This is a genomic window from Streptomyces sp. NPDC091371 (assembly GCF_040684275.1).
In the GTDB taxonomy this organism is placed as follows: Bacteria; Actinomycetota; Actinomycetes; order Streptomycetales; family Streptomycetaceae; genus Streptomyces.
In genome coordinates this window covers 1-113584 of record NZ_JBFBFP010000021.1, presented here as the reverse complement: position 1 = coordinate 113584, position 113584 = coordinate 1, and the positions used below count along the sequence as shown (strand labels likewise).

The 113584-nt window shown below is 72.6% G+C and carries 93 protein-coding genes, 3 pseudogenes and 1 riboswitch (1 of these 97 cut by a window edge); of the genes and pseudogenes, 32 read left to right on the top strand and 64 right to left on the bottom strand.

The annotated features are described in order from the left end of the window. On the bottom strand, positions 1-571 hold the 5' portion of the coding sequence (locus tag AB0O21_RS23055) for a sulfurtransferase (RefSeq protein WP_365173223.1). 275 nt of this gene lie to the left of the window's left edge; the window shows 571 of its 846 coding nt (coding positions 1-571); it begins with the start codon at positions 569-571; the stop codon falls past the left edge of the window. A gap of 177 nt (positions 572-748) precedes the next feature. Here AB0O21_RS23055 and AB0O21_RS23050 point away from each other — a divergent pair, with 177 nt between their 5' ends. Continuing rightward, entirely contained in the window at positions 749-1540 is a 792-nt protein-coding gene (locus AB0O21_RS23050) for a VOC family protein (protein ID WP_365173221.1), read from the top strand. Between the two features lie 30 nt (positions 1541-1570). Here AB0O21_RS23050 and AB0O21_RS23045 read toward each other — a convergent pair whose 3' ends face one another. Further along, on the bottom strand, positions 1571-2137 hold the full coding sequence (locus AB0O21_RS23045) for a DM13 domain-containing protein (RefSeq protein ID WP_365173285.1): 567 nt from the start codon (positions 2135-2137) through the stop codon (positions 1571-1573). 171 nt (positions 2138-2308) lie between these two features. Here AB0O21_RS23045 and AB0O21_RS23040 point away from each other — a divergent pair, with 171 nt between their 5' ends. Further along, the gene (locus AB0O21_RS23040; protein WP_365173219.1) at positions 2309-2752 is read left to right on the top strand and encodes a DUF6325 family protein; all 444 of its coding nucleotides are present in this window, start codon (positions 2309-2311) and stop codon (positions 2750-2752) included. A gap of 21 nt (positions 2753-2773) precedes the next feature. Then, positions 2774-3097, top strand: a complete 324-nt coding sequence (locus tag AB0O21_RS23035; protein WP_365173217.1) for an SHOCT domain-containing protein — start codon at positions 2774-2776, stop codon at positions 3095-3097. A 42-nt stretch (positions 3098-3139) separates the two neighbouring features. On the opposite strand, the gene AB0O21_RS23030 is transcribed toward AB0O21_RS23035, so the two are convergent. After that, a complete protein-coding gene (locus AB0O21_RS23030; RefSeq protein WP_365173215.1) occupies positions 3140-3448 on the bottom strand; it encodes a hypothetical protein in 309 nt (102 codons plus the stop codon). 29 nt (positions 3449-3477) lie between these two features. After that, complete coding sequence (locus AB0O21_RS23025; RefSeq protein ID WP_365173213.1) at positions 3478-4179, bottom strand: winged helix-turn-helix transcriptional regulator; 702 nt, start codon at positions 4177-4179, stop codon at positions 3478-3480. Between the two features lie 79 nt (positions 4180-4258). On the opposite strand from AB0O21_RS23025, the gene AB0O21_RS23020 reads away from it, so the two are divergent. After that, positions 4259-5071, top strand: coding sequence for a methyltransferase domain-containing protein (locus AB0O21_RS23020; RefSeq protein WP_365173210.1), 813 nt, complete (start codon positions 4259-4261; stop codon positions 5069-5071). An 89-nt stretch (positions 5072-5160) separates the two neighbouring features. Next, positions 5161-5904, top strand: a complete 744-nt coding sequence (locus AB0O21_RS23015; protein ID WP_365173208.1) for an SDR family NAD(P)-dependent oxidoreductase — start codon at positions 5161-5163, stop codon at positions 5902-5904. Positions 5905-5986: 82 nt separating this feature from the next. Here the strand turns inward: AB0O21_RS23015 and AB0O21_RS23010 are convergent, their stop codons facing one another. The 3 genes from AB0O21_RS23010 to AB0O21_RS23000 all read right to left on the bottom strand — a co-directional run bounded on the left by AB0O21_RS23010 (position 5987) and on the right by AB0O21_RS23000 (position 9163). Beyond that, entirely contained in the window at positions 5987-6406 is a 420-nt protein-coding gene (locus tag AB0O21_RS23010) for a hypothetical protein (RefSeq protein WP_365173283.1), read from the bottom strand. 315 nt (positions 6407-6721) lie between these two features. After that, on the bottom strand, positions 6722-7810 hold the full coding sequence (locus AB0O21_RS23005; protein ID WP_365173206.1) for a hypothetical protein: 1089 nt from the start codon (positions 7808-7810) through the stop codon (positions 6722-6724). Between the two features lie 222 nt (positions 7811-8032). Next, entirely contained in the window at positions 8033-9163 is a 1131-nt protein-coding gene (locus AB0O21_RS23000) for an MFS transporter (RefSeq protein ID WP_365173204.1), read from the bottom strand. A gap of 47 nt (positions 9164-9210) precedes the next feature. On the opposite strand from AB0O21_RS23000, the gene AB0O21_RS22995 reads away from it, so the two are divergent. Continuing rightward, on the top strand, positions 9211-10548 hold the full coding sequence (locus tag AB0O21_RS22995; protein WP_365173280.1) for a PLP-dependent aminotransferase family protein: 1338 nt from the start codon (positions 9211-9213) through the stop codon (positions 10546-10548). Between the two features lie 28 nt (positions 10549-10576). Here the strand turns inward: AB0O21_RS22995 and AB0O21_RS22990 are convergent, their stop codons facing one another. From AB0O21_RS22990 to AB0O21_RS22950, 9 genes and pseudogenes are all read right to left on the bottom strand, one after another. Continuing rightward, positions 10577-11242 carry a thymidine kinase gene (locus AB0O21_RS22990; RefSeq protein WP_365173278.1) on the bottom strand — a complete coding sequence of 222 codons (666 nt, stop codon included), beginning with the start codon at positions 11240-11242 and terminating at the stop codon, positions 10577-10579. 91 nt (positions 11243-11333) lie between these two features. Then, a complete protein-coding gene (locus tag AB0O21_RS22985) occupies positions 11334-12125 on the bottom strand; it encodes a hypothetical protein (RefSeq protein ID WP_365173202.1) in 792 nt (263 codons plus the stop codon). Between the two features lie 337 nt (positions 12126-12462). Next, on the bottom strand, positions 12463-14058 hold the full coding sequence (locus tag AB0O21_RS22980) for a PQQ-binding-like beta-propeller repeat protein (RefSeq protein WP_365173200.1): 1596 nt from the start codon (positions 14056-14058) through the stop codon (positions 12463-12465). A 172-nt stretch (positions 14059-14230) separates the two neighbouring features. Next, a complete protein-coding gene (locus AB0O21_RS22975) occupies positions 14231-14878 on the bottom strand; it encodes a thymidine kinase (protein ID WP_365173198.1) in 648 nt (215 codons plus the stop codon). Positions 14879-15153: 275 nt separating this feature from the next. Continuing rightward, positions 15154-19032 carry a BTAD domain-containing putative transcriptional regulator gene (locus AB0O21_RS22970; protein ID WP_365173195.1) on the bottom strand — a complete coding sequence of 1293 codons (3879 nt, stop codon included), beginning with the start codon at positions 19030-19032 and terminating at the stop codon, positions 15154-15156. After that, positions 19029-19862 carry a serine protease gene (locus AB0O21_RS22965; protein ID WP_365173192.1) on the bottom strand — a complete coding sequence of 278 codons (834 nt, stop codon included), beginning with the start codon at positions 19860-19862 and terminating at the stop codon, positions 19029-19031. Before AB0O21_RS22965 ends, AB0O21_RS22970 begins: the two co-directional genes overlap by 4 nt. 20 nt (positions 19863-19882) lie before the next feature. Next, positions 19883-20194 carry a CU044_2847 family protein gene (locus AB0O21_RS22960; protein WP_365173189.1) on the bottom strand — a complete coding sequence of 104 codons (312 nt, stop codon included), beginning with the start codon at positions 20192-20194 and terminating at the stop codon, positions 19883-19885. Between the two features lie 212 nt (positions 20195-20406). Then, positions 20407-20558, bottom strand: a pseudogene (locus tag AB0O21_RS22955) (thymidine kinase); the annotation flags it as partial. A 10-nt stretch (positions 20559-20568) separates the two neighbouring features. After that, positions 20569-21735, bottom strand: a complete 1167-nt coding sequence (locus tag AB0O21_RS22950) for a sensor histidine kinase (RefSeq protein WP_365173275.1) — start codon at positions 21733-21735, stop codon at positions 20569-20571. Positions 21736-21992: 257 nt separating this feature from the next. Here AB0O21_RS22950 and AB0O21_RS22945 point away from each other — a divergent pair. After that, positions 21993-22130 (top strand): annotated as a pseudogene (locus tag AB0O21_RS22945) (ankyrin repeat domain-containing protein); the annotation flags it as partial. A gap of 22 nt (positions 22131-22152) precedes the next feature. On the opposite strand, the gene AB0O21_RS22940 reads toward AB0O21_RS22945, so the two are convergent. From AB0O21_RS22940 to AB0O21_RS22925, 4 genes are read right to left on the bottom strand one after another with little or no spacing between them, the layout of a single operon-like run. Continuing rightward, positions 22153-22803, bottom strand: a complete 651-nt coding sequence (locus AB0O21_RS22940; protein WP_365173186.1) for a thymidine kinase — start codon at positions 22801-22803, stop codon at positions 22153-22155. A gap of 51 nt (positions 22804-22854) precedes the next feature. Beyond that, positions 22855-24057: a nucleotide pyrophosphatase/phosphodiesterase family protein gene (locus AB0O21_RS22935; protein WP_365173183.1), complete on the bottom strand. Its 1203-nt coding sequence runs from the start codon at positions 24055-24057 to the stop codon at positions 22855-22857. Beyond that, a complete protein-coding gene (locus tag AB0O21_RS22930; protein WP_069924106.1) occupies positions 24057-24656 on the bottom strand; it encodes a DUF5998 family protein in 600 nt (199 codons plus the stop codon). The genes AB0O21_RS22935 and AB0O21_RS22930 overlap by 1 nt, the downstream gene beginning before the upstream one ends. 52 nt (positions 24657-24708) lie before the next feature. Beyond that, the gene (locus tag AB0O21_RS22925) at positions 24709-27567 is read right to left on the bottom strand and encodes a GNAT family N-acetyltransferase (protein WP_365173180.1); all 2859 of its coding nucleotides are present in this window, start codon (positions 27565-27567) and stop codon (positions 24709-24711) included. Between the two features lie 197 nt (positions 27568-27764). Between AB0O21_RS22925 and AB0O21_RS22920 the strand changes: the two genes are divergently transcribed. Further along, on the top strand, positions 27765-28046 hold the full coding sequence (locus AB0O21_RS22920) for an HPr family phosphocarrier protein (RefSeq protein WP_365173177.1): 282 nt from the start codon (positions 27765-27767) through the stop codon (positions 28044-28046). A 335-nt stretch (positions 28047-28381) separates the two neighbouring features. Here AB0O21_RS22920 and AB0O21_RS22915 read toward each other — a convergent pair whose 3' ends face one another. The 4 genes from AB0O21_RS22915 to AB0O21_RS22900 all read right to left on the bottom strand — a co-directional run bounded on the left by AB0O21_RS22915 (position 28382) and on the right by AB0O21_RS22900 (position 33170). Then, a complete protein-coding gene (locus AB0O21_RS22915) occupies positions 28382-29059 on the bottom strand; it encodes a GntR family transcriptional regulator (RefSeq protein WP_365173175.1) in 678 nt (225 codons plus the stop codon). Positions 29060-29230: 171 nt separating this feature from the next. Next, entirely contained in the window at positions 29231-30034 is an 804-nt protein-coding gene (locus tag AB0O21_RS22910; protein WP_365173173.1) for a M23 family metallopeptidase, read from the bottom strand. Positions 30035-30046: 12 nt separating this feature from the next. Continuing rightward, a riboswitch (cyclic di-AMP (ydaO/yuaA leader) is annotated at positions 30047-30206 on the bottom strand. A 220-nt stretch (positions 30207-30426) separates the two neighbouring features. Continuing rightward, positions 30427-31794: a pitrilysin family protein gene (locus AB0O21_RS22905; RefSeq protein ID WP_365173272.1), complete on the bottom strand. Its 1368-nt coding sequence runs from the start codon at positions 31792-31794 to the stop codon at positions 30427-30429. Positions 31795-31814: 20 nt separating this feature from the next. Further along, the gene (locus AB0O21_RS22900; protein ID WP_365173171.1) at positions 31815-33170 is read right to left on the bottom strand and encodes a pitrilysin family protein; all 1356 of its coding nucleotides are present in this window, start codon (positions 33168-33170) and stop codon (positions 31815-31817) included. A 247-nt stretch (positions 33171-33417) separates the two neighbouring features. Between AB0O21_RS22900 and AB0O21_RS22895 the strand changes: the two genes are divergently transcribed. Together AB0O21_RS22895 and AB0O21_RS22890 are read left to right on the top strand one after the other, a co-directional pair. Beyond that, positions 33418-35874 (top strand): DNA topoisomerase IV subunit A, encoded by a 2457-nt coding sequence (locus tag AB0O21_RS22895; RefSeq protein WP_365173169.1) that lies wholly within the window; start codon positions 33418-33420, stop codon positions 35872-35874. A 94-nt stretch (positions 35875-35968) separates the two neighbouring features. Next, positions 35969-38014 (top strand): restriction endonuclease, encoded by a 2046-nt coding sequence (locus tag AB0O21_RS22890; RefSeq protein WP_365173166.1) that lies wholly within the window; start codon positions 35969-35971, stop codon positions 38012-38014. Positions 38015-38041: 27 nt separating this feature from the next. On the opposite strand, the gene AB0O21_RS22885 is transcribed toward AB0O21_RS22890, so the two are convergent. Beyond that, positions 38042-39106 (bottom strand): GTP-binding protein, encoded by a 1065-nt coding sequence (locus AB0O21_RS22885; RefSeq protein ID WP_365173164.1) that lies wholly within the window; start codon positions 39104-39106, stop codon positions 38042-38044. A 24-nt stretch (positions 39107-39130) separates the two neighbouring features. Then, the gene (locus tag AB0O21_RS22880; RefSeq protein WP_365173161.1) at positions 39131-40297 is read right to left on the bottom strand and encodes a citrate synthase/methylcitrate synthase; all 1167 of its coding nucleotides are present in this window, start codon (positions 40295-40297) and stop codon (positions 39131-39133) included. A gap of 65 nt (positions 40298-40362) precedes the next feature. On the opposite strand from AB0O21_RS22880, the gene AB0O21_RS22875 reads away from it, so the two are divergent. The 3 genes from AB0O21_RS22875 (at position 40363) to AB0O21_RS22865 (ending at position 44589) form a co-directional block, all read left to right on the top strand. Beyond that, entirely contained in the window at positions 40363-41613 is a 1251-nt protein-coding gene (locus AB0O21_RS22875) for a citrate synthase (RefSeq protein WP_365173158.1), read from the top strand. Between the two features lie 637 nt (positions 41614-42250). Further along, the gene (locus tag AB0O21_RS22870; RefSeq protein ID WP_365173155.1) at positions 42251-43894 is read left to right on the top strand and encodes a sensor histidine kinase; all 1644 of its coding nucleotides are present in this window, start codon (positions 42251-42253) and stop codon (positions 43892-43894) included. Next, complete coding sequence (locus tag AB0O21_RS22865) at positions 43891-44589, top strand: response regulator (RefSeq protein ID WP_365173152.1); 699 nt, start codon at positions 43891-43893, stop codon at positions 44587-44589. Before AB0O21_RS22870 ends, AB0O21_RS22865 begins: the two co-directional genes overlap by 4 nt. Positions 44590-44593: 4 nt before the next feature. Here AB0O21_RS22865 and AB0O21_RS22860 read toward each other — a convergent pair whose 3' ends face one another. From AB0O21_RS22860 to AB0O21_RS22850, 3 genes are all read right to left on the bottom strand, one after another. Next, the gene (locus AB0O21_RS22860) at positions 44594-46186 is read right to left on the bottom strand and encodes a cation acetate symporter (RefSeq protein WP_365173150.1); all 1593 of its coding nucleotides are present in this window, start codon (positions 46184-46186) and stop codon (positions 44594-44596) included. Then, on the bottom strand, positions 46183-46662 hold the full coding sequence (locus AB0O21_RS22855; RefSeq protein ID WP_365173147.1) for a DUF485 domain-containing protein: 480 nt from the start codon (positions 46660-46662) through the stop codon (positions 46183-46185). The genes AB0O21_RS22860 and AB0O21_RS22855 overlap by 4 nt, the downstream gene beginning before the upstream one ends. Positions 46663-46841: 179 nt before the next feature. Continuing rightward, a complete protein-coding gene (locus tag AB0O21_RS22850) occupies positions 46842-48962 on the bottom strand; it encodes a DNA topoisomerase IV subunit B (RefSeq protein ID WP_365173145.1) in 2121 nt (706 codons plus the stop codon). Between the two features lie 448 nt (positions 48963-49410). Between AB0O21_RS22850 and AB0O21_RS22845 the strand changes: the two genes are divergently transcribed. Next, the gene (locus AB0O21_RS22845; RefSeq protein ID WP_243631750.1) at positions 49411-49644 is read left to right on the top strand and encodes a hypothetical protein; all 234 of its coding nucleotides are present in this window, start codon (positions 49411-49413) and stop codon (positions 49642-49644) included. Between the two features lie 335 nt (positions 49645-49979). Here AB0O21_RS22845 and AB0O21_RS22840 read toward each other — a convergent pair. The 7 genes and pseudogenes from AB0O21_RS22840 to AB0O21_RS22810 all read right to left on the bottom strand — a co-directional run. After that, positions 49980-50786: pseudogene (locus AB0O21_RS22840) on the bottom strand (serine protease); the annotation flags it as partial. Between the two features lie 109 nt (positions 50787-50895). Next, positions 50896-52485 (bottom strand): RNA polymerase sigma factor, encoded by a 1590-nt coding sequence (locus AB0O21_RS22835; protein WP_365173143.1) that lies wholly within the window; start codon positions 52483-52485, stop codon positions 50896-50898. A gap of 359 nt (positions 52486-52844) precedes the next feature. Then, positions 52845-53732 carry a FadR/GntR family transcriptional regulator gene (locus AB0O21_RS22830; RefSeq protein ID WP_365173142.1) on the bottom strand — a complete coding sequence of 296 codons (888 nt, stop codon included), beginning with the start codon at positions 53730-53732 and terminating at the stop codon, positions 52845-52847. A gap of 191 nt (positions 53733-53923) precedes the next feature. After that, the gene (locus tag AB0O21_RS22825; RefSeq protein WP_365173140.1) at positions 53924-55852 is read right to left on the bottom strand and encodes an ATP-binding cassette domain-containing protein; all 1929 of its coding nucleotides are present in this window, start codon (positions 55850-55852) and stop codon (positions 53924-53926) included. Positions 55853-55954: 102 nt separating this feature from the next. Beyond that, complete coding sequence (locus AB0O21_RS22820; protein WP_365173139.1) at positions 55955-56701, bottom strand: NUDIX domain-containing protein; 747 nt, start codon at positions 56699-56701, stop codon at positions 55955-55957. Between the two features lie 69 nt (positions 56702-56770). Next, positions 56771-58759: a glycogen debranching N-terminal domain-containing protein gene (locus AB0O21_RS22815; protein ID WP_365173137.1), complete on the bottom strand. Its 1989-nt coding sequence runs from the start codon at positions 58757-58759 to the stop codon at positions 56771-56773. 212 nt (positions 58760-58971) lie between these two features. Beyond that, entirely contained in the window at positions 58972-60234 is a 1263-nt protein-coding gene (locus tag AB0O21_RS22810; protein ID WP_365173135.1) for a DUF4192 domain-containing protein, read from the bottom strand. 126 nt (positions 60235-60360) lie between these two features. Between AB0O21_RS22810 and AB0O21_RS22805 the strand changes: the two genes are divergently transcribed. After that, complete coding sequence (locus AB0O21_RS22805) at positions 60361-62520, top strand: RecQ family ATP-dependent DNA helicase (protein ID WP_365173133.1); 2160 nt, start codon at positions 60361-60363, stop codon at positions 62518-62520. Between the two features lie 215 nt (positions 62521-62735). Then, on the top strand, positions 62736-63365 hold the full coding sequence (locus AB0O21_RS22800; protein WP_365173131.1) for a hypothetical protein: 630 nt from the start codon (positions 62736-62738) through the stop codon (positions 63363-63365). Between the two features lie 173 nt (positions 63366-63538). Here AB0O21_RS22800 and AB0O21_RS22795 read toward each other — a convergent pair whose 3' ends face one another. The 3 genes from AB0O21_RS22795 to AB0O21_RS22785 form a co-directional block, all read right to left on the bottom strand. Next, positions 63539-64228: a hypothetical protein gene (locus AB0O21_RS22795; protein ID WP_365173130.1), complete on the bottom strand. Its 690-nt coding sequence runs from the start codon at positions 64226-64228 to the stop codon at positions 63539-63541. Between the two features lie 8 nt (positions 64229-64236). Continuing rightward, positions 64237-64947, bottom strand: coding sequence for a ribonuclease HII (locus AB0O21_RS22790; RefSeq protein ID WP_365173128.1), 711 nt, complete (start codon positions 64945-64947; stop codon positions 64237-64239). A gap of 219 nt (positions 64948-65166) precedes the next feature. Further along, positions 65167-65769 carry a TetR/AcrR family transcriptional regulator gene (locus AB0O21_RS22785; RefSeq protein ID WP_365173269.1) on the bottom strand — a complete coding sequence of 201 codons (603 nt, stop codon included), beginning with the start codon at positions 65767-65769 and terminating at the stop codon, positions 65167-65169. A 151-nt stretch (positions 65770-65920) separates the two neighbouring features. On the opposite strand from AB0O21_RS22785, the gene AB0O21_RS22780 reads away from it, so the two are divergent. Continuing rightward, positions 65921-67474, top strand: coding sequence for an MFS transporter (locus tag AB0O21_RS22780; RefSeq protein ID WP_365173126.1), 1554 nt, complete (start codon positions 65921-65923; stop codon positions 67472-67474). A 115-nt stretch (positions 67475-67589) separates the two neighbouring features. On the opposite strand, the gene AB0O21_RS22775 is transcribed toward AB0O21_RS22780, so the two are convergent. From AB0O21_RS22775 to AB0O21_RS22755, 5 genes are all read right to left on the bottom strand, one after another. Beyond that, entirely contained in the window at positions 67590-69398 is a 1809-nt protein-coding gene (locus tag AB0O21_RS22775) for a DUF4173 domain-containing protein (protein ID WP_365173125.1), read from the bottom strand. A gap of 173 nt (positions 69399-69571) precedes the next feature. Beyond that, entirely contained in the window at positions 69572-70489 is a 918-nt protein-coding gene (locus tag AB0O21_RS22770) for an ADP-ribosylglycohydrolase family protein (protein WP_365173123.1), read from the bottom strand. A gap of 11 nt (positions 70490-70500) precedes the next feature. Beyond that, on the bottom strand, positions 70501-71160 hold the full coding sequence (locus AB0O21_RS22765) for a histidine phosphatase family protein (RefSeq protein ID WP_365173122.1): 660 nt from the start codon (positions 71158-71160) through the stop codon (positions 70501-70503). 91 nt (positions 71161-71251) lie between these two features. After that, the gene (locus AB0O21_RS22760) at positions 71252-71857 is read right to left on the bottom strand and encodes a YdbC family protein (protein ID WP_365173121.1); all 606 of its coding nucleotides are present in this window, start codon (positions 71855-71857) and stop codon (positions 71252-71254) included. A gap of 32 nt (positions 71858-71889) precedes the next feature. Then, positions 71890-72729 (bottom strand): arylamine N-acetyltransferase, encoded by an 840-nt coding sequence (locus AB0O21_RS22755; protein ID WP_365173120.1) that lies wholly within the window; start codon positions 72727-72729, stop codon positions 71890-71892. Positions 72730-72825: 96 nt separating this feature from the next. Between AB0O21_RS22755 and AB0O21_RS22750 the strand changes: the two genes are divergently transcribed. Further along, positions 72826-73785 (top strand): DUF1152 domain-containing protein, encoded by a 960-nt coding sequence (locus AB0O21_RS22750; protein WP_365173119.1) that lies wholly within the window; start codon positions 72826-72828, stop codon positions 73783-73785. On the opposite strand, the gene AB0O21_RS22745 is transcribed toward AB0O21_RS22750, so the two are convergent. The 3 genes from AB0O21_RS22745 to nrdR form a co-directional block, all read right to left on the bottom strand. Then, a complete protein-coding gene (locus AB0O21_RS22745) occupies positions 73754-74752 on the bottom strand; it encodes a PQQ-binding-like beta-propeller repeat protein (protein ID WP_365173118.1) in 999 nt (332 codons plus the stop codon). The two genes, AB0O21_RS22750 and AB0O21_RS22745, sit on opposite strands and share 32 nt — an antisense overlap. A gap of 123 nt (positions 74753-74875) precedes the next feature. Next, positions 74876-77764, bottom strand: coding sequence for a vitamin B12-dependent ribonucleotide reductase (locus AB0O21_RS22740; RefSeq protein ID WP_365173117.1), 2889 nt, complete (start codon positions 77762-77764; stop codon positions 74876-74878). Between the two features lie 140 nt (positions 77765-77904). Further along, positions 77905-78417 (bottom strand): transcriptional regulator NrdR, encoded by a 513-nt coding sequence (gene nrdR, locus AB0O21_RS22735; protein WP_365173267.1) that lies wholly within the window; start codon positions 78415-78417, stop codon positions 77905-77907. 467 nt (positions 78418-78884) lie between these two features. Here nrdR and lexA point away from each other — a divergent pair, with 467 nt between their 5' ends. Further along, positions 78885-79679 carry a transcriptional repressor LexA gene (gene lexA, locus AB0O21_RS22730; protein ID WP_365173116.1) on the top strand — a complete coding sequence of 265 codons (795 nt, stop codon included), beginning with the start codon at positions 78885-78887 and terminating at the stop codon, positions 79677-79679. A gap of 76 nt (positions 79680-79755) precedes the next feature. On the opposite strand, the gene AB0O21_RS22725 is transcribed toward lexA, so the two are convergent. The 5 genes from AB0O21_RS22725 to AB0O21_RS22705 all read right to left on the bottom strand — a co-directional run bounded on the left by AB0O21_RS22725 (position 79756) and on the right by AB0O21_RS22705 (position 88321). Beyond that, on the bottom strand, positions 79756-81726 hold the full coding sequence (locus tag AB0O21_RS22725; protein ID WP_365173114.1) for an ATP-dependent DNA helicase: 1971 nt from the start codon (positions 81724-81726) through the stop codon (positions 79756-79758). A gap of 64 nt (positions 81727-81790) precedes the next feature. Next, positions 81791-83629 (bottom strand): IucA/IucC family siderophore biosynthesis protein, encoded by a 1839-nt coding sequence (locus AB0O21_RS22720; protein WP_365173265.1) that lies wholly within the window; start codon positions 83627-83629, stop codon positions 81791-81793. A gap of 139 nt (positions 83630-83768) precedes the next feature. Next, positions 83769-84467, bottom strand: coding sequence for a GNAT family N-acetyltransferase (locus tag AB0O21_RS22715; RefSeq protein WP_365173112.1), 699 nt, complete (start codon positions 84465-84467; stop codon positions 83769-83771). A 32-nt stretch (positions 84468-84499) separates the two neighbouring features. After that, positions 84500-86839 (bottom strand): IucA/IucC family protein, encoded by a 2340-nt coding sequence (locus AB0O21_RS22710; protein ID WP_365173111.1) that lies wholly within the window; start codon positions 86837-86839, stop codon positions 84500-84502. A gap of 21 nt (positions 86840-86860) precedes the next feature. Next, positions 86861-88321: a diaminobutyrate--2-oxoglutarate transaminase family protein gene (locus tag AB0O21_RS22705; RefSeq protein WP_365173110.1), complete on the bottom strand. Its 1461-nt coding sequence runs from the start codon at positions 88319-88321 to the stop codon at positions 86861-86863. Between the two features lie 200 nt (positions 88322-88521). Here AB0O21_RS22705 and AB0O21_RS22700 point away from each other — a divergent pair, with 200 nt between their 5' ends. Next, entirely contained in the window at positions 88522-89691 is a 1170-nt protein-coding gene (locus AB0O21_RS22700; protein ID WP_365173108.1) for a hypothetical protein, read from the top strand. 78 nt (positions 89692-89769) lie between these two features. Here AB0O21_RS22700 and hflX read toward each other — a convergent pair whose 3' ends face one another. The 6 genes from hflX to miaA all read right to left on the bottom strand — a co-directional run bounded on the left by hflX (position 89770) and on the right by miaA (position 97807). Next, on the bottom strand, positions 89770-91275 hold the full coding sequence (gene hflX / locus AB0O21_RS22695) for a GTPase HflX (RefSeq protein ID WP_365173106.1): 1506 nt from the start codon (positions 91273-91275) through the stop codon (positions 89770-89772). A gap of 138 nt (positions 91276-91413) precedes the next feature. Further along, complete coding sequence (locus AB0O21_RS22690; protein ID WP_365173104.1) at positions 91414-92856, bottom strand: M1 family metallopeptidase; 1443 nt, start codon at positions 92854-92856, stop codon at positions 91414-91416. A 114-nt stretch (positions 92857-92970) separates the two neighbouring features. After that, complete coding sequence (locus tag AB0O21_RS22685; protein ID WP_365173102.1) at positions 92971-95049, bottom strand: HD domain-containing protein; 2079 nt, start codon at positions 95047-95049, stop codon at positions 92971-92973. A 140-nt stretch (positions 95050-95189) separates the two neighbouring features. Beyond that, positions 95190-96065, bottom strand: coding sequence for a diaminopimelate epimerase (dapF, locus tag AB0O21_RS22680; RefSeq protein WP_365173100.1), 876 nt, complete (start codon positions 96063-96065; stop codon positions 95190-95192). A 67-nt stretch (positions 96066-96132) separates the two neighbouring features. Next, positions 96133-96735 (bottom strand): hypothetical protein, encoded by a 603-nt coding sequence (locus AB0O21_RS22675; protein ID WP_365173263.1) that lies wholly within the window; start codon positions 96733-96735, stop codon positions 96133-96135. A 133-nt stretch (positions 96736-96868) separates the two neighbouring features. Beyond that, positions 96869-97807, bottom strand: a complete 939-nt coding sequence (gene miaA, locus AB0O21_RS22670; protein ID WP_365173098.1) for a tRNA (adenosine(37)-N6)-dimethylallyltransferase MiaA — start codon at positions 97805-97807, stop codon at positions 96869-96871. Between the two features lie 204 nt (positions 97808-98011). Between miaA and AB0O21_RS22665 the strand changes: the two genes are divergently transcribed. Both AB0O21_RS22665 and AB0O21_RS22660 read left to right on the top strand, forming a co-directional pair. Then, on the top strand, positions 98012-98191 hold the full coding sequence (locus AB0O21_RS22665; protein ID WP_365173097.1) for a gliding motility protein: 180 nt from the start codon (positions 98012-98014) through the stop codon (positions 98189-98191). A 23-nt stretch (positions 98192-98214) separates the two neighbouring features. Then, a complete protein-coding gene (locus AB0O21_RS22660; RefSeq protein ID WP_365173095.1) occupies positions 98215-98463 on the top strand; it encodes an antitoxin in 249 nt (82 codons plus the stop codon). A 92-nt stretch (positions 98464-98555) separates the two neighbouring features. Here AB0O21_RS22660 and AB0O21_RS22655 read toward each other — a convergent pair whose 3' ends face one another. The 3 genes from AB0O21_RS22655 to AB0O21_RS22645 all read right to left on the bottom strand — a co-directional run bounded on the left by AB0O21_RS22655 (position 98556) and on the right by AB0O21_RS22645 (position 101564). Beyond that, a complete protein-coding gene (locus AB0O21_RS22655; protein WP_365173093.1) occupies positions 98556-99263 on the bottom strand; it encodes a class III extradiol dioxygenase subunit B-like domain-containing protein in 708 nt (235 codons plus the stop codon). A gap of 112 nt (positions 99264-99375) precedes the next feature. Beyond that, positions 99376-100911 (bottom strand): tRNA (N6-isopentenyl adenosine(37)-C2)-methylthiotransferase MiaB, encoded by a 1536-nt coding sequence (miaB, locus tag AB0O21_RS22650; RefSeq protein WP_365173091.1) that lies wholly within the window; start codon positions 100909-100911, stop codon positions 99376-99378. Further along, positions 100908-101564 (bottom strand): maleylpyruvate isomerase family mycothiol-dependent enzyme, encoded by a 657-nt coding sequence (locus tag AB0O21_RS22645; RefSeq protein WP_365173090.1) that lies wholly within the window; start codon positions 101562-101564, stop codon positions 100908-100910. The genes miaB and AB0O21_RS22645 overlap by 4 nt, the downstream gene beginning before the upstream one ends. Before the next feature lie 71 nt (positions 101565-101635). On the opposite strand from AB0O21_RS22645, the gene AB0O21_RS22640 reads away from it, so the two are divergent. Both AB0O21_RS22640 and AB0O21_RS22635 read left to right on the top strand, forming a co-directional pair. Continuing rightward, positions 101636-102571 carry a LysR substrate-binding domain-containing protein gene (locus AB0O21_RS22640; protein ID WP_365173088.1) on the top strand — a complete coding sequence of 312 codons (936 nt, stop codon included), beginning with the start codon at positions 101636-101638 and terminating at the stop codon, positions 102569-102571. A 32-nt stretch (positions 102572-102603) separates the two neighbouring features. Further along, positions 102604-103599 carry a TAXI family TRAP transporter solute-binding subunit gene (locus AB0O21_RS22635; protein WP_365173086.1) on the top strand — a complete coding sequence of 332 codons (996 nt, stop codon included), beginning with the start codon at positions 102604-102606 and terminating at the stop codon, positions 103597-103599. Between the two features lie 10 nt (positions 103600-103609). Here AB0O21_RS22635 and AB0O21_RS22630 read toward each other — a convergent pair whose 3' ends face one another. The 3 genes from AB0O21_RS22630 to AB0O21_RS22620 form a co-directional block, all read right to left on the bottom strand. Next, positions 103610-104539: an ROK family protein gene (locus AB0O21_RS22630; RefSeq protein ID WP_365173261.1), complete on the bottom strand. Its 930-nt coding sequence runs from the start codon at positions 104537-104539 to the stop codon at positions 103610-103612. Between the two features lie 170 nt (positions 104540-104709). Beyond that, entirely contained in the window at positions 104710-106122 is a 1413-nt protein-coding gene (locus AB0O21_RS22625) for a HAMP domain-containing sensor histidine kinase (protein WP_365173084.1), read from the bottom strand. Between the two features lie 12 nt (positions 106123-106134). Next, the gene (locus tag AB0O21_RS22620; RefSeq protein ID WP_365173082.1) at positions 106135-106842 is read right to left on the bottom strand and encodes a response regulator transcription factor; all 708 of its coding nucleotides are present in this window, start codon (positions 106840-106842) and stop codon (positions 106135-106137) included. A gap of 352 nt (positions 106843-107194) precedes the next feature. Between AB0O21_RS22620 and AB0O21_RS22615 the strand changes: the two genes are divergently transcribed. From AB0O21_RS22615 to AB0O21_RS22580, 8 genes are all read left to right on the top strand, one after another. Then, positions 107195-107980, top strand: coding sequence for an amino acid ABC transporter ATP-binding protein (locus tag AB0O21_RS22615; protein ID WP_365173081.1), 786 nt, complete (start codon positions 107195-107197; stop codon positions 107978-107980). A gap of 118 nt (positions 107981-108098) precedes the next feature. Further along, entirely contained in the window at positions 108099-108953 is an 855-nt protein-coding gene (locus AB0O21_RS22610) for a glutamate ABC transporter substrate-binding protein (RefSeq protein WP_365173079.1), read from the top strand. 83 nt (positions 108954-109036) lie between these two features. Further along, the gene (locus tag AB0O21_RS22605; protein WP_365173077.1) at positions 109037-109711 is read left to right on the top strand and encodes an amino acid ABC transporter permease; all 675 of its coding nucleotides are present in this window, start codon (positions 109037-109039) and stop codon (positions 109709-109711) included. Then, entirely contained in the window at positions 109708-110598 is an 891-nt protein-coding gene (locus AB0O21_RS22600) for an amino acid ABC transporter permease (protein ID WP_365173075.1), read from the top strand. The genes AB0O21_RS22605 and AB0O21_RS22600 overlap by 4 nt, the downstream gene beginning before the upstream one ends. A gap of 189 nt (positions 110599-110787) precedes the next feature. Then, positions 110788-112386 carry an FAD-dependent monooxygenase gene (locus AB0O21_RS22595; RefSeq protein ID WP_365173073.1) on the top strand — a complete coding sequence of 533 codons (1599 nt, stop codon included), beginning with the start codon at positions 110788-110790 and terminating at the stop codon, positions 112384-112386. 32 nt (positions 112387-112418) lie between these two features. Continuing rightward, positions 112419-112505: a putative leader peptide gene (locus AB0O21_RS22590; RefSeq protein ID WP_311318651.1), complete on the top strand. Its 87-nt coding sequence runs from the start codon at positions 112419-112421 to the stop codon at positions 112503-112505. A gap of 80 nt (positions 112506-112585) precedes the next feature. Continuing rightward, the gene (locus AB0O21_RS22585; RefSeq protein ID WP_365173071.1) at positions 112586-113119 is read left to right on the top strand and encodes a cysteine dioxygenase; all 534 of its coding nucleotides are present in this window, start codon (positions 112586-112588) and stop codon (positions 113117-113119) included. Beyond that, positions 113110-113505 carry a rhodanese-like domain-containing protein gene (locus AB0O21_RS22580; RefSeq protein ID WP_365173258.1) on the top strand — a complete coding sequence of 132 codons (396 nt, stop codon included), beginning with the start codon at positions 113110-113112 and terminating at the stop codon, positions 113503-113505. Before AB0O21_RS22585 ends, AB0O21_RS22580 begins: the two co-directional genes overlap by 10 nt. Positions 113506-113584 lie beyond the last annotated feature (79 nt).

Genomic DNA, 113584 nt, shown 5'->3' with positions numbered 1-113584 from the left:
CGCCGACCGGGTCGATCGGCTCGACCTCGCCGCGGTACCGCTCCCCCGCCCGGGCGTCCAGCAGCAGCCCCGCCCGCGCCCGCGCGGCCGCGCCGTCCGCGTCCAGCAGCCCGACCGCGCCCACAGTTGGCTTGAAATCGCCCTCGACAGGAGTCACCTCGTCGGCCGATACCGCGCCCCCGTCCGCCGTCCACGCCGCCAGGCCCCCGTCCAGGACCCGCACGTTCGGGTGACCCGTCCAGCGGAGCAGCCACCACGCGCGGGCGGCCGCCCAGCCCTGGCCGCCGTCGTACACGACCACGGGCCCGTCGGAGGTGACGCCGGCCCGCCGCATCACCGCGCCGAAGGCCTCCGGGTCGGGGAGCGGGTGGCGGCCGCCGGCCCCGGGCGGACCTGCCAGTTCGCGGTCGAGGTCGACGTACACGGCGCCCGGCAGGTGCCCGGCCTCGTAGGCGGGCCGCTGGTCGGGGCCGCCCAGCTGCCAGCGGATGTCCAGCAGCACCGGCGGCCGGGAGCCGGCCAGCTCGGACTTCAGGTCGGCGGCGGAGAGGATCGCAGAATTCGCAGTCATGCGGGCCATCTTCCTCCCCGTCCGGCGCCCGCGTAACACGCCCGTCACCAGCCGGGCGCACCGATCCGGTCATCTCTGTCCCCGAGCCCCTCCAAGCGGCCCGGTCGGGGCGCGCCGGGCCCTTCGGAGTGGAAGCATCAGCACCGGATCGGCGACTCGACGGAGGAGACGGCTGACATGACCGAGGCAGCGGCAGCGACCCGGCACACCCCCGGCACCCCGTGCTGGGTGAGCCTCATGGTGCACGGCCTCGGGACGACCGAGGACTTCTACGCCGACCTGTTCGGCTGGGAGTACGTGCCCGGCCCCGAGCAACTGGGCCCGTACGTCCGGGCCGTACTGAACGGCCAGGAGGTGGCCGGGATCGGCGAGATGCCGCCGGACCGGCATCTTCCGGTGGCCTGGACCACGTACCTCGCCACCGACGACGCCGACGCGAGCGCCGAGGCGGTCCGCTCGTGCGGCGGCACGGTGGCGGTGGGCCCGCTGGACGGCGGCGATGCCGGGCGGGTGGCGATCTGCTCCGACCCGCTGGGCGCGATCTTCGGGCTGTGGCAGGCGCGGAGCCACATGGGCACCCAGCGGCCCGGCCCGCCCGGCACCCCGGTGTGGAACGAGCTGATCACCCAGGACACCTCGACGGTCGGCAAGTTCTACGAGCACGTCTTCGGCCACGAGGTGCAGACCCACGCCACGGGCCCCGACGACTTCGACTACCTCACCCTCCAGCTGGGCGGGCGCCCGGTGGCCGCCGTGCACGGGGTCGGCCGCTCGCTGCCGCACGACCGGGGCCCGCACTGGATGGCCTACTTCGAGGTCGAGGACACCGATGCGGCCGCCGCCCGGGTCGTGGAGCTCGGCGGGCGCGTCGTCGAACCGCCCCGCGAGGGCATCAAGGGGCGGGTGGCCACGGTCGCGGATCCGGAGGGCGCGGTGTTCACCGTCGTGGCCTCGCGGCGCGGGGACTGACCCGCACCACGAGCCCCTCGGTACGTCCGCTCACACCTTGCCGAGGGCCGCCGCGCCGAAGGAGACGTCGAAGCGGTCGCACCAGATGGTGACGCTGCCGTAGTCGCCGGGGTTCACGCCGGCCGGGATCTCGTAGTTCTGGTCGCCCTTGTTGCCCTTGAGCTTGCCGAGGCTGACGTACTTGCCGTCGTCGAAGACGCGCCAGCCGGCCACACCCTCCTTGACGGGTGCGTCGGTGAGCCAGACGCGCAGGTCCGGGCCGTTGCTGGTGTCCAGGTTCTCCAGGCGCAGGGTGTGGGAGCCGTCGGCGAGCCGGACGAGCTTCACCGTGCCGGTGGTCGTGTGCTCGTGGCTGATCAGACTGCCCTGCGCGATGGTCAGCGGCCCGGCGGCCGCGCCGGAGGGTGCCGTGCGGGGCGTCCCGGCGGCGGCCGAGGCCGCGGGGGCCGCCGGGGCGGACGGCAGCGCCTCGTGGACGGTGTCGTCCTGCCAGAGCTTCCACGGCTGGAACCAGTACAGCCCGGCTCCCAGCACCACCACCGCCACGATTGCCGCGGCCACCACGACCGGGCCGCGCCGCCGCCCCGTACCTGCCATCACGTGTGCCTCTTCCTCGCTGGTCTGCGTACTTCGCATTCAACGCGGCGCACCCGGCGCACGCCATGCCCTCCCTCATGACGAAAGGCTTACGCCGTCACGATGCGGGCTGGGAAATGATCAATAGAATGATATTTGTCCGTTTCGTCATCTCGGGAAGGCGGCTCACTCATGTCCACTGGCCTTGTGCCCGACACGGTCGGCCCGGTGGATGTCGCCGTGGTCGCCTTCGAAGGCAACCAGTTCAACGGCGACGTCGCCCCGGCCCTGCGCGAACTGCAGGAGAGCGGGGTCGTGCGGATCCTCGACCTGACGTTCGTGAGCAAGGGACCGGACGGCTCCGTCACCGTGGTGGAGCTCGACGACGCCGCGGTGGACGAGGCGTTCCGCCGGGTCACCGGGGAGGCCTTCGACCTGCTCAGCGACGAGGACCTCGGCATCGTCGCCGAAGGCCTGCCGGCGAACTCGTCGGCGCTGATCTTGGCGTGGGAGAACGCCTGGGCGTCGCGGCTGACCACGGCGATGCGGGAGTCCGGCGGGCAGCTCGTCTTCATGGAGCGGATCCCGCGGAGCGACGTCGTACGGGCGATCGAAGCCCTGAACCAGGAGGGTTGAGCCGTGGTGTTGGGTCGGAGGATGGGACGGCCGGGGCTGCTGGGCACGATGGCGCGCACGGCCGTCGTGGCGGGCACGGCCACCGCCGTGTCGGGCCGGGTGCAGCGCAAGGCCGCGGAGCGCGCGGAGCAGAAGGAATTGGCCGCCGAGGCCCAGCAGCAGCAACTGGTGGACCAGGCCGCCGCCCAGGCGGCGGCCCCTCCCCCGCCCCAGGCGGCGCCCGCGGCGCCGGCCGCGAGCGACCGGATCACCCAGCTCACCCAATTGGCGGAACTGAAGGCGCAGGGCATCCTTTCGGAGGCCGAGTTCGCGGCGGAGAAGGCCCGCATCCTCGGCGGCCCGTGACGAAGGGCCGACCCGGCTGACCGCGCCCGCCGGCCGGGCCGGTCAGCCGGGCCTGCCGGACGGCGACGGCCGCTGGGCGCGGGTGATCAGGACCAGGCCGAAGAGCAGCCCCACCGCGCCCGGCATGATGAAGAGGCTCTGGTACGAGGAACCGGCCGGCAGCAGACCGGCCGACTGGACGCCCAGCGCGGCCGCGATCAGCAGCTGCGCCCAGCCGAACAGCCGCGTCCGGACGATGTGTTTGCGCTGCCGGGGCAGCAGCCATCCCGAGGTGAGCGCGGCGGTACCCGCGACCGCCAGGAGCAGTGCCACGACAGCCATCGGTATGAAGAAGTAGACAGCGGATCCCATGGCGGGATTCTCCCTCCTCCACGCGGTGTTCAGGAGTCGGGGTCCGTCAACGAGGTGTCAAGATCCCCGGCGGGAGCGCGCCAGGCGAACCAGGAGGGGAACGCGGCGACGAGCTCGGGGTCGCCGTCGATCCGGACGTGCCCGGACCGGCGCGCGGCCGCCAGCGTGGCGGTGCCCGCCACCACCCGGTGCAGCTCGGCCAGATCGGCGCTCACCCACACGTCGACCTCGTAACCGGGGTGCACGCGGCAGGCGCTGACATCGTCCCCGGGCGACAGGACGAGCCACACGTGCTCGTCGGGCACCCCTTCGAGCCGCAGCGCGAACTCCACGACCACCCGCACCCGGGGCAGCGCCCCGGAGCGCACGAACTGCCTCAGCCGCCACAACACCCAGCCGCCGTCCAGCTGTTCGCGCGTGGGATCGCCGAAGGACCAGCGGCGCGCCCAGTCGCCGAGCTGCCAGACGAGCGGTTCGAGGGCGGCGCCGGCGGGCGTCAGGCGGTACGCGGGGCGGCCGTCGGCGTCCAGGGCGCGCATGATCAGCCCGTGGGCCCGCATCCGGCGCAGGCGCGCCGACAACAGGCTGCGGCTGATGCCGGGCAGCCCGCGGTGGATGTCGTTGAACCGCTCGGAGCCCAGCAGCAGCTCGCGCAGTACGAGCAGCGTCCACCGGTCGCCGACCGCGTCGACCCCCGCCGTGACCGGGCAGTACTCGATCCCCCGCCGCATCCCCGCCCCCTCCGCTCGGCCCCGACCGGTCCATTTCTTGTACCGGCGCCGCGCGGACCGAGCATAGGAGGCTCGGTCCGTGACCACTTCGTCAGCCACCTCCACCTGGGCCGCGGGCGACTACCCCGCGATGGCCCGCCGGCTCGCCCCGGCCGCCGAGCGGGCCGTCGCGGCCGCCGAGCCGGGCCCCGGCACGACCGTCCTCGACGTGGGCTGCGGCACCGGCAACGCCGCGCTCGCCGCAGCCCTCACCGGCGCGGCCGTCACCGCGGCCGACCCGACGCCGCAGCTCCTCGCGATCGCCGCCCGGCGGGCACGGGAGGCGGACCTCCCGATCGCCTTCCAGACCGCGGACGCCGATCACCTCACCGGCACGTACGACCGCGTCCTGACCGTCTTCGGAGCCATGTACGCCCCCGACGCGGCCCGGGCCGCCGACGCCCTCGCCCGCTGCTGCGCCCCGGGCGGGCGGATCGTGACGGCCGCCTGGACACCGGACGGCTTCATGGCCGCCGCCAACCGCGCCATGGGCGCGTACCTCCCGCCCCCGCCCGCCGGCGCGCAGCCGCCGACCCGCTGGGGGGACGAGGCGTTCCTGCGCGGCCTGTTCCCGGGCCACGCGGTCACCACGACCACCGAGCGCGTCCGCTTCACGTTCGACTCACCGCTCGCGGCGGCCGAGTTCTGGGTCCGTACGGCAGGACACGTCCAGGCCGAACGCGCCCGCCTCCAGGCCGAGGGCGCGTGGCCGGCGCTGCACCACGACCTCGCGGCGGTGTTCACCGAGTGGAACCGGGCCGCCGGCCCGGGCACGGATCCGGACGTACGGGTCGATGCGGCGTACCTGCTCGCGGTGGTCCGACCGGTCCCGGACGCGGTCAGGCGTGGTTGACCGGGAGGACGTCCGGGGAGAGGGCGCCCGCGTGGGCCGCGGCGCTCGTTCCGGTGGTCTCGCTACGCCACGGCCCCGAAGGCGGAGAAGTGACCGCCCTGATCACCGGAGCCACCGAGGGCATCGGCCGCGCCTTCGCCCGCGCGCTCGCCTCCGAGGGTCGAACCATCACCGCCGTCGCCCGCACCGAGCAGCGCCTGCAAGCCCTCATGACCGAACTCGGCCCAGGCGGACACGACTACCTCGTGGCCGACCTCACCACCCCCGAAGGAGTGCGCACCGTCGCGGACGCATTGAAAGCCACCCCCTACGACCTACTGATCAACAATGCCGGCCTCTCCCTCTCCGGCCCCTTCGCCTGCACCCCACTCGACCAGGCGATGCCCCTGCTCCGCCTGAACTGCGAGGCGGTCGTCACCCTCGCCCACGCCTTCCTCGCCACCGCCCGCCCCGGAGCTGCCCTGGTCAACGTCGCTTCCACCCTCGCCTCCGCCCCGAAGCCCGGCCAAGCCGTCTACAGCGCGACCAAAGCGTTCGTCACGTCCCTCTCCGAGGCGCTCTGGTACGAACAAAGGCCGCGCGGCGTCCATGTGATGGCCCTCTGCCCCGGCCCGACGGCCACCCGCCCCGGCCTCCACGCCGACACCCCGACCGCCTTGGTCCAGACCCCCGAGGCCGTCGTCACCAGCGCCCTCGCCGGCCTCCGCCGACGCCGCCGGCCCGTCGTCGTCCCCGGCCGGGCGAACACCCTGCTCGCCGCGGTCGCCCGGATCCTCCCGCGTACGACAGCCGTCTCCCTCCTCGCCGATCATGAGGCCCCGCATGACAAATGATCAGCCTGGCCGTCGGGCGACCTCAAGCGGCGGATCGTGAAGGGGCCGTCAGGAGGTCGTCCAACGCTTCCGCAGAGGATGGTCAGGCGTGGTTGACGGGGAGGACGTCCGGGGAGAGGGCGCCCGCGTGGGCCGCGGCGCTCGTCATCCGCTTGCGGTGGTGGCGGCGGCAGAAGACCTCGACCTGGAGCTGCTCCAGGCGGTCCGCCAGCTCGATCAGGCGCTGCGAGCCCGGGAAGAGCTTCGTGCGGAAGTCGGTGGTGATGCCGAAGGCGAAGACGTCCAGCACGAGGTCGTCCACGATCACGTAGTCCGCCTTGCCGCCCTTCGAGAGCTGGTCGACCAGGTGGGCATACAGGTCCATGCCTTCCGGCGCCTCGACCGCCTCCGTCACCAGCCCGAGGCGGGAGGACAACTTGCCCTCGCCCGCCCGGTCGTCGCGGGTGAAGATCACGCCCTGGAGCCCCCGGTCGTCACGGTTGTGGGCGATCTGGAGCGCCAGGGTCCTTGCGCTTGGGCATCCACCATTTGTGAGGAGCGAGCGTCGCTACGTCACCGCCCCCGCCGACCGTGGCCTCGGCACCCCCGCACCGACTGGCGCAGAGACTTGATATTGACCCCAAGCTCCCTTCGCGACTGAGTTGACGGTCCGTCCGCTGGACCGTCCCAGCTCGACCGCGTCCCGCTTGAACTCCTGCGAATACCGGGCCACACCCACCACGACACCTCCACCTCGGATCCCGTGATCCGATCTTCAAGGGATGTCCATAAACGGGGGTAAACCCTGAGAAACACGTCACCCGTCGGGAAGGTCCGTCTACTGGAAGCTGAGACGGTGCGGATGCGTAGGGGTGGCGGGGCAGGTGTGAACGCGCATGAGGCCGCGGCCGAGGTAGACGCCGGTCGGGTCACTGATCCGGTTATCCGGTACGAAGTCCTGGTCCTCCAGCGGGATCCAGCTCTCCGAGGCTCCGTCCCATTCACTGACGGCCACGGTGAGCAAGGGAGGCATGGGCGCTCCGCAGACTCCGCAAGCGATGTGCGCCGGGTCGGTGAGGTGCCACGAGGCGAAGCCGCCGACCTTCCAACCGGGCGCGATGGACAGATCGCCCCGGTAGGTGACCTCGTCATCCTCATCCGCGCGGGCGGCGCCCATGGCAGCCTCGTACTCCTCGTACGTGTCGAAGCTGGAGGGGGCGGAGGAGTCGAAGGCGTCATCGTCCTCTTCCTCGTCTCCCACTTCCCACATTTCGATGGCCTCCTGAAGGTCCTCATCCAGGAGACCTTCGTACTCGTGCTCCACCACGCGTTCGGGGTGGAGCACACACGTGTTCAGGACGCATTCGGCCCTGCCCACCACCACAGGCTCCGGGATCACGGCAAGGACTTCGTCCACGTCCTGGGAGCACCGCCACTTCAGCACGACGTCGATGGTCCGGTCGGGACCGTGCACTTCGAAGGGACACCACAGGACCTGGAGCAGGTCACAGCCGTCCGGTCCGGTGAGGTCGGGGATGTCACGGGCGAAGAGCTGTGCGACGGCGAGCAGTGGAATCGGGTCCGCGTCGCCGATCTGCGGGGCGTGCGGTCCGGGCTGGAGGGTGTCCAAGACCTCGCGTTCCGCGCCCGTAGGACCCGACCTGGGATCGCGGTGCCATGCCGCGTCGAGAATCCGCCGCTGGAGGCGCACGTCCGACAGACGGTGCCCGCTGCCTTTGGGGTGCACCGCGGTACACACAGGCCACGGCTCGCCGACGGGCCACAGGAACGGGCCGGCTACCGAACTGTCGTCGGCTTTCGGGGAGCCGTGGCGCGGGTGGAGGCGGGTGCTGGTACGGCGGTAGTCGGCGAGTGCGGGGAACAATGCCTCGGCGTCGACCGGGCGGGGCGGGGTGGTGCGGGTCATGCGATCCTCACGTGGGTCTCGGGGTCGGCGCTACACGCCAATTCTGACGCCGGGGAGACGGCGACCATGGGCCCGGTGAACGTCACGGCGTGGCTGTAGCCGTTGACCGGCGGGGCGCCGTCGGGTCGGATGTAGTGCTGCATCATGCCTCCTGAACTCGGGCGGTGATCACGCCGGGGCTGGTAGTGGATCCTTGGGCTCCGCCGTTTGTGGTCGCGTCGGTCATCGGCGGGAGCCGGTCGTCGCGCGGTCGCGCCAGGCCGGGGCGACGGCGGTGAGCATCAGCGCGGCAGTGAGGGCGAAGGCCACTGGGTAGCCCGTCCGGTCTGCCAGCACCCCGAACCCGACGGCGCCGACGCCCATGCCCGCGTCGTAGGCGAAGTTCCACAGGGCGCTGACCGTGCCGTAGCCCGAGGCGGGGACGCGCGCGTACATCAGCGTCAGGGTGGCGTTCTGGGTGACCCCGAATCCGACCCCGAACAGGGCCACGCCGGCGACCACGGCGACCGGGCTGTGCGTCAGAGAGATGAGGAGCGTTCCTGCGGCCGAGGCGGCCAGGCCGGGTAGGACGAGTCCGGCCGGTCCGTGCCGGTCACCGTGTCGGCCCGCGACCCAGCGGGCCGCGGTTGATGCCGCGGGCTGGACGAACAGGGCCACGGCGAGGAGTCCTGTGGCTGCCGCCGGAACGACGAGGGGGAGGAAGGTGACGATGATTCCCGCAGCGAGCGTGGTAGCCGAAAAGACGACGGCGGGACGCAGAAGGGCGGCCGTCCGGAACCCGGCCAGCACCCCGATCGACCCTCCCGAGGTCAGCTCGCGATCCGGGAGGCCCGGCACCGAGACGATCGCGGCCAGAGCGGCCAGGGCTCCGGCGATGCAGACCGGTGCGTACCCCACGTGCGCGACCAGCCACACACCCAGCGGCAGGGCCACCAGCGACGGCACCCCGGACACGATGCCGACCAGAGCCAGCCCCTCACCACGGCGCTCGGGCGGGATCATCGACGCCGTCAAAGCGCCACCCGCGACGACCGTGAACGCGAAGCCCAGACCGCGCACGGCACAGACCACCACGATCCACACCGTGCTACCGGAAGCGGTCAGCACGAGCGCGGGCGCACCGAGGAGAACCAGCCCTGTCACCAGCACCAGGCGGTAGCCGAAGCGGGCGACGAACCGGGGAGTGGCCAGCCCGCCTCCGACCGTCGCCAGCATCAGCGCGCCCGTGGCCAGTCCCGCGGCACTGCCGCCTCCGGACGCCTCGGCATAGAGGGGGACGACCGACAGCAGAAGGTAGAAGCTCGTCGAGGCACCGATGATCGAGACGAAACGCAGCAGCAGGGGCCGCGTCACCAGCGGCGGCCTCGAACCGGCCCCCTGACCGGGACAGCGGCGAGCCACTGCGGTCGCAGCTGGAACTCCGACTGCGGGACGCGATCCGGACCGGCCGGCTGCAGATCGGCGAACGGCTGCCGTCCTCCCGTGAACTCGCCCGGACGCTCGGGCTGTCGCGCGGGCTGGTGCAGGACTGCTACGCCCAGCTCCAGGCAGAGGGATACCTCGTGACACGCGCCGGCTCCGCGACCCGGGTCGCGGCCGGCGCAGGCGTACCGCTGGCGCCCGCGCCACCGCTCCCGGCACCTCCACCTCTGGTGGCCGACTTCAAATGGGGCGTCCCGGACCTGAGCAGCTTCCCGATCACCGACTGGCTGTGGGCCACGCGCGAGGCGGCACGCGCCATGCCGACAGCTGCGCTCGACTACGGTGACCCGCGCGGCAGCGCCGTACTGCGCGAGGTCATGGCCGGATATCTGCGGCGGGTGCGCGCCGCCGCCGCGGATCCGGAACGGATCGTGATCTGCTCCGGCTACGCGCAGGGCCTCGGTCTGGCCCTTCACGCCCTGGCCCGGACAGGTGTCCGCACGGTGGCGTACGAGGACCCGGGCTCACCGGCCACGATCGCCTCGGCCGCCGCCTCGGCCGGCCTGTCTGCGATCCCGGTGCCGGTCGACGAACGCGGCATCGACGTGCAGGCGCTCGCCGCGACCGACGCCCGCGCCGTCGTCGTGACCCCCGCGCACCAGTGGCCGACCGGTGTGGCCCTGGCACCCGAGCGGCGGCTCTCACTGATCGAGTGGGCCAGGTGCCGGGACGCCGTAGTCATCGAGGACGACTACGACGCCGAATTCCGGTATGACCGGGAGCCGGTGGGCGCCCTGCAAGGACTCGCTGCCGACCACGTGATCTCCATAGGCACCGTCAGCAAATCCCTCGCACCCGCGCTGCGCATCGGATGGATGCTGTGCCCGCCCGCGCTCACCGAGCAGATCACCGAGCACAAGCAGCTGAGCGACCGCGGGTCGCCGACACTCGACCAGCTCGCCCTCGCGCGAATGATCGAGTCCGGCCGCTTCGACCGGCACCTGCGCCGGATGCGGACGGTCTACGCGGCACGGCGCACCACCCTGGTGGCAGCGCTCGCCGAACACGCCCCCGAGGTCAGGGTGACCGGCCTGGCGGCCGGCTTCCATGCGATCGCGCATCTCGACGGATCGGCCCGGGAGCAGGACGTCATCGCCGCCGCCCACGCCCGCTCCGTGGGCCTCTGCGGAATGAGCACCTGCCGCTCCTCGCGTGCGACAGCGCCGGCACAGCTGGTCCTGGGGTTCGGCAACGTCGGCGAACGCTCCATCACAGCAGGCATCACGGCGGTCGGCGGCCTGCTCAGGGGCCGGTAGCCCACGTCACGGTCCGTCCCGGGGACCGTCAGGCGCCGTTGACCGGGAGGACGTCCGGGGAGAGGGCGCTCGCGTGGGCTGCGGCGCTCGTCATGCGCTTGCGGTGGTGGCGGCGGCAGAGGACCTCGTAGCCGATCTCCTCCGCCGGGCGGTTCACGTCGCCCACCACGACCTGGGCGCCTTCGACCACCATTTCGCCGCCCACCGTGCGGGCGTTGTGCGTCGCGCGGGCCCCGCACCAGCACAGGGCCTCGACCTGGAGCTGCTCCAAGCGGTCCGCCAGCTCGATCAGGCGCTGCGAGCCGGGGAAGAGCTTGGTGCGGAAGTCCGTGGTGATGCCGAATGCGAAGACGTCCATGTCCAGGTCGTCCACGATGCGGGCCAGCTGGTCGATCTGCTCGGGGGCGAGGAACTGCGCCTCGTCCACGATCACGTAGTCCGCCTTGCCGCCCTTGGAGAGCTGGCCGACGAGGTACGCGTAGAGGTCCATGCCCTCCGGCGCCTCGACCGCCTCCGTCACCAGGCCCAGCCGGGACGACAGCTTGCCCTCGCCCGCGCGGTCGTCCCGCGTGAAGATCACGCCCTGAAGACCCCGCGCATCGCGGTTATGGGCGATCTGGAGCGCCAGAGTCCCTTTGCTCGACCATCCACCATGTCCGGGTCCGCCATCCCCTGCCGGCGGGACCGCATCCAGCACTCCGCGACCACGTGTCGACCTTGCCGTGCCCGCGACAGGCACTCCACCACACATGCGTAGAGGTCCAGCGCCGGGGTTGCCTCCAGGCTCACGGAGACGAAGGGGAGGTCTCTTTGCGGAGGGGGTCTGGGACCGGGTCGCCGGAGAGGCGGACCGTGCTGAGGATGCGCATGACCAGGTCGTCGCGGACGGCCCCCTGGACGCCCGACCGGCCGTAGAAGTCCCAGGCGACGAAGTCGCCCTTGGAATTCTTGAAGCCGAAGGCGATCGCCCAGCCGTCCCCCGCGCACTTGTGGTCCTTCTTGGCGCCCTCGGTGCGGGCCTTCACGTAACTCCCCTTGACCCCGGCCTTGGTTGTGTAGGCCACCGGCTTGTCCCACTTGACGACCTCCTTGTCCGGGGATGCGAACGCGGAGTATGCCCAGGCCGTCGCCGTCTTCTCGGCGACCTCGTCGGTGGTCTTTGCGCCGTCGGCGCCCTTGGTACCGGTGGACGCGAGCGCGATGTCGTTGACGTAGCCGTCGCCGTTGGCATCCAGACTGCACCACTTCTTCTTGAAGAAGGCGGGCGCGGTGTGCCCGATCACCGGCTTGTCGGGGTCCTTGTCGTCCGAGAAGCCGCTGAAGATCTGCGGCTCCAGGACCTCCCAGTCCGGCGGTACGTCGAAGGCGGTGCCGTGCGCCGGATTCACCACGACCTTCCAGCCCTTGACCGTCGACTTCACGGTGCCCGGGGCGCCCGAGGACACGGAGCCGGACGGGGAACCGGAGGCGGGTGCAGTGGAAGCCGGCCCCCCGGCGCCGTCCGCCCTGTCGCCGTCCCGGAAGAGGACCGCGGCGGTCACCGCGACGGCCACCCCCGCAGCCACCGTCACCGACATTGCCACGACGGCCTTACGCCGGGGCGCGGAACGCGGCGCCGGTCCGGGAGGCGGAGTCGGCGCGCCGGGCGGGTACTGCTGGTGCGTACCGGGCGTGGCGCCCTGCCAAGGTTGGCCGAATACGCCAGGTCCGTAGGGGCCGGTCTGGGCGCCCTGCTGTCCGGGAACCGGCTGCCGGTAAGGGTTCTGCCCCGGGTTCTGCCTGCTCTGGTCCCCATCGGGCGTCTGCTGTCCTGGCCACATGGCGCGCAACAATAGGGCGGTGGCCGCCGCTCGTCACGCTTCGGGGGCGGGGAGGGCGCGGATCCGGCCACCCTTCCCGCCGGGGTCCCGCGACCTACTTCCCGAAGGACAGCAGGGAGTGGTCCACCTTCTTCGGCTCCGGGCTGCGTACGGACCCGTTGAGCAGGAAGACGCGTCCCTCGACCCAGGCCAGCCGGACGCTGGAGGTGTAGAAGGCGGATTCGGGCCCCTTGGCGATCTTCGGGCTCTGCAGGAATATCTCGGGCCGGCCTCCGCCCGTCGGGATGGCCGCCATCGCCGCGGACAGGCCCTTGTCCGTGTCGACGTAGACGACGACCTTCCCGTCCTCGATGGCCAGCGGGAACATGACGCGGCCGTCGGGGCCCGTCGTGCGCCACTTCACCTGACCGGTGTTGAGGTCGACCGCGATCACCTCGTCGGGCTTGTCGACGTCCAGCGGGTACTTGGCGTCGGGTGTGCCGCCCGCGATGTAGAGGTTGTCCGCGTCGGCCACCGCCGCGTTGCAGTCGTGCAGGTCGCCGCTGCCGCTGCCCCAGCCGTTGCACCGCTTGCTGACCCCGAAGGCGGCATTGGTCTGCGAGCGGACCTTGCCGTCGGCGGCGAAGGCCGTGATGTTCCAGACCTTCTCCTGCGTGTTGTAGGTGCTGACGACGAGCGGGTCCACGGACAGGATCTGGCCGAGGTTCGAGCCCTTCGCGTACTGGTGGCTCCACTTGGCAGCGCCAGTCGCCGGGTCGATCTCCTCGATCACCGACTGGCGGTCGGCCGAGTCCTGGCCGAAGCAGTCGCGTACGAGCATCAGCCTGGCGGCGGCGCCGCCGACCGTCGCGGGGGCGCAGCCGCTGCTCGGCGTACCGAAGAGTTTGTGCCCGTCGGTGACCGAGAAACCGCTCACGACCGCGGCACGCGCCACCGCGACGGTGTCCCCTGAGATGGCCAGCCGCAACTCCAGAGCCTGGTCGAAGACCTTCTCCTTCGGTATCTCCAGCTTCCAGCCCGCCTGGCCCGTGGCGAGGTCGACCTGCTGGAGGTGGGTGCACTGGGAGGTCGCACTGTCCTTCTCTCGCACCCCGACGACGATCTTCCCGTTCGGGGCGGGACTCTCCGGGATCCCGCACAGCGGCGTGGCGAGGGGAAGCCTCCACCTCTCCTTGCCATCGGTCGCGGTGTAGGCGGTGACCTCCTTGTACATCGCCTTGATCACGGCGTCCCCCACGCGCCAGGGGCCGTGCTGCGAGGCACCAGAGCCGGCCAGTTCGGTCCGGTTCGACACCAGCCAGACCCGGCCCTCGCCCGGCTGAATCCCGGCGTTGGGGTCGAAGACGAACGGGGGGCCGCCGGGACCCTGACCGTCTCCCTGGTCCACGGACGCGGACGCGGCAGGGGCGGCGGCGACGCCGGAGCCATCGCGCAGGAGGATGTACGAGCCGCCGCCGAGGGCGAGCAGGGCCGCGACCAGGGCCGCCACCACCACGCCGGTCCTGCCCCGCAGGCCGCGGCGGGGCGGGCGTACGAAGTCCGCCGCCTGCACCGGCGGTTGCGCGTAGGGATTGCCCGGCGCGGGCCCCGATCCGGGCTGTGGCGTCCGGTAGACCGAGCCGTAGCCCGGCTGGACTGCCCGCGGTTGCTGATCAGGGCCCGGCAGTTCGTCGAAGTCGCGACGGATCATGGGGTCAGTGTGGCTGGCAGGACGGCCGAACCGGGATACTTTTTTAGACTACTTCCCGTCACCGTGCCCGGCTCCGGCCCTGGTTCCCCGGCACCTGTACCCGCCAGGTGCGGGCGGGCTCACCCAAGTCGACAGCGTCTCCCTCGCGCACGCCGCGTTCGGGCTCACCCTCTCAAGCGTGGTTGACCGGGAGGACGTCCGGGGAGAGGGCGCCCGCGTGGGCTGCGGCCGAGGTCATGCGCTTGCGGTGGTGGCGGCGGCACAGGACCTCGTAGCCGATCTCCGCCGCCGGGCGGTTCACGTCACCGACCACGACCTGGGCGCCCTCGACGACCATCTCGCCGCCCACGGTACGGGCGTTGTGGGTGGCGCGGGCGCCGCACCAGCACAGGGCTTCCACCTGGAGCTGTTCCAGGCGGTCCGCCAGCTCGATCAGGCGCTGCGAGCCCGGGAAGAGCTTCGTACGGAAGTCCGTGGTGATGCCGAACGCGAAGACATCCATGTCCAGGTCGTCGACGATGCGGGCCAGTTGGTCGATCTGGTCCGGCGTCAGGAACTGCGCCTCGTCCACGATCACGTAGTCCGCCTTGCCGCCCGCCGACAGCTCACGAACCAGGTACGCGTACACATCCATCATGTCCGTCACCTCGACCGCGTCCGTCACCAGGCCCAAGCGCGAGGACAGCTTGCCCTCGCCCGCCCGGTCCTGACGCGTGAAGATCACACCGACCAGACCACGAGCCGAACGGTTGTGCGAAATTTGCAGCGCCAGAGTCCTTTTACTTGGGCATTCGCCATCAACCCATGGCATGGACGGCATGACTCCGCGTGTTCTCGGCTCTCTGTCGACACGGTCGATTCGACCGCCACCCCCAGCCGACGGGACCACATCCAGCACTGGGTCGAAGCCCCTGGCACGACGCGCTGAGAGCAGGCACCTTCTAAGCACTTGGCCGCAGGACCGAGCCGTGTAAGAGGTCCAACTACCCGGCCTTGGGGGAACTTCATGCGTCACCGTCCCCCCGGCCCAGCCCACCGGCACGCGCGCCGCTGTGTCTGTTTAGGGGAGCTTCAGTATCGGTGTCCCCCAAACCGTCATACGGCGATGAGCCCCGACGTGGCCAGCTCTCGCAGGTCCGCCGTCTCCGGTCGGCCTCCCACCCGCTCGTAAATGCTCAGCGCCTCGCTCCAGCACACCCTGGCCTCTTCGTTCCGTCCGAGGCGGTCCCAGGCCCGGCCCAGCACGGTGAGGACACCGGCCCGGCGCCGCTCGCCTCCGATACTGCCCAGGGCGAGGGCGCGTTCCGCGTGCAGTGCGGCGGCTTCGTACCGGCGGGCGGCGAGGTGGGCTTCGGCGATCCGGAAATTGGTCATTCCCTCCCACAGCCGCTGTTGGTGCTCTTGGAAGAGCGTCAGCGCCTTGGACAGTTCCTCGAGCGCCTCGGCCGGGCGGTCGGCCTGGGTGAGCGCGATGCCCAGCGCGTAGCGGCAGTTGGCCTCCCGCAAGGTGAGGCCCATGGCGCTGAAGATGGCCAGTGCCCGGCGGGCAGGCTCGATGCCGTCGGATGGCCCGCCCATGTCCACGCGGACCCGGGAGAGGATGCTCAGGGCGCCGGCCTCGCCGAGCCGGTTCCCGTCGGCGCGGTACGCCGCGAGCGCCTCGGTCAGGAACCGTTCGGCCTCCGCATGCCGGTTCTGGTAGGCCGCGATGACCCCACGGTCGTGCAGACCCGCCCCCACCGGCAGCGGATCGCCGCTGGCGCGGGCCAGCTCCACCGCGATCCGCGCCTCCTGGTCGGCCTGCTCGAACCGCCCAGATGTCAGGAGCAGCGAGGTGTAGGCGATCCGGGCACGGGCCTCCGCGCGCGCGTCGCCCGCCGCCCGCGCCGCTTCCCGTACGGCCGTGGCGGTGGTCTCGTACTGGCTCGCGTCCGCTCCCGCGTCGGCCAGGTCCTTCGCCGCCCACAGGAGGTCCGCGGCCTGCGCCTCCGAGCCCGCGGCCGCCTGCTGCCGTACGCATGCCAACAGGCAGGCGGCCTCCCCGTACAGCCAGTCCACCGCCTCGCTCCCGTCCTCGAAGACGAGCCCCGCGCGGCGGGCTACGGACAGGTGCTCAAGCAGCCGGTCGCCGGGACGCTCCAGCGCGTACACGGCAGCGGCCGTCGCCAGATAGAAGTCCACCAGGCGTGACAGGGCAGCGGCCTGCTCGCTCGCCGGCTGCTCGTCGCGTTCCGCGCACGCCCGCGCGTAGAGGCGTACCAGGTCGTGGTACCGGTAGCGCCCGGGTGCCGCGGATTCCAGTAGGGAGGTGTCGACCAGTGATTCCAGCAGGTCCTCGGTTTCGTACTCCGGCAGGTCGAGTACGGCGGCTGCAGCGGGCAGCGAGATGTCGGGCCCGTCGGCGAGGCCGAGGAGGCGAAACGCCCGGGCCTGAGAGGGTTCCAGCTGGCCGTAGCCGAGTTCGAAGGCGGCTTTGACGGCGAGGTCGCCGGCCTGCAGCTCGTCGAGGCGGCGGCGCTCGTCGGCGAGTTTGGCGGCGAGGACGGAGACGGTCCAGGTGCGGCGGGCGGCGAGCCGGGAGGCGGCGATGCGGATGGCGAGCGGAAGGAAGCCGCAGGCGCCGACCACGTCGAGGGCGGCCTGGCGCTCCGCGGCCACCCGCTCCTGCCCGACGATCCGCGTGAACAGTAGCCGGGCCTCCTCCGGGCTCATCACGTCCAGGTCCACCAGGTGCGCACCCGGGAGAGCCATCATCCGCACACGGCTGGTGATGATGACGGCGCTGCGGCCCGTGCCGGGCAGCAGCGCCTGCACCTGGGCGGCGTCTCGCGCGTTGTCGAGCAGGACCAGCAGCCGACGGCTGTCGAGCATCGAACGGAAGAGGGCGGAGCGTTCGGCCAGCGCATCAGGTATCGCATCGTCTGACGCTCCCAGGGCGCGCAGGAAGGCGGCGAGTACGGTCCCGGGCTCGGCGGGCCGGGGCGCATTGCCCTGCAGATCGACGTAGAGCTGGCCGTCGGGGAAGTCCGGGCGGGCGGCGTGCGCGACGTGCACGGCGAGGGTCGTCTTGCCGACGCCGGCGAAGGCCGACAGGGCGAGCACACGCTTTGAGCCGCCCGCACCGGACAGGATCCCCCTGAGTTCGGCAATGAGGGCGTCGCGGCCCGTGAAATCGGGGACGGTGGCCGGCAGCTGCGCGGGGGGAGCGATCACCAGAGTGGTGGTGATCGCCGTGTGCGATGCCATCGGCGAGGCGAGTTCGGGGTCGTCGCGCAGGATGCGCCCGTGCAGGGTGATGAGCTCAGGGGTCGGGTCGACGCCGAGTTCGTCGGCGAGGAGCCGTCGGGTGTCGGCGTAGACGTCGAGGGCCTCGGGCTGCCGGCCGCTGCGGTAGAGGGCGAGCATAAGCAGCTCACGGAGTCGTTCGCGCAACGGGTGGGCGGCGGTGAGCGCGGTGAGTTCGGAAACGGTCTCGGCGTGGCGTCCGGCTTGCAGGTCCAGGTCGATGCGGATCTCGAGCAGTTGGAGGCGCCATTCGGCGAGCCGGGTGCGCTCGGTGTCGGCGTGCGGGCCCGGGACCCCGGTGAGCGGCTCACCGTCCCAGAGGTCGAGTGCACGGGCGATCAGCGTACGGGCAAGGGCATGGTCGCCGGCGGCGCGGGCGCGGTCGGCGTCGGCGGCAAGCTGGCGGGCGATGCCGAGGTCGAGGGAATCAGCGGGGGTGCGGATGGCGTAACCGCCGGATTCGGAGACAAGCAGCCCGGGATCGAGCATCTTGCGCAGCCGGGAGGCGTACGTCCGGATGGCGGCGAGCGCCTGCTGCGGCGGGTCCTCGCCCCAGATGGCATCGATGAGTTCGGGCGCGGTGGCGGTGCGGCCTTCGCGGAGCAGGAGCGCGGCGAGCAGGGCGCGCTGCTGGGGGCTACCGGAGGGCAGCAGCTCGTTGTCGCGCCAGGCCCGCACCGGGCCGAGCACGCTGAAGCGCAGCATCTCGGTGGACCGAGGTCCGCGGGAAACGTCCACCAGTCCCCGCTTCCGGGTGATGTCCCGCCGCTCGTCGGCCGACGGCCTGACCGCGGCTGCGACCAGAGCGCGTGCGCCTTGAAGGCGGGGTTCGTCCTTGTTCGTCCGGGCGGACTCGAACTCGGTGGTCGCCAGGTTGGCCAGGGCTGACAACGCGAGCGGATGGCGGGGCCCCAGAGTCGCGGATGCCTTCTGGGCGGTGACGGCCAGGACGTCGGTGGCACGTTCCATTCGCTCGCCGTCCCCGGCAGCTTTGGCCGATTCGAACTCGGCCCGCGCCAGGGTGATCAGCGCCGCCAGGCCCTTCGGGTGATCGCCGCCGAGAAGACGGGTGAGCTGCCGGGCCGTTTCGGCGATCGCCTCCACCCAGCGGTCCGCGTCCTCGTGCCGTCGTTCCAGTCGCGCAACCGCGGCCAGTACCGACTCGGTCAGCAACCGCACGTCGAGACCGTCCTCGGACTGCGCACCACGGGGCAGGAGCTGAAGGGCCTGCCCGGCTGTCTGGCCGGCTCCGGCCGACGCGCCCTGGCGTAGCTTGATCGCCGCGACATTGGCCAGTGTGCGTGCCGTCTCCAGAGACGATCTGGTCTCCCCCGACCGGGGGAAAACCACCATGGTCGACAGCAAGGCGGCCGCCGCGGTGAGCTCGCCGCGGTCCGCCAGCGCGACCGCGAGGTTGTTGCGGCCCTCGTGGGAGAGGTCGGCGGACGCAGGGTCCAGGAAGATCCGTCCCACCACGTGCTCGATCAGCCGGTGTGACTCCTCCAGCAGGTCGAGCGTGTCGAGCAGGGCGGCAAGATAGCCGAGGTCCCTGCCGAACTGGGGACGGTGCAGCGGCGGCGGTTGGGTGCGCAGCTCGGCGACGGCGGCTTGGGCGAGCCGCCTGGCCGCGAGGTCACCGCGCAGGGCCCGCTCGGCGTGGGTGGCGGCTTCCTGCCAGGCAGTGGTCATGCCTCACCCCTAGGTGACTGCCGCTCGATGAACGTCTTCGCGGTGAGGAACTTGAGCTCGCTGCTCTGAGAGGCGTCCAGCACCCCGCGCTGTGTCCACTTCTCTATCTGGTCGAGCAGCAGATCCGTGACGGCGGCCGCCGCCCCCAGCCCCGTACCGCTCTCACCGCGCTCCTCCACACGGCAGTGAACCTGGTGCCGAACGGCTTGCTCCGGTGCGGGCTTGGCCGGGCGCAGTACGTCGATCAGGTGCTCCACGTCGAACTGGTCGAAGCGGCGCATCGCTTCACCGATGGTCGCGGCGAAGAGCACATTGGCGGCACGGTGCGACTCCGCCCGGTCCGGTGCCTGCTCCAGGAGGATGCCCACGATCAACGGCTCCCGATCCTCGGGCAGGCCTTTAACCACCGGGCCTCCCGAGTACCCCGAGTAGTCGCCCAGGTGTTGGTGTGTCGTCAGCTGCAGGGCCTCGATGACCGCTCCGCCCTCGCACGGATACTCGGCGGATCCGCTGTCGACCTGTCCCCGAAGATGCACCTCGGCGGCCGCGGGCCGGTACGGTCCGTGCCAGTCGTCACCGCCGTGCGCGACACCAGCACGAGGGATGGGCAATCGGACCTCGAATGCGGCCGAGACCGCGATCAGAGCGAGGTCCGCCTCCTTATCCTGGCGACAGACCTGCCCGGCCAACCGAGACCCGTCCGCCAAGACGATGTCCACGCGCTCGTCAGGCGATGTCAGGCCGCGCAAGCAGTGCAGCGCCGTCAGAACGTAGCGGGGGGTCAGCAGAAACCCGCCGCCGAGGCGCTGCCGGTCCTGGAACAGCTCCACCCAATAGCTCGCGCCGCCAGTCATTCGGATGCCGGAGCCCGCTCCACGGTCAAGGTGACCTCGAACGACGCCTCTGCCGACGCCTTGGACAGGATGACTCCGGCTTCCGCCGCCAGGGTCAGCCCGAAGGTCACCTCCATGCCGGACACCTGCCAGCCGTGGTGGCGTGGCACCCGGGCGAGTGACTGCTGGGCGATGGCCGAGGCCTCGACTATCGCCTGCTCCAATTCCTCGGCACGCTCTCCGAGGGCAGCGCTGGTACGCGTTCTGCTGGCGATCTGGCGGCTGCCTGACGCGTCGACAGCGACCGTTTCGACCCTGACCTCGGGCATGAGAGTGCGTTCCCGTCTCTAGGTGCTCAAAGTGCAGCGGCGTCCCGCCCCGTCAAGAAGCGTAGCCAGGCCGGTACCGAGAGGCGAAGGAATCACGTACAAGATCTGGGACTGCCGTATGGATCCGGCCACGCCTGGTCAAAGGGACACGGCGCGGAGAGCCGCGGCCCTTCGACCGACCACACCGGAACTCACCATCATCGGAGCAGAGGTCAGACGGACGTAGCCGGCAGCCCGTCCGGCGACAGCGTCGCCGCACTCGTCATCCGCCGAGGGGATGACGACGGCGCAGCACCCCGTACCCGACCTCCTCGGCGGGCTGGTCTACATCCCCCACCACAACCGGCTGGCCCTCGCCAACCATCCCCCACTTCTCAGGGAGTGGGGACCGGGACGGCGGCGGTCAGCACGGCGCCCTCTCCGGGCGCCGACTCGATGGTCAGGGTGCCACCGAGCTGGCGTATGCGGGCCCGCATCGCCGGGACGCCGTGTCCGCGCACGCCGGACGGGGCCTCGGGGAGGGCGGTGGGGTCGAACCCGTGTCCGTTGTCGGCCACGTCGAGGACGACTTGATCGTCGAGCCGGGTGAGGGTGAGCGCGGCGGTAGTGGCGCCGGAGTGCTCCCGTACGTTGGCCAGCGCGCCCTGGGCGATGCGCAGCAGTGCGGACTGCACGCGTTCGGGCAGCGGGGTGATCCGCCCGCCCGCATCGATGTGGACGCGCACCGTGAGTCCGGCGCCGGACTCCCGGTCGGCGAGGGCGTGCAGCGCGGCGTCGAGACCGCCGCCGTGGGCGAGGTCGGCAGGTGCGAGGTCGTGCACGAAGCGGCGGGCCTCGGCGAGGTTGAGCTCGGCGATGGACGCGGCGGTGCGGACGTGGCCGCGGGCCTTGGCCGGGTCCGTGTCCCAGGTCCGGTCTGCGGCCTGGAGCAGCATCTGCTGGCTGGACAGGCCCTGGGCGAGCGTGTCGTGGATCTCCATGGACAGCCGTTGGCGTTCGGCAAGCGTGCCTTCGCGGCGCTCGGTGGCGGCAAGCTCGCGGCGGGTGCGGACGAGGTCGTCGATGAGGGCGTGCTGGCGAGCCGCTTGCCGCTGCATGTGGATGAAGACGGCGGTGGTGAGCGCTGCGACGGCGGCCGGGCCGATCACCAGGTCGAGGTTGAAGCGGGGGGCCAGCGTCAGCTGAGCGAAGATCACGAAGAGCGTGAGGAACGCGACGAGGGCGTACGCGGCGACGGGCGGCAGGGTGCGCAGCACGGAGTAGAAGAGGGGGACCGCAACCCACGCGAAGCTGGGCGCGAGGAGGACGAGGACGGCCCACGCGGTGACGACCATGCCCAGCCAGGCCAGCCGGGGGGCCGGAGGCCACGACATGCCGCCACGGCCCGGGTGCGCCTTGAGCTCCGCGGCGGGGCCCAGCAGGTAGAGGAGGGCGAGCACGACGGCGAGGGCGATCACCCAGGGGGCGCGGGCCTCCTGAGTGTGGCGCTGGACGAAGCGGACCATGGACGTGCCTACCAGTACGAAGAAGGTGACGCGCATGACCAGCGCCAGCCACCGGTCGTCCGGATCGCCGCCGGAGCCGGAGGGGTCGCTGGGGTCGGGACGCACGCGCACCTCTTGACATAGAGTCCCTTAACTGAACAAACAGTCACATTGTTGCCGACGGGGACCATGTCAGGGGTAAACCGATCGGATGACCCGCGTGTCCCCCTCCTGCCCTCCGCACGCAGCCGGCCAGTCGACAGGTGGGGTGCGCCGCCGGGCCCAGGATGGATGTCAGAGCGGGGCAGCCGGAACGCAACCGCTTCGGCGGCATCGCCCTGATCCCCGCCGCCGAACGCGGCCACGTCGACCACGTGCGGGCCCTGCTCCGGGAGACCGACGTCGACGTCGATCGCGTCAACCGGCTCGGCTGGACCGCACTGCTCGGAGCAGGGGCGAGCAAGGAGCAGGCGATCAGACCGAGTTGACCGGGAGGACGTCCGGGGAGAGGGCGCCCGCCTGGGCCATGGCGGAGGTCATGTGGCGGCGGTGGTGGCGGCGGCAGAGCACCTCGTAGCCGACCTCGGCAGTGGCCTGGTTCACGTCGCCGACCACGACCTGTTCGCCCTCCACGACCATCACGCTGCCCACCGTGCGGGCGTTGTGGGTGGCCCGGGCGCCGCACCAGCACAGGGCTTCCACCTGGAGCTGCTCAATGCGGTCCGCCAGCTCGATCAGGCGCTGCGAGCCCGGGAAGAGCTTCGTACGGAAGTCCGTGGTGATGCCGAACGCGAAGACATCCATGTCCAGGTCGTCGACGATGCGGGCCAGTTGGTCGATCTGGTCCGGCGTCAGGAACTGCGCCTCGTCCACGATCACGTAGTCCGCCTTGCCGCCCGCCGACAGCTCACGAACCAGGTACGCGTACACATCCATCATGTCCGTCACCTCGACCGCGTCCGTCACCAGGCCCAAGCGCGAGGACAGCTTGCCCTCGCCCGCCCGGTCCTGACGCGTGAAGATCACACCGACCAGACCACGAGCCGAACGGTTGTGCGAAATTTGCAGCGCCAGAGTGCTCTTTCCGCAGTCCATCGTTCCGGAGAAGAACACCAGCTCGGGCATGGGAAGTACGGGACCTTTCGGGTCGGGGTGGGCAGACAGGGGGGCGGGCGGTCAGGTGCGGATTTCGAGCAGCGGGACCAGTTGCTCGGCCGCCGTCATCGAGCCGTGCATGCCGGCGAGGGCGGACTCGTTGGGCTCGTTGCGGGAGGCGGTGATGGCGACGTCGGCCTGGGCGGCCGCGACCACGTCGCCGATGCGGCCGAGCACGCGCTCGTCGCACTCCCCCGGGGTGCCGAACCAGCCGAGTTCGAGGGCCTCTTCGCGGCTCGCGACCCAGAAGCGGTCGCCGAGCACCTCGCGCCACACGGTCAGGACGTCGGCCTCGGCGCCCGGGACGGCGTACACGTGCCGGGCCCGGCCCTCGCCGCCGAGCAGGGCCACACCGGCGCCGAGCTCCCAGTCCTCGTCGAAGTCGACGCGGGAGTCTTCGTCGAAGGGGACGTCGACCATGCCGTGGTCCGCCGTCACGTAGAGCGCGGTGCGCGGCGGCAGCTGCTCGGCGAGGCGCTGGACGAGCCGGTCGACGTACATCAGCTGGCCGCGCCAGGCGTCGGAGTCCACGCCGTGGCGGTGGCCGGCCCCGTCGAGCTCGCTGAAGTACGTGTACACGAGCGAGCGGTCGCCGGCCGCGAGCTGGAGCGCCGCGAGGTCCATCCGCTCCTCGCCCGTCATCCGGCCGTGGAAGGTGCCGCCGGACAGTGCGATCTTGGTAAGCGGGGTGGTCTGGAAGGCGGGGGCGGACACCTGCGCGGTGTGCACCCCGGCCTTGTCGGCCTGCTGGAAGACGGTCGGGTACGGCTGCCAGGGCTTCGGCGAGGTCCAGGGCTGCCAGCGGAGCTGGTTCATCAGCTCGCCGCTGGCCGGGTTGCGGACGGCGTAGCCGGGCAGGCCGTGGCGGGCCGGCGGCAGGCCGGTGCCGACGGAGGCCAGCGAGGTGGCGGTGGTCGCCGGGAAGCCCGCGGTGATCGGGCGGCCGGTGCCGCCGCGCGAGCTCGCGAGGAGGGAGGTGAGGTACGGGGCCTCGTCCGGGTGGGCCTTGATCTGCTCCCACCCCATGCCGTCGACCAGGAACACGCAGTTCCGGTCGGCCGGGGTCAGCTCGGCGATGGAGGCGGTGAACCCGGGAACGCCCTGGCCGGCCACCAGCGTGGGCAGCAGGTCGGCGAGCGAGCCGGTGCCGTAGTGCGGAACGGGGGCGCCGGCCAGGTCCAGCAGCTCCGGTTCGTCCCAGCCCTGCGGCGCGGAGTACGCCATCAGCGGGCGGAGGGGGAGGAAGTGGCTGCTGTTGCTTCGGAGAGTGCCTGCGCGAAGACGAGGGTCTGGCGCACCGCCTCCGGGCCGTCGCCGGCCTCGCTGACGCGCAGGCTCAGGTCGTCGGCGGTGGAGTTGCCGGTGTAACCGTGGTCGGAGTCGCAGTTCGGGTCGCCGCAGGCGGCCGGCTCCAGGTCGATGCGGGAGACCGCGCCCCAGCCGATGGTCAGGACGACCTCGCGGGGCAGGGTGCCCGGGGTGTAGGACTCCGGGTTCGCGACGACGCGGCTGAGCACCACCGAGGAGATGCTGGACAGCTTGACCGACTCGGTGGAGGTGGTCGCGTACGGGGACGGGGATCCCGCGTCGGCGGCCTGCTCGTCGGTGTGGCTGACGATGAAACGGTTGCCCGTCAGGACGAGCACGGTGACGTGGCGGCGCACCTCGTTGGAGTCGAAGGTCGTCTCCTGGTGGACCAGGTACGACGAAATCGGCTCGCCGCCCACCGCGGCCTCCACCGCCTCGGCCACGAGGGCCGGGTAGTAGCCGCTGCGCTCGATCGCCGTGCGCAGCCCCTGGGTCGTCGTACCGGATTTCGCCATGAGGTCCATCCTAAGGCCCGTCCGGGGCACCCTGGCCTTCCCCGGTACGTGCTCAGTAGGCGGGGAGCGTCCGGGGGCCGAGGTCGCCGCGGACCGGCGGGTGCGCGATCCGGACGGTGGCGCTGAGCACGGAGAGCCCCTCGGTCGCGACCACCACCGGCTCCAGGGTGACTCCGACCACCTCGGGGTGGTCGTCCACCAGCCGCGACACCCGAAGGAGCAGCTCCTCCAGGGCGGGGGTGTCGACGGGGTCGCTGCCGCGCCAGCCGAAGAGGAGGGGCGCGGTCCGGATGGACCGGATCAGTCCGGCCGCGTCCCGGTCGGTGGCCGGGACGAGCCGGTGGGCGGTGTCGCCGAGCAGCTCGGAGGCGACGCCGGCCAGCCCGAAGGAGAGGACGGCGCCGGCGGCCGGGTCGATGACGGACCGGACGACGGTGTCGACCCCGCGCGGCACCATGGCCTGCACCACGGGCTGGAGCTCCGCGGGCTTGCCGAGCAGCTCGGTGAGCTCCTCGTACGAACGCCGCAGCTCCGCCTCGCCCGCGAGGTCGAGCCGTACGCCGCCCAGGTCGGCGCGGTGGCGCAGGTGCGGGGCGGTGGTCTTGAGGGCCACGGGGTAGCCCAGGATCCCGGCCGCCCGGACCGCGGCGTCGGCGCTGGGCGCGGGCAGGGCGGGCAGCACGCGGATCCCGTACCGGGCGAGCAGCTCGCGGGCGTCCCACTCGGGCAGGGTCAGCACGCCTCCGGCGTCGGGGTCGAGGCCGGCGAGCAGGGCGCCCAGCTGGGCGGCCGTGCCCGCTTCGTCGATGTCCTCGTACTCGGGGACCTGCCCGGCCGCCTCGGCGGTGGCCCGGCGCCACTGGCCGTAGCGGACGGCTTCGGCGAGGGCCCGTACGGCCCGCTCGGCGGCGGGGTAGCCGGGGATCCGGTCCGGCTCCCCGGCGGCCGGCTCGGCGGGGGCGAAGGGGGCGGAGGGAGCGGAGGGCGCCGAGGGAGGGAGCGCGGCGGGGGCCGTCGGCTCGGCGGGCGTCGCCGCCCCGGCCGGCGGAGCCTCCGGGGGGAGCGGTTCGAGGGGGTCGGAGGCCCGTGCGGCGGACAGCGCGGCCACCAGTTCGCCGAGCTCGACGTGTACGACGGCCACGGGCTTGCCCGGCACCGCCGCCACGGCCTCTCGCAGGGCATCGGCCAGGTCGTCGGCGAGGGCCCGCTCGCCCACCCAGGGGATGGCGGTGACGACGACCGCGTCGTTGTCCGGGGAGGCCAGCGCGGCGGCCAGCGCGTCACGGAAGTCGGCCGGGGAGGCCGCCGTCGTCAGGTCCAGCGGCGGCAGCGGGCTGAGGCCCTGGTTGAGGCAGGCGTCGTAGGTGAGCACCCCGAGGGACTCGGAGTTGCCGAGGATCGCGATCCGGGGGCCGGCGGGCAGCGGCTGCGAGGCCAGCAGGACGCCGACGTCCACCAGCTCCGTCACGGTGTCGACCCGGATGACGCCCGCCTGCCGCAGCAGGGCGGAGACGGTGGCGTCGGGCAGCCGGGTGTCGGGGACGACGTGGCCGGCCGGGGTGTGGCGGCCGCCCTTGGCGACGACCACCGGCTTGACGGCTGCGGTGCGGCGGGCGAGGCGGGTGAACTTCCGCGGGTTGCCGAGGGTTTCCAGGTACATGAGGGCGACGTCGGTCGCCTCGTCGTCGTACCAGTACTGCAGGATGTCGTTGCCGGAGACGTCGGCCCGGTTGCCCGCCGAGACGAACGAGGACATCCCTTCGCCGCGCCGGAGCAGCGCCGAGAGCAGGGCGATGCCGATCGCCCCGGACTGCGTGAACAGGCCGATGCGGCCGCGCATGGGCATCGGGGCGGGGGTGAGGGAGGCGTTGAGCTCCACCTCCGGGGCGGTGTTGATCACCCCGTAGGCGTTCGGGCCGATCAGCCTCATCCCGTACGAGCGCACCTGGCGCACCAGTTCGCGCTGGCGGGCGAGCCCCTCGGGCCCGCTCTCCCCGTATCCGGCGGACAGGACGACGAGCCCCTGCACCCCGTGCTCGCCGCAGGCGGCCACGGCTTCGGGCACCCGGTCGGCGGGGACGGCGATCACGGCGAGGTCGACGGGGGCGCCGATGGCCTCGATGGTGCGGTAGGCGCGGACCCCGTCGAGGAGGTCGCGGGTGACGGCCTCGTTGACGGCGTAGAGGTGGCCGTGGAAGCCGCTGTCGCGGAGGTTGCGCAGGGCCGCCGCGCCCACTCCGGCGCCGGAGCGGCTGACTCCGACGACCGCCACCGAGCCGGGGGCGAGCAGCCTCTGCACCGACCGCGCCTCGGCGCGCTGTTCGCGGGCGCGCTGCACGGCGAGGGACTCGGCGGTGGGTTCGAGGTCGAGGGTGAGGTGGACGGAGCCGTCCTCGAAGCTGCGCTTCTGCTCGTAGCCGACGTCCGTGAACACCTTGATCATCTTGGTGTTGGCGGGCAGCACCTCGGCGGCGAACCGGCGGATGCCGCGCTCCCGGGCCACCGCGCCGATGTGCTCGAGGAGGGCGGAGGCGACGCCGCGGCCCTGGTGCGCGTCCTGGACGAGGAAGGCGACCTCGGCCTCCTCGGCGGGGCCGGAGGCGGGCCGGCCGTCGGCGCCGATGCGGTCGTAGCGGACGGTGCCGATGAACTCCCCGCCGATGGTCGCGGCGAGTCCGACGCGGTCCACGTAGTCGTGGTGCGTGAAGCGGCGCACGTCGCGGTCGGAGAGCCGGGGGTAGGGAGCGAAGAAGCGGTAGTACTTCGACTCGTCGGACACCTGCTCGTAGAAGCTGACCAGCCGGCCCGCGTCCGCGGGGGTGATGGGCCTGATGCGGGCGGTGCCACCGTCGCGGAGGACGACGTCCGCTTCCCAGTGGGCCGGGTACGAGGGGTCCGACTCGGTGGTCATGCCCATACCTTACGGGCCGGGCGCGGGCTTGGACGGGGCGGGTGGCGCTCGCGCGGCGTGTTAGGCAATCCGGGGCAAAACGGTGCAAGCTGGGGAAGGCCGAACGGCGGGAGATTCGGGCCGAAGGTCGGTCCGAGCATTCCGGGCATCGTGAGAGACTGGTCTAGACAACCCGTAAGAACCTGAAGGGCATCACCATGGCAGAGCGCCGCGTCAACGTCGGCTGGGCCGAGGGCCTGCACGCTCGTCCCGCCTCGATCTTCGTCCGTGCGACGACCGCTTCCGGCGTCCCGGTGACCATCGCGAAGGCGGGCGGCGACCCCGTCAACGCCGGTTCCATGCTGGCGGTTCTGGGCCTGGGCGCCCAGGGCGGCGAGGAGATCGTCCTCGCCTCCGACGCCGATGGCGCGGACGTCGCGCTGGACCGCCTCGCGAAGCTGGTCGAAGAGGGCCTGGAGGAGCTCCCCGAGACCGTCTGACCCTTCGGGTTCGCCACACCTCCCGCCGAAGCCGCGGCCCCCTCCCGGAGGCCGCGGCTTCGACATGTCCCGACCCGCCCCGCGTCCGGCGCGCACCCGTGAGCCGAGGCCGGGGACAATCCAGCCCCTCCGGCGTTTGCGGAGCGGGGTGCGGGGCGGAGCCCCGGCGGCGGAGCCGCACCCGAACCGTCGCGGAATTACCCGCGGCGAATTCACCTGCACCGCACACACGAAACCGACATCGGCGCCGGCACCGTCACCGGCACCGCGAATTCACGGAAATCCCGAATTCTGCCCGCGCCGCACCGGCATCCATCCTTTGTATACGGGCCCTGTTAATGCCGGGCACTCGAATTGTTTACGACAGGTTGCGAAGTGCTCACCGCCGCGCGGATCCGCAGCCGGTGCGCCCCCGTCGCGCGCTCCGCGTGGATCGCCGCCAGCGTCCGCGCCCGCTCCGCGTCACCCCGGGCCACCGCGTCCACGATCGCCCCGTGCTCGGCCCAGGACTCCACCGGCCGGGCCGGCGCCTCCACCGCGTACATCCACGCGACCTTGTGCCGCATCTGCGTGAGCAGCGCGATCAGCCCCGGACTGCCGGAGGCCTGCGCGAGCGTCTCGTGGAACCAGCCGCCCAGGGACCGAAGGTCCTCCCCCTGGCCCCGCCTGGCCCGCTCCTGGCCCAGCCTGACCAGCCCGCGCAGGACCTTGAGGTGCGCCTCGGTGCGCCGCCGCGCGGCCCGGGCCGCGGCGAGCGGCTCCAGCAGCATCCGCAGCTCCAGCAGATCGGCGGCCTCCTGCTCGGTCGGCTCGGCCACGCAGGCCCCCGCGTGGCGCCGCGTGGTCACGAACCCCTCGGACTCCAGGGTCCGCAGCGCCTCGCGGACCGGGACGCGCGAGACTCCGTACCGGCGGGCCAGGACCTCCTCGGTCAGCCTGCCGCCCGGCCCGAAGACCCCGGAGACGATGTCGTCGCGAATTGCCGTGCATACCGCGTGCGCAGGAATACGCAAGACCGAACCTCCGCCTATTTCCGACTCACACCCTCATTGGTGCCACTGCTGCCGCGACTCTATTGCAACACGGGATGATTTCCGAGAGCAGCCGGAAATGCGAAACCCGTGAAACACGAAGGCCCCGGCTCGGGGAGCCGGGGCCTTCGGTGAAGCGGGTGGTGCGCGGCGCTAGAGGGTCACGCCGTGCGAGCGCAGGTACGCGACCGGGTCGATGTCCGAGCCGTAGTCGGCGCCGGTGCGGGCCTCGAAGTGCAGGTGCGGGCCGCTGGAGTTGCCGGTGGAGCCCGACAGGCCGATCTGCTGGCCGGGGGTGACCTGCTGGCCGACGGAGACGCTCAGCCGGGACATGTGCCCGTACTGGGTGTAGGTGCCGTCGTTGTGCTTGATGACGACGTTGTTGCCGTACGCGCCGCCGTAGCCGGCCTCGACGACGACGCCGGCGCCCACCGCGTGGACCGAGGTGCCGGAGGCGGCGTGGAAGTCGATGCCGGTGTGGCTGCCGGAGGACCACATGCCGCCGCCCGCCTTGTACTGCGTGCTGACGTACGAGTCGTCCAGCGGGGAGACGAAGGTGTTGAGGCGCTTGCGCTCCTCCTCGCGGGCGGCGCGCTCGGCGGCCTCGCGCTCGGCCTTCGCCTTGGCCTCGGCGAGGCGCTTGGCCTCGGCGGCGCGCTGCTTGGCCTCGGCCTCGGCCTGCGCCTTGGCGGCGGCGTGGTCGGCGGCGCGCTGCTGGGACTCGGCCTGGTCGGCGATGTCGCCCGGGAGGTCCTCGGCAACGACGACGGCGCCGAGCGCGTTGTCCTGCGAGTGGTTGTTGGCGCCGCTGTCGGCGGCGAAGGCCGGAGCGGCCAGGGAGCCGACGACACCAGTGGTGGCGAGGGCGGCTATGCCGGCGTAACCGGCGGTCTTGCGGCTCAGACGGCTGGAGCCGCGGTGCTTGCCGGAGCCGGTGGGACGACTGCCAAACGCCATGAAGAGGCTGATCCTTTCCTTCCTTCTCGCCTACCGGGTTAGCTGACGGGTTCGGAGCAGGAAGGTCTCCTACGGGCCTCCTCTTGCGAGGCGGTCCGATTCACCCCAGGGACTGATGTGGGTCCCCGGCTCCCCAGGCTCGCGCCTGACGGGGACTCGGCGATCGCTGCCCGGTGCCGCGGATGCGGCGCGTACAACTGACGGACAGCACGGCCGACGCTAGGCGGATCATCAGTCAATCGCCAAACAGACACGCCCTTTTGTTGCGTACGCCACACCGCATATAAGCAACCTCATGACGAAACAGGCAAAAGGGACCCAGGCGGGCAAGCCGCCTGGGTCCCTCGAAGACGCGCCGGTCAGACGCCAGTTGGAGGTGTCAGTGCGTCACTTCAGTTGGTGACGACGCTCACGTCACCGATCCCGAGGGCCCGCACCGGCTCCTCGATCAGCGCCGCGTCGCCCACCAGGACGGTGACGAGCCGGTCCGCCGGGAAGGCGCTCACGACCGCCGAAGTGGCCTCCACCGTTCCGGTTTCGGCCAGTCGCGCGTACAACTGCGCCTGGTAGTCGTCCGGCAGCTCCTGCTCGACCTGGTCGGCGAGGGTGCCGGCGACCGAGGCCGCCGTCTCGAACTTCAGCGGGGCCACGCCCACCAAGTTCTGCACCGCCACGTCCCGTTCGGCGTCCGTCAGGCCGCCCTCCGCGAGGGTGCGGAGCACCTTCCAGAGGTCCTCCAGCGCCGGTCCGGTGTTCGGGGTGTCCACCGAGCCGCTGATGGCGAGCATCGAGGCGCCCTTGCCGTCCGCGGTGGAGCGCAGCACCTGGCCGAAGGCGCGCACGCCGTACGTGTACCCCTTCTCCTCGCGCAGCACCTTGTCCAGGCGGGAGGTCAGGGTGCCGCCCAGGCAGTACGTGCCGAGCACCTGGGCCGCCCAGACCCGGTCGTGGCGGTCCGGCCCGATCCGGCCGATCAGCAGCTGCGTCTGGACCGCGCCGGGCCGGTCCACGATGACCACGCGGCCGGTGTCGTCAGCGGTGATCGGCGGGACGGGGCGCGCCTCGGTGGTGTCGCCCGTCCAGGTGCCCAGGGTGTCCGCCAGGACGGCGTCCAGGTCGATGCCGGTCAGGTCGCCGACGACCACCGCGGTGGCGGTGGCGGGGCGCACGTGGGCCTCGTAGAAGGCGCGGACGGCGGCCGAGTCGATCCGGGCGACCGTCTCCTCGGTGCCCTGGCGCGGGCGGGACATCCGCAGGGTGGCCGGAAACAGCTCCTTGGAGAGCTGCTTGGCGGCCCGCCGCTGCGGGTTGGCCAGCTCGTGCGGGATCTCGTCGAGCCGGTTGCGCACCAGCCGGTCGACCTCGTTGTCGGCGAAGGCGGGCGCGCGCAGCGCCTCGGCGAGCAGGCCGAGCGCCTTGTGCAGCCGGGAGGCCGGGACCTCCAGGGAGACCCGCAGGCCGGGGTGGTCGGCGTGCGCGTCGAGGGTGGCGCCGCAGCGCTCCAGCTCGGCGGCGAACTCCTCGGCGGTGTGCTTGTCGGTGCCCTCGGAGAGCGCGCGGGCCATGATGGTGGCCACGCCGTCCAGGCCCTCGGGCTCCGCGTCGAGCGGGGCGGCGAGGTTGATCTCGACGGCGATCACCTGCTGGCCGGGGCGGTGGCACCGCAGCAGGGTGAGGCCGTTGCCGAGCACGCCGCGGTCCGGAGCCGGGAAGGCCCACGGCTTGGCCTCGCCGGCCTGCGGCTGCGGGTGGAAGGTCATCGTGACGGCTGCGGTGTCGCTCACTGCTCCGCCCCCTCGTTCTCGTCGCTCTCGTCGGACTCGGCGGACTCCTCGGAGCCCGGCAGCGGCTCGTAGACCAGCACCGCGCGGTTGTCGGGGCGCAGTCGGGCCGCGGCCACGGCCTGCACCTCCTCGGCGGTGATGTCGAGGACCCGCTGGACGGCGGTCAGCGCCAGCTGCGGGTCGCCGAACAGCACCGCGAACCGGCACAGTTCGTCGGCGCGGCCGGCCACCGTGCTCAGCCGGTCGAGCCACTCGCGCTCCAGCTGAGCCTGGGCGCGCTCCATCTCCTCGGCCGTCGGGCCCTCGGCGGCGAACCGCGCGAGCTCCTCGTCCACGGCCGCCTCGATGACGGGCACCTCGACCCCGCTGGAGGTCTTGACGTCCAGCCAGCCCAGCGAGGGCGCGCCCGCCAGGCGCAGCATGCCGAAGCCGGCCGCGACGGCCGTCTGGTCCCGGCGTACCAGGCGGTTGTGCAGCAGGGAGGACTCCCCGCCGCCCAGGATCGTCAGCGCCACGTCGGCGGCGTCGCACTCGCGGGTGCCGTCGTGCGGGAGGCGGTACGCGGCCATCAGCGCGCGCGCCGGAACCTCCTCCACGATCTCCTCGCGCAGCTGCTCGCCGATGATCTCGGGCAGCGAGCCGTCGCGGGGCGGCTGCTTGCCGTCGTGCGCGGGGATGGAGCCGAAGTACTTCTCGACCCAGGCCAGCGTCTGCGCCGGGTCGATGTCCCCGACGACCGACAGCACCGCGTTGTTGGGCGCGTAGTAGGTACGGAAGAAGTTGCGCGCGTCCTCCAGGGACGCGGCGTCCAGGTCGGCCATGGAGCCGATCGGGGTGTGGTGGTACGGGTGGCCCTCCGGGTAGGCGAGGGCGGTCAGCTTCTCGAACGCCGTGCCGTAGGGGACGTTGTCGTACCGCTGGCGGCGCTCGTTCTTGACGACGTCGCGCTGGTTCTCCATGGACTCGTCGTCCAGGGCGGCCAGCAGCGAGCCCATCCGGTCCGCCTCCAGCCAGAGCGCGAGCTCCAGCTGGTGGGCCGGCATCGTCTCGAAGTAGTTGGTGCGCTCGAAGCTGGTCGTGCCGTTGAGGGAGCCGCCGGCGCCCTGGACCAGCTCGAAGTGACCGTTGCCCGGAACCTGCTTCGAGCCCTGGAACATCAGGTGCTCGAAGAGGTGAGCAAGGCCCGTACGCCCCTTGACTTCATGGCGCGAGCCGACGTCGTACCACAGGCAGACCGCGGCGACCGGGGTCAGGTGGTCCTCGGAGAGCACCACGCGCAGGCCGTTGGCCAGCCGGTGCTCGGTCGCTGTCAGGCCGCCGGAGCCGGCCTGAGCTGTGGCCGTGTGACCCATGGGCATGTGGTCCCTTCGATCGCGATGCAGAGATTTCTGTCAGACCTGCCACTGTATGCAAGCGCGTCGCCCGCCGGATAAGTTCCCGGGTCACCTGGGTCGGAGTCGGCGTTGTCGGTGCGTCGGGCCACAATGGTCCGCGTCGTACCCGAGTCCCACCCGAGCACGACAAGCCAGACCACGCCAGACCAGTCAGATCCAGCCAGACCCCAGCACACCCCATTCTTGGTTAAGGAGCCGCGCAGCGATGGCCCGCCGCAGCACGAAGACCCCGCCGCCGGAGGATTTCGAGGAGAAGATCCTCGACATCGACGTCGTCGACGAAATGCAGGGCTCCTTCCTCGAGTACGCGTACTCGGTGATCTACTCCCGTGCCCTGCCCGACGCCCGGGACGGCATGAAGCCGGTCCACCGGCGCATCGTCTACCAGATGAACGAGATGGGCCTGCGCCCCGACCGCGGCTACGTGAAGTGTGCCCGTGTCGTCGGCGAGGTCATGGGCAAGCTCCACCCGCACGGTGACGCGTCGATCTACGACGCCCTCGTGCGCATGGCCCAGCCCTTCTCCATGCGGCTCCCGCTGGTCGACGGCCACGGCAACTTCGGCTCGCTCGGCAACGACGACCCGCCGGCCGCCATGCGTTACACCGAGTGCAAGATGGCCGACGCCACGTCGCTGATGACGGAGTCGATCGACGAGGACACCGTCGACTTCACCGCCAACTACGACGGCCAGGAGCGGGAGCCCGTCGCCCTGCCCGCTGCCTACCCGAACCTGCTGGTCAACGGCGCGTCCGGGATCGCGGTCGGCATGGCCACCAACATGCCCCCGCACAACCTCGGCGAGGTCATCGCGGCCGCCCGCCACCTGATCCGCTACCCGCAGGCGGACCTGGAGGCGCTGATGCGCTTCGTTCCGGGTCCGGACCTGCCGACCGGCGGCCGGATCGTGGGCCTGTCCGGGATCAAGGACGCGTACGAGAACGGCCGCGGCACCTTCAAGATCCGCGCGACGGTGGCCGTGGAGAACGTGACGGCGCGCCGCAAGGGCCTCGTCGTCACCGAACTGCCCTTCACGGTCGGACCCGAGAAGGTCATCGCGAAGATCAAGGACCTGGTCGGCTCGAAGAAGCTCCAGGGCATCGCCGACGTCAAGGACCTCACGGACCGCTCGCACGGCCTGCGCCTGGTCATCGAGATCAAGAACGGCTTCCACCCGGAGGCCGTGCTGGAGCAGCTCTACAAGCTGACGCCGATGGAGGAGTCCTTCGGCATCAACAACGTGGCGCTCGTGGACGGGCAGCCGCTGACGCTGGGCCTCAAGGAGCTGCTGGAGGTCTACCTCGACCACCGCTTCGAGGTCGTCCGGCGGCGCAGCGAGTTCCGCCGCGGCAAGCGGCGCGACCGGCTGCACCTGGTCGAGGGCCTGCTGGTGGCGCTCCTCGACATCGACGAGGTCATCCGGATCATCCGGGACAGCGACAACTCCGCGCAGGCGAAGGAACGCCTGATGGAGCACTTCTCGCTGAGCGAGGTCCAGACCCAGTACATCCTCGACACGCCGCTGCGCCGGCTCACCCGCTTCGACCGGATCGAGCTGGAGTCCGAGCGCGATCGGCTGACCGGCGAGATCGACGAGCTGACCGGGATCCTGGAGTCCGACACCGAGCTGCGCAAGCTGGTCTCCTCGGAGCTGGCGGCGGTCGCGAAGAAGTTCGGCACCGAGCGCCGTACGGTGCTGCTGGAGTCGGCGGGCACCGCGGTGGCGGCCGTTCCGCTGGAGGTCGCGGACGACCCGTGCCGGGTGCTGCTGTCCTCGACGGGCCTGCTGGCGCGCACGGCGACCGGCGACCCGCTGCCCGAGGACGAGGGCGGCGCCCGCGCCAAGCACGACCTGATCGTCTCGCAGGTCGCGGCGACCGCCCGGGCGGACGTCGGCGCGGTCACCTCGTACGGGCGGCTGCTGCGGCTGTCGGTGATCGACCTGCCGCAGCTGCCGGACACGCACGCCGCGCCGAACCTGGCGGGCGGGGCCCCGGTCTCCGAGTTCCTCTCCGGGCTGGAGGCGGACGAGAAGGTGGTCTGCCTGACCTCGCTGGACGAGTCCTCGCAGGGCCTGGCGCTGGGCACCGAGCAGGGCGTGGTCAAGCGGGTCGTGCCGGACTACCCGGCCAACAAGGACGAGCTGGAGGTCATCACCCTCAAGGAGGGCGACCGGATCGTGGGCGCGGTCGAGCTGCGCACGGGCGAGGAGGACCTGGTCTTCATCACCGACGACGCCCAGCTGCTGCGCTACCCGGCGGGCCAGGTCCGCCCGCAGGGCCGCCCGGCGGGCGGTATGGCGGGCATCAAGCTCTCCGACAACGCAAAGGTGATCCACTTCTCCGCCGTGGACCCGGCGCGGGACGCGGTGGTGTTCACGGTGGCGGGCTCGCACGGGACGCTGGACGACTCGGTGCTGTCCGGGAAGCTGACCCCCTTCGACCAGTACCCGCGCAAGGGCCGCGCCACCGGCGGTGTGCGCTGCCAGCGGTTCCTGAAGGGCGAGGACGTACTGGTCCTGGCCTGGGCGGGCGGTTCCCCGGCCCGCGCGGCCTCGGCGAACGGCACCCCGGCCGAACTCCCGGCCGTGGACCCGCGCCGGGACGGCTCGGGGGCGGCGCTGCCCGCGGCGGTCGCGACGCTGGCGGGGCCCGCGCTGTAGAAGACGGGAGGGGGTGTCCGGTCCGGGACCGGACACCCCATATGCCGACTAGTGTTTTCCCCCTGGCACTGGTGGGGTGGGGAGAACAGAGCTGATGAGTCGTCGGCCGGGCGGAGTGATCGGGGACTGGGCGGAGGCCCAGCGCCGGATGCAGCAGACGCAGGTGATCCAGCAGCGCCAGGCTGATCAGCGTCAGAGGGAGCTGCGGGCCGCGGACCGCCTGCACCGCGAGGCGGAGGCGCGTCGGCGTACGGAACTCATCGAGGCGGAGGTCGGGGCCCTCCAGGGCCTGTTGGCGACGGGGTGCCGGGCTCCGGCGTTCCGGATGGCCGGGCTGGTCCGGCCCGAGCAGGTCGATCCCTTCGTCCCGGGTGCGCTGGCTCATCCCGTACCCATGCCGCAGCTGCACCAGTTCCAGCAGCAGAGCAGCGGCTGGACCCTCGGCTCGAACCGCCGGGCGCAGGCGGAGCGCGAGGCGCACGCCCGGTACACCCAGGCCTGGCAGGCGGCGCACGCCGCGGAGACGCAGCGGCAGCAGCAGCTGGCGGCGTACCGGCAGCAGTACGACCGGTGGGCGGCGGAGCAGCTCGCCGGGATACGGGCGCACAACAGCGGCCTCACCGAGTTGGCCGCCGCCCTCCGGGCGGGCGGCGCGGAGGCGGTGGTGGAGTACTTCTCAGCCGCCCTGTACGCCTCGACCGCCTGGCCCGAGGCACTGCCGAGGCAGGTGACAGCCGCCTACGACCCGGGGCCACGCCAGTTGGTGCTGGACTGGGAGCTGCCGGGGTACGGGGTAGTGCCCGAGGTCAAGTCGGTGCGGTACATGCCGAGTACGGGCCAGGACAAGGAGACGGCCCGCTCGGCGGCGGAGCGGCGAAAGCTGTACCGGGACCTGCTGGCGCAGTGCGTCCTGCTGGTGGTGCACGAGTTGTACGCGGCGGACGAGTTCGGCGTACTGGACTCGGTGGTCGTCAACGGCTTCGTCGATGCGCACGATCCGGTGACGGGTCTGGAGGCCCGGCTGGTGCTCGCGACGGTGTCGGCGGCCCGAGCCGCCTTCAGGGGGCTCCGGCTGGAGCAGGTCAGCGCGGTGGACTGCCTGGTGGAGGGGTTGCGCGGCGAACTGTCCGCGAAGCCCGAGCTGCCGGCCCCGGTGCGCCGCCCCGGGCGCAGGCCCGACGAAGTGGGCGGCGGGGTCGTCAGCCACGGCGGGACCGTCGCGGGCGACGGGGACGAGCCGGATCTCTTCGAGATGGACCCGATCGACTTCGAGCGGCTCGTGGCGGACCTCTTCCGGGCGATGGGCATGGAGGCGGTGACCACGCAGCGCTCGGGCGACGGCGGCGTGGACATCGAGGCGAGGGACCCGGCTCCGCTCCGGGGCGGGCGGATCGTGGTGCAGGTCAAGCGCTACCGCAGCCGGCTCAACCCCGATGTGGTGCGCGAGCTGTACGGCACGGTCCAGGCCACGGGCGCGAACAAGGGCGTGCTGGTCACCACCGCGTCGTTCGGCGCCGGATCGTACGAATTCGCCGAAGGCAAGCCGCTGGAGCTGGTCCCCGGCGTGAAGCTCGTGGAGCTGCTGCACCAGTACGGGCTGCGCGGCCGCCTCGGCGGCGGTCCGGCGCAGCGGACTCCCGAGCCGGCCCCTTCGGCCGACCACAACGTGCTCGGCATGTCCTGGTCCGGCCCGGTCATGCTCGATGTGTGCGCGCTGGTGTGCGCGGGCAATCGGGTGCTGAGCGAGGAGCACTTCGTCTTCTTCAACAATCCGCGGACGCCGGACGGTTCGGTACGGGCCCGGGCGCACGCGGCGCCCGACAAGGCGGCGCTGGAGGTCTCCTTCGACGCCCTGCCGGCGCGGGCCGACCGGCTGGTCCTCGTGGCCGCGATCGACCCGGAGGCCGATCCGCACGCCGACCTGGCCGGGTTCACCGAGGCCCGGATCCGGCTGCTCGACGCGGCCGGCTCGGAGCTCGGGCAGCTGGAGGTGTCCGACGGCCGGGCCGGTGAGACCGCGCTGGTGCTGGGCTCGTTCCGGCGCCGGGCGAACGGCGACTGGGACTTCGTGATCGGCGGCAAGGGCTACCGGGGCGGGCTGGAGGACCTGCTGCGGGAGTTCGGCGTCGAGGTCGCCTAGTGCCGGTGAACCTTGCCGGTCACAGCACTAGGGAGTCTCCGCCTCCGCCGGGCGGGCCACGTACCGGAGCACCCCCCACATGCTTTCGGGGCGCGCCTCGTGCGGTGCCTCCTCCCGGCAGGCCTCCAGTTCGCGGAGCAGCCCCGGCCCGTCGGTGCCGGAGCCGATCAGGACGAGCTGGGTCAGGCGCTCCTCGCCCCGCCCCCAGGGGCCCGGAGCGAAGCGGAGGAAGCGGCCGACCGCGTGGACCTCGTACCGCTCGTCGTGCCCGGGGACGCCGAAGTGGACGAAGCCCTTGATCCGGTAGAGGCCGGCGGGGCGGCGGTCGAGGAAGTCGATGAACCGGCGCGGTGACAGGGCCTGTCCGGAGACGAACTCGACGGTGTCGTAGGCGGCGTGCGCGTGCGTGCGGTGGTCGTGGCCGTCGGCCTCCGCGAGCAGGTCCTCGAAGGAGAGCTGCCCCCGGGTCTCGGTCCAGGGGCGGCGGTCGAAGAGCAGCTCGGGGTCGATCCGCCCGTGCTCGGCGCCCACGACCGGGGTGCCCGGGGCGCACAGCGTGCCCAGCAGGCCCTCGATCCGGCCCCGCTCGGCCGCGTCCACCCGGTCGGTCTTGTTGAGCACCACCAGGTCCGCGACGGCGAGGTGCCGGTCGGTCTCCGGGTGCCTGGCCCGGGTGGCGTCGAACTCGGCCGCGTCCACGACCTCCACCAGGCCGCCGTAGCGGACGGCGGGGTTCTCGTTCGCGACGAGCATCCGGACCATCTCCTGGGGCTCGGCCAGGCCGCTCGCCTCGATGACGATCACGTCGATGCGGTGGACGGGTGCGGCGAGCTTCTCCAGGTACGCGTCCAGCTCGCTGCCGTCGACGGCGCAGCACAGGCAGCCGCCGCCGAGGGAGACCATCGAGTCGCCGACCTGGCCGGCCACCGACATCGCGTCGATCTCGATCGATCCGAAGTCGTTGACGACGACCCCGATCCGGGTGCCCCCGCGGCTCGCGAGGAGGTGGTTCAGGACGGTGGTCTTGCCGGATCCGAGGAAACCGGCGAGGACGACGACGGGGATGGGCGGGGCGGTCTGCCTGCTGTTCACCCGGTCGATCGTAGCCAGGGTCCGTCAGCCGAGCGGCGGCACGGGCTGCGGCGGGGTGGGGCCGGTGTACCGGGCGGCCGGGCGGATGATCTTCGAGTCGGCGGCCTGTTCCAGGACGTTCGCGCTCCAGCCGACCACGCGGGCGGCGCAGAAGGTCGGGGTGAACATCTCGCGGGGCAGCCCGCAGAGCTCCATGACCACGCCCGCGTAGAACTCCACGTTGGTGTGCAGTTCGCGGCCCGGCTTGAGCTCGGCGAGGATCTCCTCCACCTGCCGCTCGACCTCGACGGCGAAGTCGACTAGGGGGCCGCCGAACTGCCGGGCGATCTCGCGCAGCATCCGCGAACGCGGGTCCTCGGTGCGGTACACGGGGTGGCCGAAGCCCATGATCCGGTCCCCCGCGAGGACCCGTTCGCGGATCCACGGCCCGATCCGGTCCGCGGTGCCGATCGCGTCGAGGGTGTCGAGGGCCCGGCTGGGGGCGCCGCCGTGCAGCGGGCCCGAGAGCGCGCCGATCGCGCCGGTCAGGCAGGCGGCGACGTCGGCGCCCGTGGAGGCGATCACGCGGGCGGTGAAGGTCGAGGCGTTGAAGCCGTGGTCGATGGTGGAGATGAGGTACCGCTCGACCGCGCGGGCCCGGGCGGGATCGGGCTCCTGTCCGGTCAGCATGTACAGGTAGTTCTCGGCGTACGGGAGGTCGTCGCGCGGCTCGACCGGTTCCAGCCCCTGCCCCAGCCGGTGCAGGGCGGTGAGCAGGGTCGGTACGGCGGCGCAGGCGGCGAGCGCGTCGGCGGCCCGGCGCTCCGGGTCGATGTCGTAGACCGGGCGGAAGCCGGCCGAGGCGCCGAGCAGCGAGAGGCCGGTGCGCAGGCCGGCGAGCGGGCCGGAGAGCGCGGTGGCTCGGGCGAGGGCGGGGAGGGCGTCGCGCACCTCTTCGGGGAGCCGGCGCAGCGGGGCGATCTCGGCCGCGAAGCCGGCGCGCTCGGCGGCGTCCGCGGGCAGGGCTCCGCGGAAGAGCAGGTGCCACACGTCCTCGAAGCTGCGGCTGCCCGCGAGCTCGACCGCCGAGTACTGGCGGTAGTGGTAGAAGCCCTCACGGCCCCTGACGTCACCGAGTGCGGTTTCGGTGACCACGACTCCCGCGAGACCGCGGGGTACTTCGACGGTGGTGTTCATGGATCGACCATCCATGATGGATTGAATCCTTGTCAATATTGATTGAATCAACATGACGACGCCTCTGTAAGGTATGCGTCATGAGCGACGAGAGGGACGCCGGAACGGTCGGCGGGCGCAGGATCGGCACGCAGGAGGCGGCCCGGCTGCTCGGGGTGAAACCGGCGACGGTGTACGCGTACGTCAGCCGCGGCCAGCTCACCAGCCGCCGCGACCCGGTCGGCCGGGGCAGCAGCTTCGACGCGGCCGAGGTGGAGGAGCTGGCCCGGCGGAGCCGCCGCGAGGCGGCGGCCCCCGCGGGCGGGGAGCTGTCCGTGCGCACGTCCCTCACGCTCATCGAGGCCGACCGGTACTACTTCCGGGGCGTGGACGCCGTGGCCCTGGCCTCCCGGTACCGCTACGAGGAGGTGGCCGAGTGGCTCTGGACGGGGGCGATCGGCCGGGGCGCGCGGTTCACGTCTCCCCCGGAGACCCTCGCAGCGGCCCGGCGGGCCGTCGCGGCCCTGCCCGAGCACGGCGGTCCCCTCGACCGGCTGCGGGTGGCGGTCGCGGCCGCCGCGGTGGCGGATCCGCTGCGCTTCGACCTGTCCGAGGAGGCCGTACTGGGCTCCGCGCGCTGTCTGATCCCCACGCTGGTCGGCGCACTGCCGGAGGTGGGCCCCGCCCAGTGGGCCGGGGACGGCCGGATCGCCCGGCAGCTGTGGTCGCGGCTGACCGCGCGGGAGCCGGACCCGGACGCGCTCGCCGCGCTGGACCTGGCGCTCTCCCTGCTGGTCGACCACGATCTGGCGGCCTCGACCCTGGCCGTACGGGTGGCCGCCTCGGCGCGGGCCCATCCGTACGCGGCGGTGTCGGCGGGACTCGGCGCCCTGGAAGGGCCGCTGCACGGCGCGGCCGGACGGCTCGCGCACCGGATGCTGGTGGAGGTGCTGGAGCGGGGCGGCGCCGCACCGGTGGTGGCCGAGTACCTGCGGGCGGGCCGCCGGGTGCCGGGGCTGGGCCACCGGCTCTACCGGGGCGAGGATCCGCGGGCGCGGGCCCTGTTCGCGCGGCTGGAGGGCCTGGCGCAGGCCGCTCCGGCGCTGGGCGCGGCGCGGGAGGTGGCTGCGGTGATGGCCCGGCAGGGCGGGCTGCACGCGAATGTGGACCTGGCGCTGGCGGTGCTGACGGTGTCCTGCGGGATGGAGGCGGAGGCCGGGGAGACCGTCTTCGCGGTGTCCCGGACGGCGGGCTGGATCGCGCACGCGCTGGAGGAGTACCAGGAACGCCCGCTGCGCATGCGGCCGAGCGGCCAGTACCAGGGCCCCCGCCCGCCACAGCCGATGCCGTGACTCCCCGGCGGCACCGGCCCCGGACCATGGCGGTGGGCCGGGCAGGCCGCCCTAAGGCTGCCCCGGGGCGCCCAGCGGGCTGTGCCCAGCGGTCGGCGACGGCCGCCCGCGCGGGCGGAGTGTTCGGCGGCCCCCTGCCGCTCCCCCAGCGCCGCCAGGGCCATCGCACGGAAGCTCGCGAAGATCTTGAAGAGGTAGTCCGGACGCAGCGGTTCGGCCCGGCCCAGCACCTCGCGGTCCTCCTCCGCCCGGCCCGCCGCGGCCAGAGCGGCCCGAACGCCGCGTTCATCTCCCGGAACCGAGGCGCGGACTCCGCGAGCCGCCCCTGGCTCGCCCGCAGCGTGGCGGTCGCCATCGCCGGCTGCCCCTCGACGTGGGCCAGGCTCACCGCGGCGAACTCGGTGCACCGCTCCACGACGGCGTGCGCTCCGGTCGAGTTCGGCTCCCGGGCGAGGGCGAGCGCCTCGCAGGCCGCGCGCCACACGGCCGGCCACTGCCGGACGGCACAGTGCAGCCGGAACCGCCCGGCGGCGACGCCCACGGCACCCTCGTCGAGCAGGGGCGCCACCGGGATGTGACAAGGGCGGCGCACCGGGGACGTTCCGCTCGTGCCGGAGCCGACCTACCGTTGGTATCCATGCGGTTCCCCCTCACCAGCGCTCGACGCCTCGGGCTGCCCAGACGGGCCGTCTCCCAGATCCTGCTGACCCAGCTGGCCATCGCCGCCGGAGTGGTGGCGCTGGCCACCGGGCTGTTCCTGGCACCCCTCGGCGCCCAGCTCGACGACCAGGCCATGCGGCGCGCCCTGGCCATCGCCCAGGGCGCGGCGGCGGACCCGAACCTGGCCGCCGACCTCCTGGATTCCCGGGCCACGGCGGACAGCCCGGTGCAGGCCTCGGCCGAGCGGCTCCGCCGGGCCACCGGGGCCGAGTACGTGGTCGTCCTCGACCTGGACGGGATCCGCCGCTCGCACCCCAGCCCCGACCGCATCGGGCTGCCCGTCTCGACCGACCCCAGCGAGGCACTGGGCGGCCGCGAGGTCATGGAGATCGACGAGGGCACCCTCGGCCGGTCCGCCCGCGGCAAGGTCCCGCTGATCGCAGCCGACGGAGAGATCATCGGGGCCGTCTCGGTCGGCATCGCCTACGACGGCGTCCGCGACCGGCTCCTCGGCGCCATCCCCGGTCTGCTCGCCTACGCCGGCGGCGCCCTCGCGGCAGGCGCCCTCGTCGCCTACCTCCTCTCCCGCAGGATCCACCGCCAGACCCGTGACCTGGCGTTCTCCGATATCGCCGGCCTGCTCGCGGAACGCGAGGCGATGCTGCACTCCATCCGCGAAGGCGTGATCGCCCTCGACCGGCACGGCCGGGTCCGCCTGGTCAACGACGAGGCCGCCCGCCTCCTCGGCCTCACCCCGCACTCCCCCGGCTCCCCGGGCGCTCCCGGCGCCGCGGGCGGCTTCACCGGACGCCCGCTGGACGAGGTGATCGGCGCGGGCCGCACCGCCGACGTGCTGTCCGGCCGGGTCACCGGCCGGGACCTGCTCACGGTCCAGGGCCCCCGCGTCCTGGTCGCCAACCGGATGCCCACCGAGGACGGCGGCGCCGTCGCCACCCTGCGCGACCGCACCGAACTGGAGCACCTGAGCCGCGAGCTCGACTCCACCCGGGGCCTGATCGACGCCCTGCGCGCCCAGGACCACGAGCACGCCAACCGCCTCCACACCCTCCTCGGCCTGCTGGAGCTGGGCCTGCACGAGGAGGCGGTGGAGTTCGTGACGGAGGTCGTCGGCGTGCACCGCACGACCGCCGAGCAGGTCACCGAGAAGATCCACGACCCCCTGCTGGCCGCCCTCCTGGTGGGCAAGGCGACCGTGGCGGCGGAGCGCGGCGTGCCCCTGCGCCTGGCCCCGGCCAGCCTCCTCCCCGACCGCCTGGTCGACCCGGGCGGCCTCGTCACCATCGTCGGCAATCTGGTGGACAACGCCCTGGACGCCTCCGTCGGCTCGGCGTCGCCGCTGGTCGAGGTGGAGCTGCGCGCCGAAGGCCGGTCAGCGGTCCTGCGGGTGCGCGACAGCGGCCCCGGGGTGCCGGCCGCACACCGCGAGGAGATCTTCACCGAGGGCTGGTCGACCAAGCAGCCCGAGGCCCACCGCGAGCGCGGGCTGGGTCTGGCCCTCGTACGCCGCCTCGCGGAGCGGCAGGGCGGCAGCGCCCGGGCCGGCGGGGCAGCGGACGGAGGGGCGGAGTTCTCCGTCGTACTCCCGGAGGCCCTGCGATGAAAGAGACCCCGATTCACGTATTGGTCGTCGACGACGACGTGCGTGTTGCCCTGATCAACGCGGCCTACGTGGCGAAGGTTCCCGGTTTCCGCGTGGCGGCCCAGGTCCATTCCGCCGCCGAGGCACTGGAGTTCCTCACGGCGCATCCCGTGGACCTGGTCCTGCTGGACCACTACCTGCCCGACGAGAACGGCCTGGACCTCGTGCGCCGGATGCGTCAGCTCGGCCACGGCACCGACGTGATCATGGTCACGGCCGCCCGCGACCTCGCCACCGTCCAGGCCGCCATGCGCCTCGGCGCGCTCCAGTACCTGGTCAAGCCGTTCACCTTCGCCGGCCTGCGCTCACGCCTCGAGGCGTACGGCGCCCTGCGCCGCACCCTGGACACCGGAGGCGAGGCCGAACAGGCCGAGGTAGACCGGATCTTCGGGGCCCTGGCCGCCGCCGGCTCCCCGAACGAGCTCCCCAAGGGCCACTCCCCGACCACCGCGGAACTGGTCCGCCAGGTCCTGCGCTCCGCGGAGGGCCCGCTGTCCACCCAGCAGATCGCCGACCGCGCGGGGATCAGCCGGCAGACCGCCCAGCGCTACCTGAAGCTCCTCGACCGCGCCGGCCGCGTCACCCTGGCCCTGCGCTACGGCGAGACCGGCCGCCCTGAGCACCGCTACACCTGGCTGCCCTCCGAAGGGGCGTGACGGCTCACACCGCCCCGGCTCCGGTCAGCGAACGGACCTCGGTCTCGGCGTGCTTCGCCTCGTCGGGCTCCTCCGCCGAGGTGACCGTGCCCAGCCAGCCCGCCAGGAAGCCCAGCGGGATCGAGACGATCCCCGGGTTCTGGAGCGGGAAGTACTGGAAGTCCACCCCGGGGAACAGCGATTCGGCGCTGCCGGACACCACAGGCGAGACCAGCACCAGCAGCACCGCCGGGACCAGGCCGCCGTAGACCGACCAGACCGCTCCGCGGGTGGTGAACCCGCGCCAGAACAGCGAGTACAGCAGCACCGGCAGGTTGGCCGAGGCCGCCACCGCGAAGGCCAGCCCCACCAGGAAAGCCACGTTGAGGTCTTGGGCGAGCAGCCCGAGGGCGATCGCCACCGCCCCGATCCCGACGGCCGCGACCCGGGCCACCGCGACTTCGCTGCGCTGCTTGGCGTGCCGCCGCTTGAGGGAGGCGTACAGGTCGTGCGCGACGGAGGCGGAGGAGGCCAGGGTGATCCCGGCGACCACGGCAAGGATGGTGGCGAAGGCGATGGCGGCCACGAAGGCGAAGAGCACCGTGCCACCGGTGGAACCGGCGCCGCCGCCGAGGAAGGCCGCGAGCAGCGGGACGGCCGTGTTCCCGGAGGCGTTCGACGCCCGCACCGCGTCCGGCCCGACCAGCGCCGCCGCCCCGAAGCCGAGGACGATGGTCATCAGGTAGAAGCCGCCGATCAGGCCGATCGCCCACACCACCGAGCGGCGGGCCGCCCGCGCCGTGGGCACGGTGTAGAAGCGCGACAGGATGTGCGGCAGCCCGGCCGTCCCGAGGACCAGGGCGAGGCCGAGGCTCATGAAGTCGACGCGGGCGGTCCAGTCCCCGCCGTACTTGAGCCCCGGGCCCAGGAACCGGGCCCCGTGGCCGCTGCGTTCGGCCGCACTGCTGAGCAGCGTGTCGACGTTCCCGTGGAAGCGCAGGAGCACGAGCCCGGTCAGTGCGATCGCCCCGCCCATCAGCAGGACGGCCTTGACGATCTGGATCCAGGTCGTGGCCCGCATCCCGCCGAAGGACACGTACACGACCATCAGCGCCCCGACCCCGACCACGGCCAGGGTCCGGGCCCCGGTGCTGGAACTCCCCAGCAGCAGGCCCACGAGGCTGCCCGCGCCGACCATCTGCGCGACGAGGTAGAGCACGGAGACGACGACCGAGGAGGTACCCGCCGCGATCCGCACCGGCCGCTCGCTCATCCGCGCGGCAACCACGTCGGCGAGAGTGAAGCGACCGCAGTTTCGGACCAGTTCGGCGACCAGGAACAGCACGACGAGCCAGGCGACGAGGAAGCCGACCGAGTAGAGCATGCCGTCGTAGCCGAAGAGGGCGATCAGCCCGGAGATGCCGAGGAAGGAGGCGGCGGACATGTAGTCGCCCGCGATGGCGAAACCGTTCTCCAGCGGCGAGAACAACCGCCCGCCGGCATAGAACTCCTCTGCCGACCCGTGCCGGTTGCGGCTGACCCAGGTGGTGATGCCCAGGGTCACCGCGATGAAGACGCTGAACAGGATCAGCGCGAGGCTCTGGTGCTCGGTGGTCACCGGCCGGTCCCCCTCGCGCGGGTCCGCTGCTGGTCGCGCTCCTGCTCGAAGACGGTCCAGCGCAGGTCGAGCGCCGCCCGGTCCCGGCGCAGCCGCGCGTGCCGGGCGTAGGCCCAGGTCAGCAGGAAGGTGCTGAGGAACTGGCCGAGCCCCGCCAGCATGGCCACGTTGACCGCGCCGGCCACCGGCCGGGCCATCACCCCGGGTGCGACGGTGGCGGCGACCACGTAGGCCACGTACCAGAGGAGGAAGCCCGCCGTCGCGGGGACGACGAACCCCCGGTAGCGGCTGCGAACCTCCTGGAAGGCGGCGCTGCGCTGCACTTCGCGGTAGATGTCGGACGCACCGGGGGCCTGGCGGGCGTGGGGTGCGTCCGACCGCTCGTTCTCGCTCTCACCCCACCCGACGGCCAGCGCGTCGTACCAGGGGTCGTCGAGCCGGATCGTTCCGGCATCGGGACCATCGTGCTTGTCCACCGAACTCTCCTTGTCCGCCGCCGCATTGGCCGCGTGCCCACAAGGATGGGCGGAAGCGTTCGTTTCAAGACTGGTGTCCGGGTGCTCTTCACTCCTTCAGGTGACGGAGTGAAGAGCACCTCATCCACAAGCCGAGCCGGGCCGAGCCAAGCCGAGCTGGACCGAGCCGGGCGGACGCGTCAGGCGTCGATGCGCGAGCGGTCCAGGGTGGCCGCGGAGCTCGTGATGAACTCCTTGCGCGGGGCGACCTCGTTGCCCATGAGCAGGTCGAAGACCGTCTCGGCCGAGTCCAGGTCGCCGATGTTGATCCGGCGCAGGGTCCGGAAGCGGGGGTCCATGGTGGTCTCCGCCAGCTGGTCCGCGTCCATCTCGCCGAGGCCCTTGTAGCGCTGGATCGAGTCCTTGTACCGGATGTTCTTGCGCTGGTACTCCAGCAGGGTCTGGCGCAGCTCGTTGTCCGAATACGTGTACACGTACTTGTCCTGGCCCTTCTTGGGCTGGACCAGCTCGATCCGGTGCAGCGGCGGCACGGCCGCGAAGACCCGGCCCGCCTCGACCATGGGCCGCATGTACCGCTGGAAGAGCGTGAGCAGCAGGCAGCGGATGTGCGCGCCGTCGACGTCGGCGTCGACGAGGAGGACGATCTTGCCGTAGCGGGCGGCGTCGATGTCGAAGGTCCGGCCCGAGCCGGCTCCTATGACCTGGATGATCGCTCCGCACTCGGCGTTCTTGAGCATGTCCGAGACCGAGGACTTCTGGACGTTGAGGATCTTGCCCCGGATCGGCAGGAGCGCCTGGAACTCCGAGTTCCGGGCGAGCTTCGCGGTGCCGAGGGCGGAGTCGCCCTCGACGATGAAGAGCTCGCTGCGGTCCACGTCGTCGCTGCGGCAGTCGGCCAGCTTGGCGGGGAGCGAGGAGGACTCCAGCGCGGTCTTGCGGCGCTGCGCCTCCTTGTGCTGGCGGGCCGCGATCCTGGTCCGGGCAGCCGCGACGATCTTCTCCATCACGGCGCGGGCCTGCTGCTTGTCGTCGCGCTTGGTGGAGGTCAGGAAGGCCTTGAGCTCCTTGGCGACCACGGCGGCGACGATCCGGGTGGCCGCCGAGGTGCCGAGGACCTCCTTGGTCTGGCCCTCGAACTGGGGCTCGGCGAGGCGGACGGTGACGACGGCGGTCATGCCCTCCATCGCGTCGTCCTTGACCACGTCGTCCTCGGCGACGCGCAGCAGCTTCGCCGAGCGCAGCACCTCGTTGACGGTCTTGGTGACCGAGCGCTCGAAGCCGGAGACGTGGGTGCCGCCCTTGGGGGTGGCGATGATGTTCACGAAGGACTTGACGCCGGTCTCGTACCCGGTGCCCCAGCGCAGGGCGATGTCCACGCCGAGCTCGCGGGTGACCTCGGTGGGGGTCATGTGGCCGCGGTCGTCGAGGACCGGGACGGTCTCCTTGAAGGTGCCCGTGCCGGTCAGGCGCAGCACGTCGCAGACGGCCTTGTCCTGGGCGAGGTAGTCGCAGAACTCGCTGATGCCCCCGTCGTAGCGGAAGGTCTCCTCGGTCTTGCCGGCGCCGTCGATGCCGCGCTCGTCGCGGACCACCAGGGTCAGGCCGGGGACGAGGAAGGCGGTCTGGCGGGCGCGCTGGTAGAGCGTCTCCAGGGAGAGCCGGGCGTCCTTGAGGAAGATCTGGCGGTCGGCCCAGTAGCGGACCCGGGTGCCGGTCTTGCCCTTGGCGATCCGCTTGACCTTGCGCAGCCCGTTGGCGGGGTCGAAGGGGCTGTCGGGACCCTGCTCGGTGAACATGCCCGGGACGCCGCGGCGGAAGCTGATGGCGTGCGTGGAGCTGCCCCGGTCGACCTCGACGTCCAGGCGGGCGGAGAGGGCGTTGACCACGGAGGCGCCGACGCCGTGCAGGCCGCCGGAGGCCGCGTAGGAGCCGCCGCCGAACTTTCCGCCGGCGTGCAGCTTGGTCATGACGACCTCGACTCCGGACAGGCCGGTCTTGGGCTCGACGTCCACGGGGATGCCGCGGCCGTTGTCCCGGACCTCCACGGAGGCGTCCTCGTGGAGAATCACCTCGATGTGGTCGCAGTAGCCGCCCAGGGCCTCGTCGACGGAATTGTCGATGATCTCCCAGAGGCAGTGCATGAGGCCCCGGCTGTCCGTGGAGCCGATATACATGCCGGGGCGCTTGCGGACGGCCTCCAGCCCTTCGAGGACGAGCAGGTGCCGCGCGGTGTAGTTGGAACCGTCCCGGTCTGCTCCGGACAGCAGCGCGCTGGAAGGCACGGACGTGTCGGCGGTCACGCAGTTCGCTCCTCGCTGAATTTCTTTTCTGGCCCAGTCGGGCGCAGGGGTGGCTCGGGTGCCGGTCGAAGGGTACCGAGGCCAGGTAGAGCCGATGCAACGCCACCCTCGCGCGTTCCTCAGCCTAGTCCAGATCCGTACGGGTGTTCGATCCCCCGTGGGAGTGAAGCAAACATCACGTTCCCTTCCGCGCATGAACCATTTAGGGTTCGGGCACGTCCTCATGAACAACCTGGCACTCTCGCCGGGGGAGGATGGAACTGCGACAAGCGCACGACTGACAACGCGAAACCGTAAAGCAACGCAATACGGCTCCTTCGCCGCCAACCGGCAGCAGCCGGCCAGCTTCGGAAGGAAGTTTCGAGGAAAAGCCGCGAGCGGGAACGTTTTCGGCCTGGTTGGATGTTGACCCTGGTACGACAGCTCGTCGAGCTAGAGAAGAGGCGACGTGACTACTGTTCTGACACCCGCGACCCCGCTGACGGCCGCTGACCGATGCGACCGTTGCGGCGCCCAGGCATATCTGCGCGTCGTCCTGCTGAGCGGCGGTGAACTGCTCTTCTGCGCCCACCACGGGCGTAAGTTCGAGCCGGAACTCAAGAAGATCGCCGCGGAAATACAGGATGAGACCGAGCGGCTCACGTCCGCTCCGGCTGCCAATGCCGACACCGAGGACCGCTGACACAGGCCTGTACCTCGCATCCGACGAGCCAGGACCGGCCATGCCGGTCGACGGGCGGCATCCCTGAGACCCAGGGGGCCGCCCGTCCTCACGTCCACGGCCCCGGGCCGCCCGCCCGATCAGGACCGCCGGCCTTCGGTGCTTCCCACGGGGACGGCTTCCCAGGCCCGCTCGGCCCGCTCCCGGCGTGGCTCCCGCGCACGCGCTGGGACCGGCTCATCCGTTCGATAGCCCTCCACGGGCCCTGCTGCCGGTACGGAGCCCCTCCGGGCACCTACCGCGACGTCCTGGGCCCCGCCTTCCCGCACGGCCCTCTGCGGGCCCGTGACGAACTCGGCCAGCGGGGCGATCCGCGTGTACACCCCGGGACTGTCGGCGCGTCCGCAGCCGCGCCCCCACGACACCAGCCCGATGAGCCGGCCCTTCGCGACCAGCGGGCCCCCGCTGTCGCCCTGGCACGCGTCCTTGCCGCCCGCGCCGTCCCCCGCGCACACCATGGAGTCGGCACGGTACTGACCGTCGGCGTCCCCCGGGTACGCGCGCCCGCAGACCTCGTCCGACAGCACCGTCACCCGTGCCGCGCGCAGGGCGTACGCGTAGTCACCAAAGCCGCTCGTGTCGCCCCAGCCGTACACGGCCGCCTCGGTCCCCGCCGCGTAGGCGGTGTCCCCCGGGCCGGCCATCGGGAGCACGTGCTGAGCGGGAACCGGCTCGGCGAGCTCCAGTACGGCGAGGTCGCCGGCGTTGCTCCCGGTGTCGTAGGCCGGGTTCACCCGGGCCGCACGCACCGCGATCTCCCTGCCGTCCGTCGCGCGCAGTTCCGTACGACCGGAGACCACCCGGAAATCGGGGACGGACTCGACGGGGCCGCCCAGCACCTGGCTGCCCAGGCAGTGCGCCGCGGTCACGACCGTGGTCGGGGCGACGACGACGCCCCCGCAGAACTGCCCGCCCCGCGTACCCCCGAACCGGTCACGGCTGGCGAGGGCCACCACCCAGGGGCTGTCGGCCACCTTCACCGGCTTGCCGCCGATCACCACGCTGTCCGCGGCCACCGGCGGCGCCTGGGCCAGCGGGCCCACGGCCGCTCCCGCCACCAGGGTCAGCGCCCCCGCCAGAGCACGGGCAAAGGGACGACGCATGAGGCCTCCTGACTCCGAGTGTGCATGACTCCACCCAGAGTGGGATGACCTGTGGCCGTGCGCACCCGCGCACGGCCACCGGCGTACGGTCCCCCGCGTCGCCTACCGGTCAGTCCAGGTAGTCGCGCAGCACCTGCGAACGCGACGGGTGACGCAGCTTCGACATCGTCTTCGACTCGATCTGACGGATCCGCTCGCGCGTGACGCCGTAGACCTTGCCGATCTCGTCGAGGGTCTTGGGCTGGCCGTCCGTGAGGCCGAAGCGCATCGAGACCACGCCGGCCTCGCGCTCACTCAGGGTGTCCAGCACGGAGTGGAGCTGCTCCTGCAGGAGCGTGAAGCTCACGGCGTCGGCCGGTACGACGGCCTCCGAGTCCTCGATGAGGTCGCCGAACTCGCTGTCGCCGTCCTCGCCGAGCGGGGTGTGCAGGGAGATCGGCTCGCGGCCGTACTTCTGGACCTCGATGACCTTCTCGGGGGTCATGTCGAGTTCCTTGGCCAACTCCTCCGGGGTGGGCTCGCGGCCCAGGTCCTGGAGCATCTGGCGCTGGACGCGGGCGAGCTTGTTGATGACCTCGACCATGTGCACCGGGATGCGGATGGTGCGGGCCTGGTCGGCCATGGCGCGGGTGATCGCCTGGCGGATCCACCACGTCGCGTAGGTGGAGAACTTGTAGCCCTTGGTGTAGTCGAACTTCTCGACCGCGCGGATCAGGCCCAGGTTGCCCTCCTGGATCAGGTCCAGGAAGAGCATGCCGCGGCCGGTGTAGCGCTTGGCGAGGGAGACCACGAGGCGGAGGTTGGCCTCGAGGAGGTGGTTCTTCGCCCGGCGGCCGTCCTCGGCGATGATCTCCAGCTCGCGCTTGAGCTTCGGTGCCAGCTTGTCGGAGTTCGCCAGCTTGTCCTCGGCGAACAGGCCCGCCTCGATGCGCTTGGCGAGCTCGACCTCCTGCTCGGCGTTGAGGAGGGGGACCTTGCCGATCTGCTTGAGGTAGTCCTTGACCGGGTCGGCGGTGGCGCCGGCGACCACGACCTGCTGGGCGGGGGCGTCGTCCTCGTCGTCGGAGATGACGAAGCCCTTGTTCTCGCCGCCCTCCTCTTCCTCTTCGGCCTCGGCCTTCGCGGCGTCGGGGCCCTCCTCCGCGGCCTCCTCGTCACCGGCCTCGTCGCCGTCCTTCTTGGCGGCGGTCTTCTTCGCCGCGGTCTTCTTCGCGGCGGTCTTCCTGGCCGGCGCGGCCTTCTTGGCCGCCGTCTTCTTCGCCGCCGTCTTCTTGGCGGCGGGCTCGGCTCCGGGCTCCTCCGCGAGAGCGTCCGCGGTCTCCGGGTCCACCGTCCCGGCCGCCGGGGCCGCGGCTTCGGCGCTGCTCGCCGTCGTCTTCGCCGCCGTCTTCCTGGCTACGGGCTCGGTGGCCGTCCGCTTGGCCGGGCTCTTCGCTGCGACGCTCTTGCGGGTGGTGCGCTTGGGCGACTCCGCGGCACTGACCATCAGCGTCACACCCTCTTCCTCGAGGATCTGGTTGAGGCTGCGCAGAACATTCTTCCACTGGGTCGCAGGAATCTGGTCAGCCTCGAAGGCCCGACGCACGTCATCGCCGGCGATCTGCCCCTCGGCCTTGCCCCGCTCGATGAGCGCCATCACAGACTCGGAATCGGCGATCTCCGGCGGGAGCGTACGGGATGTGCTGGCCGACACGAACAACCTCTCGGAACGATGGAAACGGCTTCCGACCCCGGGCCTCGTGGTGCTGGACCGGAGCCGACGACCACCGACTGGGGATGGGCCGGCGGCGCGGGCAGGGGCCGGGGAGCTGCACAGCACCCACAAGGGCTGCTGCATTCCCTCCGTCGGCCATCACCTCTTAGGTCATCGCGGGACCTCGCGGAGCGTTACGCCCAATCTTCGTGGCAGAAGTCACACCCCGTATGCACTGATGCCGGTCATACGGTCATACGCCCGGGGCGCGGCACGGTGCGAGGGGCCGGGAAGGCGCCGCACACCGGTGTCGCCGGACCCGACCGGGCCCGGCGACACGACGTGCACCCCCGCGCTTCCGCCCCTCAGTGCTCGCGCGGGGCGGGGACCACGCGCTCGACCTCCGGATGCACCGTCAGGAGCTGGCGCATGGCGCTCTCGGCACCCGCCGCGTCTCCGGAGGCCAGGGCCTCGACCATGCGCGCGTGGTGGGCGACGCAGGTCTCGCTCGGCCGGTCGCAGGCGGTGATCGGGCTGCCGGAAACCTGGAGCGCGGCCGAGACGATGCCGGAGAGGTGCTCCAGCATGCGGTTGCCGGCGACCTGGATCAGGAGCGCGTGGAACTCGTTGTCGGCGCGCGCGAAGGTGATCGCGTCGCCCTGGCCGAGGGCGTGGCCCATGATCTCGACCATGTCGGCGAGGCGCTGCTGGATGTCGGGGCGGCCGTGGCCCGCGGCGAGGCGGGCGGCGAGCGGCTCGATGGTCCAGCGGAGTTCGTTCAGCTCGCGGCGCTGGTCGTCACGCTGGGGGCCGAAGGCCCGCCACTCGATGATGTCGGGGTCGAGCAGGTTCCAGTCGGCGACGGGCCGGACCCGGGTGCCCACGTTGGGGCGGGCGCTGACGAGGCCCTTGGCCTCCAGGACCCGCAGCGATTCGCGGACGACCGTGCGGGAGACCTCGAAGCGCTGGCCGATCTCCTCGGGGACCAGGGGGCGGTCCGCACCGAGGTCGCCGGAGACGATCATCTGGCCGAGTTGCTGGACGAGTTGGCCGTGCAGGCCGCGGCCGCGGCTGCCTGCCGCGCGTCGGCCCACACGGCTCAACTCGACGTCGGCACCGTCCCAGTGGGGCGCTCCGGCGCGGTCGGACCCCGGGGTCTCCGCGTAGGGGTAGCGGTCGAGTTCGCCCGCGCCGGCGAGGCCGGAATCGGCATGGCGGGCGGCGGTCATCATGGTGTGCGCAAGGGTACTCACGAATCCTTTGTCGGTCGTGCCTCCATGACCCTTGAGGTCTTTGGTGAAAAGCACACGAAAGGGTGATCGGTGCCACCTACGCAATTGACGACTTATCGTAAAGAACCGGGCCTTTTACGGGGTGTTGCGGTCCGCTTCCCGCGAGGCGGACCACAACGGTCCCGTACGCGACTTCTCCCGCTCCGGAACGATCACCAACGGACCCTGCCGCGCAGTCCGGTGAACCCATAGGCGCACAACAGGACCATCAGCGACAACACGAGTGCGGTTCCGACGGGTTGGGCCATCACCCGCAGGGCCCCGAGGAGCAGGCGGTCCGCCTCCGGCGGCCACTGCACCCAGGCCAGGCCGCGCAGCCGGGGTCCGAGTCCCGTCATCGGGTAGGCGGACGAGCCCTCCAGCGCCCGCCGGACCAGCGGGACCACGATCACCGGTACGGCGAGCACCGCGGCCAGGCCGGCGGTGGCGGACCGGAAGACGCCGGAGGCCAGGACGCCGGCCCAGGCGCATCCGATGAGCAGGCCGGCCCAACTGGCGGCCGGGGAGAGCCACTCCGCCGGGGTGCGCAGCGGACCGCTGTCGAATACGAGGGCCAGCGCGGCGGCGTCCGCCGTGACGGCCAGGGCGCCCAGCAGGAGGGCCAGGACCGCCGCGACGCCGAGTTTGACGGCGAGCAGCCCCATCCGGCGGGGCACTGTGCCCCGGTCGGCGGCGAGTGCCGGGTAGCGGTACTCCTCGCCGAAGGCCAGGGCGCCCAGCAGCCCCGCCCCGAGCGCGGCGGGCGGCAGCGGGAGCAGCTCCGGCCAGGCGGCGAGGAGCCGGTTCTGCGGGGTGTGCCCGGCCCGGGCCAGCACCAGGGCGGTGAGGACGGAGACGGCAACGACGAGGGCGGCGGTGAGGACGGGCGTGGCGGTGCCGAAGACGCGGAGCAGCTCGTAGCGCAGCGGCCGGAGCGGTCCTCCGACGCGACGCACCGCCGACACGGGCCGCCGGGACCGGGCGTGCCGGGCGCGGCCGCCGAAGGCCCCTCCGGAAGCCCCGTCGGCACCCTCGCCGGCGGTCGGTCCGTCCGCCCCGCCCGCCGGGCCGCCGGGCGGGGCGGCGCGCGCCCCGTCCGGGGCCGTCGCAGAGACCGCCTCGGTCGCCGCGGTGGCGGCCGCAACGGTGGCCGTCGCGGCCGGGACCACGCTCGCAACCGGCGGGGCTCCGGCGGCGGAGCGGGCGTGCGGGAGCGGTGACGTCGGCGCGCCGGCGTCACCCGTCTCGTCGGCGAGCCGGTGGACCAGCACCCCGTGCCGGAACGCCGCCTCGCCGACCTCGGCGCAGTTGCTCCCGTACACCGACAGCCGGCTGCCGCTCTCCTCGACGATCTCCACCGAGCGGTGGGCGGCCCGGGCCTCGCGGCCCAGCACGTCGGCCAGCCGCGCCGCGTGCGGGGTGCGCACGGCGACCCGCGGCCGCAGCCGGGTCCGGGCGAACTCGGCGGCGTCCTGGTCGGCGACGAGCCGGCCCGCCGCGATGCTGACGACCCGGTCGGCGCTGCGCGCGGCTTCCTTGGCGTCGTCGGTGGTGAAGAGCACCGCGCCGCCGAGGGAGGCGTGGCCGCGCAGCAGACCGTGCAGCCAGCCGCGTTCGCGGGGGGAGAGTCCGGCGCCCGGCTCGTCCAGGAGCAGGGTGCACGGATCGGCGAGCAGCGCCGCGGCCAGCGCGACCCGGCGCTCCATGCCGAGGGAGAGCGAACCGAGCCGCTGGTCGCGCAGCCCCGCGATCCCGACGACCTCCAGCATGGTGTCGGCCCGCGAGGCCGGCACCCCGGCGGCGGCGCAGAGCATCCGCAGCTGGTTGCGGACGGTCCGGGCGGGGTTGCCCGGGACGTCGCCGAGCAGCACGCCGACCTCACGGCCGGGGTACGGGATCCGGTGCAGCGGGCGGCCGCGGAAGTAGGTGACGCCACGGCCCGGTTCGAGTTCGAGCATGAGCCGCAGCGCGGTGGTCTTGCCCGAACCCGGCTCGCCGAGCAGGGCGGTCACGGTCCCCGGGCGAGCCTCGAAGGTGAGGTCGTCCACGAGGGGCGGGGCGTCGTGGCGGGAAGTGCTGGTGAGTCCGATGGCCTGGAGCATCGCTTCTCTCGCGGGGGGTGAGACCGCTCTGCGGCAGGGTGAGTACCACAAACAAGATAACGCGATATGTCCGATTTTCGACGCAACCCGCCCGTCGGGACGTCAGACTTCCGGACGCAGCATCGGCGGGTTGAGCAGCGTGGCCCCGCCGGCCCGGAACAGCTGGGCGGGGCGCCCGCCCTGACGGGTCGTCGTCCCCCCGGCCGGGACCAGGAATCCGGGGGTGCCGGTGACCTTGCGGTGGAAGTTCCGCGGGTCCAGGGCGACACCCCAGACGGCCTCGTACACCCGGCGCAGCTCGCCGACGGTGAACTCCGGCGGGCAGAAGGCAGTGGCCAGCGAGGAGTACTCGATCTTCGAGCGGGCCCGCTCCACGCCGTCGGCGAGGATCCGGGCGTGGTCGAAGGCGAGGCCCGCCGAGGCCTCGTCCCCGGAGGCGAGCACCTCGTCGACGGGGGCCCAGCGGGCGCTGTTGGCGTCTCCGCCGGCCCGGGGCGCAGGCAGGTCCGGAGCCAGCACCAGGTGCGCCACGCTGACGACACGCATCCGCGGATCCCGCTTCGGATCGCCGTAGGTCGCCAGCTGTTCCAGGTGCGCCCCGTTGTCCACGCCCGGTGCGGCGGGGTCGTGCGCGCAGAGCCCGGTCTCCTCGGAGAGCTCGCGGGCGGCGGCCGCCCCCAGGTCCTCGTCCCCTCGGACGAAACCGCCGGGCAGCGCCCAGCGCCCCTGGAACGGCGGCTCACCCCTGCGGACCACCAGCGCGCAAAGCGCGTGGCGCCGCACGGTGAGCACGACCAGGTCGACGGTGACGGCAAAGGGCGGAAAGGCCGACGGGTCGTAGGGCGACATGCCGCGATCATAGTCGTCTGCCTGACGATAAACAGCTGTTTGGTGACCTTGGAAGTACTGTTCTGAGGACTAGCCTCCCAGTTGGAGCGCATCGGCCGCCTCCTCCACCATGGCGAGGCCGAGCCTGCTGATCCGTACCGCGAAGGGCTCCCCCGCCACCCGCAGGCCCGAGAGCCGCAGCGCGCCGAGCGGGGCGCCGGGGAGCGGGACGAGGGCGACCGTGCCGGCGGGGGCGTCGGGGCGGATCCCGGCGATAGCGGTCAGCACGTGGACCCCGGCCGCCGCGGCCACGGCGGCCGGCCGGCATGCCGCCGGGTGCGGGAGCGGGGCGCCGGTGGCGGTGCGCTGCTCGGCTGCGAACATCTCGGGCAGCCGGTACCCGAAGGCCTCCGCCGCGTCCAGCAGGCCGCCGAGCAGGCCCGCGGCCTCCCGCTCGAAGCCCGCCTGGGCCAGCCCGGCCACCGCCACCGCGCTCTCGTAAGGGCGCACCGCCCCGGAGCGGTGGCCGAACGGGTTGTGCCCCGGCTCCTTGACGGCCATGCTCCGCAGCCCCCATCCGCAGTCCATGGCGGGGGCGCCGAGCAGCCGGGCCAGCTGCTCGGCGCGCGCCCGGTCCAGGAGCCCCGGGGCGAGGCGGCCGCCGCCGAGCAGTCCGGTGTCGAGCAGGTGGGCGGCGGCCCCCGTGAGCCGGGGCAGCGGCCGTCCGTCGGGGTGCAGGGCCGCGGCGGGCCGGCCGCCGTCCGGGCCGTCGATCCAGAACCGGGCCCGGAACCGCGCCCGCAGCTCCGCCGCGCGCTCCCGCCACTCCTGGGCCCCCGGGCGCCCGCACGCGGCGAGGAGGTCGGCCCCGAGCAGGGCGGCCCGGTGGGCGTGGGCCTGGGTCTCGCAACGGCGCGGCCCTGGATCGGGGTCGGCCAGGAAGCCGTCCTCCCCGAGCGCGCCGCGCAGCCACTCCAGGCACCTCTCCGCGGCCGGCAGCAGCGCGGCCAGCTCCCCCTCCGGCATGCCCCAGAGCCTGGCCTCGGCCAGCACCGCCGGGAAGGCCAGCGTCGCCTCCGTGCCGGTGCATCCCGGGGGGAGCTGCGGTCCCGCCCCGCGCAGGGGCCCCGGGATCTTCCCGGCGTCGGGCCCCCGCCCGCCGGTCTGGGACCGGGCCAGGATGCGCAGGGTGGCCGCCGCGAGCCCGGTGCCGAGCGGCAGCGCCATCCTGGCGGCCCACAGGGCTTCGGCCGGGGCCAGCCCGAGCCGCCAGGGCGCACCCGCCGCGGCGAAGGAGTCGCCGGGCTCCCCGGGGTCCCTCAGCAGCAGCGCGCGCAGATCCTGGACGCTGGTCGCGAACCACGCCTCGGCCCTCGGATCGTCCCCCTCGGCCCGGCCTTCGGCCAGCGGGTTCGCCACCTGGCCCGCGGGCGCCCGCGCGACGCGGTCCTGCGTGGTCCGCAGCTCGATGGTGCGGGACTCCCCGGGGCCCAGTTCGAGCTGCCAGCGCAGCAGCCCGGCCGAGGCCAGCGCGTCGTCCGGCGGCGGATCGGCGGCGGTGACGGCCTGCGCCTCGCCGGTGCTCCAGCGCAGCCCGGCCGCGTGCACCCCGGCGGGCAGTTCCGGCCCGGCCCGGCCGGCCGCCACCGCGGCCAGCTCGGCCAGATCCGTGCCGAGCAGCACCTCCACCGGGAGGCGCACGGGCCGGGCCGTGAAGCTGCGCAGGGTGATCCGCTCGGTGCCGTCCGCGTGCCGGACCCGTTCCACCCCGATGTCCGGGTCGGGGCCGGGCTCGGCCCCCGTGCGCACCGTCGCGGTGAAGGCGGCGCGGTCGGCGCCGAGGCTGCGCCCCTGCACCGAGACCGGGTCCCGGCCGCCGACCCGCAGCACGCAGCGGGACAGCAGCCGCCGCCCGGCGCGGTAGATCCCGTCGATCCCCCTGCCGGTCAGCTGGCCGTGCTCGGGCGAGATCACCAGGCAGGGCGCGGCGACGCAGATGACGGCGCCGTGTACGGGCGGCAGCTCGGGCCTGCGGGCGGCGGGCACCCCGGCTGGGCGGGGAGGTGCGGGGTGGGACATGTGTCGCCTTGTCTGCGCTCCGGTCGGTTCGGCGGGGCAGCGGCGAGGCCGGGTCCCCGCCACCCTCCAGGGGAACGCCCCCACCCCCGCCCGGGTCACGGGCCGCGGCGCCGGGTGGGCGCGCGCGGGGCGGAGTCGGGGCCGCACGATCAGGCCCAGGGCGCTCCGGATCCGGTGCGCCGGGGTGCCGCGCGAGGGCGCCCGACGGGGGCTCACTGGTCGCTCCTCGCGGTGCGGCGGGACTCCCGGCGGGTGGTGGCCCGGTCCCGGCGGCCGGGCGGACGGGTGCCCGCCTTCGGTCGCCCGCGCCGGGGCTCCCGGCGGCTGCGTTCCTCCCGCAGGCACTGCCTCAGCCCCTCGGGGTCGATGCCTTCGTTGCAGGCGTGGTGGAGCAGCAGGGCGAAGCGGTACTCGGCGTCCGCCCGCAGGGCCAGCCCCAGGGCGATGCGGGCGGTCGGTTCGTCCCCGGTGGACCAGGAGACCCAGCCGGCGAGGGTGAGCGGGGCCGCCGCGTGCTCCCCGTACGCTCCGACGCAGCGCCGGGCCAGGGCCCGCCACAGCCGCAGGGCGGGGGCGGCTTCCTCGCCCTCCATCCATTCGGCCGCGACGTCGCGGATCTCGCGGTCCTGGAGGCCGAGGATCAGCGCGGCGGCCTCGTCGTGGGTGAGCAGCGCGTCGTCCCAGTCGTCGGCGCGGGGCCCGCCCTCGGCGGGCGGGGCGAGGGTCATGCGGCGCATCAGGCTCCCGGCCAATGCGATGGTCTCGGCACCGACCTCCTCCCGGGTGGCCCCGTCGAGGATCTTCGGGACCAGGGCGGCGGCGGCCCGGTCGAGGGCCCGTTCCATCTCGCCGGCGAACGCCCCCCGCAGCGGTGCCAGCCGCCGCTCGATCTCCTTGAGGGAGCCGCGGACCCGGAGTCCCGCGAAGGTGGCCGCGGCGGCGAGCACCGAGGTGCCCGCGGCCAGCGTGGTGCCCTCGGCCGGGCAGCACCGCGCGTCGGGGCAGACGTAGGACCAGAACCGGCCCGCCGAGATGCACAGGGCTTCCAGCACGGGCACGTCCAGCGCCCCGCAGGCCAGCCGGATCCGCTGGGCGAGCGGGCGCAGCCGGGTCATCACCCGCTGCCCGCTCTCCTCCCCGCGCGGCTCCTGGCAGAGGAAGACGACGATGCCGTCGGGCTTGCCTCCGCGCCGTTCGCTGCCGCGGATCAGGCAGTCCGCGACCTGGCGTGCGGTGTCCTCCCATTCGGAAGGGGCGGTGGGGATGCCGACGCGGAGCCGGCCGCCGAAGCGGCCGCCCTCACCGTGCACGGCGACCATGACGAGGGAGTCGGTCGGGTGGAACCCGAGCATGTAGGGCAGCGCGTCGGCCAGTTCGGCCGGGCTGCGCAGGGTGATCTGCGGTTCGGTCGCGGCTCCGGTCGCGCTGGGAGCGGGCCGCTCGGACGGGGTGCGTGATTCGTGGTTGTTCGTCATGTCCCGAAGATCCCGTGGGCCCTCCGATCGCGAAAGCCCTGTGGATAACTCATGATTTATCTTTCAACATCCACAGGCCCAGAGCGGCATTGGCACGATGTCAGAGGCATCGGGTTGCATGGGGGCATGAACGCAGACCTGAGGTCCTCGGCCGACTCCGTACTGGCCCGGCTCGTGGGCGACCCCACGGGCACCGCTCGGCTGCGCGAGGACCAGTGGCTCGCGATCGAGGCCCTCGTCGCGCACAAGCGGCGGGCCCTGGTGGTGCAGCGCACGGGCTGGGGCAAGTCCGCGGTCTACTTCGTCGCGACCTCGCTCCTGCGGGCGGGCGGCGCGGGCCCCACCGTGATCGTCTCCCCCCTCCTCGCGCTGATGCGCAATCAGGTCGAGGCCGCCGCCCGGGCCGGCATCCGCGCCCACACCATCAATTCGGCCAACCCCGAGGAGTGGGAGAACATCCAGGCGGAGGTCGCCGCGGGCGAGGTCGACGTCCTGCTGGTGAGCCCCGAGCGGCTGAACAACCCGGACTTCCGCGACCAGGTCCTGCCCAAGCTGTCCGCCGCGACCGGCCTGCTCGTGGTGGACGAGGCCCACTGCATCTCCGACTGGGGCCACGACTTCCGCCCGGACTACCGCAGGCTGCGCACCATGCTCGCGGACCTCCCGCCGGGCGTCCCGGTGCTGGCCACGACGGCGACGGCCAATGCTCGGGTGACCGCCGATGTCGCCGAACAACTGGGCACCGGAGCCGGTACGGACGCACTGGTGCTCCGCGGCCCGCTGGACCGCGAGAGCCTGAGCCTGGCGGTCCTCACCCTGCCCGACGCCGCGCACCGGCTGGCCTGGCTCGCCGACCACCTCGGCGAGCTGCCCGGCTCCGGGATCATCTACACGCTGACGGTGGCGGCGGCCGAGGAGGTCACCGCGTACCTGCGCCACCGCGGGCACACCGTCGCCTCGTACACGGGCAAGACGGAGAACGCCGACCGCCAGCAGGCCGAGGAAGACCTCCAGGCCAACCGCGTCAAGGCCCTGGTGGCGACGTCCGCTCTCGGCATGGGCTTCGACAAGCCCGACCTGGGGTTCGTCGTGCACCTGGGCTCGCCCTCCTCCCCCATCGCCTACTACCAGCAGGTGGGCCGCGCGGGCCGTGGCGTGGAGCACGCGGAGGTGCTGCTGCTGCCGGGCCGCGAGGACGAGGCGATCTGGCAGTACTTCGCCTCGGTGGCCTTCCCCCCGGAGGAGCAGGTGCGCCGCACCCTCGACGTGCTGGCGCAGGCGGGCCGCCCGCTCTCGCTGCCCGCCCTGGAACCGCTGGTCGACCTGCGCCGCACCCGCCTGGAGACGATGCTCAAGGTCCTCGACGTGGACGGAGCCGTGCACCGGGTCAAGGGCGGCTGGACCTCGACGGGCCAGCCGTGGGAGTACGACGCCGAACGCTATGCCTGGGTGGCCCGTCAGCGGGCCGCCGAGCAGCAGGCGATGCGCGACTACGCGGCGGCCACCGGTTGCCGGATGGAGTTCCTGCGCCGCCAGCTCGACGACGAGGAGGCCGCGCCCTGCGGCCGCTGCGACAACTGCGCCGGGGCCCGGTTCACCGCGGACGTCTCCACGACCGCGCTGGACACCGCTCGCGGCGAACTGGGCCGGCCCGGCGTGGAGCTGGAGCCCCGCAAGATGTGGCCGACCGGCCTCGCGGCGGTCGGCGTGGACCTCAAGGGGCGCATCCCGGCCGGGGAACAGGCCTCGACGGGCCGGGCGCTGGGCCGGCTGTCCGACATCGGCTGGGGCAACCGGCTGCGGCCGATGCTCGCCCCGCAGGCTCCGGACCAGCCTGTTCCGGACGATGTGGCGCAGGCCGTGGTGGCGGTCCTGGCCGACTGGGCCCGGGGCCCGGGCGGCTGGGCCTCGGGCGCGCCCGACGCGCCGGCGAGGCCGGTGGGCGTGGTCTCCCTGCCCTCGCGCTCCCGGCCCCAGCTGGTCGGCTCGCTGGCCGCGCGGATCGCCGAGGTCGGGCGGATGCCATTGCTCGGGACGCTGGCGTACACGGATCAGGCACCGGAGTTCGGACTTCCGTCCTCGAACAGCGCCCAGCGGGTGCGTGGCCTCCACCAGGCCTTGGCCGTTCCCCCGAACCTGGCCGCGACGCTCGCGGAGGCAGCGGGTCCGGTGCTCCTCGTGGACGACCGCGCGGACAGCGGCTGGACCCTCTCCGTGGCTGCCCGACTGCTCCGACGGGCGGGCGCGCGGGAGGTGTTCCCCCTGGTGCTGGCGCTCCAGGGGTAGCCGAATGCGTCATCTTCGGCGTGGCGGGGCAAGGATATGAACGGCATACCGATGGATTCCGGTCGGCGGCGGCAATTGCTCGTTGCCGCATGCTCGGAGGCCACGCGAGAATTGGAGTGCTCCCGCTCGGTTCCCCGGCGCTCTCCTGGGCCGCGCTGTGGCGCGCCCGAACTCCAGAAGTGCCCGTCCGCGGGCGTGTACCCGAAGGGAGGACCGTGACCTTCGGATCCGCCCCGCCCTCGACCACGTCCCTGACCACGGCCACCGGCGGCAGCAGTCGGCACGGCAGGCTGCTGGAACCTGCCGAATGGAACGCGGCGGGCATTCCCCTGCTCCGCAACCCCCGCGAGGTCGTCAGCGGTCTGCACTCCCGGCACGCCCCGGTGCCCTCGACGGCGGTCATCGCCGTCCTCGGCCCGGAGGAACAGCTCGTGGCGAGCGCGTCCTTCGTGCAGCGGTCGGTCTCGGCCGACGGCTGGGAGTACCGCAACGCCCTGCTGTCCCGGCTGCGCCGGATCCTCCCGCACGACCTGCGCAGACGCACCCCGGTGCGGACCGCGGTGCTGCTCTACTGCCGGGAGGGCGACGAGCGGTGGACCGAGGAGGACGGGGCCTGGATGTGGGGGCTGCGCGACGCCTGCACCCTGCACGGCCTGCGCTGCGGCGCGTACATCACGCTGACCCGCGGCGGCTGGCAGGTGCTGGGCGAAGGCCGGGGCGGCCGGCGGCCCAGCTCCGACTCGCGGCCGCAGCGCCTCGGCGACACCGTGGCCGAGTTCGCCCCGCTCGCCCTGCACACCGGCGGCGGCGCGGCCGAGGCCCTGCGCCGGACCGCGGCACGCTGACCTCGGCACACTGAACGCGGCGGCACCTCGGCCTCCGTACGCCCACCGCCCCAACCCGGGCATGCCTAACGGCCGTACACCCTGGAGCGGGCGCACGGCTGATCAGGCCTCGGGCTTCAGCGGGGCGGGCTCACGCCCTGTCCCGCCCCACGCCCTTCGCCGGGTACGGGGCGTCAGACGCCCGCACCCAGCACGGAGTTGATCTGCTGCGGGTCGCCGCACACGATCAGCAGCGCACCGGCCCGCGCGAGCGCGACCGGCAGGGCTCCGGCGAGCCTGTCGACGGCTCCGCCGTTGGCCGCGAAGACCACGACGGGGCGACCGGCGGCACGCTCGGCCTGCGCCGCGTCCGCGTAGAAGACGTCGTCCCCGGCATCGTGGAGGGCCCAGTACGCGGCCTCGCCGAAGGACAGCTCGTGCGCGGCCCACGGGTGCGGGTCCCCGGTCGTGAGCACCAGGATGTCGCCGGGCGCGCGCCCGGTGTCGAGCAGCAGGTCCACGGCCTCTTCGGCCGCGTCCAGCGCGCCCTCGGCGGAGGCCGGGATCAGCTGGATCTGCGGCACCGCCTCCGAGACGGACGGCGTGGTGGGAGCGGCGGGGGCCGCGGGAACGGGTCCGGGGGTGGCCTGCGGCGCACGCTGCGCGGGCGGTGCGGGCCGGACGGGACCGGGGCGTCCGGGCCGCGGTACGGCTACGGGACGCGGACCAGGTACGGGGCGGGGGGTCGGCGCGGTGCGGCCGGCGGCCGGCGTGACGCGGGGACCCTGGGCACTCTCGTGAATCTGAGGCTCCTCGATGGCGGGGTGAGAGGCGAGTTGATGTCTATCAAACACCGGTACGAAACGTACCGGCCGGTGGCACATGGGTGCGATCAGAAATCGAAGCCGAGTTGGCCTCCGTTTTCCAGCTCCATCGATTCCTCGCTGCGGCGCACCTTCTTCAGGTGGCGCCACCGGGGCAGCGCGTCGAGGTACGACCACGAGAGCCGGTGGTAGGGGGTGGGCCCCCGTTCCTCAAGTGCCGCCCGGTGTACGGGCGAGGGATATCCGGCGTTGGCGGCGAAGCCGAAGTCTTCGATTCCGTCGCCTTGTTGGCCGAGTTCGGCCATCATCCGGTCGCGCCGGACCTTGGCGATGACCGAGGCCGCCGCCACGGCGACGCAGGACTGATCGCCCTTGATCACCGTACGAACCCGCCAGGGCGGGCCGAGATAGTCGTGCTTGCCGTCGAGTATCACCGCGTCGGGGCGCACCGGGAGGGACTCCAGGGCCCGCTCCGCCGCGAGCCGCAGGGCGGCGGTCATCCCCAGCTCGTCGATCTCCTCCGGTGAGGCGTGCCCGAGGGCGTACGCGGTGACCCAGGCCTCCAGGACCTCGACGAGGGCATCGCGCCGCTTGGGTGTGAGCAGTTTGGAGTCGGTGAGCCCCGCGGGCGGCCGGCGCAGACCGGTGATCGCCGCGCACACGGTGACGGGACCGGCCCAGGCCCCTCGTCCGACTTCGTCGACCCCGGCGATGACCTTGGCGCCGGTGGTTGCACGGAGGGAGCGTTCGACGGTGTGGGTGGGTGCTTCGTACGGCATGGCGCCAGCAAGGTTACGCCGCCCCGCGCCGCCTGCACACCCCGGCCCGGCTCCCGCGCCGGTCCGGCCCCCGCCGGAGCCCCTGCCGAACCGCCGCGCGCCCCCTGCCGGGCCCCCGCCGAACCGCCCCGCGACCCCTGCCGGACCCCCGCCGGACCCGGGCCAGGCACCCCACGAGGCCACCACCGGGCCGCTTGCCGGCGCCTTCCGTACCGCGTCTCACACCCTGAGCACCGGCACCATGACCTCGTCGATCATCGCCCCGATCTCCGGGTCCCCCCATTCGCTCCCGCGCACCTTCGCCCCGTACATCATCAGCGCCGGAATGACGTCCACGACGAACGGACTCGTCGCGTCCGCCCGTACGTCACCCCGCTCGATCCCGCGCCGCAGCAGCCCTCTGATCAGCTGCTGGGCCGGTTCGTGCAGCCCCGACGTGATCACCCCGTGGAAGCGGCCGGCATGCGCGTGGTCGCATTCGTGAAGCACCGACCTCAGGGCCAGCCCGGCCCGCGAGGCCATCACGTCACGCATCCGCACGCACAGGAAGAAGAGGTCCTCGCGGATCGAGCCGCGGTCGGGGATCTCGCCGATCGGCGGCAGGCCGGACCGCAGCACATCGGCCACCAGGTCCGCCTTCGAGGGCCAGCGACGGTACAGCGCGGCCTTGCCGGTCTGCGCTCCCGCCGCGACGCCCTCCATCGTGAGCGCGTTCCAGCCGACCGTGCTGAGTTGCTCCAACGCGGCGTCGAGAATCGCCCGTTCGAGTTCGGGACCCCGCCTCCGCCCCGATGACGCCGCCGACCAGCGCGAACCCACCATCATCTGAACCTCCCACCGGTCCGCACGCCCAACGCGCGCCCCGCGCACGCATTTTCAGCCTTAGTGAACGCTTGCGTTCCCTAAGGCCGAGCTCCTACCGTAGACCGCAGTGAACGGATGCGTTCACTATTTCACTTTGGGGGGATCCTCAGTGACAAGCTCTCAACTCGCCACACCCCGAATAGCGGGCGCGGCCCGCCGGGAGGGGCGCCCCGGAGTGGCGCTCGCCGTCATCGCCGCCTGCCAGCTCATGGTCGTGCTCGACGCGACCATCGTGAACATCGCGCTCCCGCACATCCAGACCGCCCTCGCCTTCAGCACGACCGACCTCTCCTGGGTGCTCAGCGCCTACACCCTCACCTTCGGCGGCCTGCTCCTGCTCGGCGGCCGGGCCGGCGACATCCTCGGCCGGCGCCGCGTCTTCATGGCCGGAATCCTGCTCTTCACGCTGGCCTCGCTCCTCGGCGGCTTCGCCCAGGAGCCCTGGCAGCTGCTCGCCGCCCGCGCCCTGCAGGGCGTCGGTGGCGCCATCGCCTCGCCGACCTCCCTCGCGCTGATCACCACGACCTTCGCCGAGGGGCCCGAACGCAACCGGGCCTTCGGGGTGTTCGCCGCCGTCTCCGCCGGCGGCGGCGCGATCGGCCTGCTCGCGGGGGGCATGCTGACCGAGTGGCTCGACTGGCGCTGGGTGCTCTTCGTCAACGTGCCGATCGGCGTGCTGATCGCGGTCCTGACCCCGCTCTACATCAGCGAGTCCGAGCGCCACCCCGGCCGCTTCGACATCGCCGGCGCCCTCACCTCCACCGGCGGCATGGCCTCGCTCGTCTACGGATTCATCCGCGCCTCCGAGGACGGCTGGCGCGACTCCCTCACCCTCGGCTCGTTCGCCGCGGCCGTCGTCCTGCTCACGCTGTTCGTGGCCATCGAGTCCACGGCCCGCGAGCCGATCATCCCGCTGCGGATGTTCGCCGACCGCAACCGCGCCGGCACCTACGTGATCATGCTCAGCCTCGCCGCCGCGATGTTCGGCATGTTCTTCTTCATCGTCCAGTTCGTGCAGAACGTACTGGGATTCACCCCGATCCAGTCCGGGCTCGGCTTCCTGCCCGTGACCGTCGCCATCGTCACGGCGGCCGGCCTCTCGCAGCGGTTCCTGCCGCGCCTGGGCCCGAAGCCGTTCATGGTCACCGGAACCGCCCTCGTGGGGGCCGGGCTCACCTGGCTGACCTTCCTCCGGACCGACTCCTCGTACGTCTCCGGGGTGCTCGGGCCGATGCTGCTGTTCGGCTTCGGCATGGGCCTCAACTTCGTGACGCTCACCCTCACCGCCGTCTCCGGCGTCGAGCCGAGGGAGGCCGGCGCGGCCTCCGGGCTGCTCAACGCCAGCCAGCAGGTGGGCGGCTCGCTCGGCCTGTCGATCCTGGTCACCGTCTTCGGCACGGCCACCCGCAGCGAGGCCGAGGAGCAGACCGCGGCCTTCATGGCCCAGGCCGATCCGGGTCAGCTGGCCGCCGCCAAGGATTCCGGGCGGCTGCCCGACCCCTGGGGAGACCTCGTGCTCGCCCACGGCATCTCGACCGCGTTCTTCGCCGCCGTCGCGATGGCGGGTCTGGCCCTGGCCACCGCCCTGCTGGTGATCCGGGTGCGCAAGAGCGACCTGGAGGCCCTGAACGGCTCCGCCGCGAAGGCCGGCCCGGCCGCCTGAACGCCTCCGGCCGTGCGAAGGGCCCGGGCGCGGGAGAGATCCCGCGCCCGGGCCCTTCGTACGCGAACTCCTGGTGAGCGAAAGCCGGTACGCGAAGGACCGGTACCCGAAACGCCTAGTACTCGACGCGGCTTCCGAAGACGCCGAGGCGGCTGCACTCCGCGTACGAAGCGGCCACCGGCCGCTCCCGCAGGATCTTCCGGGCGCGGTACTCGCCCAGGCTCATCGCGTACCAGGGGACCTCGCCGGCCGCCTCCATCTCGTCGCCGATCCCCCGCAGGGCGCAGGACCGCTGCGGCTCGGGCAGCGTGTCGAGGGCGGGCACCGCGTCCGCCGACAGGGACTGGAAGTAGGCGAGGTCGATCTTGTTGTCGGCCTTGTAGCGGGCCACGTTGCGCTCGGCGACCATGCCGTCCGGGGACAGCAGGCCGAAGGCCAGGACGGCGGCGGCCGCGCTGCCCGCGACCGCGCGCGGCAGCCAGCGCGCGCCGAACACCCCGGCCGCCATGATCAGTACGATGACCAGCCCGAGCCACAGCTCCATCGCGGCCACCGACACGCGCAGCCGGGTCAGCCCGTACGCGTCCACGTAGAGGTCCATCCGGCGCAGCGCGGAGGCCACGACCACCAGCGTCATCGCGCACAGCACCCCGAGGACGACGCGGACGAAACGTCGGTCGCCCGCTCCGGCCCGCGGGGCCCAGCGCAGGGCGAGGGCGATGATGACGAGGGTGAGCAGGGTGGCCCAGAGCAGCTGCCAGAAGCCCTGCCGGGCGTACTCCGAGTAGGTGAGACCGGTGCTGCTCAGGACCTTGTCGTAGCCGCCGAACAGGACGGCCAGCTGCACGGCGTTGAAGCCCGCGAAGAGCAGGTTGAGCACGATGAGCGGAAGCGCCCATTCGACGCGGGAGCGCGGCTTGCCCGGGGCGATCTCGATCCGGTCCCAGCGCAGCGGGGCCGCGGCGGTGCGGGCGGCGGCGAGCGCGAGGACGGCGCCGAGGACGAAGAGGGCGGTCCGGGCGGGCCCGTCCCCGAGGGAGATCTCGGGCGTGAGGTCGCCCAGCAGATCGGCGAAGGCGGCGTCGGCGGAGGCGAAGAGCGTGCCGAAGATCATCAGCAGCGCCACGGCCACGACGGCCGCCTTCACGATGGGCAGCCAGCGGTCCTTGCTGATCCCCCCGCTCCGCGAGCGCAGCCCCGCCCAGGCCCAGCCGGTGCCGGTCACGGCGGACTCGACGAGGCCGAACGGGCTGAGCAGCACCCCCGGCCAGGTGCGGCCGCCGTGCAGGGCGAGCGAGCCGAGCAGGATGGCGGACAGGATCGCGAGCGTGGACGGCCACGCGGAGTCGCGCAGGGCCGGTACGACGAGGAGGGCGAGGCAGCCGACCGCCCAGACCAGGGTCCAGGGGCGGGCCGCCCGACCGGCCGCGCGGGCGGCGACGTACGCGGCGACGACGGCGGGCAGCACGGCGAGCGGCAGGCCGGGGCCGAGGCCGTCACCGAGGAGCAGGGCGGCGGCGAGTCCGGCCGCGAGGGCCGCGGCGAGGGTCGCGGTCCGCACGGGTGCGGCCTCGGCGGGGCGCACCCGTGCGGCCCACGAAGGCGCGGCCGGGGCCCCGGAATGGGATCCGGCCCGGGCCCGGGGCGGCTGCCACGCGTTGTACGCGGCGCCTCCGGGAGCCTGCGCGGCGGGCGGCGCAGGAACGGCACCCCCGGCGGCGCCCCCGTTGGCACCCCCGACCGCACCCCCAGCCGGACCCGCGGCCACACCCTCGCCCGGACCCCCGCTCGGACCCTCGGCCGGACTGGGCGTCCGGCCCACGGGCTGCGACCCGCTGCCCTCCGGCCCGGCCGCTGCGCCCGGTACGGCCCCGGCGGCGGCCCCGGACGCGGTTTCGTCCACGCCGTCGGTGTTCTCTGACATCGGGTTCCCCTCCCCTGCAGGCTGCCCCGGTCTTCCGGTTGGGGCAGCTGAGCGGACAGCGTAGGCCGGTGCCGGGCAGTTTTGAACAGGATCAAAAGGGGTCTGTGGCAGGACCGTGACAAACGGAAGGGGGCACCCCATCAGGGGTGCCCCCGGCCCGACTTGGCCACGACCTAGCGCGACGCCGCCTCCGGCAGCCAGGCCGGCAGGGCTTCGGTGCGCGCCAGCCACGCCGCCGGCAGCACCTCGTCGCCGCGCGCGCCCAGTACGCCGCCGACGATGGCGCAGGTCGTGTCGACGTCGCCGCCCACCTGCGCGGTGGTCCAGAACGCGCGCTCGTAGTCGTCCAGCGAACGCGCCGCCGACCACAGGGCGAAGGGCACGGTGTCATGGGCGCTCGTGCGCCGCCCGCAGCCCAGGACCGCCGCGACCGTGGTCGCGTCGCCGTAGTCCAGCATGTCCCTCGCCCGCCGCAGCCCGGCGCCCACCGCACTGCGCGGCACCAGTGCGATCACCCCGTCCAGCAGGTCGGAGGCCTTCGGCGGATCCTCGGGAGCCGCCGCGAGCGCGGCCGCCGCGGCGACGGCCATGGCCCCGCACACCGCCTCGCGGTGCTGGTGGGTGGTGTAGGCGGAGATCTCCGCCTGGTGCGTGGCCTGCTCCGGGTCGTCCGCGTACCAGGCGCCGAGCGGAGCGATCCGCATCGCGGCGCCGTTGCCCCAGGAGCCCTGCCCGTTGAACAGTTCGGCGGCCAGCGTGCGCCAGTCCTCGCCCTCCCGGACCAGACGCAGCATCCGGTTCACGGCGGGCCCGTAGCCCCGGTCGAAGTCGTGGTGGTGGGCGAAGGAGCTCGCCAGCGCGTCCTGGTCGATGCGGCCGTGCCCGGCCAGTACGGCCACCACCGAGCAGGCCATCTCGGTGTCGTCGGTCCACTGCCAGGTCTCGGTACCGGCGGGCAGCTCGCGCCGCTTGAGCAGCGGGTAGTTCACGGGGACGAAGTACTGGGAGCCCAGGGCGTCACCCAGTGCCAGCCCTCGGAGGCTGGACATGGCGCGTGCGTAGCGCCGTTCGGGAGTGGAATCAGGGGTCATCGCGGGCCACTCTAGCCGTCGAGGTCATAAGGCTCGGGTGTGGTCCACCGCTCAAACGGGCGGTCCATCCGGTACCGGCCGTCCGGGCCGCGCAAGAGCACCCGGAATTCGCCGTTCCCGGGATTGGACAGGGCCTCGAACTCCGCGACCGACCAGTGGAACCAGCGCATGCAGAACAGCCGCATCGTCAGACCGTGCGTCACCAGCAGCACGTTCTCGGGGTGGTCGGGGGCCTCGAAGCTGCGGTAGAGGCTCTCCAGGAAGGACCCGACCCGGTCGTACACGTCGGCACCCGACTCACCCTGCGCGAACCGGTAGAAGAAGTGCCCGTACGCGTCCCGGTACGCCTTCTGGAGTCGTACGTCCTGCCGGTCCTGCCAGTTTCCCCAGTCCTGCTCGCGCAGCCGCGGCTCCTCGCGCATCCGCACCCGGGTCGGATCCAGCCGCAGCTCCCGGAAGGTCTGCAGGGTCCGCCGGTAGGGGGAGACGTACGCGCTGATCGTCTCGTCGCCGAAGAGCTCGCGCAGCCGCTCGCCGGCCGCCGCGGCCTGTTCGTGCCCCTGCTTGGTCAGCCGCAGGGCGTGGTCGGGCTCCCGCTCGTACACCGAGTCGTCGGCGTTACCCTCCGATTCCCCGTGCCGGACAAGGACGATGCGACGTGGTCGAGACATCCCACGACCCTATTCGGCCGCCGGCGGGCCGACCGACGGGCACGCCGGTCAGCCCTCCACCCCGCCCGCCGATCGTCGTACGGACATACGGTCACACCGTCCAGGACGGCTCGAGGTCGACGACGTCACCGGTGAGGGCCTCGACGTCGGCCTGGATCTGGGCGCGCAGGGAGAGCCGCTCCACCCGCTCCTGGCGGTACTTGCCGTGCTCGGCGGCCGCGTGCCACATCGACAGCACCAGGAACTCCCGGCCCGGGGCCTCGCCGAAGAGGCCCCTGACCATCCCGGGCGAGCCCGCCATGGCCGGGTTCCACACCTTCTCCTGCATCAGGGCGAAGTGGTCGACCCGGCCTTCGCGGACCTTGGTGTGCGCGACGCGCACGACGTCGGCGTCCGTGAACCGGGGCTCGAAGCCCGTCTTCACGTCGAAGCGGTGGTCGAACAGGGTGACGCGCAGATCGGTGTAGGTGCCGTTCTGCGCGGCGGCCAGCCGGTCGTGGCTGCGGGCCATGAAGGAGTCGTAGAAGGAGCGGCTCTCCCAGAACGCGAAGACGTGCGCGACCCCCTGCCGGCCCCGGCTCCAGCCGCCGCCCTGCCCCCGGAATCCCGGCTCGCCCGGCAGCCCCGCCCATTTACGCTGCCCCCGCTCGAACCCGCGTCGGTCCGTCACCGTGCAGCGAATCCACTTGACCAGCACTGCGCCATCGTACGGGCCCCGTGGGGCCCGGGTCAGTCCCCGGCGCGTTGGATCCGCACCAGTTCCGCCCCGTCCCGCTCGGACAGCCGAAGCCCGAACTCCCGGTCGAGCACGGCGAGCAGCTCGTCCGCCGCCACGCTCTCCCGCTCCACCCGCCCGTCGGGAAGCAGCCGGGTGAGCTCCCGCCCGACCAGCGCCAGGCGGTCGCCGTCGCCGGGCCGCTGCACGATGACCCGCGAGACGAAGGCGGAGCGGGGGTGTGTGGAGCTGTAGTGGTTCAACAGCACGTAGTCGACGGGGTGGTAGCGCTGCGGGGAGAACGCGTACAGGTCCCGCCACGTCCCCTCGCGCAGCAGGCACAGCACGAGGATGCCGTCCTCCTCCTCGCGGACGCGGTACGTCCACTCCCCCTGCCGCACCTCGACGCCGGGCCGGCCCAGCGGGACGGGCTCGCGGGGCCCCTGGTAGCCGAACCCGGCGTCGCACAGCCACGGTTCGCCCTCGACGGTGACGACGAGGACGGCGTGCGTCACGGCCGTCAGGGAGTCCCCGCGGGTGCGGTTGCGGGCACCGCGCCCGGAGACCTCGAAGCCGATCCGCTCCAGGGCAGCGGCCAGCAGCGAGTTCTGCTCGTAGCAGTACCCGCCTCGGCGGGCGTGCACGAGCTTGTCCTCGATCGCCTTCACGTCCAGCTCGACGGGGCGGCCGAGCAGGACGTCCAGGTTCTCGAAGGTGACGGCGGCGGTGTGGGCGCGGTGCACTTCGTACAACGTCGCGAGGTCCGCCCGGAGTTCCCCACCCCCGCCGGAAGGTCCCCGCACTCCGATCCGCGCCAGGTACGCGTCCAGATCCAGCTCGTCACCACTCCACATGACTGCCCCGTCTCCCCGTCATCCGTACCGTCACCGCACCACTGCCGCGGTGAAATCCCGGGGCGCGTGCGCGCCCCGCCCCGCACAATGATCGCCATGACGTCGCTGCACACCAACCCCCTCTTCGCCCGCCTCGCGGGCGCCGAACGCATCCTGGTCGCAGGCGCGGGAGGCGGCTTCGACATCTACGCCGGACTCCCCATCGCCCTCTCCCTCATGCACCAGGGCAAGGAAGTCCACCTGGCGAACCTCTCCTTCAGCTCGCTCGCAGGCCTGCCCGTAGAGGAGTGGCAGGCCCCCGACCTCGCCGCGGTCACTCCGCGGTCCGCGCCCCACCAGTCCTACTTCCCCGAGCGGACCCTGGCCCGGTGGCTGGAGATCCACCGCTACCCGGCCACCGTGTACGCCTTCCCCCAGATCGGGGTGCAGCCGCTGAGGGCCGCGTACCGGGCCCTGATCGACCTGCACCGCATCGACGCGGTCGTGCTGGTCGACGGGGGCACGGACATCCTGATGCGGGGCGACGAGGCGGGCCTCGGCACCCCCGAGGAGGACCTGACCAGCGTCGCGGCACTGGCCGCGCTGGACGACGTACCGGAACGCCTGGTGGTGTCGGTGGGTTTCGGGGTGGACGCGTACCACGGGGTCAGTCACGCGCTGGTGCTGGAGAACATCGCGGCGCTGGAGCGCGACGGTGCGTACCTCGGCGCGTTCTCGATTCCGCGCGCCACCCGGGAGGGGGCGCTCTTCCTGGACGCCGTGGCCCACGCCCAGGAGCACACCCCGGAGCGCCCCAGCATCGTGAACGGCTCGATCGCCGCGGCGGTCCGCGGCTCGTTCGGGGACGTCCGGTTCACCACCCGCACCAGCGGCAGCGAGCTCTTCGTGAACCCGCTGATGTCCCTGTGCTTCGCCTTCGACCTGCCGGGCCTGGCCGCGCGCTGCCTGTACCTGGACCGGATCGAGGACACGCACCTGATGCGCCAGGTCCACTCACGGATCGCCGAGTTCCGCGAGGGCCTCGTCACCCGGCCGGCCCGCCGCATCCCGCACTGACGGCCCACCGTCCGAAGGTCCCCTTGGCGACAACGAACACCTCGCCGTTCCCCGCGTCGACCAGCCTGTCGAGCCGGCGGCCCGACGAACACCGGGAGACGGCCCGGCCGTCGGGCCCCAGCCGGAAGAACAGCCCGTTGTCGGCGCCCACCAGGAACCCGTCGGCGGACGGCACCACGCCGGGAACCAACCCCTGCCCCGCGCCGGTGTCGGTGGGCCACCGTCGGGTCCCGTCGGCGGGGTCGACGGCGAGGTGGCCGGAACGCGGCCGGTGCATCCACACCGATCCGGCGGCGTACCCGAACCCGGCGAACGGTTCGTACGCACGGTGCCAGTCGGCCACGCCCGAGTCGCACCCGAAGGCCGCGAGCGCGGACGGGCCGCACCTCGCCGCGACCCGTTCGCCGCCCAGGGAGATGAACACATCGCCGTCCGGGCCGGACAACGGCTCCGGCAGCCGCCACCGGGCGCTCTCGCCACCGCCGCGCGCGTCGAACAGCACCGCGTCGGAACCGGCACCGGTCAGTACCCCGCCACCCCACACGAGGGGTGTCACCCAGTGCACCGCGGGCTCCTTGGTCCACCTCACGCGACCGTCGGCCAGGTCCAGCCCGGCCATCGGCGTGTATCCGCGCCAACCCCCGATCACGACGGAGTCGCCCGTGACCGCGAGGTGTCCCGTGAAGCGCGGCGTCGGGACGCTCCACAGCACCGCGCCGGTCCCCAGGTCCAGGCACGACAGCCGGTCGGGCTGCTGCGGCAGCACGAGCACGCGGTCCCCCGCGAGCACGATCGCGCGCGGCCAGGTCCCCGCGGGGATGTCCCAGCGCACCGCGCCGTCGGCCCGCTCCACGCACACCAGCCGGGTGAGGCGCTCGTGCAGGACGACGCAGTCCTCCCCCACGGCGTAGGCGGAGCGGGCTCCGCGCTGGTGCAGTTCGCGCTCCCAGCGCATGGTGGCGATCACCGGACCACCCCATCACACGCCGGAGAGGGAGCCGCCCCCAGGGGCGACTCCCTCTCTCATCCGCAGGTCAACGACCTCGGCACGCGGTGCTCAATGTGCCTCGGACGCGGTGTCCGCTCGTCGTCAGCTGCAGCCGCTGGTCGAGCCGCAGCCCTCGCAGATGTAGCAGGAGCCGGCGCGCTGCATCTTCGTACCGCAGGAGAAGCAGAGCGGGGCGTCGGCGGAGACGCCGAGCTGCATCTCGACCAGTTCGGCGTTGCTGTGCGCCGTCTTCTGGGCCGGGGCCGGGACGGCCACGACCGGCTGCGGGGCCGACGGAACCGCGGCGAGCGGGGCCGACTGGGCCAGCGACTCGGTGTCCAGCTCGTCCTCGAGGGGCTCGTACGAACCGGTCTCCAGGTGGCGCTGGCGCTCCTCGGCGGTGTGGATGCCGAGGGCCGAGCGGGTCTCGAAGGGCAGGAAGTCCAGCGCCAGGCGGCGGAAGATGTAGTCGACGATCGACTGCGCCATCCGCACGTCCGGGTCGTCCGTCATGCCGGCCGGCTCGAAGCGCATGTTGGTGAACTTCGAGACGTAGGTCTCCAGCGGCACGCCGTACTGGAGGCCGACCGAGACGGCGATCGAGAAGGCGTCCATCATGCCCGCGAGGGTCGAGCCCTGCTTGGACATCTTCAGGAAGACCTCTCCCAGACCGTCGTCCGGGTAGGAGTTGGCGGTCATGTAGCCCTCGGCGCCGCCCACCGTGAAGGAGGTGGTGATGCCCGGGCGGCCCTTGGGGAGGCGCTTGCGGACGGGGCGGTACTCGATGACCTTCTCGACGGCGGCGCGGATGGTCTCCTCCGTCTTGGCGGTGACCTCCTCCTTCTCCTCTTCCTTCTTCTTCGCGGAGAGGGGCTGGCCGACCTTGCAGTTGTCGCGGTAGATCGCGAGCGCCTTGACGCCCAGCTTCCACGCCTCGAAGTAGATCTCCTCGATCTCCTCGACGGTCGCCGTCTCCGGCATGTTGACCGTCTTCGAGATCGCGCCGGAGATCCAGGGCTGGATCGCGGCCATCATGCGGACGTGGCCCATCGCGGAGATGGAACGCTCGCCCATGGCGCAGTCGAAGACCTCGTAGTGCTCGGTCTTAAGGCCCGGGGCGTCGACGACCACGCCGTGCTCGGCGATGTGGGCGACGATCGCCTCGATCTGCTCCTCCTGGTAACCCAGGCGGCGCAGGGCCTGCGGGACGGTGCCGTTGACGATCTGCATCGAGCCGCCGCCGACGAGCTTCTTGAACTTGACCAGGGCCAGGTCCGGCTCGACACCGGTGGTGTCGCAGGACATCGCGAGACCGATGGTGCCGGTCGGCGCGAGGACGGAGGCCTGGGAGTTGCGGAAGCCGTTCTTCTCGCCGAGGCGGATGACGTCCTGCCACGCCTCGGTGGCCGCGGCCCAGATCGCGTTGTCCAGGTCCTCGGTGCGCGGCGCGACGGCGTTGGCGTCGGCGTGCTGCTTCATGACGCGCTTGTGCGACTCGGCGTTGCGGGCGTAGCCGTCGTACGGGCCGACGATGGCGGCCAGCTCGGCGGAGCGCTTGTACGCGGTACCGGTCATCAGCGAGGTGATCGACGCGGCGAGGGTGCGGCCGCCGTCCGAGTCGTACGCGTGGCCGGTGGCCATCAGCAGGGCGCCGAGGTTGGCGTAGCCGATGCCCAGCTGGCGGAAGGCGCGGGTGTTCTCGCCGATCTTCTGCGTCGGGAAGTCCGCGAAGCAGATGGAGATGTCCATCGCGGTGATGACGAGCTCGACGACCTTGGCGAAGCGCTCGGCGTCGAAGGACTGGTTGCCCTTGCCGTCGTCGTTCAGGAACTTCATCAGGTTGAGCGAGGCGAGGTTGCAGGACGTGTTGTCCAGGTGCATGTACTCGCTGCACGGGTTCGACGCGGTGATGCGGCCGGACTCGGGGCAGGTGTGCCAGTTGTTGATCACACCGTCGTACTGGATGCCCGGGTCGGCACAGGCCCACGCGGCCTCGGCCAGCTTGCGGAAGAGCGCCTTGGCGTCGACCTTCTCGATGACCTCGCCGGTCATGCGGGCGCGCAGGCCGAACTCGGTGCCGTTCTCGACGGCCGTCATGAACTCGTCGTTCACGCGGACGGAGTTGTTGGCGTTCTGGTACTGGACGGACGTGATGTCGTCGCCGCCCAGGTCCATGTCGAAGCCCGCGTCGCGCAGGGCGCGGATCTTCTCCTCCTCCTTCACCTTGGTGGCGATGAAGTCCTCGACGTCCGGGTGGTCCACGTCCAGGACGACCATCTTGGCCGCGCGGCGGGTGGCGCCGCCCGACTTGATCGTTCCTGCGGACGCGTCGGCGCCGCGCATGAAGGAGACCGGACCGGAGGCGTTGCCGCCGGAGGAGAGGAGCTCCTTGGAGGAGCGGATGCGGGAGAGGTTCAGGCCGGCGCCGGAGCCGCCCTTGAAGATCATGCCCTCTTCCTTGTACCAGTCGAGGATCGACTCCATGGAGTCGTCGACGGCCAGGATGAAGCAGGCGGAGACCTGCTGCGGCTGGGGCGTGCCGACGTTGAACCACACCGGGGAGTTGAAGCTGAAGATCTGGTGCAGGAGGGCGTAGGTCAGCTCGTGCTCGAAGATCTCCGCGTCGGCGGGCGACGAGAAGTAGTCGAAGTCCTCGCCGGCCTTCGTGTAGGTCTTCACGATCCGGTCGATCAGCTGCTTCAGACCGGTCTCGCGCTGCGGGGTGCCGACCGCGCCGCGGAAGTACTTGCTGGTGACGATGTTGACCGCGTTCACCGACCAGAAGTCGGGGAACTCGACGCCGCGCTGCTCGAAGTTGACCGAGCCGTCGCGCCAGTTGGTCATGACGACGTCACGACGCTCCCAGCTCACCTCGTCGTAAGGGTGCACGCCGGGGGTGGTGTGGATGCGCTCGATACGCAGGCCGCCCTTGGCGGCCTTGGTCCCCTTGGCGCGGGAACCACGTGCCGAGCTGCTCGCCGTCTCTGTCATGCCGCCTCCCAATGCGGGCAAAACGCCCTAAAGTGCCAGCGCTATTCCGCGGCACGGTGCTGTGTATCTGTATCTACGTCTCTTCGCTCGGCTGACCGGCCACACCGCGGTGCGCGAGCACCAGGGCGAGGGCCGTCCGGTCAGTCGGCGGCGGAGGCGGGCACGGGGACCGAACCGGTCCCCCCGGGCTCGCACTCTTCGGGGTGAGGCCGCCGCTCGCGCAGTTCCACGATGGCGGTCTCGAAGTCTTCAAGGGTGTCGAACGCTTTGTAAACGGACGCGAACCTCAGGTACGCGACCAGGTCGAGCTCCTGCAACGGGCCGAGGATGGCCAGACCCACGTCGTGGGTGGTCAGCTCGGCACTCCCGGTGGCGCGCACCGCCTCCTCGACCCGCTGGCCGAGCTTGGCGAGGGCGTCCTCGGTGACCGGCCGCCCCTGGCACGCCTTGCGCACGCCGGAGATGACCTTGGTACGGCTGAAGGGTTCGGTCACCCCGCTGCGCTTGATCACCATCAGCGAGGCCGTCTCCACCGTCGTGAAACGACGGGAGCAGTCGGGGCACTGACGGCGCCTGCGGATCGACGTGCCGTCGTCCGTGGTGCGACTGTCGACGACGCGGCTGTCGGGGTGCCTGCAGAAGGGGCAGTGCATGGTTCCCTCACCCTCCCTCACGGCACGACTGAATCACCCCACGGGGCCCCTGAACGACAGAGACAGGCTCTGTCGGGGGCTCGTGAAGCAGCCACCAGCATATGCGATGTCGGGACCCTCGGCAGACCGAGGACCACAACCTCTGGGTGGCAGCGCCCATCCAACCACTAGATCTTGGGTTGCGGCGGATTTACCCCACTCCGCGTGTCGCACCGTCCGATAGCCGGATACGGGGTCTCGCGATGCCACACTGGCGCGGCCCCGGCAGGTGCCGACCCGACCGGGAAGGGTACCGTAAGCAGCGGACGCCGAGCCGAACCCGCGTTCGGCGGACCGAGTGTCTATACACCCCTTGAAATGCCCACGCAGGACGATCTGCGATTTTTCACTCGAACGTGTGTTTGGCGCAACCTTTCGAAAGCTACTACCGTTGTCCAGCTAGGGAGAACATTTCGAGAGGGGCCGACGTGACCACGACCGCAGACAGTGCCACCATCACTGCCCAGAACCGCTCCCAGAGCCGACTCGAGCCGGTGCATGCCATGAACGACGCAAACCTGAACCCGGAGGCGGAGCCCGTCGTACGCCCCGCGCGCTCGCTGCCAGGTCGACCTCCAGGCATCCGCGCCGACAGTTCCGGGCTCACGGACCGGCAGCGGAGGGTCATCGAGGTCATTCGCGACTCCGTGCAGCGTCGGGGTTACCCGCCATCCATGCGGGAGATCGGCCAGGCCGTCGGCCTGTCGAGCACGTCGTCCGTCGCCCACCAGCTGATGGCTCTGGAGCGGAAGGGCTTCCTGCGGCGCGACCCGCACCGCCCCCGGGCGTATGAAGTGCGCGGCTCCGACCAGCCCAGCTCGCAGCCCACGGACACCACGGGCAAGCCCGCTGCGTCCTACGTTCCCCTGGTCGGCCGGATCGCGGCCGGCGGCCCGATCCTCGCCGAGGAGTCGGTCGAGGACGTGTTCCCGCTGCCCCGCCAGCTCGTGGGCGACGGCGAGCTCTTCGTCCTCAAGGTCGTCGGCGACTCGATGATCGAGGCGGCCATCTGCGACGGCGACTGGGTCACGGTGCGTCGCCAGCCGGTCGCGGAGAACGGCGACATCGTCGCCGCAATGCTGGACGGCGAGGCCACGGTCAAGCGCTTCAAGCGCGAGGACGGCCATGTCTGGCTGCTCCCGCACAACTCCGCCTACCAGCCGATCCCCGGCGACGAGGCGACCATCCTCGGCAAGGTCGTGGCGGTACTGCGTCGGGTCTGACCCCGCCGCCTCCAACCAGCCCCCGGGACCCACTGCGCCGGTCCCGGGGGTTGTTTTGTGCTCGTGCTCCCAAGCACTACTTGCCGTCGGCCTTCGCAGCGGCGTCGATCGCGGCCAGCGAGCGGCGGGCCTGGTTGCGGTCCGTGGTGTACCAGAAGTCCGGCAGCGTGGCCCGCAGGAAGCTCCCGTACCGGGCCGTGGCCAGCCGGGGGTCCAGCACGGCGACGACGCCCCGGTCCCCCGTGGCCCGTACGAGACGGCCCGCGCCCTGCGCCATCAGCAGCGCGGCGTGGGTGGCGGCCACGGCCATGAAGCCGTTGCCCCCGTGCTCCTCCACCGACTTCTGGCGGGCGCTCATCAGCGGGTCGTCGGGGCGCGGGAAGGGGATCCGGTCCATGACCACGAGCTGGCAGCTGGGGCCGGGCACATCCACGCCCTGCCAGAGCGACAGCGTCCCGAACAGGCAGGTCTTCGGGTCGGCCGCGAATGCCTTGATCAGCTCGCCGAGCGTCTCCTCGCCCTGGAGCAGGATCTGGTTGTCGAGCCGGCCGCGCAGCTCCTCGGCTGCCGCCTTGGCGCCGCGCATGGAGGAGAACAGGCCGAGGGTGCGGCCGCCGGCCGCCTCGATCAGCTCGGCGAGCTCGTCCATCATGTCGCCGCGGGTGCCCTCGCGGCCCGGCGTGGCCAGGTGCTTGGCGACGTACAGGATGCCCTGCTTGGGGTAGTCGAAGGGCGAGCCGACGTCCAGCCCCTTCCAGGCCGGCACGTCGTCCCCTTCGACCCCCTCGGGGGAGAGCCCCAGCGAGGCCGCGACGCCGTTGAAGTCGCCGCCGAGCTTGAGGGTGGCCGAGGTCAGGACCACCGAGCGGTCCTCGAACAGCTTCTCGCGCAGGAGGCCGGACACCGACAGCGGGGCGACCCGGAGGGTCGCGCCGAAGCGGTCGTGGCGCTCGTACCAGACGACGTCGTACTCGGAGCCGTTGGTGATCCGCTCGGCCACCGTGTGGACGCTCTCCACCGCGGCCAGGGCCTGCTTGCGGACCGCGTCCTCGTCGTGGACGGACTTGTCGCGGGTGGAACCGATCGCGGAGATCACGTTGCGCGCGGCGTCCCGCAGGGCCATCAGCGCGTACCCCAGGTCCTCGGGGATCTCCTCCAGGCGGCCCGGGAGCGCCAGCTCCATGACCCGCTCGAAGGACTCGGATGCCGTCTGGAGCGCATCGGCGATCTTCTCGTCGACCAGCTTGGCGGCACGCTTCACGGCCCGGTTGACCTGCCCCGGGGTGAGCTCGCCGGTGGCGACGCCGGTCACCCGGGAGACCAGCTCGTGGGCCTCGTCAACGATCAGCACCTCGTGCTGGGGCAGCACGGGGGCGCCCTCGATGGCGTCGATGGCGAGGAGGGCGTGGTTGGTGACGACCACGTCGGCGAGCTTGGCCCGCTCGCGGGCGGCCTCGGCGAAGCACTCGGCCCCGTACGCGCACTTCGTCGCGCCCAGGCACTCGCGGGAGGAGACCGAGATCTGCCCCCAGGCCTTGTCGGAGACGCCCGGGGTCAGGTCGTCGCGGTCGCCGGTCTCCGTCTCGTCGGCCCAGTCGCGCAGGCGCAGCAGGTCCTTGCCGAGCTTGCTCGTGGGGGTGGCCGCCTCGAACTGGTCGAAGAGGCCCTCCTCCTCGTCCTGCGGCACGCCCTCGTGCAGGCGGTGCAGGCACAGGTAGTTCGACCGGCCCTTGAGCATGGCGAACTGCGGGCGGCGGCGCAGCTGCGGATGCAGTGCGTCCACCGTCCGGGGCAGGTCGCGCTCGACGAGCTGCCGCTGGAGGGCGAGGGTCGCCGTGGCCACGACCACGCGCTCGCCGTGGGCGAGGGCCGGCACCAGGTAGCCGAGGGACTTGCCGGTACCGGTGCCGGCCTGGATGAGCCGGTGGGAGTTGTCGTCGATCGCTTCGGCGACGGCTTCGGCCATGGCCACCTGGCCGGGGCGCTCCGTGCCGCCCACGGCGGAGACGGCGGCGTGCAGCAGGTCGGGGAGGGAGGGCTTCGTCATAGCACTGCCAACCCTACGGGGCCCCACCGACACCGAGCGCACGAGTGAGCGCACCGGCGAGGATTCACGGGCGGTACAGGGGGTTGGGTACGGTGCCGTGCTGCACGGCGTGCGGGCGGTCCGGGCGGTCGCGGTAGCCGTCCTCGTAGAGCCGGTTCCGGTTCAGGCAGAGCCGCCCGATGCGTTCGCCGAGCAGGTCGAAGAGCTCGTAGCGGTCCTTGAGCTCCGGGAAACGGGCCTGGTGGCGGACGATCTCCGCCCGTACGAGGGACCAGAACTCTCCCTCCGGGACGTCGAGGCGGTCCTCGCACAGGGCGGAGAGGTAGCGGAAGACACCGACGAAGAGCCCGGAGTGGATGAACTGGGGCAGGAAGTCGGCGGGCTCGGTGAGCAGCACGGACCGGACCTCGTCGGGCATCGAGGCCAGCTCGGGCAGCGGCTCGTCGCTGATGTTGATGTCGTCCACGAAGTCCTTGACCGCCAGCCGGACCGGGACCTCGTGCTCGTCGAAGATCACGACGGCGTTCTCCCCGTGCGGGGAGAAGACGGTGCCGTACCGGTACAGGAAGTGGAGCAGCGGGGGCAGGACGGCGGCGAAGAGGCGCTGGAGCCATACGGCCGGGGCCAGACCGGACCGGGCGACGAGTTCGGCGGTGAAGGAGCGGCCGCGCGGGTCGGTGTGGAGGAGGGAGGCGAGCGTACGGGCGCGCTCGCCGGGGGCGAGGCGGCCGGTCAGGGGCTCTCGCCAGATCGCGCCGAGGAGCTCCTTGTACTGGTACGGGACCTCGGGCAGCTGGTCGTAGACGGGATGGCGGACGGTGACGGAGGCGACCTCGCCGAGCAGGACCACCCCGCATTCGTCGCGGAGGAAGGGGTCGCCGTCGCGGAGGGAGTGGATCCAGGCGGTGACGGCGGGGGCGGCGAGGGTCAGGTCGGAGGGCAGGCCGCGCCAGACCATGGTGTTGAAGACGGAGAGCGGCAGCTTGACGCTGTGCCGGTCGGGGCGGGTGAGGTTGAGGAAGGTGCGGATCGACTGCTGGGGCAGGCGCAGGTCGGGGTCGGCGGCGAGCGGAACGAGGGTGCCGGCGGCGAGGGCCGGGGCGAAGATCGGGAGGACCACCTCGTCCCACTGCCAGGGGTGGACCGGGAGGTAGAGGTAGCCGAGCGGGTCGAGGCCGCGGTCGCGCAGGGCCTGGTCGAAGGCGGCGCGGGTGACGGGGTCGAGCTCGGCGGAGTAGAGGCGGGCGGGATCCTCCAGGCCGGCGGTGCCGCGGTAGGCGGCGAGCGAGGTGTGGGCGGCGAGCCAGGGCAGCCGCTGGCGGGTGCGGGCCTCGGGGGCCCAGGCCTCGGTGTCGGAGGCGGAGAGGCCGATGCGGCCCTTGTTGAGGACGAGCCAGGGGTGGCCGGTCTGGTGGCCTTCGAGGGCGGCGTAGTCGAGGTCCGCGAGGACGTCGGCGGTGAGTGCGGTGTGGTCGATCCGGGCGTCGGCGGCGAGGGTGGCGCTGAGCTCGCGGACGAGGTGGCCGAGGGTGGCTCCGTCGAGGCCGAGGAGGGTGCGGGCGCGGACGAGGAAGGCGTACGGGTCCCCGAAGGCGGTCGGGGGCCCGGTGGCGGGCGGCGCCGGGGTGAGGGTGATGGAGTCCGGGCTGACGTGCCAGCTGCCGTAGGAGCGGCGGCGGGCCCGGAAGCCGAGGCTGCTGCCGTCGTCGAGGGTCAGGGTCCAGGCGTCCCCGGTGTGGGCGGGGATGGCGGCCGGTGCGGGGGCGGGGACGGGGACCGGGCTGATGATCTCCTCGTAGGCGAACTCGGAGAGCATTTTGGCGAGCAGCCGGCGGGCCGCGAAGTCCCAGGTCGGTCCGGTGAGTTCGGGGGGCGTACAGGGGTGTTCGGGCGAGGGCGGCACGGGCGGTTCGGCCGGGGCGGGGGCTGTGGGGAAATTCGGCACGGGTCTCCTCGGGGCTCGGGAACTTTGCCGCGTGGCGCGGAGTTTTCGAAGGGAGAGGTGCGAAGCGGCGGGGCGATCGGGGCCTGCGGGGCGGCAGTCAGAGGAGATTGCGCAGCGCCCGCTCCCGGATCATCAGGGCCGCGCGCTTCTCGGGAAGGTCGATTTCCGCGAAACAGCGGAAACCCGAACTCAGGAAGGCTGATACGGAGGGGGTGTTGCGGATGTCCGGTTCCGCGATGACGCGTGTGCAGCGGGGTCGGTTGTCGAGCACCAGGCCGGCGACGGCGCGCAGCAGCGTGGTGCCCAGGCCCCGGCCGCGGTTCGTGCCGTCTCCGATCAGCAGGTGGATACCCGTGTCGTGGGGGCGCGCCGGGTAGTACCGGGACAGCGGGTCGAGGTCGGCCCGGTAGATCTCCCAGTAGCTCATCGGCGTGCCGTCGAGGAGGCCGAGGCACGGGATGCTGCGGCCGTCCCCGTCGAGCTGGGTCCGCAGGTGGGCCTCGGTGACGGCTGCGGGGCCGGCGAGCTCCCAGTAGGCGTCCACCTCCGGATCGTTCATCCAGCCCGCGAGGAGCTCCAGGTCCCGCTCTGGTCGTACCGGTTCGAGCCGGAAGGCGCCGGCGGGGGTGTCGGTGGTGCCCCAGATGGCCGGGGAATCGAGTAGGTCCGCCTCGGCGAGCAGGGGCAACAGGTCCACGGGGAGTCGCAGTTCGACGGTGTCGTCGACGGCCCGGAGGCTGCCGAAGGTGCGGGTGGCGGAGCCGATGGGATCGGCGGGCGTTTCGGTGGAGGGCATCGGGGGCTCTTCTCCGTGTCGGCGCTGACGGGTCAATCGTGAAGGGGGTTGGCGATCGTGACGTAGACGGACTGGGTGTCGACGGGGCCGACGAGCTCGTCCAGGCCGCCCAGGCGGGTGAGCAGGTTCGCCTTGCAGCGCAGGGTGGGTGAGTCGAGCAGCCGGGTGGGGAGCGGGCCGAGGTGCGCGGCCTTGCCGAGGAAACGGCGGAAGGCGGCGAGCAGTACGCGCTCGTCGGCGAGCCGCTGGGAGCCGAAGGCGCCGATGAGGCCGAGCACGTTGTTGATGCCGAGGTAGTAGGCGAAGCGTTCGTCGGTGACGGCGTCGGGGACGAAGGTGTCGCTGGCGCTGCCGATGCCGGGGAGCCGGTGCTCCAGTTCCGTGCGGCGGGACGCGCGGAAGTAGTAGCCCTGGTTGTCGCGGAAGCGGCCGCCGACGGGCCAGCCGGCCGGGTCGAGCAGGACCAGGGTGTTCTGCTGGTGCGCTTCGAGGGCGATGCCGGCGAGCGCGTCGAAGGCGAGGACCGGCAGGACCACGTGGTCGAGGTAGCGCAGGAACCACTCGGCGGCGACGGCTGAGGTGGGGCGTCCGGTGGTGGTGGCGAGGCCGGAGACGGTCTCGGCGAGCCGGGAGCTCATGGTGGTCCGGCCGGGCCACGGGCGGGGTGCGGTCAGGGCGGCGATGCAGACGGCGTCGTCGGTTGAGCGGAAGGGGTTGTGGCGCAGCAGGGCGTCGAGTCCGGGGACGGGGGTGCCGTCCGGGGCGTCGACGGCGACCCAGGCGGGGTCGCGGACGATGTCGAAGCCGGGGTGGCCCGTCTGCCACTGCTCGGCGAGACCGGTGCGGAGCAGTCGGTGCACCTCGACTCCGCGGTGGAGTTCCTTGCGGAGGTTCTCGCGGCGGGAGTTGGTGATGCGAACGCCCAGGGAGAGCTTGAGCATCGCCTGGGCTCCGGGGCGGTGGACGGTGCGGACGGAGGAGGTCGGGTACCAGGGGGCGCCGTGGGGGCCCAGGTCGTGGAGGAGTCCCGCGTCGCGGAGGGCGGCGACGGCGGGGCGCTGGAGCAGGTCGCGGGCCTGCCACGGGTGCAGGGGAAGGGGGGTGGCGCCGTCGGGCACCGCAAGTCCGGGCGCGAGCCGGCCGAGGAGCCGGGCGGCGGAGACGGGGCGGCCGCGTTCCGTCCAGGCCGATTCGGTGGCGAGGGCGGCGGGTTCGACGGCGAACCAGTGCAGGGGGAAGGAGCCGTGCAATTCGGGTGAGTAGTGGCGCACTTCGGTCTCGGAGAGTCCTTCGCGGCTCTTCGGGTCCGGCTGGAGGGGGTGACCGAGGAGGAGCGACTGCTCGGCGGTGAGGAAGCGGTCCCCGCCCACGGGGGCCGGTGCGGTGGGGCGTTCGCGCCGGTCCGCGATGAACTCGGCGGTCCGGCGGACCGAGTCGGCCACCCGGGCCACGAGGTCGGCGGAGCCGCGGTCTCCGTCGGCGGGGGTGCGGTTGCCCTCTCGGGCGAGGAGGGCGGCGAGGGTGACGGCGTCCAGGGCGGGCGCGGTGGCGGGCGCGGTTTCCAGTCGTGCCGGGCCGAAGCGGTGCCAGCCTGCTGGGGACCAGTAGCGGACGGCGACGCGCAGGGCGGCGCCCGAGGCGGGGAGGGGGATGCGCAACGGGGTGCCGACGGGGCCGTCGGGGCGGCGGAGTCCGGCTTCGCGGACCCAGCAGCGGAGCAGGTTCTCGACCGCCGCGGCCTCGGCGGCGACCGCCGGGTCGGGGTGGTCCAGGAGCTCGGGCAGTCCCGCCTGCTCCGGCCGGGCGCGGCCTCTCCAGCCCGTGCGGGGCACGGCCGTGCCGTCCTTCTGCCGCGGCACGGTGGTCGCCGCCGGCACCTCCGCCGCGGGCGCCCGCCGGATCGGTTCGCCATGGGCGACGCCGTGCGCCTCGTCGCCCCCGGCCCCGTCGCTCCCGGCCGCGGCTCCGGCGGGCGCGGCCCAGGGCTGGACGTCCTCGCCCGGCGGATTCCAGGGCCGGCCGGCCGCAGGGGGTGCGGCCCACGGGGTGGCGGCCTCGGTGGGCGGGGTCGGCGGCTGGACGTCCTCGGTGGGCGGGGTCCAGGGCTGGGCGGGTGCCGGGGGTGCGGCCTGCGGAAGGACAGCCTCCGTGGGCGGGGTCCAGGGCTGGGCGGGTGCCGGGGGTTGGGACCAGGGGTGGGTGGGGGGCTCCGGGGTGGGGGCCGGGGGGTGGGGGGCGGCCTGGCCCGCGGGGGTGGGGTTCGGCTCGGCGGGGGTGGGGGGCTGCTGCCGGGCCGGGGGCGTCGGGGGCAGCGGCCGGTCCTCGTTGCCGCCGGGGCCGGGGGTCGGGGTGGAATGGTGCGCGTCGGGCATCGCGGGTCCTCGGGGTACGGGTCAGTGGGAGCGGCGGGCGGCTGCCGGGATGGCGTCGGCCAGGCGGTCGAGCACCGCCGCGGCCTGCTCGTCGGTCAGGGTCAGTGGGGGTAGCAGGCGGACGACAGCGGAGTGGCGGCCACCGAGTTCGACGATCAGCCCGCGCTCCAGGCACTCCTGGCGGACGGCCGCGGCGAGGGCGGGCGCGCAGGCTCCGGTGTCGGGGTCGACGAGTTCGACGCCGATCATCAGGCCGCGGCCCCGTACGTCCCCGATGCAGGGGTGGGCGGAGGCGAGGCCGCGCAGGGCGGTGAGCATCCGCTCGCCGAGGGTGGCGGCGCGCTCGGCGAGCCGGTTCTCACGGACGTAGGCGAGGGTGGCTGCGCCGGCCGCCATGGCCAGTTGGTTGCCGCGGAAGGTGCCGGCGTGTGCTCCGGGGGCCCACACGTCCAGCCCGGCCCGGTACACGATCACGGCGAGCGGCAGGCTGCCGCCGATCGCCTTGGACAGGACCAGGACGTCGGGTACCACCCCCGCGTGGTCCACTCCCCAGAAGGCCCCGGTGCGGCCGACGCCCGTCTGCACCTCGTCCGCGATCAGCGGGATCCCCCGGGCCTGGGTGATCTCGCGCATCCGGCGCAGCCAGGAGTCGGGGGCCGGGAGGACCCCGCCCTCGCCCTGCACGGGTTCGACGATCATCCCGGCGGGTGCGGGGACCCCGCCCTTGGGGTCGTCCAGGAGGTTCTCGGTCCAGCGGGCGCCGAGTTCGGCGCCCTCGGGGCCGCCGACGCCGAACGGGCAGCGGAAGTCCTGCGGGTACGGCAGCCGGGTCACCCGCACGTCTGCCGCGCCGCCCGAGGCGTCCAGGGCCCCGGCGGTCATCCCGTGGTAGGCCCCGGTGAAGGCGAGCAGCCCGGAGCGCCCGGTCGCGGTGCGGACCAGTTTGAGGGCCGCCTCCACCGCGTCCGTACCGGCCGGCCCGCAGAACTGGATCCGGGCGTCGGCGGCCAGGGCGGGCGGCAGGCTGGCGAACAGCTCGGTGGTGAAGGCGTCCTTGACCGGGGTCGCGAGGTCCAGCACGTGCAGCGGGGCCCCGGAGTCGAGGACGCCGCGGATGGCTTCCAGCACGACGGGGTGGTTGTGGCCGAGGGCGAGGGTGCCGGCGCCGGAGAGGCAGTCGAGGTAGCGCCGCCCGTCGGCGCCCTCGATGGTCAGCCCGCGGGCGCGCACCGGGACGATGGGCAGGGAGCGCGCGTACGTCCGTGCGGCGGACTCCCGTTGGGACTGCCTGCGCAGGATGCCGTCGGCGGCGCCGGCGGGCCGCCGTGCCCGGCTGCCCTGGGGCGGCACCTGTACCGCGGACGCGTCCGCGGAAGCGTCCGCGGACACGTCCGCCACCGCGTCCGTACCGGCCGACTCGGTCAAAGCCACGAGTGTCGGTCCTCCCGCACTGATTGCTCTTCCGGATTGCGCCTCGAACATCAACGCTGCTCCCCCATCCCCCGTACGTACCAACGACGGTGAGGGCGACGGATCACGGGTGGGCCCAAGATCCTTGTCCGTCAAGGGGTGGGACGCCTCCCGAGCCAGGAACCGCGGCCCCGGGCTGTGCCGTCCCCAACCTCGGCGGCATAGTGGGTTGCTGCACTCGACGCCTCGAATCCACCAGGGGGACGAACGACATGCGACCGAACCGACCGGTCACCGCGATCCTGTGCGCGGCCGCGCTCGCGCTGACCGCCGCGGCCTGCGGCCCCGACGGCGGGGAAGCCGGCGGCGACTCCAAGCCGACCGTGGCGCAGAGCAGTCCGGGCACGGGCGGGATCAAGATCCCGGACCAGCTCAAGGACAAGCTCAAGGAGCACGGCATCGACCTGGAGAAGTGGAAGGGGGGCGAGTGGAAGAACTGGAAGAAGGAGGACTGGCTCCGCGAGGCGGGCGACTACGTCAACCCGATCATCGAGGGCCTGTGGGACCCGGACCGCATGCGTGACGCCGAGCAGCCGAAGCGGCCGTCCGTCGACCCGGACGCGGGCAAGGACCAGGGCGTCACCGACCCGACCCCGGCGGCGGTGACGGCCAAGGCGGCGAACCCGCCCTACCACCAGAGCGTTCCGGAGTCCGGCAAGGTCTTCTTCGACGGGCCCGAGGGGTCGATGGTCTGCTCGGCGACCGTGGTCAAGGACCCGGCGCACCCCGGCAAGTCCAACATGGTCTGGACGGCGGGCCACTGCGTGCACGCGGGCAAGTCCGGCGGCTGGTACCGCAACATCGCCTTCGTCCCGTCCTACAACAACGCGGGCAAGCCGACGGCGCAGCTCAAGGGCGCGCCCCGGGAGCAGGTGGCTCCGTACGGCGTGTGGTGGAGCGACTGGGCGCAGACCTCCGACCAGTGGATCGCGACCGGCGGTCCGACCGGCGGTGCGGGTGCCCCGTTCGACTTCGCGGTGCTGCACGTGACCCCGGAGCAGGGCGGCGGCAAGTCCCTGGAGGAGACGGTCGGTTCGGCGCTCCCGGTGGAGTTCAACGCTCCGGCCGTGCCGAAGGTCGCGAGCATCACGGCGACCGGCTACCCGGCGGCGGCTCCGTTCGACGGCCAGAAGGCCTACCAGTGCACGGACAAGCCGGGCCGGCTGTCGCTGAACGCGACCGACCCGGTGATGTACCGCATCGGCTGCACGATGACCGGTGGTTCCTCCGGCGGCGGCTGGGTCGCGGCGGGCGCCGACGGCAAGCCGGCGCTGGTGTCGAACACGTCGATCGGACCGGCCAAGGCCGGCTGGCTGGCCGGACCCCGCCTGGGCCCGGAGGCGAAGGGCGTCTTCGACGCCGTGAGCGGCAAGTTCAAGTAGCGGTACGAGACCGCACGACCGAGGGCCCCCTGCGCAGTGCGGCAGGGGGCCCTCGGTCGTTCGCGCCGTCGGTCCGGCTCAGCTCTTCGCGAGGGCGTACGGAGCCAGGTCCGCCGCCAGTTCCGGGTGGACCCGCGCCTTGAGCAGGGTGCCCTCCGCGGTGTGCTCCTCGGAGATCACCTCGCCCTCGGCGTGCGCCTTGGCCACCAGGGAGCCGAGCGTGTAGGGCACCAGGGCCTCCACCTCGACCTCGGGCCGCGGCAGCTCGGTGTCGATGAGCGTGAGCAGCTCCTCGATGCCGAGGCCCGTCCGCGCCGAGACGGCGATGGAGTGCCGCTCGATCCGCAGCAGCCGCTGCAGGACCAGCGGGTCCGCCGCGTCCGCCTTGTTGATCACCACGATCTCGGGCACGTTGACCGCGCCGACCTCGCGGATCACCTCGCGCACGGCCGCCAGCTGCTCCTCCGGCGCCGGGTGCGAGCCGTCCACGATGTGCAGGATGAGGTCGGAGTCGCCGACCTCCTCCATCGTGGAGCGGAACGCCTCGACGAGGTGGTGGGGCAGGTGCCGGACGAAGCCGACCGTGTCGGCCAGGGTGTAGATCCGGCCGCTCGGCGTCTCGGCCCGGCGCACGGTCGGGTCGAGGGTGGCGAACAGCGCGTTCTCCACCAGTACGCCCGCGCCCGTGAGGCGGTTGAGCAGCGAGGACTTTCCGGCGTTGGTGTAGCCGGCGATGGCGACCGAGGGGATCTTGTTGCGGCGCCGTTCCTGCCGCTTGATGTCCCGGCCGGTCTTCATCTCCGCGATCTCCCGGCGCATCTTCGCCATCTTCTCGCGGATCCGGCGCCGGTCCGTCTCGATCTTGGTCTCACCGGGGCCTCGGGTGGCCATGCCGCCACCGCCGCCGCCACCCATCTGGCGGGACAGCGACTGACCCCAGCCTCGCAGTCGCGGCAGCATGTACTGCATCTGCGCGAGCGCGACCTGCGCCTTGCCCTCCCGGGACTTGGCGTGCTGGGCGAAGATGTCGAGGATGAGGGCGGTCCGGTCGACCACCTTCACCTTGACGACGTCTTCGAGCGCGATGAGCTGGCCGGGGCTGAGCTCGCCGTCGCAGACGACGGTGTCGGCGCCGCTCTCCATGACGATGTCACGGAGCTCGCGCGCCTTGCCCGAGCCGATGAAGGTGGCCGGGTCCGGCTTGTCACGGCGCTGGATCACGCCGTCGAGTACGAGAGCTCCCGCCGTCTCGGCGAGCGCCGCGAGCTCCGCGAGGGAGTTCTCCGCGTCGTTCACCGTGCCGGAGGTCCAGACACCGACGAGCACGACGCGCTCCAGGCGCAGCTGTCGGTACTCGACCTCGGTGACGTCTTCGAGCTCGGTGGAGAGGCCGGCCACGCGGCGCAGGGCCGCGCGCTCGGAGCGTTCGAACTGCTCGCCGTCCCGGTCTCCGTCGATCTCGTGGCTCCAGGCGACGTCCTCTTCCATCAGGGCATCGGCCCGAAGGCTCTCGGTGAAGCTCTGCGAGTCCCGCACGTCCTGTGCGTCCCGCGCGTCCTGGGAAGGGGAAGAAGAGGAGGTCATTGGATCCTTACGTCGATTCGAATAGCACGGTCACGTCAGCCGTCGGGTCCAACGTGGAACTGTCACGTCCAACGTGTCACACCGCCCGGGGATTCCCCCAACGGGCCCATCGATGGTGACATGCCCTCTCCTCGGCGGTCACACGCTTTTCCCGCTCCATTCCGGGTGTCCCGGCATCGCCGGGGTCTTCGTCCCGTACAGCCACGGCTCCAGGAAGGACGTCAGGTCCCGGCCCGCCTCCTGCGAGGCCAGGCGTACGAAGTCCTCGGTGCCCGCGACGGAGTCCCGGTGTTCCGTCACCCAGCGCCGCTCGACCCGGTCGAAGGCCGCGGCGCCGATCTCCTGGCGCAGTGCGTACAGGATCAGCGCGGCCCCGTCGTAGACCACCGGCCGGAACAGCCCGATCTTCTCCCCCGGGGCGGCGGCCTTCGGGGCGGCCGGGGGGCCGCCGGCGGCCCGCCACTGGTCGGAGCGCTGGTACGCCTCGCGCATGCGCCGCTCCAGGGAGTACTTGCCGAGGCCGTCCGCGTACAGCGCCTCGTACCAGGTGGCGTGGCCCTCGTTGAGCCACAGGTCGGACCAGGTCCGCGGGCTGACGCTGTCGCCGAACCACTGGTGGGCGAGCTCGTGCACCATCACGGATTCCACGTACCACTCGGGGTAGCCCTCGCCCGTGAACAGGCCGTGCTCGAAGAGCGAGAGGGTCTGCGTCTCCAGTTCGAAGCCCGTGGTCGCGCGCGCGATCAGGATCCCGTAGTTCTCGAAGGGGTAGCGGCCGACCCGCTCCTCCATCCACGCGACGTGGCCGGCGGTCTTCTTCAGCCAGGGGGCCAGCCGCTCCCGGTCGGCCGCGGGCACCACGTCGCGCAGCGGCAGCCCGTGCGGTCCGGTGGCGTGGACGACGGCGGAGCGGCCGACGGAGACCTGGGCCAGCTCGGTGGCCATGGGGTGCACGGTCCGGTACGTCCAGGTCGTGCCGGCCGCGGCGCGGGGGGCGGGCAGGGCGCCGGGCACCCCGTTGGCCACGGCCGTGAGCCCGGCCGGGGCGGTGATCCGGAAGGTGAAGTACGCCTTGTCGGCGGGGTGGTCGTTGCAGGGGAAGACCCGGTGGGCGGCGTCCGCCTGGTTGGCCATGGCCAAGCCGTCCTCGGTGGGGACCCAGCCGCCGTCCCCGCGGCCGCGCGGATCACTGGTGTGCCGGACGGTGATGCGCAGCGGCACGTTCCGCGCGATGGGGCGCGCGGGGGTCAGTACGAGGTCCTCGCCCGCGGTCTCGAACCGGGCCGGCTCCCCGTTGACCTCGACGGACGCCACCTTCCCGTGGGTGAAGTCGAGGTTGATCAGCTCCAGCGGCCGCAGGGCGCGGGCTTGGATGACGGTGACCGCCTCGAGGGGGCTCTTGTTGTCCTTGTACGTGAAGGACAGGTCGTACGAGAGCACGTCGTACCCGGGGTTCCCGAGCTCCGGGAACAGCCGGTCGCCGATGCCCAGCGGCTTCGGCGGGGGCAGGACTGCGGCGACGAGGGTGAGGGAGGCCGCGGCGAGCAGGGCGGCGCGCAGGCGCGGGGAGGTGAGCTGCATCCACCACCGCTTACCAGCGCCCGCCGCACGGCCGCGCACGACGCGCGACGGGGCCACCCGAACGGGACCTTCCGGGGCCGCCCGGTGACACGCGGCGGCCCTGGGGGGGGGTGGCTACGCGCGGCTGACGTCGTAGACGCCCGGCACGTCCCGCATCGCCCGCATCAGGGCGGGCAGGCCGGTCGCGTCGGGCAGCTGGAGGGTGTACGTGTGCCGGACCCGCTGCTCGACCGGGGGCTCCACGGTCGCGGAGACGACCTCGACGCCTTGCCGGGCGATGGCCTCGGTCAGGTCGGCCAGCAGATGGGGGCGGCCGAACGATTCAGCGAGCAGGGTGACCCGGCAGTCGGCGGTGGCCCGCCAGTGCACGGCGACCGAGGTGCGCCCCACGGCCCGCATCTGGGCGACGGCCGCGCAGTGGATGCGGTGCACGGTGACGGCCCCGCCGCGGACCACGAACCCGGCGACCGCGTCCGGCGGCACCGGCGTGCAGCACCCGGCGAGCCGTACGGGTGCGTCCGGCAGGTCGGCGACCGCGTTGGCGCCGCCGCCGCGGGCGCCGACCACCGACAGGGGTGCGCGCGCGGCGGAGGTGGTGGACATGGCCCGGTCGGGGTGGGCTTCGAGCCAGCTGCCGATGGCGATGCGGGCGGCCGGGGTCTTCGCGTGGTCCAGCCATTCGGCGGCCGGGCCGGAGGAGGCGTCCTGCGCGAGCAGCAGCTGCACGGTGTCGCCGTCGGAGAGCGGGGAGGAGAGGGAGGTGAGGCGCCCGTTGACCCGGGCGCCGATACAGCCGTGGGCCGCCTCGCCGTGCTGCGCGTAGGCGGCGTCGATACAGCTGGCCCCGGCCGGCAGGCCCAGCGTTCCGCCGTCCGCGCGGAAGACGGTGATCTCGCGGTCCTGGGCCAGCTCCGCGCGGAGCACGCTCCAGAAGGTGTCGGGGTCGGGCGCGGACTGCTGCCAGTCGAGCAGCCGGGACAGCCAGCCGGGCCGCGTCGGGTCCACTCGCTCCTCGTCGCATTCGGCGGCGTCCGCCGAGGCGGTGGTGTACGGGTTGCCGAGGGCCACGACGCCCGCCTCCGCGACGCGGTGCATCTGCCGGGTCCGCACGATGACCTCGGCGACGTAGCCCTCGGGTGTGGCGACGGCGGTGTGCAGCGACTGGTAGAGGTTGAACTTCGGGGCGGCGATGAAGTCCTTGAACTCCGAGACGACCGGGGTGAAGCAGGTGTGCAGCTCCCCCAGCACGGCGTAGCAGTCGGCGTTCTCGCCGACGAGGACGAGGACGCGCCCGAAGTCGGAACCGCGCAGTTCGCCGCGTTTGAGGGCGACGCGGTGGACGGAGACGAAGTGCCGGGGGCGCACCTGTACCTCGGCGGCGATGCCGGCCTCGCGCAGCACGGTCCGTACGGAGTCGGCGATGGCGGGCAGCGGGTCGTTCTCGCCGGCGTGGGCGGCGATGAGCGCGCGGGTGTGCTCGTACTCCTCGGGGTGCAGGATCGCGAAGACGAGGTCTTCCAGCTCGGTCTTGAGGGCCTGGACGCCGAGCCGTTCGGCGAGCGGGATGAGGACGTCGCGGGTGACCTTGGCGATGCGTGCCTGCTTCTCGGGGCGCATCACGCCGAGGGTGCGCATGTTGTGGAGCCGGTCGGCGAGTTTGATGGACATCACGCGGACGTCGTTGCCGGTGGCGACGAGCATCTTGCGGAAGGTCTCGGGTTCGGCGGCTGCGCCGTAGTCGATCTTCTCGACCTTGGTGACGCCGTCGACGATGAAGCAGACCTCGTCGCCGAACTCCTCGCGGACCTGATCGAGGGTCACGTCGGTGTCCTCCACGGTGTCGTGGAGGAGAGAGGCCGTCAGGGTGGTGGTCTCGGCGCCGAGTTCGGCGAGGATCAGGGTCACGGCGAGCGGATGTGTGATGTACGGCTCACCACTTTTTCGCATCTGGCCGCGGTGCGAGGTCTCCGCGAGCAGATAGGCGCGCCGCAAAACGGACAGATCGGCGTCCGGATGGTGGGCGCGGTGCGCTTCCGCGACGTGCCCGATGGCGTCCGGGAGCCGGTCGCGGGACGTCGGCCCGAGCAGCGCCGCGCGGCCGAGCCGGCGCAGATCGAGCCTGGTCCGGCCACGTCTGCGGAGCTCAGGGCGCACTTCGGGGTGTGCTTCGGGGTTCGTGGCCTCTGCACTCATGGGCACCTCCGGCGGCTTCGACCGGCGGTGGCGGGCATGGGGTGAGCCCTCAGGGCCGGTGCCTGATGTTACCGACCCCACCACGTGGCGCAGTCCACCTCTCGCTGAGCGTGAAACGGATCACCCATTAGAGGGAAGCTTCAGGCGAAAGCCGTTTCGGTGAGCCAGGCCGCGTCGAACTCTCCGGCGGCCACGATCACGGCCGGTCCGGTCATCTCGATCCGGCCGTCGGGGAGCTCCGTGATGACGAGCGTGCCGCCGGGGAGGTCGACGGTGTAGGTGACCGGTTCGCCGGTGACGGCCGGGTCCGCGCCGTCGCGGCGGATGGCGGCCACGGCGACGGCGCAGGCGCCGGTGCCGCAGGAGCGGGTCTCGCCGGAGCCGCGCTCGTGGACGCGCATGGCGACGTGCCGGGGGCCGCGGTCGACGACGAACTCGACGTTGACCCCCGTCGGGTAGGCGGACGCCGGGCTGAAGTCGGGGGCGTCGTACAGCTTCCCGGCGTCGTCGAGGCTCTCAACGAAGGCCACCGCGTGCGGGTTCCCCATGTTCACGTTCCGCGCGGGCCAGCTCTTGGGCCCGACGGCGACGGTGACGTCGCCCTCGGGGAGTTCGGCGCGGCCCATGGAGACGGTGACGTCGCCCGCCTTGTCGAGGTGGACGCGCTTGATGCCGCCTCGGGTGGCGACGGCGAGGTCGCCGGCCTCCACGTGGCCCGCGTACTGGAGGTAGCGGGCGAAGACGCGTACGCCGTTGCCGCACATCTCGGCGATGGAGCCGTCGCTGTTGCGGTAGTCCATGAACCACTCCGCCTCGTCGGCCAGGTGCGCCGCCTCGGGGTGCGCGGCGGACCGGACGACGTGCAGGACGCCGTCCGCGCCGATCCCGGCGCGCCGGTCGCACAGCTTCGCGACGGCGGAGGCGGGCAGCTCGATGGCGTTGTCCGGGTCCGGGACGATCACGAAGTCGTTCTCGGTGCCGTGGCCCTTGAGGAAGGGGAGGGTGGTCTGCGTCACCCGCCCATCGTACCGATCCGCTGGTCAGCGTCGCCGAGCCGTCCGCGGAGCGGTCGGCCGCGGGCGGCTAGCGGAGCCGCGCCACCCGGTACACGGCGAGTGCTACGACGACCAGCGCGACCGCCGCGTACAGCGCGGCCATCCGCCAGTCGGGGCGGCGGCCGCTCCCCCGGGCCGGGAGTCCGGGCCAGCTGTAGCCCACGCGGCGGGCGGCCATCATCCCCCAGCCGCCGGCGCAGCAGCTGATGAGGAAGCCGAGCATCGCGACCACGGCTCCGCCGTCGCCGAACTCGAAGGCCAGCGGGAACGCGAACATGAGCGAACCGGCGGTGGCGAGCACCACGATGGGGGCGATCTGCCACACGCGCAGACGGCGCTGCGGGCGCAGCTCGACCTCGACCTCGGGTCCGGCGGCGGCCCCGGCCTCCGCGGCGTTCGCGGTGTCCGGGCCGTCGGGGGTCAACCGCGCGGGACCCGTGGGCAGCCCGAGGGCGTCGGGGCCGTCCGGGGCGTCGGTCCGCTCCGGGCCATCAGGATGCTCCGGGCCGTCGGGACGCTCCGGACCGTCGGGCCGCCGCGATCCGTCGGACCCGGTCGGCCGGTCGAGAAGCGTCGGGTCCGCTTCCCGCCGGGTGTCGTCCCGCCCGGTGTCACGAGGGCCGGCCTCCATCGCCACGTGCCCTCCCCACTCGGACTCAGTACGCCGCAACTTCACTGCGGGTGACCGCACCCGCCGAAGTTTGATGATGGCACGCCCCCGGGCCCGGGACGGGCGCACGGGGCGTCCCGATGCCATCACGTGATCAGGCTGTGACCGCTCGTTCGACCAACGACTGCGCGAGTCCGGTGAGTTCCCCGCGGTCCGCGACGGCACCGCTGAGCCAGTGGACGCGCGGGTCGCGCCGGAACCAGGAGTCCTGGCGGCGGGCGAACCGCTTGGTCGCCCGAACGGTCTCGGCCCTGGCCTCGTCCTCGGTGCACTCCCCGGCGAGCGCGGCGAGCACCTGCTGGTAGCCGAGCGCCCTGGAAGCTGTGATTCCGTCACGCAGTCCGCGGGCCTCCAGCGCCCGCACCTCGTCGACGAGTCCGGCTTCCCACATCCGGTCCACCCGCAGCGCGATCCGCTCGTCGAGCTCCGGCCGGGCCACGTCGACGCCGATCTGGACGGTGTCGTAGACGGACTCGTGGCCGGGCAGGTTGGCGGTGAAGGGGCGGCCGGTGATCTCGATGACCTCCAGGGCGCGCACGATCCGGCGGCCGTTGCTGGGCAGGATCGCGGTGGCGGCGGCCGGGTCCGCTGCGGCGAGGCGGGCGTGCAGGGCGCCGGAGCCGTACAGGGCGAGCTCGGCCTCCAGCCGGCCGCGCACCTCGGGGTCGGTGCCGGGGAACTCCATGACGTCCAGGGCGCCCCGGACGTAGAGCCCGGAGCCGCCGACGAGGACGGGGGTGCGGCCCTCGGCGAGCAGTTTGTCGATCTCGGCACGGGCCAGGCGCTGGTACTCGGCCACGTTGGCGGTGTCGGTGACGTCCCAGATGTCGAGGAGGTGGTGCGGGACCCCTCCCCGTTCCTCGGTCGTCAGCTTGGCGGTGCCGATGTCCATCCCCCGGTACAGCTGCATGGAGTCGGCGTTGACGACTTCGCCGTCGAAATGACGGGCCAGGGCGACGCCCAGGTCGGACTTTCCCGCCGCGGTGGGACCGACGACGGCGATGACCCGCTGGGCGGGGGCTGCTTTCCTCACCGCCCCAGTCTCGCAGCCCCCGGTCAAGACACGGCCATGTACCCGATCGAGCTACGTGACGGAGTGGGGGCGGGGTCGTTGCCCTGGCGAGGTCCGGCCCGGTGGAGGCCCCTGCGGCCAAGGCGGAACTCCACTCACACGAGTAACGTTATAGGAGGAGACATGGGCGTTTTTGATCGGCTTTTTCGCCGTAAGGACCAGGTTGTGACCGAGGAGGTCGCCGCCGAGACCCCGACGGCGGGATCCGGTGCGGCCGAGGAGACGGAGACCGAGGCCGGGGCGGCTGCCGCGACGGCACCCGCGGCGGAAGCCGTGGAGATCCCGAAGCAGCAGTCGGCCGAGCTGGCCGCGGACAGCGGAGCCGACGAGAGCGCCCGTACGTAGCGACCGCCAACGGAAGGTGACCCATGGGCCTGCTGGACAATCTGAAGGCCAAGCTCGCGCCGGCGAAGGACAAGGTCGGCAACCTCGCCCAGAAGAACGAGGGCAAGATCACCGAGGGTCTGGACAAGGTGGCCAAGGCCGTGGACTCGAAGACCCACGGCAAGTACAGCGACCGGATCACGAGCGGGACGGGCAAGGCGAAGGACGCCCTGGGCAAGATCGCGCACAAGGACGCTCCCGGCGGCGGACCGACGCCGCCGACGGCTTCCTGACGCGGTACTCAGAAAGGGGCGCGGCACCGGTGAAGGCCGGTCCCGCGCCCCTTCCTCGTACGCGGCTTCCTCCTACGCGGCGCCTACGGGTTTCAGGACCAGGCGGCGACGAAGTAGCCCACGCCGTACGGCGCGTCCTCGTACAGCAGCCGTCCGTCGAGGCCCGCGCCCTCGGCGGCGCCGGCCAGCACCTGCCAGGGGGCCCGGCCGGCGGCCTGGAGCTCGGCGGCGAGGCCGGTGTCGAGGGCGGCGAGCGCGGCCACGTCGGCCGTGCCGAGGGCGTGGGCGGCGGCCGCGTCGAAGGCGGCGGCGCGCTCGTCGAGGTAGCCGGGGGCCTTCAGGGTCCGCTTGGCGCTGCCGTCACCCATCACGAGCAGGGCGACCCGCTCGTCCCGTGCGGCGAGCTCCCGGCCGGTCTCCAGGCAGCGCGCGGTGTCCATCGGCCCGGCGATCCCGAGCCCCTCGACGGGGGCCGCGCCCCACCGCGCGTGGCGCAGCAGCCAGGCGCCGACGGCGAGCGAGGCCGGCAGCACGCGCGGCCCCTCCTCGCCGTCCCCGAGCTGTACGTCGGCCTCGACCCCGAAGCCGCGGAAGCTGCCGCGGGAGCCCTGGGGGTAGGGGCCGCCGTGGTCCGGGTCGGCGGCCCCGACGACGACGAGCAGGTCGGGCCGGGACGCGGCGAGCACCGCCAGCGCGTCGGAGCAGGCGGTACGGGCGTCGCCGAGTTCGGCGGCGGCCCCCGCGGCGACCTCCGGTACGAGCAGCGGCGGAGCGGGGCAGACGGCAGCGGCTACGAGCATGATCCGCAGCCTATCGCCAAGCGCGGCCCGGCCGGCGGGCACGCGCATGCGGGGTGCGGGTCCAGTGCCGACGCGGGTTCAAGGCCTGGGGCTCCGCCCCAGACCCCGCGCCTCAAACGCCGGCGGGGCTGGAACCGGGCGCCGCGCAGCCGGAGGTGGCGGCCGGGAGGGGGGCCGGGACGCCCAGCGTCGGGATGCCGAGCATGACGCCCGCCGGCTGGGCCGGGGCGGCGTTGCGCTTCTCCCAGGCGTCGCCGGCGCGGGTGCGGCGCACGGCCGTGGTCGGGCCCTCGGCCAGCAGGTGGTGGGGGGCCGCGTAGGTGATGTCCACGGTGACCACGTCGCCCGGTCGGACCTCCGCCTCCGGCTTCGTGAAGTGCACCAGGCGGTTGTCGGGGGCGCGGCCGGACAGCCGGTGCGTGGCGCCGTCCTTGCGGCCCTCGCCCTCCGCGACCATCACCTCGAGGGTGCGGCCGACCTGCTTCTTGTTCTCCTCCCAGGAGATCTCCTCCTGGAGGGCGACCAGGCGCATGTAGCGGTCCTGCACGACCTCCTTGGGGATCTGCCCGTCCATGTCGGCGGCGGGGGTGCCGGGCCGCTTGGAGTACTGGAAGGTGAACGCGTTCGCGAAGCGGGCCTCGCGCACGACGTGCATCGTCTGCTGGAAGTCCTCCTCCGTCTCACCGGGGAAGCCGATGATGATGTCGGTGGAGATCGCGGCGTGCGGGATCGCGGCGCGGACCTTCTCGATGATGCCGAGGAAACGCTCCTGCCGGTACGAGCGGCGCATCGCCTTGAGGATCGGGTCCGAGCCGGACTGCAGCGGCATGTGCAGCTGCGGCATCACGTTCGGGGTCTCGGCCATCGCGGCGATCACGTCGTCCGTGAAGTCGCGCGGGTGCGGGGAGGTGAAGCGGACCCGCTCCAGGCCCTCGATCTGCCCGCAGGCGCGCAGCAGCTTGCTGAACGCCTCGCGGTCGCCGAGGTCGGAGCCGTACGCGTTCACGTTCTGGCCGAGCAGGGTGATCTCGGAGACGCCCTCGGCGACCAGGGCCTCCACCTCGGCGAGGATGTCGCCGGGACGGCGGTCCTCCTCCTTGCCGCGCAGCGCCGGGACGATGCAGAAGGTGCAGGTGTTGTTGCAGCCGACGGAGATCGAGACCCAGGCGGCGTAGGCGGACTCGCGGCGGGTCGGGAGCGTGGAGGGGAAGGCCTCCAGCGACTCGGCGATCTCGACCTGGGCCTCTTCCTGGATGCGGGCGCGCTCCAGCAGCACGGGGAGCTTGCCGATGTTGTGCGTACCGAAGACGACGTCGACCCAGGGGGCCTTCTTGACGATCGTGTCGCGGTCCTTCTGCGCGAGGCAGCCGCCGACGGCGATCTGCATGCCGGGGCGCTTCGTCTTCATCGGGGCGAGGCGGCCGAGGTTGCCGTACAGCTTGTTGTCGGCGTTCTCGCGGACCGCGCAGGTGTTGAAGACGACGACGTCGGCGTCGCCGTCGGAGCCCTCGGGCGCCCGGACGTAGCCGGCGTCCTCCAGCAGACCGGAAAGCCGCTCGGAGTCGTGCACGTTCATCTGGCACCCGTAGGTGCGCACCTCGTAGCTTCGCTTCACGTCCACTGCCTGGCTCCGGTCGCTGCTGGTCATGCAACAAGGGTAGGCGGTACCCGGGAGCCCTCCGGTCCCCCGTGCAGCCTGCCCGCGGGGAGGCGGCGCCCGAAGCAGACGAGCAGCAGGTCCTGGGCGTCGGCGTACAGGGGCGTTCCTGCGCCGTAGGACCAGTCGAGGTCGTCCGCGCGCAGGGTGGTGCCGGTCAGGTCCACGCCGAAGAAGCGCAGGCCCCGGGGGGTGACCGCGTCCAGCAGGAGGCGCAGGCGGTCCTCGGGGACGCGGCGGGGGTGGCCGAGGGCGAGGGTGATGTCGAGGCCGTGGACCACGTCGTGGGCGAGGCCGCCGGTGGGGCCGGCGGCGGGGGGCTTCCAGGGGTGGCCGGCGTTCTCCCGCAGCAGTGCGGCGAGCTCGCGCGGGGTGAAGGCCGCGGCGTCGCGGCGGGCGGTGCGGTCGGTCATCCGGTGCGGGTTCCCGCGGGCCCGCAGCAGCTCGGCGGCGAAGCCGGCGGGCGAGGTGCGGAATCCCAGCGACATGTGGGCGGCGACCTCGCGCACGCGCCAGCCCGCGCAGAGCGAGGGGGCGTCCCACTGGGCCGGGCTGAGGCTGTCGAGCACGTCGGCCAGCTCGCGGCGTTCGGCGGCGGTGGCGGCGGCGATCGCGGTCTTGGCGGTGGAGTCGGATCGGCTCATGGGTTCAGGGTCGGCGCCACCGTGCCCATAAGTCCAAGAACGGGTTCTTCTACGATCGAGAAGGGGTGGTTATGGAGCTGGCTCAGCTGCGGTACTTCGTGGCGGTGGTGGAGGAAGGCGGCTTCACGCGGGCCGCGTCGCGGCTCCACGTGTCCCAGCCCGGCGTGAGCGCCCAGGTCAAGCAGTTGGAGCGGGAGCTCGGACAGCGGCTGCTCGACAGGTCCGGGCGGCGGGTCACGCCGACGGAGGCGGGCGAGGCGGTGCTGTCGTACGCGCGGGCGGCGCTGGCGGCGGTGGAGGGGATCCGGCGGACGGCCGACGAGTTCTCCGGGCTGCTGCGGGGACGCGTGTCCCTCGGGCTGGTCCCGGGGGTGGCCGCCGGCCTGGTGGAGGTGCTCGGGGACTTCCACGACGCGTATCCGCGGGTGGAGATCACCCTGGCCGAGGACACCTCCGAGCGGATGCTGGCCGCGCTGCTGCGCGGGGAGCTGGACCTGGCGGTGGTGGGCCTCGGCGGGGAGCCGCCGCCGGGGGTCTCCTGCCAGGTGGTGGTCGAGGAGCCGCTGGTGGCGGCGGTCGGGGCGGACGACCCGCTGGCCGCGGCCGCCGCGGACGGCCGGATCGCGCTGGCGGCGCTGCGCGACCGGGCGCTGATCAGCCTGCCGCGCGGGACCGGACTGCGCGGGGTGCTGGATCGGGCGTGCGCGCGGGCGGGGTTCGCCCCGCGGGTGGACTTCGAGGCGGCCTCCCCCGCCGTGCTGGTCCGGCTGGCCGCCCGGGGGCTGGGCGTGGCGGTGGTGCCGGCGGGCGCGGCGCCGGAAGCGGACTCCGGGCTGCGCGCGCTGCGGATCACCGAGCCGGAGCTGACCGGGCGGGTCGCCCTGGCGTGGCGCACGACCGGCCCGCCGGCCCCGGCGGCCCTGCGCCTCCTGTCCCTGCTGCGCGAAACCCTGTCCCGCGGCCCGGCTGGCCCACCGGCCGCAGGCCCGGGAGCGGCCGTTTCGTGACAGGACGGCGGGTCGGTGGCAGGATCGCCCGCATGCCTCTCGTACCGCCCCGGATCAGCAGGCGCCGTGCCCTGCGGGCCCTGGTGGCCGTGTTCGCCGTGCTCGGGGCCCTGCTGTGGTGGCTGCGGCCCTTCGGGGAGCCCGAGCTCAAGGGCGCGCTGACCTTCAGCACCGGGGTACGGACCGGGGTCTACCACCGCTACGGGGAGCTGCTGGAGAAGGAGCTCAAGCGGGACATGCCCGGGGTGAAGGTGCGCCTGGATCCCAGCGAGGGCTCGCAGCAGAACCTCGCGCGGGTGGCCGCCGGCCAGGCCGACTTCACGGTGGCGACGGCCGACGCGGTCGCCAAGTACCGGCTCGACGGGAAGCCCGGTGCGACCCATCTGCGCGGGTGCGCCCGGCTCTACGACGACTACGTGCAGCTGGTGGTGCCGGCCGGGTCCCCGGTGCAGTCGGCGCGGGACCTGCGCGGCAAGAGGGTCGCGGTCGGCCAGCCCGGATCCGGTGTGCGGCTGATCTCGGAGCGGCTGCTGGCGGCGGCCAAGCTGGATCCGTCCCGCGACCTCACCACCGTGGCCATCGGCATCGACACCATGCCGGCCGAGCTGGAGGCGGGCCGGATCGACGCCTTCTTCTGGTCCGGCGGCCTGCCGACCACCGCGGTGCACAAGCTGTCGCAGCGGTTCGACATCCGGCTCGTACAGCTCGGCGACCTGGTGGAGCAGCTGCAGGGCAGCGGCAGCCCGGCACGCTACTACCGGGCGGCGGTGATGCCGCAGGACGCGTACACGCTGGCGCGGAACACCAGCGCGGTGGCGACCGTGGCCGTGCCGAACCTGCTGGTGACCACGGAGGAGGTCGACCCCGAGCTGGCGGAGCAGTTCACCCGGACGGTGATCCGCAGCCGGGACGAGATCGGGCGCGAGGTGCACGCGGCGCAGCTGGTGGACCTCCGGACGGCGATCTACACCGATCCGCTGGACCTGCACGAGGGCGCACGGCTCTACTACCGGTCGGTCAAGCCGTAGGACTCCGTCCTCAGGACGGCAGCAGCATCGTCGCCGCCGCGGCCGCGCCGATCAGGCCCGCGTGGGTGCGGAGGGCGGCCGGGACCACCTGGAGGTCACGGACGAAGGACAGGGTCGCGTACGAGGCCAGGTGGCGCCGGATCGGCTCGAAGAGGGTGTCTCCGCTGGCGGCGACCCCGCCCCCGATGACCGCGATGTCGGTCTCCACCAGCGTGGCGGTGGCCGCGATGGCGGCGGCCAGGGCGCGCCCCGCGCGGTCGAAGGCCGCCAGCGCCACCGGGTCGCCGGCTTCCGCGGCGGCAGCCACTCCCGCCGCGGAGGCGTCGTCCGCCGGGGTCCAGCCCTGGGCCAGGGCCCAGCGGGCGATGGCCGTGCCGGAGGCGATCGACTCGACGCAGCCGTGGCCGCCGCACGCGCACGGTTCCCCGTCGAAGGCCACGCTGATGTGGCCGATGTGGCCCGCGTTGCCCGTGGGGCCGGGGTGGAGCTGGTTGTTCAGGACGAGGCCGCCGCCCACACCCGTGGAGACCACCATGCACAGGGCGTTCGCGTGTCCCCGGGCCGCGCCCAGCCAGTGCTCGGCCGCGGTCATCGCGACGCCGTCCCCGGCCAGCACGGTCGGCAGCCCGGCCCCGCGCGCCGCGAGTTCCGCCTCGACCCGCGCCTGGACGGGGAACTCCCGCCACGCGCCGATGTTGACCGGGCTGACGGTCCCCCGAGAGGCGTCCACGGGGCCGGCGCTGCCGATCCCGCAGCGGACCGCCGAGGACCACAGGGGCGAGTCGGAGAGCTCCGCCACGACCTCGGTCACCGCCGCCATGACGCCGTCCGCGTCCACCCCGCTCGGGGTCGGGCGGCGGGTCGTGGCCGTCATGGTGCCGTCGGGGTGCACGAGCGCGCCGGCGATCTTCGTGCCGCCGATGTCGATGGCCACCGTCAGTCCGGAGGCCGCCGCGGCGGCTCGCGGTGCGGGGAAGGGGGCGGTGGGGGTGATCACGGTGGCGGCTCCAGGAAGGGGTCAGGATTCAGTATGCGCCGGGGGCGGCGGGGGCGGCGGTGGCCTGCGGCTCCCGTTCGCCCTCCCTCGGCGGCATGCCCGACGGCGGCCGCTCAGGCCGCGTGCGGGTCGGTGCGCGGGACGCTGACCGTCACCCGCAGCCCGTGCGGCGGGTTCGTCTCGTACGAGAGGGTCCCGCCGCCCGCGGCGAGCATGGCGCGGGAGATGGACAGGCCGAGCCCGGAACCCTTGATGTTCTGGTGGCGGCCGCTGCGCCAGAACCGGTCGCCGACGCGGAGCAGCTCCTCCTCGGTCAGGCCCGGCCCGCGGTCGGCGACGACGACCTGGACCGTGCTCCCTTCCGCGGAGACCGAGACCTCGACTTCCTCCCCTGCGGGGGTGAACTTGAGGGCGTTGTCGATGACGGCGTCGAGGGCGCTGGACAGGGCGACGGGATCCGCCCAGCCGGTGACGGCGCTGCGGCCCGTCCCGGTGAGCCGCACGCCCTTCTCCTCGGCGTACGGGCGCCACGCGGCCACCCGTTCGGCGGCGAGGGCGCCGATGTCGGTGAGGCTGATCTCGGCCGTGGCGTGCTCGGCCAGCGCCAGGTCGAGCAGGTCGTCCAGGACCCGGGTCAGCCGCTTGCCCTCGGCGCGCACGGAGGCGATCTCCTCGTTCCCCTCGGGGAGTTCGAGGGCGAGCAGCTCGATCCGCAGGAGCAGCGCCGCGAGCGGGTTGCGCAGCTGGTGGGAGGCGTCGGCGACGAACGCCCGCTGCTGCTCCAGCACCTCTTCGACGTTGTCCGCCATCTCGTTGAACGAACGGGCCAGGCGCTGGAGTTCCGGCGGCCCGCCGGCCGCGGCGACCCTGGAGTGCATCCGCCCGGTGGCGATGCCGTGGGCGGCCGCGTCCAGGGTCCCCACGGGCTTGAGGACCCAGCTGGTGAGCCGCAGCGCGGCGCCGAAGGCGACCAGCATGGCGGCGGCGAGCCCGGCCGCGATGAGCAGCCAGCCCCGCAGGATCCGGCCGCGCATCTGGCCGGTGGGCGATTCGGTGGCGACGACGGCGACCACGTCCCCGTCGAGTACGACCGGGGAGGCGACGAGCAGCTTCCCGTTGGTCTGCCAGGGCCACACCTGCGGCGGGTCGTGGCTGCGCCGCCCGGCCAGCGCCTGCTTGAAGGCTTCGCGGCCCACGCCCTCCGCGGGAAGCTGCCACCAGCCGGGGGCCCGGGCCATCGCGTTGTCGTCACGGTAGAAGATGCCGACGCGGATGCCGTAGAGCTCCTGGTAGCGGGCCAGTTCGAGCTGGAGGGTGTCGCGGCGCTCGTCGGCGCCGGTGGCCCCGGAGCCTTCGGCGTCGATGACGAACTGGGCGAGGGCGGCGAAGCGGGCGCTGTCGTCGATCCGGTCGACGACCACCCGCTGCTGCTGCGCGGCGGCCAGGCTCGCCGCGAGCGGCAGGCCGAGCGCGAGCAGGACGCCCGCCATGAGGATGACGAGCAGCGGGAGCAGCCGGGCGCGCACGCGGAGGTCCCGCTAGGGAGCGGCCGGGGTGACGAGCCGGTAGCCCACCCCGCGGACGGTCTCGATGAGTGCGGGCATGCGCAGCTTGGAGCGCAGCGAGGCCACGTGGACCTCCAGGGTGCGCCCGGTCCCCTCCCAGCTGGTGCGCCACACCTCGCTGATGATCTGCTCGCGGCGGAAGACGACCCCGGGCCGCTGGGCGAGCAGGGCCAGCAGGTCGAACTCCTTGCGGGTGAGCGGCACATCGGTGCCGTCCACGCTGACCCGGCGGGTGGGCAGCTCGATGCTGACGGGGCCGAGGCGGACGAGCCCGGGCGTGCCGGTGGCGGCCTCCTCGGAGGTACCGGTGCGCCGGGCGACGGCGTGGATGCGGGCGAGCAGTTCGCCGGTGTCGTACGGCTTGACCACGTAGTCGTCGGCGCCCATGTTCAGGCCGTGGATGCGGGAGCGCACGTCGGCCCGCGCGGTGACCATGATGACGGGCGTGGAGGTGCGCTTGCGGATCTTGCCGCAGACCTCGTAGCCGTCCTGGTCGGGCAGGCCGAGGTCGAGCAAGATGACCCCGTAGGGAGGGGCGCAGGGCTGTGCTCCGGCGGGCAGCAGCGCCTGCAGGGCCTCCTCGCCGCTGCGGGCGTGGGTGACCTGGAAGCCGTGCCGGGCGAGGATCGCGGACAGGGCGGCGGCGACGTGGTCGTCGTCCTCGACGAGCAGCAGCCTCATGTCGTCCCCCTCTCCGTTCTTCTCGTTTCCCGGATCGCGGCGCGCACCACGTTCCCCGTGTGCACGTCCTGTGCACGTTGCGTGAGCGTCCCGTACGCGCGCCCCGCGCGGTCTCACGCAAGGCCACCATGCATCCACGCGGATGCGGAGTCCCACGTCAAGCGGGTTCCGCTCCGGCGCGGCTTCCGTTACCCACCCGGTACGAGCACATTGTGGGCCACGCCGGATCGGCACACGGAGCGTATCCGGGCGAGGCCGGATCGTTATGCTCAATTCTCCCTCAGATGTGATGACGGTGTGCGCGGGACGTCACTACTGTCCTCCCAACCGAGGAGGACGGAGCAAGAAGCCGATGAGCGGAGTATCAGTGACCAAGGACGTGCAGGACGCGGCCGGTGCCGCGGACGACCTGGTCGTACTGAGCAACGTCAACAAGCACTTCGGCGCGCTGCACGTGCTTCAGGACATCGATCTGAGCATTGCCCGCGGTGAGGTCGTCGTCGTGATCGGTCCCTCGGGATCGGGCAAGTCCACGCTGTGCCGGACCATCAACCGCCTGGAGACGATCGACTCGGGCACCATCACCCTCGACGGCAGGGAACTGCCCTCCGAGGGCAGGGAACTGGCCCGGCTGCGCGCCGACGTCGGCATGGTGTTCCAGTCGTTCAACCTCTTCGCGCACAAGACGGTGCTGCAGAACGTGATGCTCGGTCAGCTCAAGGTCCGCAAGACGGACAAGGCCGCGGCCGAGCAGAAGGCCCGGGCCCTGCTGGACCGCGTGGGCGTCGGCACGCAGGCCGACAAGTACCCGGCGCAGCTCTCCGGCGGCCAGCAGCAGCGTGTGGCGATCGCCCGCGCGCTGGCCATGGAGCCGAAGGTGATGCTGTTCGACGAGCCGACCTCGGCGCTCGACCCGGAGATGATCAACGAGGTGCTGGAGGTCATGCAGCAGCTCGCCCGGGACGGCATGACGATGGTCGTCGTCACGCACGAGATGGGCTTCGCCCGCTCCGCGGCCAACCGGGTCGTCTTCATGGCGGACGGAAAGATCGTCGAAGAGGCCGCGCCCGAGCAGTTCTTCAGCAACCCGCGCAGCGACCGGGCCAAGGACTTCCTGTCCAAGATCCTGCACCACTGAGGGTCTTGTCTGGTAGTCATCCCTAGGCGGATCACTACCGGATCGGATCCTGACCGGCCGTGCATGCGCCGTACGCGTCGCTCGTCGTTCAACAACGTCTCATCCGAGGGAAGTTCACATGAAGATCTCCAAGGCCGTTGCGGCCGCGGCCGCCGCCGTCGCACTCGCCCTGACCGCGACCGCCTGTGGCGGCAGCAACGACAAGGCCGCCAGCGACGGCGGCGCGTCCGGTGACACCAAGAAGGACAAGGTCGTCATCGGCATCAAGTTCGACCAGCCGGGTCTGGGCCTCAAGACCCCGGACGGCAAGTACACGGGCTTCGACGTCGACGTCGCGACCTACGTCGCCAAGGAGCTCGGCTACCAGCCCGACCAGATCGAGTTCAAGCAGGCCATCAGCGCCGAGCGCGAGAACCTGATCTCCAACGGCGACGTGAAGTTCGTCGTCGCGACGTACTCGATCAACGACAAGCGCAAGGAGAAGGTCGACTTCGCCGGCCCGTACTTCCTCGCGCACCAGGACCTGCTCGTCCGTGCCGACGACACGTCCATCACCAAGGTCGAGGACCTGAACAAGAAGAAGCTCTGCTCGGTCACCGGCTCCACGTCGGCGCAGAACGTCAAGAAGAACCTGGCCCCCGAGGCCGACCTGCTGGAGCAGGGCGGCTACTCCGAGTGCCTGACCGGCCTGGAGAACAAGGCCGTCGACGCCCTGACCACGGACAACTCGATCCTGGCCGGCTACGCCGCGCAGGAGAAGAACAAGGGCAAGTTCAAGCTCGTCGGCCTGAGCATGAGCAACGAGAACTACGGCATCGGTCTGAAGAAGGGCGACAAGGAGCTCCAGACCAAGATCAACGCCGCGCTCAAGAAGATGGTCGAGGACGGCAGCTGGCAGAAGGCCGTGGACAAGAACCTCGGCCCGGCCAACTACAAGAACGAGCCTGCCCCGCAGATCACCGAAGGCAGCTGATTCCTCGGTGAGGAGCGTCGCCGCCCGCCTGCCGTGGGCGGCGGCGCACCTCACCGGCCATCCTGGGGAGAGCGCAGGGCATCGTGTTCGATTTTCTTGATTCCGGGCAATACGACGTGCTCGGAGCCTTCTGGGTGACGGTTCAGCTCACCCTCTACTCCGCGGCCGGATCCCTGATCTGGGGCACCATCCTGGCCGGGATGCGGGTCAGCCCGGTCCCGCTGCTGCGGGCCTTCGGCACCGCGTACGTCAACCTGGTGCGCAACACCCCGCTGACGCTGCTGATCATCGGCTGCTCGCTGGGCCTCAGCCAGACCCTCGGCATCAATCTGGGCGGCGACACGTTCAAGGAGACCGGTTTCCGGCTCGCGGTCCTCGGACTGATCGCCTACACCGGCACCTTCGTCTGCGAGGCCCTGCGCTCCGGCATCAACACCGTGCCCGTCGGCCAGGCCGAGGCGGCCCGCGCACTGGGGCTGGGCTTCTTCCAGGTGCTCACCCTGATCGTGCTCCCCCAGGCCTTCCGGGCGGTCGTCGCACCGCTCGCCAACGTATTGATCGCGCTCACCAAGAACACCACGGTGGCGGCGACCATCGGCGTGGCCGAGGCGGCCCTGCTGATGAAGGAAATGCTCGAGAACGAGGCGCAGGCGACCTTCGCCGTCTTCGCGGTCTTCGCCCTCGGTTTCGTCCTGCTGACCCTGCCCACCGGTCTTCTGCTGGGCTGGGTCGCCAAGCGAGTGGCGGTGAAGCGATGAGCTCCGTGCTGTACGACACCCCTGGCCCCAAGGCCAAGGCGCGCAACTGGATCTACAGCGGGATCTTCGTCGTGCTGTTCGGGCTCGTCCTGTGGTGGGCGTTGTCCCTCATGGGCGAGAAGGGCCAGCTCGACGCCGACAAGTGGTCCCCCTTCGTCACCGACAGCCAGGTCTGGACCACGTACCTGCTCCCCGGTCTGGCGGAGACCCTCAAGGCCGGCGCGCTCGCCATGGTGATCGCCCTTCCGCTGGGCGCGCTGCTGGGCATCGGCAGGCTGTCCGACCACGCCTGGGTGCGGGGTCCGGTCGGCGCGTGGGTCGAGTTCTTCCGCGCCATCCCGGTGCTGATGCTGATGCTGTTCGGCAACGCGCTGATGGCGCCGCGGTTCCTGGACGTCCCCTCCGACACCCGGCCCTTCTGGGCCGTGGTCACGGGCCTGGTCCTGTACAACTCGGCCGTCATCGCCGAGATCGTCCGGGCGGGCGTGCTATCCCTGCCCCACGGCCAGAGCGACGCCGCCAAGGCGATCGGCATGCGCAAGGGCCAGACCATGTTCTACGTGCTGATCCCGCAGGCCGTCACGGCGATGCTGCCGGCGCTGGTCAGCCAGCTCGTGGTGATCCTCAAGGACACCGCCCTCGGCGGCGCCCTGCTCGGCTTCGCGGAACTGCTCTCCACGAACCGGCAGATCTCCGCGAACTACAGCAACACCATCGCCACCCTCGTGGTGATCGCCCTGATCTACATCGTGGTCAACTTCGCCCTCACCACCTTCGCCTCCTGGCTGGAGGGCCGGCTGCGGAAGTCGAAGAAGGGCACCGGCGCGGTGGTCGGCGTGGCCGAAGTCGACGACCTGGCCACCGGCGCGAACAGCGCGGGCGTCTAAACGGCCACCCCCGGTCCGTGACCCCCGGAGGCCTGACGTACGGTCAGCCATAGTGCGTATCCCGTGTGGTGCGGCGGAACCCTTCCGCCGCACCACACGGCGTTGCCGCGACCGGCGTCACTTGACGCAGGCACCTCCAGTGGGTTGCATACGTTCTGTGATCACATACCGGACACCGGGAGCCACATCATGGACCCGGTGATCGTCGTCGGCGCGGGCCCCGTCGGGCTGTCCCTGGCCCTCGCCCTGGCCGGCCAGGGCGTACCCTCCGTCGTGCTCGACGAAGGGCCCGGCAAGGAGGAGGTCCGCCCGGCCCGCACCGTCGTCCTGCACGCCGACACGGCCGCCATGGCCCACCGGCTGGGCTGTACGACGCTGCGCGACGAGGGGGCGTACTTCGCCGCCTGGCGCACCATGCGCCGCGGCCGTGACACACACCGCGTCACCTTCGAGGACCACCCGGCGCCCCTGCACGTGCCGCAGCACGCCCTGACGCGCGGACTGCGCGACTCCGCCGCCGCGCACCCTCTCGTCCAGCTCGTCACGGACAGCAAGCTGGACTCCCTGGAGCAGGACGAGCGGGGGGTCACCGCGCACACCCGGGGCGCCGAGACCACGTGGTGGCGCGGGAGTTACCTGGTGGGCTGCGACGGCGCCCGCTCCACCGTCCGCAAGCTCCTCGGCATCCGCTTCCCCGGCCGCACCGCCGTGGAACGGCACGCCGTGGCCGCGCTGCGCACCGAACTGCCCTGGCCCGGCGAGGCCTTGCTGCACCGCAACCCGCCCTCCGGACCCGCCGAGGTCACCTCCCGGCCGCTGGCCGACGGGGTGTGGCGGCTGGACTGGCTGCTCCCGGCCCGCGGCGAACTCGTCACCCCGGACGCGCTCGTGACCCTGGTCCGGGACACGCTCGCCGTGTGGTGCGGGGGCACGACTCCCCCGTACGACCTCCTCGACACCGGCGTGCACACCCTGCACCACCGCCTCGCCCGGCGCTGGCGCGACGGCCGCGCCTTCCTCGCCGGGGACGCCGCGCACCTGCTGGGCGCGCTCGGCACCCAGGGCGTCGAGGAGGGGCTGCGGGACGCCGAGAACCTGGCCTGGAAGCTGTCCCTGGCCTGGCACCAGGGTGCCTCCGAGGCCCTGCTCGACAGCTACGAGGGCGAGCGGCGCACCGCGGTCGCGGCCCGGCTGCGCGCCGCCGACCAGGCGATGCCCACGCTGCGGGCGGGCGGCGCGCTGCGCACCTACCTGCCCGGAGCCGCGCGTTCCGCCGAAACCCTGCTCACCGACGGCCACCTGGGGCGGGGACCGCTGGGCGCGGAGCCGGCGTACGCCCCGCCGATGGCCGTACGGGAGGTCCCGACGGCCACGGAGCCGGGCGGCTCCGTGGCGAACGTGCCGGTGACCGCGCCCGACGGGTCGACGGTTCCGCTGCGCGACCTGCTGGGGCAGGGCAGGCTGCTGGTGGTCCTGGTCGCCCCGGGCACCGGGGTCTGGGACCGCCGCCACTGGCTGGGGGCCGGTCTGATGCCCCGGCTCGCGGCGGCCGTGAGCGCCCTGCCGGTCCGCACCGACCTCGTGGTCGCGGACGGCTACCCGGGGGCGCCGGCGCACACCGTGCTCCTCGTACGACCGGACGGGCACCTGGCCGCGACCTTCGCGGGGGTCCGCCCGGCGGAGCTGTACGAGGCGGCGGACACGGTCCGGGCGGGCGCGCCCGCGGCGCGGATCGCGCCTCCCGCCGCACCGGCCCCCTCCACGACACCGACCGCGGTGATCGATTGACCGTTTCCGGGCCTCCGTGGTTCACTCGCGGAATGACCGGCAACGACGTACGCCTGTGGCGGAGGGTCCATATGGACCTGCTCCGCTACGCGGGCTGCGTGTGTCGCCCTTCCTGCTGATTCGCCCTTACTCCCCTGCGCGCCCCGTGCCGTCCACCGGCCTGCGTGCACCTCCGCGAACCCAGGAACGGTCAACCTCCATGTCTGCACCCGCGTTCTCCCCTGCCCGCACCGCCGTGGCGGGCCCCACGGCCGCCGAGCTCCTCGCCTTCGCCTTCCGCACCGCGGCCGACCCCGAGGTCGTCGCCTCGCTCCCCCTCGACCCCGAGGGCCGCACCTGGGTCCGGCTGGAGGGGCCGGGCGGCAGCGAGGCCTGGCTGATCGGCTGGCCGCCGGGCACCGGCACCGGCTGGCACGACCACGCCGAATCCCGGGGCGCGTTCGCCACCGCCCGGGGCCGGCTCACCGAGCACTCCCTGTCCGTACGGCTGCCCTCGGAGGGCTGGCAGTCCCTGCACCTGGCCTCCGGTGTGGACCGCAGCCGGCGGCTGGGCCCGGGCACCGGGCGGGCCTTCGGCGAGCACCACGTGCACGAGGTCCTCAACGAGTCCACGACCGAGCACGCGGTCTCCGTCCACGCGTACTACCCGCCGCTCCCGCTGATCCGCCGCTACAGCCGCAGCGGCCCGGTCCTGCACCTGGAGCACGTCGAGCGCCCGGCGGACTGGCAGTGAGCGCCCCGGTCGGCATCGACGAACTGCTGGAGCGGGTCCGCGCGGGCTACACCCGGCTCGACCCGCCGGAGGCGTACGCGGCCTCGCTGGCCGGGGCCCTGCTGGTGGACATCCGCTACCAGGCCCTGCGCGAGCGCGACGGGCTGATCCCGGGCGCGCTGGTGGTGGAGCGCAACGAACTGGAGTGGCGCCTGGACCCCCGCGGCAGCCACCGCGCGGCCGAGGCCACGAGCCACGACCTCCAGGTGGTGGTGGTCTGCAACGAGGGCTACGCGTCCAGCCTCGCGGCGGCCTCCCTCCACGCGCTTGGGCTCCGCCGGGCGACGGACCTGACGGGCGGCTTCCAGGCCTGGCGCTCGGCCGGCCTTCCGGTCGTCCGTTCTTGAGTGCGGCGCCGCCGCTGGCGGCTCCGCCCCAGACCCCGCGCCTCAAACGCCGGCGAGGCTGAAAGAACCGCCGGCGTTT

Excerpts from the sequence above, each read along its gene's own strand:
- AB0O21_RS23050 (WP_365173221.1), top strand. The coding sequence starts at position 749 with ATGACCGAGGCAGCGGCAGCGACCCGGCACACCCCCGGCACCCCGTGC.
- AB0O21_RS23045 (WP_365173285.1), bottom strand. The coding sequence starts at position 2,137 with ATGGCAGGTACGGGGCGGCGGCGCGGCCCGGTCGTGGTGGCCGCGGCA.
- AB0O21_RS23040 (WP_365173219.1), top strand. The coding sequence starts at position 2,309 with ATGTCCACTGGCCTTGTGCCCGACACGGTCGGCCCGGTGGATGTCGCC.
- AB0O21_RS23035 (WP_365173217.1), top strand. The coding sequence starts at position 2,774 with ATGGGACGGCCGGGGCTGCTGGGCACGATGGCGCGCACGGCCGTCGTG.
- AB0O21_RS23030 (WP_365173215.1), bottom strand. The coding sequence starts at position 3,448 with ATGGGATCCGCTGTCTACTTCTTCATACCGATGGCTGTCGTGGCACTG.
- AB0O21_RS23025 (WP_365173213.1), bottom strand. The coding sequence starts at position 4,179 with ATGCGGCGGGGGATCGAGTACTGCCCGGTCACGGCGGGGGTCGACGCG.
- AB0O21_RS23005 (WP_365173206.1), bottom strand. The coding sequence starts at position 7,810 with ATGACCCGCACCACCCCGCCCCGCCCGGTCGACGCCGAGGCATTGTTC.
- AB0O21_RS22985 (WP_365173202.1), bottom strand. The coding sequence starts at position 12,125 with ATGTCGGTGACGGTGGCTGCGGGGGTGGCCGTCGCGGTGACCGCCGCG.
- AB0O21_RS22980 (WP_365173200.1), bottom strand. The coding sequence starts at position 14,058 with ATGATCCGTCGCGACTTCGACGAACTGCCGGGCCCTGATCAGCAACCG.
- AB0O21_RS22975 (WP_365173198.1), bottom strand. The coding sequence starts at position 14,878 with ATGCCGTCCATGCCATGGGTTGATGGCGAATGCCCAAGTAAAAGGACT.
- AB0O21_RS22970 (WP_365173195.1), bottom strand. The coding sequence starts at position 19,032 with ATGACCACTGCCTGGCAGGAAGCCGCCACCCACGCCGAGCGGGCCCTG.
- AB0O21_RS22960 (WP_365173189.1), bottom strand. The coding sequence starts at position 20,194 with ATGCCCGAGGTCAGGGTCGAAACGGTCGCTGTCGACGCGTCAGGCAGC.
- AB0O21_RS22950 (WP_365173275.1), bottom strand. The coding sequence starts at position 21,735 with ATGCGCGTCACCTTCTTCGTACTGGTAGGCACGTCCATGGTCCGCTTC.
- AB0O21_RS22940 (WP_365173186.1), bottom strand. The coding sequence starts at position 22,803 with ATGCCCGAGCTGGTGTTCTTCTCCGGAACGATGGACTGCGGAAAGAGC.
- AB0O21_RS22935 (WP_365173183.1), bottom strand. The coding sequence starts at position 24,057 with ATGGCGTACTCCGCGCCGCAGGGCTGGGACGAACCGGAGCTGCTGGAC.
- AB0O21_RS22930 (WP_069924106.1), bottom strand. The coding sequence starts at position 24,656 with ATGGCGAAATCCGGTACGACGACCCAGGGGCTGCGCACGGCGATCGAG.
- AB0O21_RS22925 (WP_365173180.1), bottom strand. The coding sequence starts at position 27,567 with ATGACCACCGAGTCGGACCCCTCGTACCCGGCCCACTGGGAAGCGGAC.
- AB0O21_RS22920 (WP_365173177.1), top strand. The coding sequence starts at position 27,765 with ATGGCAGAGCGCCGCGTCAACGTCGGCTGGGCCGAGGGCCTGCACGCT.
- AB0O21_RS22910 (WP_365173173.1), bottom strand. The coding sequence starts at position 30,034 with ATGGCGTTTGGCAGTCGTCCCACCGGCTCCGGCAAGCACCGCGGCTCC.
- AB0O21_RS22905 (WP_365173272.1), bottom strand. The coding sequence starts at position 31,794 with ATGACCTTCCACCCGCAGCCGCAGGCCGGCGAGGCCAAGCCGTGGGCC.
- AB0O21_RS22900 (WP_365173171.1), bottom strand. The coding sequence starts at position 33,170 with ATGGGTCACACGGCCACAGCTCAGGCCGGCTCCGGCGGCCTGACAGCG.
- AB0O21_RS22895 (WP_365173169.1), top strand. The coding sequence starts at position 33,418 with ATGGCCCGCCGCAGCACGAAGACCCCGCCGCCGGAGGATTTCGAGGAG.
- AB0O21_RS22890 (WP_365173166.1), top strand. The coding sequence starts at position 35,969 with ATGAGTCGTCGGCCGGGCGGAGTGATCGGGGACTGGGCGGAGGCCCAG.
- AB0O21_RS22880 (WP_365173161.1), bottom strand. The coding sequence starts at position 40,297 with ATGGATGGTCGATCCATGAACACCACCGTCGAAGTACCCCGCGGTCTC.
- AB0O21_RS22875 (WP_365173158.1), top strand. The coding sequence starts at position 40,363 with ATGAGCGACGAGAGGGACGCCGGAACGGTCGGCGGGCGCAGGATCGGC.
- AB0O21_RS22870 (WP_365173155.1), top strand. The coding sequence starts at position 42,251 with ATGCGGTTCCCCCTCACCAGCGCTCGACGCCTCGGGCTGCCCAGACGG.
- AB0O21_RS22865 (WP_365173152.1), top strand. The coding sequence starts at position 43,891 with ATGAAAGAGACCCCGATTCACGTATTGGTCGTCGACGACGACGTGCGT.
- AB0O21_RS22825 (WP_365173140.1), bottom strand. The coding sequence starts at position 55,852 with ATGCTCCAGGCCATCGGACTCACCAGCACTTCCCGCCACGACGCCCCG.
- AB0O21_RS22820 (WP_365173139.1), bottom strand. The coding sequence starts at position 56,701 with ATGTCGCCCTACGACCCGTCGGCCTTTCCGCCCTTTGCCGTCACCGTC.
- AB0O21_RS22815 (WP_365173137.1), bottom strand. The coding sequence starts at position 58,759 with ATGTCCCACCCCGCACCTCCCCGCCCAGCCGGGGTGCCCGCCGCCCGC.
- AB0O21_RS22810 (WP_365173135.1), bottom strand. The coding sequence starts at position 60,234 with ATGACGAACAACCACGAATCACGCACCCCGTCCGAGCGGCCCGCTCCC.
- AB0O21_RS22805 (WP_365173133.1), top strand. The coding sequence starts at position 60,361 with ATGAACGCAGACCTGAGGTCCTCGGCCGACTCCGTACTGGCCCGGCTC.
- AB0O21_RS22795 (WP_365173130.1), bottom strand. The coding sequence starts at position 64,228 with ATGTGCCACCGGCCGGTACGTTTCGTACCGGTGTTTGATAGACATCAA.
- AB0O21_RS22790 (WP_365173128.1), bottom strand. The coding sequence starts at position 64,947 with ATGCCGTACGAAGCACCCACCCACACCGTCGAACGCTCCCTCCGTGCA.
- AB0O21_RS22785 (WP_365173269.1), bottom strand. The coding sequence starts at position 65,769 with ATGGTGGGTTCGCGCTGGTCGGCGGCGTCATCGGGGCGGAGGCGGGGT.
- AB0O21_RS22775 (WP_365173125.1), bottom strand. The coding sequence starts at position 69,398 with ATGTCAGAGAACACCGACGGCGTGGACGAAACCGCGTCCGGGGCCGCC.
- AB0O21_RS22770 (WP_365173123.1), bottom strand. The coding sequence starts at position 70,489 with ATGACCCCTGATTCCACTCCCGAACGGCGCTACGCACGCGCCATGTCC.
- AB0O21_RS22765 (WP_365173122.1), bottom strand. The coding sequence starts at position 71,160 with ATGTCTCGACCACGTCGCATCGTCCTTGTCCGGCACGGGGAATCGGAG.
- AB0O21_RS22755 (WP_365173120.1), bottom strand. The coding sequence starts at position 72,729 with ATGTGGAGTGGTGACGAGCTGGATCTGGACGCGTACCTGGCGCGGATC.
- AB0O21_RS22750 (WP_365173119.1), top strand. The coding sequence starts at position 72,826 with ATGACGTCGCTGCACACCAACCCCCTCTTCGCCCGCCTCGCGGGCGCC.
- AB0O21_RS22740 (WP_365173117.1), bottom strand. The coding sequence starts at position 77,764 with ATGACAGAGACGGCGAGCAGCTCGGCACGTGGTTCCCGCGCCAAGGGG.
- nrdR (WP_365173267.1), bottom strand. The coding sequence starts at position 78,417 with ATGCACTGCCCCTTCTGCAGGCACCCCGACAGCCGCGTCGTCGACAGT.
- AB0O21_RS22725 (WP_365173114.1), bottom strand. The coding sequence starts at position 81,726 with ATGACGAAGCCCTCCCTCCCCGACCTGCTGCACGCCGCCGTCTCCGCC.
- AB0O21_RS22715 (WP_365173112.1), bottom strand. The coding sequence starts at position 84,467 with ATGCCCTCCACCGAAACGCCCGCCGATCCCATCGGCTCCGCCACCCGC.
- AB0O21_RS22710 (WP_365173111.1), bottom strand. The coding sequence starts at position 86,839 with ATGCCCGACGCGCACCATTCCACCCCGACCCCCGGCCCCGGCGGCAAC.
- AB0O21_RS22705 (WP_365173110.1), bottom strand. The coding sequence starts at position 88,321 with ATGTTCGAGGCGCAATCCGGAAGAGCAATCAGTGCGGGAGGACCGACA.
- AB0O21_RS22700 (WP_365173108.1), top strand. The coding sequence starts at position 88,522 with ATGCGACCGAACCGACCGGTCACCGCGATCCTGTGCGCGGCCGCGCTC.
- hflX (WP_365173106.1), bottom strand. The coding sequence starts at position 91,275 with ATGACCTCCTCTTCTTCCCCTTCCCAGGACGCGCGGGACGCACAGGAC.
- AB0O21_RS22690 (WP_365173104.1), bottom strand. The coding sequence starts at position 92,856 with ATGCAGCTCACCTCCCCGCGCCTGCGCGCCGCCCTGCTCGCCGCGGCC.
- AB0O21_RS22685 (WP_365173102.1), bottom strand. The coding sequence starts at position 95,049 with ATGAGTGCAGAGGCCACGAACCCCGAAGCACACCCCGAAGTGCGCCCT.
- AB0O21_RS22675 (WP_365173263.1), bottom strand. The coding sequence starts at position 96,735 with ATGGAGGCCGGCCCTCGTGACACCGGGCGGGACGACACCCGGCGGGAA.
- AB0O21_RS22660 (WP_365173095.1), top strand. The coding sequence starts at position 98,215 with ATGGGCCTGCTGGACAATCTGAAGGCCAAGCTCGCGCCGGCGAAGGAC.
- AB0O21_RS22655 (WP_365173093.1), bottom strand. The coding sequence starts at position 99,263 with ATGCTCGTAGCCGCTGCCGTCTGCCCCGCTCCGCCGCTGCTCGTACCG.
- miaB (WP_365173091.1), bottom strand. The coding sequence starts at position 100,911 with ATGACCAGCAGCGACCGGAGCCAGGCAGTGGACGTGAAGCGAAGCTAC.
- AB0O21_RS22645 (WP_365173090.1), bottom strand. The coding sequence starts at position 101,564 with ATGAGCCGATCCGACTCCACCGCCAAGACCGCGATCGCCGCCGCCACC.
- AB0O21_RS22640 (WP_365173088.1), top strand. The coding sequence starts at position 101,636 with ATGGAGCTGGCTCAGCTGCGGTACTTCGTGGCGGTGGTGGAGGAAGGC.
- AB0O21_RS22635 (WP_365173086.1), top strand. The coding sequence starts at position 102,604 with ATGCCTCTCGTACCGCCCCGGATCAGCAGGCGCCGTGCCCTGCGGGCC.
- AB0O21_RS22620 (WP_365173082.1), bottom strand. The coding sequence starts at position 106,842 with ATGAGGCTGCTGCTCGTCGAGGACGACGACCACGTCGCCGCCGCCCTG.
- AB0O21_RS22615 (WP_365173081.1), top strand. The coding sequence starts at position 107,195 with ATGAGCGGAGTATCAGTGACCAAGGACGTGCAGGACGCGGCCGGTGCC.
- AB0O21_RS22610 (WP_365173079.1), top strand. The coding sequence starts at position 108,099 with ATGAAGATCTCCAAGGCCGTTGCGGCCGCGGCCGCCGCCGTCGCACTC.
- AB0O21_RS22600 (WP_365173075.1), top strand. The coding sequence starts at position 109,708 with ATGAGCTCCGTGCTGTACGACACCCCTGGCCCCAAGGCCAAGGCGCGC.
- AB0O21_RS22595 (WP_365173073.1), top strand. The coding sequence starts at position 110,788 with ATGGACCCGGTGATCGTCGTCGGCGCGGGCCCCGTCGGGCTGTCCCTG.
- AB0O21_RS22590 (WP_311318651.1), top strand. The coding sequence starts at position 112,419 with ATGACCGGCAACGACGTACGCCTGTGGCGGAGGGTCCATATGGACCTG.
- AB0O21_RS22585 (WP_365173071.1), top strand. The coding sequence starts at position 112,586 with ATGTCTGCACCCGCGTTCTCCCCTGCCCGCACCGCCGTGGCGGGCCCC.